The organism is Streptomyces sp. NPDC013455 (genome assembly GCF_040632975.1).
Classification (GTDB): Bacteria; Actinomycetota; Actinomycetes; order Streptomycetales; family Streptomycetaceae; genus Streptomyces.
The window spans coordinates 57,366-138,827 of the sequence record NZ_JBEYCX010000022.1 but is presented as its reverse complement, the minus strand read 5'-3'; the positions used below and the strand labels follow the sequence as shown (position 1 = coordinate 138,827).

Sequence of the window (81,462 nt, the reverse complement as noted above, 5' to 3'; positions counted from 1 at the left end):
CGGACCCGGTTCTCCCGGCCGCCGGCCGGGTTGACGCCGTTGATCTCCATCGGCCCGGAGATGATCTTGCCGACCGTCTGCCGCGGGTTCAGCGAGGCGTACGGGTCCTGGAAGATCATCTGGATCTCGGAGCGGATCGGCGCCAGCTGCTTGCGGCCCGCGTGCGTGATGTCCTGCCCGCGGTAGGTGATCGTGCCGCCGGTCGGCTCCATCAGCCGGGTGATCAGCCGGCCCGTGGTCGACTTGCCGCAGCCGGACTCGCCGACCAGGCCCAGGCTCTCGCCCTCGGCCACCTGGAAGTCCAGTCCGTCCACGGCCTGGACCGCGCCGACCGTCCGGCGGATCGGGAAGCCGCCCTTGATGGGGAAGTGCTTCGTCAGTCCGGAGACGTCCAGGAGGGGGTTCGTGTTGCTCATGATCGTGAAGTCCCGTCTCGTGTCCGTCAGTTGTGCCGGGTTCCGGCGAAGTCGGCGAAGAGCTCCCGCTTCCGCTCCTCGGTGAGGTGGCAGGCCGAGCCGCGGCCGTCGACCACTTCGAGCACCGGGCGCTCGCCCGAGCACAGCCCGTCCGGCACCTTCTCGGCGAAGGCGCAGCGCGGGTGGAAGCGGCAGCCCGAGGGCGGGTTGAGCAGCGAGGGCGGCGAACCGGGGATCGGCGTCAGCGGCACGTCCACCGGCCCGTTCAGGCTCGGCATGGAGTTCAGCAGGCCCAGCGTGTAGGGGTGCTGCGGGTCGCGCAGCACCTCCTCCTTGGTGCCGCGCTCCACGCACCGGCCGCCGTACATCACCAGGACGTCGTCCGCGATGTCGGCGATGACGCCGAGGTCGTGGGTGATGAAGATGATGGCGGTGCCGAACTCCTGCTGGAGGTCCTTCAGCAGGTCCATGATCTGGGCCTGGACCGTCACGTCGAGCGCGGTGGTCGGCTCGTCCGCGATCAGCAGCTCGGGGTCGCACACCAGCGCCATGGCGATCATCGCGCGCTGGCGCATACCGCCGGAGAACTGGTGCGGGTAGTCGTCCACCCGCATGTCCGGCTGCGGGATGCCGACCCGGCGCAGCATCTCGATCGACCGCTTGCGGGCCTCGGCCTTGGAGCAGCCGGTGTGCTTGCGGTAGGTCTCGCCGATCTGGGTGCCGATGGTGTGGTACGGCGAGAGCGAGGCCAGCGCGTCCTGGAAGATCATGGACATCTTGTTGCCGCGCAGCTGCTCCAGCTCCCGCTCGGAGGCGGTGAGCAACTCCTTGCCGTCCAGCACGATCTCGCCGTCGATCGCGGTGCGGTCGCGGTCGTGCAGGCCCAGGATCGTCAGGTTGGTGACGGACTTGCCGGAGCCCGACTCGCCGACGATGCCGAGCGTCTGGCCCTTGGCCAGATCGAAGCTCAGTCCGTCGACGGCCTTGACGATGCCGTCCTCGGTGGAGAAGTGGACCTTGAGGTCCCTGATGGAGAGGAACGGCTGCTGATCGGTGCTCGTCACGGGGACGCTCCTGGGGGGTGATGCGAGGGTCGCCGGGTGGGGCGGTGGGAAGGGAGACGGCGGGCGGAGGTCAGGCGAGCCGGATCCGCGGGTCGATGAGGCCGTAGACCGCGTCGACGATGATGTTGAAGAAGACGATGGCGCCGGCCGACAGCATGGTGACACCGAGCAGCATGGGCAGGTCGCTCTTGTCGACGGAGTCCACCGCGAGGCGGCCGATGCCCTGGAGGCTGAAGGTGTACTCGGTGATCATCGCGCCGCCGATGAGGGTGGCGAGGTCGATGCCGAAGATCGTGACGATCGGACCCATCGCGCCGCGCCAGGCGAACCGGAAGAAGACGTTACGGCTGGACAGGCCCTTGGCCCGGGCCGTGCGGACGTAGTCCTCGCTGAGCGTCTCGACCAGCTGGGAGCGGGTCATACGCGTGTAGTTGGCGGTCCAGATCAGGGCCAGCACCAGCCACGGCAGCAGCAGACCGGAGAACCAGGCGGCCGGGTCCTCGGTGATCGGCGTGTAGGACGGGTTGTCCAGGATGTCGAGCTTCCCGACGAGGAAGAACATCGCGATGTAGCCGATGAAGTAGATCTGGAGCGAGGAGGCCACCAGCGAGGCCGAGCTGGCCACCTTGTCCTGCCACTTGCCCTGCTTGACGGCGGCGATCATGCCGGCGCCGATGCCGAAGACGAGGAAGACGACGGCCGAGCCGAGGGCCAGCGAGAGGGTGGTCGGGAACCGGTCCAGGATGGTGCCGAGCACCGGCTGGTTGTTGGCGAAGGAGTAACCGAGGCAGGGCGCCTCGCAGTGTCCGAAGCCGGCGTAGTCCCGCCCGACGAAGATGCCCTTGATCCAGTACCAGTACTGGACCGGCAGCGAGTGGTCGATGCCCAGGTTGTGCCGGACCTTGGCGAGCATGTCGGGCGTGCAGTTCTTGCCGCACGACAGCATGGCCGGGTCACGCGGGACTGCGTAGAACAGCCAGAAGGTGACGGCGCTGATGACCAGGAGGATGACCAGCGCGCCGAGGGTTCGGCGGACGAGGAAGCGGAACATGGGGCGTGACTTTCCGGACGGGGCGCCGTCGCCGGGGTGAGGGGTGGGCCGGAGGGGGCGGCCAGGTCGTGGCCGCCCCCGAGGGGTCGATCGCGCTTACTTCTTGGCGTACAGCTTGCAGAGCGCGACGCAGGTGTTGCCGGCGTCGTAGATCACGTTGCCGACCTTGGACCCGTACATCCAGTTGCGGATGGAGTGGTAGTCCGGGACGCAGGCGCCCAGCTCCATGATCTGGCGGTCGATGTCGCCCCAGGCCTTGTTGGCCTGCTCCTGGTCCGTGATCTTCGAGGCCGCGTCGATGGCCTTGTTGACGCCGGTGTCGTCCAGCTGCGACCAGTTCTGGCCACCCTCGACGATCTGGCTGCCGTGCCAGCACGGGTAGAACACCGAGTAACCGGCGGGCCAGTCCGGGCTCCAGCCCGCGGCGAACATGTCGTAGCCGTTGTCGAGCTTGCTGATCTGCGTGTAGAAGGTCGACTTGTCGACCTGCTTGTTGACGACCTTGAAGCCGGCGGCCTCCAGCGCGTTCTTGATCGCGACGGCCTGCTTCACCGAGTTGTCCGACTGCTGGTAGGCGATGACCAGCTTCTGGCCGAGCTTGCCGGCCTCCTTCAGGAGGGCCTTGGCCTTCTCGGGGTCGCCGCCCGGCTTGGTGTTCTTGCCGTACAGGTCGAACTTCTGGTAGCCGGGGGTCACTGGGCTGAGCACGGTGGTGGCCATCTCGGTGACGGCCTTGCCGCCGCGGATGGTCTGGAGCTGCTGCAGCGGCCAGGCGTAGTTGATGGCCTGGCGGACCTTGACGTCCTTGATCCGGGAGGTGTTGATCGGCCAGTAGTAGGTGACCGTGTCGACCGCGGTGAGGACGCGCGCCTTCAGCTTCGGGTTGGTGAGGACCTGGGAGACACGCTCGGCCGCGACCTCGTTGAAGATCGACATCGTGTACTGGTCGTTGCCACGGTCCGAGATGTAGCGGTCGGTGGACGCCAGGTTCTGGAAGCCGAACTGGAAGACGTACTTGTCCGGGTAGGCGTTGCGGATCGAGTCCGTCTTCGGGTCCCAGTGCTCGTTGCGCGTGTAGGTCAGCGACTTGCCCGGCTGACGGCTGTCGATCTTGTACGGGGCGCAGGAGAACGGACGGTTGTCGTACTTCTCCTTGGTGTCGTGCTTCTTCGGCACCAGGGCGTAACCACGCATCGCCAGGGTGAAGTTGAAGTCACCACGCGCCTCGTTGAGGTGGAAGGTGACGGTCTTGCCGGAGATCTCGATGGAGTCCAGGTGCTTGCCGCCGTAGGGGCCCTTGTACTTCTTGCCGCCCTCCAGCCAGTTCTGGACGTAGCGCGGGCCCTCGGTGATGAAGTCGGCGAAGAGGCGCTCGAAGGTGTGGCGGACGTCGTCCGTGGTGACGTCCGAGCCGTCCTCCCACTTCAGCCCGTCCTTCAGGGTGAAGGACCAGGTCTTGCCGCCGTTCTTCATGGTGCCGGCGTCGGTGGCCAGGTCGCCGACGAGGACGGCGCCGCCCTTGGCGTCGAGCTTGTAGCCGGTCAGACCGCGCAGGATCGGGACCGTGATGGCGGCCTCGGTCGAGGAGTAGATCTGCGCCGGGTCCAGGTGGTCCATGTCGAACTGGTCGAGCGACCAGATCGTCCCGCCCTTGGTGGCTCCCGGAACCTCGGCCGCCGGGCCGGTCGAGTCGGCCTTGGTGCCGACCTCGATCTTGCTCTTCTTGCTGCCGCTGACGGAGGGCACGTTGTCCTTGCCCTTGTTGTCACTGCCGCTGCTGCAAGCGCTCAGCACGGAGGTCGAGGCCGCCGCCACACCGGTGGCGATCAGGAAGTTTCTACGGGAAAAAGACATGCTGAGCCTGCCTTGTGTCGATCGGAACAGACGGGACCCGCCGGTCGTCGTCGAACCGGGCCGGGGGTGGAACGTGGATTACCGCTTGGACTTCGGGTCGAGCGCGTCGCGCACCGAGTCGCCGAGGAGGTTGAAGGCGAGGACGAAGATCACCATGGACAGGCCCGGGAAGAGCATGAAGGTGAGGTCCTCGGTGTAGAACTGCGCTCCGCGCTGGATCATGACGCCCCAGTCCGGGGTCGGGTCGATCATGCCGACCCCGAGGAAGGCCAGACCCGCCTCCGCGGTGACGTACGCGGGAAGCATCAGCGTGGACTGGATCAGGATCGGCGTCCACAGGTTGGGCAGCAGTTCCTTGAACACGATGCGCATCGGAGACGCACCCGTGACCTTGGCCGCCTCGACGAACTCCCGCTCGCGCAGACCGAGTACCTGGCCGCGCAGCAGACGTGCGATGGAGGCCCAGCCGAACACCGCCAGCACGATGATCAGGGAGACGGCGCGCAGGCTCGTCGGGATGTCCTCGTCGTCGGCGACGAAGAGGCCGAAGACGACCGGCAGGAAGGCGATGATGAAGAGGGTGGACGGGAACGACAGCATGATGTCGATGACCCGGCCGACGAAGTAGTCGACCCTGCCGCCCAGGTAGCCGGCCGTGACGCCGACCATGACGCCGACGACCGTCGTGAGCAGGGTGGCGGCGAGGGCGATGCCCAGCGAGTTGCGGATGGCGTAGAGCAGGAAGGTGAAGACGTCCCGGCCCAGCTGGGGCTCGATGCCGAACCAGAACTCCGGGCTCATGCCGCCGTTGGGGCCCGCGGGGTAGGAGAAGGCGTTGAGCAGGCTCGGGTCCTGGCTCGCGTAGGTGGTGTACGGGTCCTTGCCGTACAGCTTCGCGATCAGGGGCGCCGCGATGGCGATCACGAAGAAGAAGAGCACGACATAAGCGGATATGACGCCCGTCTTGTCGCGCTTGAAGCGCTTCCAGGCAAGCCGTCCCGGAGAGCGGCCTTCGCTGCCCTTCGAACCGTCCGAAGTGGTCGACTTCGCGACGGTCTCGTCGGTCACCTCAAGCGGGGCAGCCGCAGATGGAGTTGGGGGGGTCATGGTGCTCCTGGCCCAAGGGAGGGTCTGATGACTCCGCAGGGCGCTCCCCTACGGGCTACGCCGGACTTTTTCAACGCAATTCATTCAAGGTCAATAAATTCTCGGTCGGCTTGGGTTTCTCTTTACCTTCTTTGCCTGTACTTGATCATTCCGTAGCTACGCGGGTAGCCCGCCGTAATCAATCCGTGCTTCACATCGGACTATTTGGGCTAATCGGGCAAGAAGTTCGATATGCGGACGGTGGAGTGTCGACATGCGTACATCGGCACGTCCCAATCCAACGTTTCGGCATCGTTACACGAAGATCTATTGCACTCCAGGATCAAGATCATCAAGGCGGCGGACGGGCCATGCCTGCAATCGGATGACGTGTCCGGCCAAAGGCCGCCGAATCCGACGGTGTGCGCGCGGAATCTGAAGTATGAGCTGATATGACCTTTATCGGCCGGGTGATGGGCCGGGTGCTCGGCCGGGTGATCGCGGAGGAGGCAGCCAATGCGGGGAGCCGCGCGCGTCGGGTGGGCCGTCTGTGCGATCGCCGCCTGCCTGTCGGCCGGTGCCTGCGGTGGCGCCGCGGGCTACGGCGGCGCCGGGGTGGTGACGTCGTCCTGGAGCGAGCCGGAGAACCCGCTCGAACCCGCCAACACCAACGACGTGCAGGGCGGCAAGGTCCTCGACATGCTCTTCCGGGGCCTGAAGAGGTACGACCCGAAGACCGCCGAGGCGAAGAACTGGCTCGCCCGCTCCATCGAGACCGACGACGCCCGGCACTACACCGTCCGGCTGAAGGACGGCTGGACCTTCTCCGACGGGGAGAGGGTGACCGCCCGCTCCTTCGTGGACGCCTGGAACTACGGGGCGAGCCTGCGCAACAAGCAGAAGAACGCCTACTTCTTCGGGTACATCGCCGGCTACGACAAGGTCCACCCCGACAGCGGCGGGCAGACCGCGGACACCCTCTCCGGGCTGAAGGTGGTCGACGACCGCACCTTCACCGTCACGCTGAGCCAGAAGTTCTCCGGCTTCCCCGACATCCTGGGGTACGCGGCCTTCGCGCCGCTCCCGCGCGTCTTCTTCACCGACCACGCGGCCTGGGTGAAGAAGCCGGTCGGCAACGGGCCCTACCTGGTCGACTCCTACGCCCGGGGCTCAGCCATGGCGCTGCGCAAGTGGGACGGCTACCCCGGCCCCGACCCGGCCCGCAACGTCGGCGTGACCCTCCTGGTGTACACGGACAACAACACCGCGTACACCGACGTGCTGGCCGGCAACCTGGACCTGGTGGACGACGTGCCCGCCACCCAGCTCAAGAACGTCGAGACCGACCTGGACGGCCGGTACATCAACACCCCGGCCGGCATCCTCCAGACCCTGGCCTTCCCGTACTACGACCCGAGGTGGAACACCGGCGCCGCGCGCAAGGTGCGCACGGGGCTGTCCATGGCGATCAACCGCAAGCAGATCACCGAGACCATCTTCCGCGGCACCCGCACCCCGGCCACCGACTGGACCTCGCCGGTCCTCGGGACGGCCGGCGGCTACCGGCCCGGCCTGTGCGGCCACGCCTGCGACTACGACCCCGCGGGAGCCAGACGGCTCGTCCGGGAGGGCGGCGGGATCCCCGGCGGCCGGCTGACCATCACCTACAACGCGGACACAGGCTCGCACAAGCAATGGGTGGACGCCGTGTGCAACTCCATCAACAACGCCCTCGCCGACGACAAGGCGTGCGTCGGCAGGCCCGTCGGCACCTTCGCCGACTTCCGCAACCAGATCACCCAGCGCAGGATGTCCGGCCCCTTCCGGGCCGGCTGGCAGATGGACTACCCGTTGATCCAGAACTTCCTCCAGCCGCTGTACTACACCGGTGGCTCGTCCAACGACGGCACCTGGTCCGACCGGCGGTTCGACCGGCTCGTCGACCGGGCCAACGCCGAGCCGGACCAGGCCGAGGCCGTCACGCTGTTCCAGCGGGCCGAGGAGGTCGTCCGGGACGAGATGGCCGCCATCCCGCTCTGGTACCAGAACGGCAGCGCCGGCTACTCCGCCCGGCTGTCCGACGTGGCGCTCAACCCCTTCAGCGTCCCCGTCTACAACGAGATCAAGGTCAGCTGAGCCGCCATGGGACGCCATGTCGTCCGGCGCCTGCTGCAGATGATCCCGGTGTTCCTCGGGGCCACCCTGCTGATCTTCCTCATGGTCAACGTGATGGGCGACCCCGTCGCGGGCCTGTGCGGGGAGCGGGCGTGCGACCCGGCGACCGCCGCCCAGCTGAAGCGGGAGTTCGGCCTGGACCAGCCGCTGTGGCGGCAGTACCTCACCTACCTGGGGAACGTCGTCACCGGCGACTTCGGTACGGCGTTCAACGGCCGGCCGGTCACCGAGCTGATGGCCGTGGCCTTCCCCGTCACCGTCCGGCTCACCGTCGTGGCCGTCCTGTTCGAGATCGCCGTCGGCATCGCCCTCGGCGTGCTGACCGGCCTGAGGCGCGGGCGGCCCGTGGACACCGCCGTGCTCCTGGTCACCCTGGTGGTCATCTCCGTCCCCACCTTCGTCACCGGCCTGCTGCTCCAGCTGCTGCTCGGCGTCCGGTGGGGCTGGATCAGACCCTCCGTCTCCCCGGCCGCCGGCTTCGGCGAGCTGCTCGTGCCCGGCCTGGTCCTCGCCTCCGTCTCGCTCGCCTACGTCACCCGGCTCACCCGTACCTCCGTCGCGGAGAACAAGCGCTCCGACTACGTCCGCACGGCCGTCGCCAGGGGCCTGCCCCGGCGCCGGGTCATCACCCGGCACCTGCTGCGCAACTCCCTGATCCCCGTGGTCACCTTCATCGGCGCCGACATCGGCGCGCTGATGGCCGGCGCGATCGTCACCGAGCGGATCTTCAACATCCACGGCGTCGGCTACCAGCTCTACCAGGGCATCGTGCGCCAGAACAGCCAGACGGTCGTCGGCTTCGTGACCGTGCTCGTCCTCGTCTTCCTGGTCGCCAACCTCCTCGTCGACCTCCTGTACGCCGTACTCGACCCGAGGATCCGCCATGCCTGACCAGCCGTACGAGCCCGACCGCGCGATCGCCGGCACCGGCATGGGCGGCGCGATGGACCTCGGCGCGAGCGAGGCGGCCACGCTGGAGCAGGCGCCGGCCGGAGCGGAGGCCACCGGACCGGCCGGCAGACCCCGCTCCCTGTGGTCGGACGCCTGGCGGGACCTGCGCCGCAACCCGGTCTTCCTGCTCTCCGCCCTGGTCATCCTCTTCCTGGTCCTCGTCTCCCTGTGGCCCTCGGCGATCGCCTCCGGCAGCCCCCTGAAGTGCGACCTCGCCCGCGCCCAGGAGGGGCCCCGGCCCGGCCATCCGTTCGGCTACGACGGACAGGGCTGCGACGTCTACACGCGCACCGTCTACGGCGCCCGTACGTCCGTCACGGTCGGCCTGTGCGCCACCCTCGGGGTGGCCCTGCTCGGGTCGGTGCTCGGCGGACTCGCGGGCTACTTCGGCGGCTCCTGGGACGCGGTGCTCTCCCGGCTCACCGACATCTTCTTCGCCGTCCCGGTCGTCCTCGGCGGTCTCGTCCTCCTCTCCGTGGTGACCAGCAATACGGTCTGGCCGGTCATCGGGTTCATGGTGCTGCTCGGCTGGCCGCAGATCTCCCGGATCGCGCGCGGCTCGGTCATCACCGTCAAGCAGAACGACTACGTCCAGGCGGCCCGCGCCCTCGGCGCCTCCGACGCCCGCGTCCTGCTGCGGCACATCGCCCCCAACGCCGTGGCCCCGGTCATCGTGGTCGCGACCATCGCGCTCGGCACCTACATCGCCCTGGAGGCGACCCTGTCCTACCTCGGTGTCGGTCTCAAACCGCCCAGCGTCTCCTGGGGCATCGACATCTCCGCCGCCTCCCCCTACGTCCGCAACGCCCCGCATGCCCTGCTCTGGCCCTCCGGCGCCCTCGCCCTGACGGTGCTGGCCTTCATCATGCTCGGCGACGCCGTCCGCGACGCCCTCGACCCGAAGCTGAGGTGACGGCGCCGTGCTGCTCGAAGTGCACGACCTGCACGTGGAGTTCCGGACCCGGGACGGCGTCGCGCACGCGGTCAACGGGGTCGGCTTCGGCGTGGACGCGGGGCGGACGCTGGCCGTGCTCGGCGAGTCAGGCTCCGGCAAGTCCGTCACCGCGCAGGCCGTGATGGGCATCCTGGACTCCCCGCCGGCCCGGATCACCGGCGGGCGGATCCTCTTCCAGGGGCGGGACCTGCTGCGGCTGAAGGAGGAGGAGCGGCGCCGGATCCGGGGCGCGCGGATGGCGATGGTCTTCCAGGACGCGCTGTCGGCCCTCAACCCGGTGCTCACCGTGGGGGACCAGCTCGGCGAGATGTTCGTCGTGCACCGCGGGATGTCGAAGAAGGACGCGCGGGCCAGGGCCGTGGAGCTGATGGACCGGGTGCGCATCCCGGGCGCGGCCCAGCGGGTGCGGGACCATCCCCACCAGTTCTCCGGCGGCATGCGCCAGCGCATCATGATCGCCATGGCGCTGGCCCTGGAGCCCGCCCTCGTCATCGCCGACGAGCCGACCACCGCCCTGGACGTCACCGTCCAGGCCCAGGTGATGGACCTCCTCGCCGAGCTGCGGCGCGAGTACCGCATGGGGCTCGTCCTCATCACCCACGACCTGGGTGTCGTCGCGGACGTCGCCGACCGGATCGCGGTGATGTACGCCGGGAGGATCGTCGAGTCGGCGCCCGTGCACGACCTGTACCGGGCGCCCGCCCACCCCTACACCAAGGGTCTGCTGGAGTCGATCCCGCGGCTCGACCGCAAGGGCCGGGAGCTGCACGCCATCAAGGGGCTGCCGCCCAGCCTCACGGACATCCCCGCGGGGTGCGCCTTCCACCCGCGCTGCCCCCTGGCCCGGGACGTGTGCCGCACCGGCACACCCCCGCTGTACGAGGTGGACGAAGACCGGAGCAGTGCCTGCCACTTCTGGCGGGAGTGCCTCGATGGCTGAGCCGATCCTCGAGGTGCGCGGACTGGTCAAGCACTACCCGCTGACGCGGGGCGGTCTCTTCGGGAGGCAGGCCGGTGCCGTCCGGGCCGTCGACGGCGTCGACCTCGCACTGGGCAGCGGAGAGACCCTCGGGATCGTCGGGGAGTCCGGCTGCGGCAAGTCGACCCTCGCCCGGCTGCTGGTCCACCTGGAGCGGCCGACGGCGGGGTCGATCACCTACCGGGGCGAGGACGTTACGCGGCTCTCCGGCAAGGCGCTCAAGGCGGTGCGCCGGAACATCCAGATGGTCTTCCAGGACCCGTACACCTCCCTCAACCCCCGGATGACGGTGGGCGACATCGTCGGTGAGCCCTACGAGATCCACCCCGAGGCGGCGCCCAGGGGCGACCGGCGCCGCCGGGTGCGGGAGCTGCTGGACGTGGTCGGCCTCAGCCCCGAGCACGTCAACCGCTACCCCCACCAGTTCTCCGGCGGCCAGCGCCAGCGCATCGGCATCGCCCGGGGCCTCGCGCTGCGCCCCGAGGTCATCGTCGCCGACGAACCGGTGTCCGCGCTGGACGTCTCCGTCCAGGCCCAGGTGATCAACCTGCTGGCCCGGCTCCAGGCGGAGTTCGCGCTGTCGTACGTCTTCATCGCGCACGACCTGTCGATCGTCCGGCACATCTCGGACCGGGTCGGCGTCATGTACCTGGGCCGGATCGTGGAGACCGGGCGGGACGCCGAGATCTACGAGCACCCGACCCACCCCTACACCCAGGCCCTGCTCTCCGCCGTCCCCGTGCCCGACCCCGGGGCCCGGGAGCGCCGGGAGCGGATCATCCTCAGCGGTGACGTGCCCTCCCCGGTGCGCGTCCCCTCCGGCTGCCGCTTCCGCACCCGCTGCTGGAAGGCGCGGGAGCGGTGTGCCCGGGAGGTGCCGGCCCTGGCGGTCCCCGCCGCCTTCCGGGACACGCCCGGCCCGGCGGCCCACGCCTCGGCGTGCCACTTCGCGGAGGACGCCGCACCGGCGGCACGCCCCGCGCCGGAGGCGGGGCCGCCCGGGGAGCCCGGCTGAGCCGCCGGGGAGCCCCCTGCCGGGCCGGCCGGGGAGCCCCCGCCGGGTCGGCCGGGGTCTCACCGGGCGGGCCGGGAGGTGTCCCGGACGGCAACGGGCCGGGGAGACATGGCGCTCCCCGGCCCGTTCACGGCACCCGCACGGCCGTACGCTGATCAGCCTCCCGTGTCCGTATATCGGTACCGCTTCCGTGAAGTTGCCTGTGTGTAAACGAGGTTCAGGGGCGGGGGCCGGGCTGCGGGAGGGAGCGCCTGAGGAAGTCCAGCTGGAGGCGGAGCAGGTTCTCCGCGACCGTCTCCTGCGGGGTCATGTGGGTCACCCCCGACAGCGGGAGCACCTCGTGCGGGCGGCCTGCGGCCAGCAGGGCGGAGGAAAGGCGCAACGAGTGGGCGACGACGACGTTGTCGTCCGCCAGCCCGTGGATGACCATCATCGGGCGGTGCGGCTCGGCCGCGTCCACCAGGCCCGCGTCGTCGAGCAGCGAGTTCCGCCGGTAGACCTCCGGCTGTTCGTTCGGGTCGCCGAGGTAGCGCTCCTGGTAGTGGGTGTCGTACAGCCGCAGATCGGTGACCGGCGCGCCGACCACCGCCGCGTGGAAGACGTCCGGGCGGCGCAGTACCGCGAGCGCCGCGAGGTAGCCGCCGAAGGACCAGCCCCGGATCGCCACCCGGCCCAGGTCCAGCGGGTACCGCTCGGCGAGCGCGTGCAGGGCGTCGACCTGGTCCTGGAGGACGACGGCCGCCACGTCGTCGCGGATCTCCTTCTCCCAGGCGGGCGAACGGCCCGGGGTGCCCCGGCCGTCGGCGACGAGCACCGCGAAGCCCTGGTCGGCGAACCACTGGGAGGTGAGGTAGGCGTTGTGGGCGGCGAGCACCCGGCGGCTGTGCGGGCCGCCGTAGGGGTCCAGCAGGACCGGCAGGGGAGTGTCACCGTGGTAGTCCCGTGGCATAAGCAGGGCGCATGGAATTCGGCGTGCGCCCCCCTCGGTCAGGGTCACCCGGGGGGACAAACCGGGATGCTCGGCATGAGACAGGACAGTGGCCGCCGGTTTTCCGTCACGCAGCACCTGGGCCCGGGTGCCGGGCCGGTCCAGCGCCGCGGACACCAGGACGGTCACGCCCCCGGCGCGCACCGCCGTGTGCACCCCGGGCTCCTGCGACAGGCGTTCCACGCCCAGCTCGTTCACCCGGTACACATGGACTTCGCCAATCTCCGGCGCCTGGGCCTCCTCTCCCGCGGAGGCGGAAACCAGTACGTCGTCCACGCCCACGTCCAGAACGGCCTGGATGTGCAACTGAGCGCTGGTCAACGGCCTTTCGCCGACCGTCAGAACCCGTGCGCCACCCTCGTCCGCGATGCGGACAAGCTGCCCGGAGGGGCTCCAGCAGGGCACACCGGCGAAAAGTTCAAGCCAACTTCGATCTTCATCGGCGTGCACCATCCGCGTGGCCCCCGTGTCCGGGTCCACCGCCAGGAAAAGCTGGCTGCGCTGGTCCCGCGCCTGCACGAGCAGCAGCGGCGCACCCGCTCCTGACCAGTGCACACGCGCCAGATACGGGTAGCGCTTCCGGTCCCAGACGACCTCCGTGCGGATGCCGTCCAGCCCGTACACGAACAGCCGCACGTCCGCGTTCGGGGTGCCCGCCGCCGGGTAGCGGATGTTGAGTGGCTCACGCTCCGGGTGGGCCGGGTCCGCGATCCACCACCGCCGCACCGGCGTGTCGTCCACGCGCGCCACCAGCAGCCGGTCCGACTCCGGCGACCACCAGAACCCGCGCGAACGCGCCATCTCCTCGGCCGCGACGAACTCCGCGAGGCCGTAGCCCACCTCCGCCGACTCCGGCTCGGCCAGCGCCCGGTCGCCCTCCCCCTCGGCGCCCACCACCCGCAGCGCACCGCGGGCGACGTACGCGACGTGCCGCCCGTCGGGGGACGGGCGGGGGTCGATCACCGGTCCCGGAACGGGGAGTTCACGCGCCGTACCCGCCCGCAGCTCCGCCGTGAAAAGCCGCCCTGACAAGGTGAAAGCCGCCAACTCCACGGCGCCGTCGGTGGCGTAGCCGACGATGCCGGCACCGCCCTCCCGGCTGCGCTCGCGGCGCGCCCGCTCCTCGGCCGAGAGCTCCTCGGCGGCGCCCTGCAGGAGCACCCGCGGGTCGGCCGCGAGGCGCTCCACGCCCTCCGGCAGATCAAGCACCCACAGGGAGTTGGCCCGGTCGGTGCCGGAGCCGGAACGCAGAAACGCGACACGCGCGCCGTCGGGTGCCACGCCGAACGCACGCGGCGCGCCGAGCGTGAACCGCTGGGTCCGGGCGTGCCGACGGGGGAAGGAGTCTGCCTCGGTCGTCATACCCCGACCATATTGGCCATGCGCCCCCTTGTGCGGCTGTGCGCCGAGCGATGCGCGAGTACGGATAGTTATGATCACTACCGCTGTGTGGGTATGAACCTGCTGGCGTCTGCATGGATTTGCTCTACTGATCTGGAACCCGCGTCCCCTGGGATCTTTGGAGGTGAGCCGCCGTGGCACTCTCGATTTCGGCGGTGGTGCTGCTGGCGATCATCGTCTTCCTGCTGATCAAGAAGTCGGGGCTGAAAGGCGGTCACGCGGTCGTCTGCATCCTGCTCGGCTTCTACCTCGCCTCCTCGACCGTCGCTCCCACGATCAGCGAGCTGACGACCAATGTCGCGAGCATGATCGGCAGTATCAAGTTCTGACGGCGGTCGTCACGGGTGCGGGCGCGGGAACCTCGTAGGGTGGCCCCATGACGGAACCTGCCGCCCGGCGCCTGCTCCTGGTGCACGCGCACCCGGACGACGAGTCGATCAACAACGGCGCGACCATGGCCAAGTACGCCGCCGAGGGTGCCCATGTGACCCTGGTCACCTGCACCCTGGGGGAGCGGGGCGAGGTCATCCCGCCGGAGCTGCGGCACCTGTCGGGCCCGGCGCTGGGCGCCCACCGGCGCGGTGAGCTGGCCGCGGCCGCGAGCGCGCTCGGGGTCACGGACGTCCGGCTGCTCGGCGGCGCCGGGCGCTACGGCGACTCCGGGATGATGGGTCTCGCCGACAACGACGACCCCGACTGCTTCTGGCGGGCCGACGTGGAGGAGGCCGCCGGCCACCTCGCCGAGGTGATCCTCGAGGTCCGCCCGCAGGTCCTCGTCGCCTACGACGACCACGGCGGCTACGGGCACCCCGACCACATCCAGGCCCACCGCGTCGCCATGCGCGCGGTCGACGTGGCGGCCGAGCGGGGCCACCGGACCGACAAGGTGTACTGGAACCGCGTCCCGCGCTCCGTCGCCGAGGCCGCCTTCGCCCGCCTCCGGGACGAACTGCCCGCACTGCCGTTCGACAAGAGTGCGGACGTGACCGACCTCCCCGGCGTGGTGGCCGACGAGCGGATCACCACCGCGATCGACGGCACCGCGCACGCCGCCGCCAAGGCCGCCGCGATGCGCGCCCACGCCACCCAGATCGAGGTGGCCGAGCCGTACTTCGCGCTCTCCAACGCACTCGCCCAGCCGCTGTTCACCACCGAGTACTACGAGTTGGTGCGCGGGGCGGGGCAGCGCGGCGAGACCGACCTGTTCGCCGGCGTCGAGGGGGCGTCATGAGCAACGCCGGACCGGGCTCGCCGCTCGCCCGGCCGCTGCGCCCGCCCTCCGCCGGACGGGCCGCCGCCCACATCGGCCTGTTCCTGCTCGGCGCGGTCGCCGGCCTCGCCGGTGCCCTCGTACAGGCCGCCTGGTTCCCCGGCGGGCTGCTGCTCGCCCTCGCGGGCGCCGCCGGGGTCTTCCTCGGCGGGGCGTACGCCACCGGGGGCCGCGGCGGGGCGGTCGCGCCGGCGGCGGGCTGGATCGTCGCCGTCATCCTGCTCACCACCTCCCGCCCGGAAGGCGACTTCCTGTTCGGCGCGGGCGGCGGCTCCTATCTCTTCCTGCTCGGCGGCATGGCTCTCGCTGTGATCTGCGCCACCGTTGGCGCCGGGCGGCAACCCGACGGCGGCTCCGCCCGACTTGGCAAGTGACGTACCACTTCGCCGCGCGGCGCACGTGCGAGTCCCGTGTGGGTTTCCTCAGCGGTCATGGGATACACGCCAGAGGCGGCCAGTATGGTGGTGCGCGCCGCCGAGCCTCCCCCGAGCTCTCCGAGCAGGGGGGACCCCCAGCGTGAGGTCGCAACGGGCGGTGGAGCCAACTGGGAGAACCTGCCTTGAGTCGTGAAACTGACACTCCGTCCACCGGGCCCAACGGGCGCGGTGGTGCCGCATACCCCTCCGGCACGCCGCCGTACGGGACCCCCTTGGCTTCCGACGACGGTCTCGGCGCGGGCCGTTCGGGCACGCGCGCGGAGGAGAAGAAGACCGAGACCACGCTGACGACCCGGATCCGCATCAACATCCCCGGATCCCGGCCCATCCCGCCGGTCGTCGTGCGCAAGCCCGTCGGGGACGGCGAGGCCGTCGCGGACGAGGCGCCCGCCGCCGAGCCGCGGCCCGCGGCCGACGGCCCGGCCGCCGGCGCCGCCGAGGCCCCGGCCGAGCCCGCGGCCCAGGCGGAGGAGAAGACCAGCGACTGGTTCGCGCCCCGCAAGTCCGCCCCCGCCAAGGGCGGTCCGGGCGGCGGCGGCACGAACGGCGCGGGAATCCCGGGCGGTTCCGCCGCGGCGGGCCCGCGTCCGGGCGCTCCGGCACCGTCCGGCGCCCCCGGCACTTCCGGCGCTTCCGGCAACCCGGGCACCACCGGCAACGCCGGTGCCACCGGCGGCCGCCCCGGTGGCGGCCGTCCCGGCGGCGTGGTCGGCTCCCTGAGCGTCCCGGGCGGCTCCCGCTCCGGCGGTTCGAACGGCAAGGGCCTGCCCGGCGCCACCGGCGGCCCCGTCGCCCCCGGACACGGCGGCGGCACCGGCTCCTTCGACGTGACCGAGGCGCTGACCGCGGGCCCGCTGGGCGGCGGCTCCCGTCCGGGCTCCTCCGGCACCCCCGAGCCCCGCCGGGACGGTCTGCCGTACTTCGCGGAGAACGGCACCGGCAACGGAGGCGTCCCCGGGAACGGCCCCGGCAACGGCCACGGCAACGGCCACGGAAACGGTTCGGGGCACCCCGCGGAGGCCTTCGCGGAGAACGGCGGCCAGGACGGCTTCGGCGCCGGCACCGCCGGTGCGAGCGGCCACGACGGCTTCGGCGGCCCCGCGGGCGGTGCCTCCGGCCACGGCGGTGCCCCCGGCCACGGCGGTGCCCCCGGCCACGGCGGTGCCAGCGGCTTCAGCGGCCCCGGCGGCCCCGGAGTTCCCGGCGGCCCACAGGGCCCGGCCGGCCCCACCGGCGGCCCGGTCACCGGCGACGGCCCCCTGGTCCCGCCGGCCGGCGGCGGCCACGGCATGGCCCCGGGCGAGCCCTTCGGCGGCCCCGCGGACGCCGGCTTCGGCGGCCAGGGCACCCCGCCCGCGCGCAGCGCCCTCGCCGACTTCGACGGCCCCGGTGCCCCCGGCGGCCCGGGTGCCACCCCCGGCGCCGGTCCCGCCGGCCACGGCCCCGGCGGTGGGCTCAGCGACGACACCGCGATCCTCACCCCGCAGAAGCCGGCCCCGGAGCCGGGCGCGCCCGGCTACCGCTCACCGGCCGCCGACAACGTCTCCGGACACACCGTCACCAGCGGCATCCCGGTCGTCCCCGACGCGGGCACGCCCCCCTTCGGCGGCCGCCCGGGCGGCCCGGCGGCGCCCGCGGCGCCCAGGCCCGAGCCGGCCGCCGCGCCCAAGGCGGCGGCCAAGCCGAAGAAGAAGGGCCGCAGCAAGCTGATGCTCCTCGGCGTCGGCGTGATCGTCGTCGCGGGCGGTGCCTACGGCGCCGGACTGCTGATGAACCGCACCGACGTGCCCAAGGGCACCACCGTGCTCGGTGTCGACATCGGCGGCGGCACCCGCGACGACGCCGTCAAGAAGCTGGACGACGCCTTCGGCGGCCGGGTGGACAAGCCGCTGAAGCTGGCCGTGGGCGGCAGGACGGTCGCCCTCCCCCCGGAGAACGCGGGCCTCCAGTTCGACTACCAGGCCACGGTGAGCGAGGCCGCGAAGAGCGACTACAACCCGGTGCACGTCGTCGGCTCCCTCTTCGGGCAGAAGCGCGTGGTCGAGCCGGTCATGCCGGTGGACGAGGAGAAGCTCCAGGCCGCGCTCCAGCAGGCCGGCGGTGGCTCGGGCTCGGTCACGGACGGCACCATCACGTTCAAGGCCGGCAAGGCCGTGGCCGTCTACGGCAAGCCGGGCAAGGCCATCGACGCCGGCCGGTCCACCCGGGCGGTCGAACAGGCGTACCGCACGCTGGTGGAGACGGGCGCCGTCAGCGCCGTCGCCGTGCCCACCACCACCAAGCAGCCGACGGTCTCCGACGCCGAGGTCGACCGGATGATGAAGGACTTCGCGAAGCCCGCGATGTCCGGCCTCGTCCGGGTGCAGACCGACGCGGCGCACAGCATCCCGTTCGGTCCGGTGTCCCTGCCGAAGATCCTCGGCTTCAAGGCCGTCGACGGCAAGCTCGTGGACACCTACGACCTCGACGCGCTTAAGGCGGCCTACGGCAGCACCTTCGACGGGGTGCAGATCCAGACCGCGACCGGCAAGCGCGGCGTCCTGCCCCAGGACGTCGTCTCCGCGCTGCGCAAGGCCCTGCGCGGCAAGACGGCGGCCGAGCGCGTCGGCGTCATCGACACCGACCCGAGCTAGCCACGCCGCCGTCGGGGGCACCCTCGCCAGGGGGCGCCCCCGCGCCGTGTCCGTCACGGGACCGGCATGACCTCCGTCCTCCGGCACCCGGGACGTCCCACCCGCCGGGCGCGGTCGTCGTGCTGTCCTCGCCGAGTGGCTGCCCACGCACGCGTGCGCCGCCGTGGGACGCGCGTCGGACGGGTCCGGGTGCCGAGCGTGACGGATGTCGCCGTCCCCGCCGTCTGCCCGGTCCCTTTCGCCGGCGGCACGGGCCGGCTGTACCGGAAGGACACGCGGGAGGCGTGAGCACGATGACGGAGGACCGGCACGCGGTGCCGGAGCACACGCCCGTGGGCCGGCCGCCCCGCAACCGGCGCGAGCTGCTGACGAAGACGCTGTGGATCGGGGTCTGGCTGGTCTTCCTCAGGTCGCCGGTCGAGGACCTGGTGGACGGCGGGCACGGCACCGGCGCCACCGTGGCCGGCGCACTGGGCCTGACCGTGTTCGTCGGGGTCTACCTGGCGCTGGTCTTCCGCAACATCGGCCGGCCGTTCGCCCCGCGCGTGGTGCTCACGCTGGGCGGCGTCCTCGGTGTCCTCGCGCCGGTGCTCGCGTACACCCTGGGCGGTGCCTGGCTGGGCCTCTTCGTCTACCTGTCGGTCGCCTGGGGGGCCACCCTGCCGCTGCGCGCGGCGTACTGGGCCGTCCCGGCCTCCGCCGTGGCGATGTACCTGATCGGCCTGGGCACGGACGAGGAGGAGGCGCGGGGCCTGGTCGTGCTGGTCCTGCTCATCGGGTTCGCGATGACCGGCGTCGGCCAGCTCGTGCGGACCACCATCGAGTTGCGCAGAGCGCGGGCCACGGTCGCCCAGCTCGCCGCCAACGAGGAGCGGCTGCGGCTCGCCCGCGACCTGCACGACCTGCTCGGCCATTCGCTGTCGCTGATCACGCTGAAGAGCGAGCTGGCCGGCCGGATGCTGCCCGGCCACCCCGACAAGGCGGCCCAGCAGGTCGCCGACATCGAACAGGTCGGCCGGCAGGCCCTGGCCGACGTCCGGGAGGCCGTCACCGGCTACCGGCGGCCCCGGCTCGCCGCCGAACTCGCCGGCGCCCAGGTCGCCCTCACCGCCGCCGGGGTCGCCGCGGAGGTGCCCGCCGAACCGGACCTCACCGGCGTGCCCGAGGAGGCCGAGTCCGCGCTCGCGTGGACGCTGCGCGAGGCGGTCACCAACGTGGTCCGGCACAGCGGCGCCGACCGGTGCACGGTCCGGCTGCTGCACCGCCAGACCCTCGACGGCCCGCTGCTCGAACTCTCCGTGGAGGACAACGGGTCCGGCGGCCCGGGCGCGGGCCCCGGCAACGGACTGACCGGTCTGGCCGAGCGGCTGGAGAAGGCCGGCGGCACCCTGGAGGCGGGCCGGGTCAGGCGCGGGTTCCGGCTCCTCGCCCGCGTGCCCGTGGCCCCGGGGGCCGACATAGGATCCGGGGCATGACGCGCACGATCAGGGTCCTGCTGGCCGAGGACCAGTCGATGGTCCGCGAGGCGCTGGCCGCGCTGCTCGGTCTGGAGGACGACATCGAGGTCGTCGCCCAGGTCGCGCGCGGGGACGAGGTCCTCGCGGCCGTCGCCGCGCAGGACGTGGACGTGGCGCTGCTGGACATCGAGATGCCCGGCTGCACCGGCATCGAGGCCGCCGCCCGGGTGCACCGGGAGCACCCGGGGGTCAAGCTGGTCGTCCTCACCACCTTCGGCCGGCCCGGCTATCTGCGCAGCGCCATGGAGGCGGGTGCCGACGCCTTCCTCGTCAAGGACGCCCCGGCCGCCCAGCTCGCCGAGGCGATCCGCACGGTGCTGGCCGGCGAGCGGGTCATCGACCCCACCCTGGCCGCCGCGGCGCTCGCCGAGGGCGCGAACCCGCTCACCGAGCGGGAACGGGAGGTGCTCCGCGCGGCGGCCGACGGCTCCACCAACGCCGAACTCGCCAAGACCCTCCACCTCTCCCCGGGCACGGTCCGCAACTACCTCTCCACGGCCATCCAGAAGCTGGCGGTACGCAACAGGGCGGAGGCGGTGCGGACTGCCCGGGAGAAGGGCTGGCTCTGACCCGTCCCCGCCCCCGAACGCTGCCTGTCGGGCTCCGCCCGCGCGGCCCGGGTGGGCGTGGCGGTCAGTTGAGCTTCGCCCGCGCCGTCCCCGCCTCCTGCCGTACCTTCCGCGCCGCCGACTCGTCCACCACCTCGATCAGGTCGGCGTAGTGCTCCAGTTCCTCGGCGCCCGCGACGAACTGACCCCGCTGGACGAGCAGTTGCCCGCGCTCATAGCGCAGCCGCGCCGGATGCGAGGGGACGAGCAGCGCCAGCTCCACCGCGCGCAGGGCCACGTCCGACCGCTCCGGGCGCGCCGCGGCCCACGCCCGGATGTTGTTGAGGATGCGCTGCACGATCTCCATGGGCGCCGCCGGTTCCAGCATCGAGGGATCCAGCGGGGTGCCCGCGGCGCCCGCCACCAGCAGCTCGGCATCCGTCCCGGTCAGCACCCGGCCGCCCTCGAAGGGATCCGCCAGCACCTGTTCGGCCGCCGCCCCGAAGCCGACCACGAAGTGCCCCGGCAGCGCGACCCCGTACACCGGAGCCCCCGCCCGGCGCGCGACCTCCAGCCACACCACCGACAGCAGGATCGGCAGCCCGCGCCGCCGCCGCAGCACCTCGTGCAGCAGCGAGGACTCCAGCCGCTGGTAGTCGCCCGGCGTCCCGTGGAACTCGTACCGGCCGCCGAGCAGCCGCCGTACCGCGTCCGCCCACGCCGCCGGCCCGCCCGGCCGGTACGGCAGCTCGCCCGCCAGCCGGTCCAGCTCCGCCTGCGCGGCGTCGAGACCGGCCTCGTCCAGCGAGCCGTCCGTCTCCGCGCCGATCAGCAGGCACAGGGCGGACAGGTCCGGCCGTTCGGAGCGCGCCTCCTCGGCGAACCGCCGCCGCAGCTCGGCGGAGCGCTCCGGCGGGGGCGGATAGGGAGGCGGGAGATACGGATGACGCATGGGAGGCTCATGCCCTTCCACGGTTGTTCCTACGACCGTTCGGAGCCGGAGGGTGTCTCCGGCTCCTCCGGAGCCCGGTAGTGGTGGTACGCGTGGTGCGGCAGGAAGCCGAGCGCGCGGTACAGCGCCCGGCCGCCCTCGTTGTCCGCCTCCACCTGGAGCCAGCCCGCGGAGGCGCCCTCGTCCAGCGCGCGCCGGGCCAGTGCGGCCATCACCTCGCCGGCCAGCCCCTGCCGCCGCCGGCCGGGGTCCACCTCGACGGCGGCGAACCCGGCCCAGCGGCCGTCCACGACGCACCGCCCGATCGCCGCCGGCGGCTCACCGGCCCCGGCGCCGGGCACGGACGCGAACCACACGGAAGGACCCGTGCCCAGCACCCGCAGGGCCACCTCGCTCACCCCCGTGCGGCGGTAGCGGGCGAGCCACGCCTCGTCCGCCGTACGGGAGAGGACCACACCCGCTCCCTCGGCCCGGTCCGCGACCGGTGCCAGGGCCCCGGTCCACACCACGGCGGTCACCTCCCGCACCCAGCCGCGCCGCTCCAGCTCCGCGCAGAGCAGTTCCTGGGTGCCCTCGGCGCCCGTCGCGGTCTGCACGTAGGCGGGCAGGCCGCGCTCGCGGTACCAGCGTCGTACCGCGTCCAGGGCCGCGTCCAGGGGGCGGTCCGGATCGCCCAGCGGCAGCACGCTGTTGGCCCGCCTGGTGAAGCCGGCGGCGGCCCGCAGTTCCCACTCGCCGAGCCGCTCGCTCTCCACCGGCCGCCAGGCGCGCGCGGCGATCCGCGCGAGCTCCGGATACGTGGCGGCGGGCCCCCGGCGGCGCGCCGGAGCGGCCGGTACGACCTTGCCCGCTACCAGGGCGGACTCGGGAATGTGGACGCTTTCGCCGTCCCGTCGTGTGATCATGAGCACGCCACTGTCCCATGATGTGAGAACACCGACCGTGTCGGTGAACTTCTCCGGGCCGGCACCGGGTTCGCCCAACCGCCGTACAGAGACACGTTTCCCCACGTCAGAAGGGGTGATTCGGACTTCCAGGCGTCCTGTCGCCGAGATTTCCACTGGTCAGTTCACCCCTCCTGTTCGGATCTTGCTCCGGAACGGAGATACTAGGGGCGGGCATCGACGACGCCGCGCTCCCGCGCGCCAGGCGGCGGAGCCTGAGGAGGCCCGCCAGCGCCCTATCGAGGAGGAACGACAGCGTGACCTACGTCATCGCGCAGCCTTGTGTCGACGTGAAGGACAAGGCGTGCATCGAGGAGTGCCCGGTCGACTGCATTTACGAGGGCTCCAGGTCCTTGTACATCCACCCGGACGAATGCGTCGACTGTGGTGCCTGTGAGCCGGTCTGCCCGGTCGAGGCGATCTTCTACGAGGACGACGTCCCGGAGGAGTGGAAGGACTACTACAAGGCGAACGTCGAGTTCTTCGACGAGCTGGGCTCGCCCGGCGGTGCAAGCAAGCTGGGGCTGATCGAGCGCGACCACCCCTTCGTCGCCGCGCTGCCGCCGCAGGGCGAGTGACCGTCTGAGCGCCAAGCGGCCCGCACCCGCGCCGCCGCCTCGGTCCCGTACGGCCCCGATCACCTCGATCAGCGCCGCACGGGACCGAGGCGTTTGCCGCACCCGTACGAAAGTGAGCCACTGATCGTGTCCGCAGTCTCCGACCGCCTTCCCGCGTTTCCCTGGGACAAGCTGGCCCCGTACAAGACGACGGCCGCGGCCCACCCGGACGGCATCGTCGACCTCTCCGTCGGCACCCCCGTCGACCCGGTTCCCGAGCTGGTGCAGAAGGCCCTGATCGACGCGGCCGACTCCCCGGGCTACCCGACGGTCTGGGGCACCCCGGCCCTGCGCGACGCGATCACCGGCTGGCTGGAGCGCCGGCTGGGCGCCCGCGGCGTCACCCACCGGCACGTCCTGCCGGTCGTCGGCTCCAAGGAACTGGTCGCCTGGCTGCCGACCCAGCTCGGCCTCGGCCCCGGCGACAAGGTCGCCTACCCGCGGCTGGCCTACCCCACCTACGAGGTCGGCGCCCGCCTCGCCCGCGCCGCCTACGAGGTCTACGACGACCCGCGCGAGCTGGACCCCTCGGGCCTGAAGCTCCTGTGGCTGAACAGCCCGTCCAACCCCACGGGCAAGGTCTGGTCGAAGCGGGAGCTGACGGAGATCGTCGCCTGGGCCCGCGCCCACGGCGTGCTGGTCTTCTCCGACGAGTGCTACCTGGAGCTGGGCTGGGAGGCGGACCCGGTCTCGGTGCTGCACCCGGACGTCAACGGCGGCTCCTACGACGGCATCGTCGCCGTCCACTCCCTGTCCAAGCGCTCGAACCTGGCGGGCTACCGCGCGGCCTTCATCGCCGGCGACCCGGACGTCCTCGGTCCGCTGCTGGAGATCCGCAAGCACGGCGGCATGATGACCTCCGCGCCGACGCAGGCCGCGGTCGTGGCCGCCCTCGGCGACGACGCGCACGTCCACGAGCAGCGCGAGCGCTACGCCGCCCGCCGCGAGGCCCTGCGCGCGGCGCTCCTCGCCCACGGCTTCCGCATCGAGCACAGCGAGGCGAGCCTGTACCTGTGGGCCACCCGCGACGAGTCCTGCTGGGCCACCGTCGCCCACCTGGCCGGCCTGGGCATCCTGGTGGCTCCCGGCGACTTCTACGGCGAGGCGGGCGGCAACCACGTACGGGTCGCCTTCACCGCGACCGACGAGCGGGTACGCGCGGCCGTGGCGCGCCTGACGGCGTAGCCGGACAAGCCGACGGGGCCCGGGGAAGTCCCCGGGCCCCGTCGGCCGTCACGGCCCGGTGCCTAGCCGAGCGGCAGGCCCTTGGCCGGCAGCGAGGACGTGGGCAGCCCGCCCTTGGTGAGCGCGTCCGTCGGCAGCCCGCCCTTCGTCGCACCGGAGGCGGCGTCCCCGAGGACACCGCCCGCGGTCCCGGCCGCGTCCCCCGCGGCCTTCTGCGCCGCCGGCGTGGTCGTCTTCACGGCGCCGCCGCCGGTCTTGCCCGCGGCCGGCACCGCCTTCTGGACCGCCTCGCCGCCCGCGTGGCCCGCGAGCGCGGTGGTGTGCTGCGCGGCACCGTCGACGGTGTTGCCGACGTGCGTCACGTCCGGCGAGGTCAGACCGCTCAGGCTGGGCGTGGCCGCCGGCAGGTTCGTGGCCGCACCGGCGGAGCCGGCCGCACCGACCCCGGCTGCCGCTCCCGCTGCGACGAGCAGCGCGGCACGGGCGATCCGGCGGGTCAGAGGGAGGGACATGATGCTCCATTCGACGGGGAGAGAACGGTGTCTGCGTCCGGGCTCGTGTCCGGCCCGGACGCCGTGACTACCGCTCGAAGCCCGCGAAGGTTGCGGACGGCCGAGGTAAAGAATGGATAACGCATCGCATTATCAGGTGTGGATAAAAACGGGCAAAGAACGTCTGCCCGAAACCGTGCAGAATCCTTCCGTCCCCGGAATTCCGCGGATTTCCGCGACCGGGACCCCACCCGCCCCGGAGGGCGGGCCGCCCGGCACGGCACAACCCGCCCGGGTGACCGGCCGTACTACTGTCCGGTCTCGATCCGGACCGCGCCCGCGGACCTCTCCGCGCCCCCCGCCCCGTGCGAACCGGCCGTCGCCCACGCGCCGCCACCGCTCCCGGCGGTCCACTGGCGGCCGGCGTACGACACCCGCCGGATGTGCAGCGCCGAGGAGTTGGCCACCGCCCACTGCGCCACCTGCCAGCCCCGCTCCCGCTCGCCGCGCCCGGTCGCGGCCGTGCCCGTGCCCGTACCCGCGGACACCGGGACGGTCACCGTCCGCCCGTGCGCGGTCGCGGTCACGCTCGGCGACGGGGACGGCGACGGCACGGGCGTACCGCCCACCTGCGCCCCGGTCTCCTGGAGCGCGTCCCGCCCGAAGTCCCGTACCAGCGCGTCCCGGACCGCGTCCGGGCCGGTCGCCGAGGCCGTGCGCGCCGGGCGCCCGTCACAGGTCAGCGTGGCCGCCGCCCGTCCGGTCAGGGCCGCCGCCAGCAGCGTGGCGTCCGGCTCGTGCTTGGCGTACGCCTCCGGATAGCCGCTGCGCTGCACCCGCTGCGCCGCCACCGTCAGCGGCAGGTCGCCGTAGTCCGGCACCTTGGCCAGGTGCGCGTAGAAGATGCCCGCCGCGTAGGCCGGGTCCATGATCTGCCGCTCGGTGCCCCAGCCCTGCGAGGGCCGCTGCTGGAACAGGCCCAGCGAGTCCCGGTCGCCGTGCTCGATGTTCCGCAGCCCCGACTCCTGCAGGGCGGTGGCCAGCGCGATCGTCACGGCCCGCTCCGGCATCCCGCGCCCGGTGCCGACGGCGGCGATCGTCGCCGCGTTCACCGCCTGCTCCGGCGTGAACTCGTACGACGCCCCGTCGCCGTCGGCCGAGACCACCTTGCAGCCGCGCGCTCCGCCGCCTCCGGTGATGTACTGCACCACGAGGTACGCGGCTACACCGCACAGGACCAACAGGGCCGCGGTGTAACGGAAGAGGCGACCGCGGCGCTTGGGACGGGTGGGGGACGGCTCTGGCACGCGTACAAGGTACTGGAGCCCCGCAAGGCCCTCACCAGCGGTCCGCCCGCCGCGAGCGCCCCGGCGCCGCGGGGCGTCGCGCTAGGGTCGGGGCCATGGCCGACACCTCGCTTGACCTCACCCTGGACGCCGCAGCGCTCACCGCGCAGCTCGTGGACTTCCCGTCCGAGAGCGGCACCGAGAAGCCGCTCGCGGACGCCATCGAGGCCGCCCTGCGCGGGCTGCCCCACCTCACGGTGGACCGCTACGGCAACAACGTGATCGCCCGTACGAACCTCGGCCGCGCCGAGCGCGTGATCCTGGCCGGCCACATCGACACCGTGCCGATCGCGGACAACGTGCCCTCGCGGCTCGACCCGGACGGCGTGCTGTGGGGCTGCGGCACCTGCGACATGAAGTCCGGCGTGGCGGTGCAGCTGCGCATCGCGGCCACGGTCCCCGCCCCCAACCGCGACCTGACCTTCGTCTTCTACGACAACGAGGAGGTCGCCGCCGACCTCAACGGCCTCAAGCACGTCGCCGAGGCCCACCCCGAGTGGCTGAAGGGCGATTTCGCGGTCCTGCTGGAGCCCACCGACGGCGAGGTGGAGGGCGGCTGCCAGGGCACGCTGCGGGTACTGCTGAAGACGAAGGGCGAGCGGGCGCACTCGGCGCGCGGCTGGATGGGCTCCAACGCCATCCACGCGGCGGCCCCGATCCTGGCCCGGCTGGCCGCCTACGAGCCGCGCCGGCCGCTCATCGACGGCCTGGAGTACCACGAGGGCCTGAACGCGGTGGCGATCGGCGGGGGAGTGGCCGGGAACGTCATCCCCGACGAGTGCGTCGTGTCGGTCAACTTCCGCTACGCCCCCGACCGCACCGGCGAGGAGGCGCTCGCGCACGTCCACGAGGTGTTCGCGGACTGCGGTGTGGAGGAGTTCGTGGTGGACGACCACAGCGGCGCGGCGCTGCCCGGCCTCTCCCACCCGGCCGCCGCGGCCTTCATCGAGGCGGTGGGCGGCACCCCGCGGCCGAAGTTCGGCTGGACGGACGTGTCCCGCTTCTCCGCGCTCGGTGTCCCGGCGGTCAACTACGGCCCCGGCAACCCGCACCTGGCCCACAAGCGCGACGAGCGCGTGGAGACCGCGAAGATCCTCGCGGGCGAGGAGCGGCTGCGGAACTGGCTGACGGTGTAGGCAGGGCCCGCGGCACCGCGGGAGGGTCACGTGGGGGGGCGCCTGTCGGCACCCTCCGCCGTCCCCCGGCGCGTCTTGTGGTGCCCGCGGGTTCCCGGGGCGCGCGTGGCGGACACGCGCACTTCCCCCCTCCGTAACCCGGGTCGATCTAGTCTGAGATCGAACTACCGGCAAGCGGAGGGAGCGCACATGGCTACCGGGAACCCCGAGGGGAAGAAGCAGCCGCCGGACGAGCAGCGGCTCGGACCGGTCCTCCGACGGCGAGGCCAGGTCACGGCCAGCACGACCGACCAGCGGCTGCTGGACGCGGGCGGCCCCTCGGACTGGGTCCACACGGACCCCTGGCGCGTGCTGCGCATCCAGTCGGAGTTCATCGAGGGCTTCGGCACGCTGGCCGAACTCCCGCCCGCGATCAGCGTCTTCGGCTCGGCGCGGACCCCGGTGGACTCGCCGGAGTACGACGCGGGGGTCCGGCTCGGCCGCGGGCTGGTGGAGGCCGGCTGGGCCGTGATCACCGGTGGCGGCCCCGGCGCGATGGAGGCGGCCAACAAGGGCGCGTGCGAGGCCGGCGGCATCTCGGTCGGCCTCGGCATCGAGCTGCCCTTCGAGCAGGGACTGAACCCGTACGTCGACATCGGACTGAACTTCCGCTACTTCTTCGTGCGGAAGATGATGTTCGTCAAGTACGCCCAGGGCTTCGTCGTCCTGCCCGGCGGCCTCGGCACCCTCGACGAACTCTTCGAGGCCCTGACCCTGGTCCAGACGCAGAAGGTCACCCGCTTCCCGATCGTGCTGTTCGGCAGCGAGTACTGGGGCGGTCTGGTGGCCTGGCTGCAGAACACGCTGGTCGCGCAGGGCAAGGCGGCGGAGAAAGACCTCCTGCTGTTCCACCTGACCGACGACGTGGAGGAGGCGGTGGCCCTGGTCTCGAAGGAGGCGGGCCGCTAGCAGGGCCCGTCCGACGGATCCCGTCCATCGCGCGACGCCGTGCACGCACTCGCGCCCGCACCCCTGGGGGCCGCGACCCGCGCGTTCCCTGGCCCGTTCCCGCGCCGGTCAGCCGGTCAGCCGGTCAGCCGGTCAGCCGGTCAGCCGGTCAGCCGGTCAGCCGGTCAGCCGGTCAGCCGGTCGCCGGTCGGCCGGTGCGGCACGCGGACCCGGCCCGCGGGCCGGGGCGGGCCGGGGCGGGTGTGTGAGGCGGGGTCCGGGGGTCCGGGGTGCGCGGCCCCGGCCGCTCAGGCCAGACCCCGGCGGGCCACCGCGGGAGCCCGGTGCCCGGCGATGGCGGCGACCATCTCCAGCACCTGACGCGTCTCGGCCACCTCGTGCACCCGGTACACCTGCGCCCCGAGCCACGCGGACACGGCCGTCGTCGCCAGGGTGCCGATCAGCCGCTCCTTCACCGGCCGGTCCAGGCTCTCGCCCACGAAGTCCTTGTTGGACAGCGACACCAGCACCGGCCACCCCGTGGCCACCATCTCGTCCAGTCGCCGCGTCGCCTCCAGGCTGTGCCGGGTGTTCTTCCCGAAGTCGTGCCCCGGGTCGATCAGGACCGACTCCCGCGGCACCCCCAGCGACACGGCCCGCTCGGCCAGACCCACGGTCACGTCGAGGATGTCGGCCATGACGTCGTCGTAGGCGATCCGGTGCGGTCGCGTCCGGGGCTGCACGCCGCCCGCGTGCGTGCACACCAGCCCCGCCCCGTACCGCGCCGCGACCTCGGCGAGCCCCGGATCGACCCCGCCCCACGCGTCGTTCAGCAGATCGGCGCCCGCCTCGCACACGGCCTCGCCGACCTCGGCCCGCCAGGTGTCCACGCTGATGATCACATCGGGGAACCGGCGCCGTACCTCCGCGACGAAACCGACCGTCCGGCGTGCCTCCTCCTCGGCCGTGACCTCCTCGCCCGGCCCGGCCTTGACCCCGCCGATGTCGATGATCGCGGCGCCCTCGGCCACGGCCTGCTCCACCCGGGCGAGCGCGGGCTCGTCGCGGAACGTGGCGCCTCGGTCGTAGAAGGAATCCGGTGTCCGGTTCACGATCGCCATGATCACCGGCTCGTGCGGTCCGAATTCCCGCCTGCCCAGCCTGAGCATCCGCTGTGACCTCTCCTCATCCGTCCCGCAGTACAGCCGTCTGTGACCCTAACCGCCGGGCGCGCATGGCACGATCGGACCCTGACAGATTCAGCTTCCGGCACAGCGTCCGGTACGAGCGTGGGGACACCCGGCGATGGTGATGTTCTTGTTCCTGGTCGTCGCGCTGGCCGTCGTGGTCGCCGCGGTGACCCTGGCCGTGGTGGGCGGCGGGGAGAGCGGCCCGCTCCCCGAGGTGACGCCGGAGCAGCTGCGGGACCCGCTGCCCGCGGACCGCCCGGTGGACCGCGCGGACGTGGAGGGCCTGCGCTTCCCGGTCGCCCCGCGCGGCTACCGGATGGCCGACGTCGACGACGCGCTCGGCAGGCTCGCCGCCGAACTGGCCGAGCGCGACGCCCGGATCGCCGACCTGGAGTCCGCGCTGGCCGGCGCCCGGGCCGCCGCCGCGCACGTGCGGCCGGCCAAGGACGAGGACCGGGAGGAGCAGCGATGACCACCGGTGCCGCCCTGGCGGGTCCGGACGGCGCCCTGCGCTGCCCGTGGGCCCTGTCCACCGACGACTACGTGGCGTACCACGACGAGGAGTGGGGCCGCCCCGTCCACGGCGACGACGCCCTCTTCGAGCGGCTCAGCCTGGAGGCCTTCCAGTCGGGCCTGTCCTGGATCACCATCCTGCGCCGGCGCCCCGGCTTCCGGGCGGCCTTCGCCGGCTTCCGCATCGAGAAGGTCGCCGCGTTCACCGACGACGACCGCGACCGCCTGCTGACCGACCCGGGCATCATCCGCAACCGGGCCAAGATCGACGCCACGCTGGCCAACGCGCGCGTGCTCGCCGACTGGGCCGAGGGCGACCTGGACGCGCTGATCTGGTCCCACGCGCCCGACCCGGCGACCCGCACGGTCCCCAGGAGCCTGGCCGACGTCCCCGCGGTCACCCCCGAGTCGACGGCCCTGTCGAAGGCCCTGAAGAAACGCGGCCTGAGGTTCGTCGGCCCGACGACGGCGTACGCGCTGATGCAGGCCTGCGGGCTGGTCGACGACCACTTGGAGGCGTGCGTGGCCCGAAGCGCCGGGTGACCGGGCGAGAGGAAGCCGCGCGAGCGGCCACGGCGCACCCGCGGCTTCCCCGCGGAGCTACCGCCCCAGGTACTTCGGCTTCTCCTTGTTCACGAACGCCTGGACGGCGATGGCGTGGTCCTCCGACGAGCCCGCCCGGGTCTGCAGCTCGTCCTCCTTCTCCAGCGTCTGTGCGAGCGAGTGCGTCAGCCCGTAGGCCACCGCCTCCTTGATCGCCGCGTACGCCACCGTCGGCCCCTCGGCCAGCGCCCGGGCCACCTTCTCCGCCTCGGCGCGCAGCTCGGCGGAGGGGACGAGCCGGTTGGCGATGCCCAGCTCCAGCGCGTCCTGGGCGCTGATGCTGCGCGGGAACAGCAGCAGGTCGGCGGCGCGGCTCGGGCCGATGACCCGGGGGAGGGTCCAGGAGATGCCGGAGTCGGCGGTCAGGGCCACGCCCGCGAAGGACGTGTTGAAGGAGGCGGTGTCGGCCACGACGCGGTGGTCCGCGGCGAGCGCGAAGCCGAACCCGGCCCCGGCCGCGACGCCGTTCACCGCCGCGACCACCGGCTTCGGTGCACCGGTCAGGGCCCGCACGATGGGGTTGTAGTGCTCCCTGACCGTGCTCATGGTCTGCCCGGACCCGTTCGCCCGGTCGCCGGCCAGCAGCCCGATGTGTTCCTTGAGGTCCTGCCCCACGCAGAACGCCCGGTCCCCGGCGGCGGTCAGCAGGATCGCCCGTACGGCCGAGTCGCCGGCCGCTGATTCCGCCGCCTCCCGGAGGGCGACCTTGGTCGCGATGTTCAGCGCGTTCATCGCCTCCGGGCGGTTCAGCGTGATCGTCGCGAGTCCGTCGCTCACCTCGTAGAGCACGGTGTCGGCCATGGCGTATCCCCTCCGGTCGCGCGGCTGGTGACGTACCGCTCAGTACGTCGTTCTGTGAGGACAGCATGGCGGACATCGCCGCCCGGGGGCCGGACCGGACGTGTGACCTGCGTCTAACAAATCCGGAGAGGGGCCGGCCGGTGGATGTCCGTGCGGTGGCGCAGTATCGCAGCCACATCGCCGAATTGGGTGGTTTTGCTCGCGCGCGTTGCCCAAGCGATGCCGACCGATGTTGGTCATCGGGTCCTGCGATGCGGGATAATGGCTGGGAAGCAATGTGTTCGATGCCGGTGTCGCGTGTCCGTTCCGGATGGCGGATGCCCTCGTGGGGCGGTCGGCAGACGATGAGCTGGTTTCAGGAAGGGGAACGAGCATGGCGGCCATGAAGCCGCGGACGGGCGATGGCCCGCTCGAGGTGACCAAGGAGGGGCGGGGCATCGTCATGCGCGTTCCGCTCGAAGGCGGCGGTCGGCTCGTCGTCGAGCTGACCCCTGACGAGGCCGAGGCGCTTGGCGACGCCCTCAAGAAGGTCGTCGTCTGACGTCCCAGCAATCCTGTCCTTACCGACTGCCCCGGCACCGTACGCGGTGCCGGGGCAGTCGCGTGCCGGGGCCCGCGAGGCCGGCGTCACCGCTTGCCGGCACCCGGCGGCCCGTCGCCCACCGGCGGCGGCGCGGGCACCGGCTTCCCACCACGTCACCGCGTCACCGCTTGACGGCGCACAGCAGTCCGTCGCCCACCGGCAGCAGCGACGGCACAAGATCCTGGCTCTCCCGCACGGTGCGCAGCAGCTCGCGCAGCCGCAGCACCTCGGTCGGCTGCGGGCCCGAGTCGACGGTGCGGCCGCCCGCGAAGACGCCCTCGAAGACCACCAGGCCGCCGGGCCGCAGCAGACGCAACGATTCGGCGAGGTAGTCCGGGTACTCCAGCCGGTCCCCGTCACAGAAGACCAGGTCGTAGCCGGTGTCCGCGAGACGCGGCAGCACCTCCAGGGCGCTGCCGGGGATGAAACGGGCCCGGTTGCTGGCGAAGCCGCAGACGCGGAAGGCCTGCCGGGCGAACTGCTGGTGGTCCGGCTCCGTGTCCACCGTGGTGAGCACCCCGTCCGGCCGCATTCCGTGCAGGAGATGGATGCCGGACACCCCGCAGCCCGTGCCGATCTCCGCGACCGCCTTCGCGTCCACGGAGGCGGCGAGCAGTCGCAGCGCGGCGCCCGTGCTGGGCGACACCGAGCGCAGCCCCGCCTCGCGGGCCCGGTCGCGGGCCCAGAGCAGCGCTTCGTCCTCGGCGACAAAGGCGTCGGCGAACGCCCAGCTCGTCTGCCGGTTGCCGGTAATGACCCTCTCCTGTCCCCGCGGTTGCCTCGGCGTGACTGTATCCGTTGGCGGCGGGAACCCGCAGATGGGACCGGGCGTTTAGAAGGATGAGCCGGTGGGCCGGGAGGCGACGGGGGGCACGAGGTGGAGCAGGACGCCGAGCAACTGCTGACGCAGCAGTATGAGCCGTATCAGCAGGCATCAAATTCTCGTAAAACCGCTTATCCGGAGCTAACGGGCGAGGTGGCTATGGTAGGGGCTCCACTGGACACCACCAGAGCCGACAGGGGAGGTGCGGCTGCGCCCGGGGATCGGGGTGGAGTGCTGCGGCGCTTCCTCGGGTCGGCGGGCAGGCCGAAATCCGTGACCGACACCGCAGCTGACAGCCACGCCGCCGGTCTCGCCGCAGGCGAGACCCAGACCGCGACCTTCGCCACCGACGCGGACGGGCAGGCGTGGACTCCGCCCACGTGGGACGAGATCGTCAGCATGCACAGCGGCCGGGTCTACCGCCTCGCCTACCGCCTGACGGGCAACCAGCACGACGCCGAGGACCTCACGCAGGAGGTCTTCGTCCGTGTCTTCCGCTCCCTGTCGACGTACTCGCCGGGCACCTTCGAGGGCTGGCTGCACCGCATCACCACCAACCTCTTCCTGGACATGGTGCGGCGCAAGCAGCGCATCCGCTTCGACGCCCTCGGCGACGACGCGGCCGAGCGCCTGGCCAGCCGCGAGCCCACCCCGCAGCAGCTCTTCAACGACGCCCACTTCGACGCCGACGTCCAGCAGGCCCTCGACACCCTGGCGCCGGAGTTCCGCGCCGCCGTCGTCCTGTGCGACATCGAGGGACTCTCCTACGAGGAGATCGCCGCCACCCTCGGCGTGAAGCTCGGCACGGTCCGCTCCCGCATCCACCGCGGCCGGTCGCAGCTCCGCAAGGCCCTCGCCCACCGGTCCCCGGAGGCCCGCGCCGCCGAGCGGCGCTCCTTCCTGGCCCGGGTCCCCGCTCTGGGGGGAGGGGGCGCGACCGCGTGAACGGATCCCGACCGAAACCTGCCGAGGAACGACACCTCGCAGAGCAGCACCTGGGAGACCGGCTCTCCGCCCTGGTGGACGGGGAGCTCGGTCATGACACGCGAGAGCGGGTCCTCGCGCACCTGGCCACCTGCGCCCGGTGCAAGGCGGAGGCGGACGCCCAGCGCGCGCTGAAGAACGTGTTCGCCGAGGCGGCCCCGCCGCCGCCCTCGGCGAGCTTCCTGGCCCGCCTCCAGGGGCTTCCCGCAGGAGGTGACCCGAACGGCGGCGGCACGCCGTCGCCCGGGGGCGGAATCCTCGGCGGCGACCCCGCCACCGGGACCACCGGGCCCGCCGGCCCGTTCGGCGTGAGGCGGGCCGAGCGCTTCGCGTTCGGCTACGTCCCCGCCCGTCCGCAGGACTACGGCCCCGCGCGGGCCGACCGCGCCGCAGGGCCCGCGGACCGGGGTTTCCGCATCCATCCCGTCGGCCGCCCCGACGACGGCCGCTCCGCCTCGCGCGGGCGGCGCTTCGCGGTCGTCGCCGCCGGGGCGGTGTCGCTGGCCGCGGTCGCCCTCGGCGGCGTGACGACCGTCGTCCCCGACCTGACCGCGGAGGCCCGTGGCGGCTCCGGCACCGGCAGCAACGTGACCCCGGCGCGCTCCGCGGGCACCACCGGCGGAGGGGGCGCGACCACGCCGGACAGCCAGCGCCGCCGCCCGGTGGGGCCACTGCTCGCGCAGGGCGGCGCGATGCTCGGCCCCGTCCCCGCGGCCCCGACCACGCTCTCCGCCCCGCTGCTGCCCGGAGTGCCCTCCGCCGGGCAGACCGGACAGGCGGGGCAGGCCGGACAGGCGGGGCAGGGGCTCACCGGGCAGCCGCAGTCCGACGCGGTACGCGGCCTGACCGCGCCGGTGATGGCCGGTGCGGCCGCCCTTTCCCCGCTGATACGCCCGCTCGACGAGACCATCGCGGCCCCGCGCCTGGTCACGCCCCCCGCCGTCATCGGTTCCGGCCTGCTGCCCGACCCTGTCCCCGACACCACCCCCGCCCCCCACCTGTCGCCCTGACCGGCGACCGCACCCCACGCCTGTCCGGTCCGACCGGCGACCGCACCACGGCGAACCTGGTTGAATCCTGTGAGGCCGCGCCCGGCGGTGATGACCCGGGCGCGTAGACATTCCGTGGCCGCGACAGCGCGCGGCCACGGCCGGGCCGTGGGGAGAGCATGAACGAGGGGAACCGTGTCCCACCGGTGGAGGGGCCGGAGGGGACGGCGGGGCCGACACCGGCCGACCGGACCGGGGACGTGACGGGAGCGCAGGCCGAGGCGGGGACGGGAGCCGGGCGGACCCCGGCCGCCCCCGCGCCCGAGCCGGGGGACCGTGCCACGCCTGAGCCGGGGAGCGGTGCGCCCGAGCCCGGGCACCGGGCCCCGTCCGCCGCCGACGGTGACTTCGAGCTGGCCAGGCCGGCCCCGGTCCCGCCGGCCGACACCGCGGCCGGGGAGGCCGTAGCAGTCGGGGAGGCTGTAGCGGCCGGGGGCACCGCCTGGACGGCGCCCGCCGGCCGGCCGAAGCCACTGCACGACCCCGACCCGTACAGCACCCCGCCGTACGGCGAACCCGGCCCGTGGGCTCCGGCACCGCCGGTACAGCACCCGGCGGCGGCCCCCGCGCACGGAACGGCGGCCCCCGCACCCACGGCTCCCGCCCCGGCCGCCCCCCTGATGTCTCCGGCCCCGGATCCGTCCCTGGCCCCGGACCCGGCCCTGGCCCCGGACCCGGCTACGGCTCCGGCATCGGCACCGTCCGTGGCTCCCGTGCCGGCGCCCGCGGCCCCCGCGCAGGTACCCGCCCAGCCGATCCCCGCCGGGTCGGCGGCACCCGCGCAGCCCGTCTCTCCTGTGCCCGCGCAGCCCGTCACTGCCGGCCCCCCGGCACCCGCGCAGCCCGTCTCCGCGCAGCCCGTCTCCGCGCAGCCCGTCTCCGTGGGAACGGCGGCGGCCGCGGAGCCGCTCGCCCCCGAGGCCGCCGCCTCCGTGCCACCCGCTGCCGACCTCTGGGGCCGCTACGACCCCTGGGCCGCCGGATCGGCCGGGCAACAGGCCCCGGCCAGGGGGCCGTTGCAGCAGACGGGGGCCAAGGTGCTGACGGACCGGCAGCGCAAGCGGCGGGCGACACGCCTCGTCCTCCTGTGGACCCTGGTCGTGGCGCTCGTCTCCGGGGGCGTCGGCGGAGCCGTCGGCGCCTACGTCGAGCGCGAGGGCCTGGGGGACGGCGTACGGCTGCCGCAGGCCGGGAGCGTGCCGGCCGGCCGGGCACCGGACAGCGTGGCCGGGATCGCCGCCCGCGCCCTGCCCAGCGTGGTCACGCTGCACGTCCGCGGGGCCGACCAGGCGGGCACCGGCACCGGCTTCGTGCTCGACGACCAGGGGCACATCCTCACCAACAACCACGTGGTGGAACCCGCCGGGCCGGACGGCGAGATATCCGTGACGTTCAGCAGCGGTGACACCGTCAAGGCCAGGGTCGTCGGCCGGGACAGCGGCTACGACCTGGCCGTCGTCCGGGTGCGCGGGGTGCACGGACTGACCCCGCTGCCCCTCGGCAACTCCGACGACGTCAAGGTCGGTGACCCGGTGGTCGCCATCGGTGCCCCCTTCGACCTCGCCAACACGGTCACCTCCGGCATCATCAGCGCCAAGGAGCGGCCCATCACGGCCGGCGGGGAGAAGAGCGACGGAAGCGACGTCAGCTACGTCGACGCGCTGCAGACGGACGCCCCGATCAACCCGGGCAACTCCGGCGGCCCGCTGCTCGACTCCCGGGCCCAGGTCATCGGCATCAACTCGGCGATACGCTCCGCCGGCAGCGGCTCGGAGTCCGAGGGCGGCCAGGCCGGCTCCATCGGCCTCGGTTTCGCCATCCCGGTCAACCAGGCCAAGCGCGTCGCCGAGGAACTGATCGACACCGGCCAGGCCAGGCATCCCGTGATCGGCGTCACTCTCGACATGGGCTACGCCGGTGACGGCGCCCGGATCGACAGCAAGAGCGCGGGCGGCGGCCCGGCCGTCGTCCGGGGCGGGCCCGGCGAGCGGGCCGGCCTCCAGGCGGGCGACGTCATCACCGAGGTCGGCGGGGAGCGCGTCCACACAGGTGAGGAACTGATCGTCAAGATCCGCGCCCACCGCCCCGGGGACCGGCTGCGGCTGACGGTCGAACGCGGGGGCGCCGAGCGGGAGGTCTCACTCGTGCTGGGAGCGTCGGAGCAGAACTGACAGAAGTCTCACCTCGGGACGGTACCGGTCGGACAGGAACGCCGGGTACCGTTGAGCGACCGAGGACATCGCAAGGAGCGTCAGGTGTTCAATGACATAGGACCACTGGAGCTGGTGACGATCATCGTGCTCGCCGTGCTCGTCTTCGGTCCGGACAAGCTCCCGAAGGTCATCCAGGACGTGATGCGCACGGTCCGGAAGATCCGCGAGTTCTCGGAGAGTGCCAAGCAGGACATCCGCAGTGAACTCGGCCCGGAATTCAAGGACTTCGAGTTCGAGGACCTCAACCCCAAGACGTTCCTCCGCAAGCAGCTGGACAACGACGACCTGGGGCTGAAGGAGATCCGCAACGGCTTCGACCTGAAGAAGGAGATGGCCGAGGTCACGGACGCGGTGCACGGACGGGACACCGGGACGTCCTCCCCGGCGTCCTCCGGCGGCCGCGTCGACATGACCAAGAAGCCCGAGGCGCCTGGCGACGACGAGCGCCCGCCCTTCGACGCGGACGCCACCTGAGCGAAGCCGCTGCCCGCCGAAGCGGAGCGGCACCCCGCCGCCGACGCGTCCCGACACGCGCAGGCGGGCGTACGCCGCGCACGTGACGCGTTTCATAGCGCACACCCGTCGCGCACGGCTTGAACAGGCCGTTTGCGCGACCCACGCATCCAGCGCCTGCCCTGCTGCTCTCAGCGGTGTGGATATGCTGCCGAGTTGTTGTGCGGACCGGACGCGTACGCCCGAAGGGGGGCGGGCGACCCCGGTCCGACGAGAGCGAGGAGGCGTCCGGGCAGATGGAGACGACGAGTCGGGTGGGCGCGCAGGCGCCGGCCGCGGAGGGCGGACAGCAGCTCCCCTCCGCCCGGCGTACGGTCGACGGTTACCTGCGGGCGGCGTTCCCGTGGTACGGGCTCGACGAGGCGTTCACGGGGCCGCGCTGGCTGATGCAGGTCGGCACGGCGGCCGACGGCGCCGTCGAGCACGGTTCGATCGGGCACGGTGACGAGCCCTCGGTGCGCGGCGAGTCCGCGTCCGCCGGTGAGCCGCGGGAGAAGTTCGCGGTGGTGGTGACCGTCGCCGCGCAGCCGTCCCGGCGCAGCGCCGACGGCACCGGCCTGCTGGAGGCGACCTCGGTGTCCTCGGCGGCCTGGCTGGCCGGCGTGGGGCTGCTGTCCTTCACCTGGCCGGGGCAGATGGACCACAGCCTGCGGGACGACTGGCTGGACCAGCAGACCGAGACCGCCTGGGCCCTGGCCGACGATCTCGACGGCCCCGAGTGGTCCAGACTCTCGCTCCCGGTGGACGGGGTCGCCGCCTCGTTCCACTACCGGGAGTCCGAGTACGGCTGGGTACTGGCCGGTTCGACGGAGGCGGGCGTGCACCTGGGCGCGTACGGCCGGGGGATGAGCGCGTACGGCCTGGGCTTCGCGGCGATCAAGGACATCGCCGACTACGCGTAGCGAGCGGACCACCCGGCCGTTCGCAAGGGTGTACGACGAAGGGGGCGCCGTCCGCGAAGACGGCGCCCCCTTCGTCGTGGTGTGCGGGCAGCTCTAGAACTTGTTCCTCGGCGTGATCCCGAGCGACAGCCCCGACAGACCCCGCTGCCGGCCGCCCAGCTTGCCCGCGATCGCGCGCAGGGCCGAGCCCGCCGGGGAGTCCGGGTCGGACAGGACCACCGGCTTGCCCTCGTCGCCGCCCTCGCGCAGGCGGACGTCGATCGGGATGCTGCCGAGGACCGGGACCGTCGTACCCGTGGTACGGGTGAGGCCGTCGGCGACCGTCTGGCCGCCGCCCGTGCCGAAGACGTCGACCATCTCGCCGCAGTGCGGGCAGGGCAGGCCGGACATGTTCTCGACCACGCCGACGATCTTCTGGTGCGTCTGCACGGCGATCGAGCCCGCCCGCTCGGCCACCTCGGCCGCCGCCTGCTGCGGGGTCGTCACGACCAGGATCTCGGCGTTCGGGACCAGCTGGGCCACGGAGATCGCGATGTCGCCGGTGCCGGGCGGGAGGTCCAGGAGCAGGACGTCGAGGTCACCCCAGTAGACGTCGGCGAGGAACTGCTGGAGCGCGCGGTGGAGCATCGGGCCGCGCCAGACGACCGGGGCGTTGCCCGGGGTGAACATCCCGATCGAGATGACCTTCACGCCGTTCGCCGACGGCGGCATGATCATGTTCTCGACCTGGGTGGGGCGGCCGTCGGCGCCCAGCATGCGGGGCACGCTGTGCCCGTAGATGTCGGCGTCCACGACACCGACCTTCAGGCCGTCGGCGGCCATCGCCGCCGCCAGGTTCACCGTCACCGAGGACTTGCCGACACCGCCCTTGCCGGAGGCGACCGCGTAGACCCGGGTGAGGCTGCCCGGCTTGGCGAAGGGCACCTCGCGCTCGGCCTGGCCGCCGCGCAGGGCCGCCGCCAGCTCCTTGCGCTGCTCGTCGCTCATCACGTCCAGCGTGACGTCGACGCGGCTGACGCCCTCGACCCGCGAGACCGCCTCGGTGACGCGCTGCGTGATGGTGTCGCGCATCGGGCAGCCGGACACCGTCAGGTACACGGTGACCGCGACCGCCCCGTCCGCACCGATCTCCACCGACTTGACCATCCCCAGTTCGGTGATGGGGCGGTTGATCTCGGGGTCGTTCACCGTCGCCAGTGCCTCGCGCACCGCGTCTTCCGTAGCCATAAGGACGATGGTACGGCGCGCCGAGGGGCCTCCGGGATGCCCCTCAGCGGTCGTCTGTGTCACGTTGCTGCGGGCGTTCCGCCCGTTCCGCCGGGAATACGACCTGGCCCGCGTGACCGTCGTGCCGGCGCAGCTCCTCCAGCTCCTTCACCAGGTCCTGGAGCTCGGAGCGGATCCAGTCGCGGGTGGCGACCTCACCGAGACCCATGCGCAGCGCGGCGACCTCCCGGGTGAGGTACTCGGTGTCGGCGATGGACCGCTCGTTCTGCTTGCGGTCCTGCTCCAGGTTGACCCGGTCCCGGTCGTCCTGCCTGTTCTGCGCGAGCAGGATCAGCGGAGCCGCGTAGGACGCCTGGAGGGACAGCATCAGGGTCAGGAAGATGAACGGGTACTGGTCGAAGCGCAGCCCCACCGGTGCGGCCACGTTCCAGACCACCCACAGGATGATGACGACCGTCATCCAGACGATGAAGCGCCCGGTGCCCAGGAACCGGGCGATCTTCTCCGACAGCCGGCCGAAGGCCTCCGGGTCCCACTCGGGCAGGAACCGGCGGCGCGGCGGGCGCGGCTGGTCCAGCCGGAGCGCCCGGGGCCGGGTGGCGGCCGTGGCGCCCGCCGGATGACGCTCGCGGGTCGCGGTCTCGCGCTCAGGAGCCATGCGTGGGCGCCTCCTCTCCTTCGTCCAGGTGGAATTCCGTCTCCCGCCAGTCCTCGGGCAGCATGTGGTCCAGTACGTCGTCCACGGTCACCGCGCCGAGCAGCGACCCGGACTCGTCCACCACGGGCGCCGCCACCATGTCGTACGTGGCGAAGAACCCGGCGATGACGGGCAGGGCGGCGTCCGGCGCCAGGGGCTGGAGATCGTCGTCCACCAGTGAGCTGACCAGGGTGTACGGAGGGTCGCGCAGCAGCCGCTGGAAGTGGACCGTGCCCAGGTACTTGCCGGTCGGGGTCTCGTCGGGCGGGCGGCAGACGTAGACCTGGGCGGCGAGGGCGGGTGAGAGGTCCGGGTTGCGGACCCGGGCGAGTGCGTCGGCGACGGTGGCGTCGGGCCGCAGCACGATCGGTTCGGTGGTCATCAGACCGCCGGCCGTGTGCTCCTCGTACGACATCAGGCGGCGCATCTCGGCCGCGTCGGCGGGCTGCATCAGGCTCAGCAGCCGCTCCTTGTCCTGCTCGGGCAGCTCGGAGAGCAGGTCGGCCGCGTCGTCCGGGTCCATCGCCTCCAGCACGTCCGCCGCGCGCTCCTCCTTCAGCTTGCCGAGGATCTCGATCTGGTCGTCCTCCGGCAGCTCCTCCAGTACGTCGGCGAGCCGGTCGTCGTCCAGGGCGGCGGCGACCTCGGCGCGCCGCTTGGGGGAGAGGTGGTGCAGGACGTTGGCGAGGTCGGCGGGGCGCAGCTGCTCGAAGGTGGCGAGCAGGCTCTCCGCACCCTGCCCGTGCTCCTCCAGGGAGAACCCGGTGACGGCCGACCACTCGGCGGTCAGCGTCTCGCCCTTGGCCCGCCGGAAGGCGCCCCCTCTGCGGCCCTTGCGGACGAAGACGCGGTCGACCTCCCAGTCGCGGCGGGCGGGCAGCTGCTGCACCGAGACGTCGAGGACGGTGACCTCCTCGCCGGTCTCCACCAGCGTCACCCGCCGGTCCAGCAGCTCACCGAAGACCAGCCGCTCGGTGGGCCGCTGTTCGAAGCGGCGGACGTTCACCACGCCGGTGGTGATGACCTGGCCCGATTCGATACCGGTCACCCGGGTCATGGGCAGGAAGATACGGCGGCGGGTGGACAGCTCGACCACCAGGCCGAGCACGCGCGGGGGGCGCCGCCCGACGCGCAGCATGACGACCAGATCGCGGACGCGGCCCACCTGGTCGCCGGCCGGATCGAAGACGGGGACCCCGGCCAGGTGCGAGACGAAGATCCGGGGGGCACCGGCTGCCATGGCTGTGCTTCCTTTGCGTGGGGATCGTGTGAGTTGCTCGGACATGCCCGCGCAGGTGCGCTTCAGGCTAGCCGGTCCTGATCGGATACGCCCTGGTGAGCGGTCCGGACGGACTGGCTCCGTGGGGCGGACCGGGCACCGGTACGCTGCGGTACGCCGCTCAGGAACCGTCAGAAAGGCAGCTGCACCTGTGACTGCGATCGCCCAGGGCCGAACCCGCCGGGCCACGCGGATGACCGCGCTGTGCGCACTGGCCGTGACCGGGCTGGCGGCGCTGACGGGGTGCGGCGGCGACGAAGATCCGGACGCGGGCACCAACGGCGTGGGCAAGCTGCCCCCCGCCCGGATCCAGGCGAAGACACGGGCCGCGGCGGACGCGGCCCCCACCGTACGGCTGTCCGGGACCGTGGTCACCAGCGGCCGTACGTACACCCTGGACATGCGGCTGAAGGACGACGGCGGGACCGGGTCGGTGACCTCGCAGGGGGCGACCTTCAGGCTGCTGCGGGTGGGGCAGGAGCTGTATCTCAAGGCCGACGCGGACTTCTGGGACCACACCGACGGCAGCGACGGCGCCACGGGCAAGCTGGACGGCAAGTACGTGAAGGTGCCGCAGGGGGACCCCGCGTACAAGAAGTTCAGCGGGTTCACGGACAAGGACGTCCTCCTCGACGGTCTGCTGACGCTGCACGGCACGCTGGCCGCGGACGGCCACCACACCGACGGGTCGGGTACCCGCACGATCCGCATCACCGGCGACAAGGGCTCCGGCGGCACGCTGGACGTCTCCCTCCAGGGCACGCCCTACCCCCTCCGGCTGGTACGCGCCGGCCACGCGGGGACGCTCCGCTTCTCCGACTGGGGCGAGAACTTCACCGTGACGGAACCGCCCGCGTCGGAAACGGTGGACTACGGCAAACAGCTGCCGACATCATGAGCGCCGGCCCCGCGGGGCTCCGCCACCGCCGGGCCGGCCGTCAGCGCCGCCCCGCGCGTCCGGGCGACGCCGCCGGTCCGGGGAAGACGCCGGTGCCACCACATCCCCGCCGCGACGGCGCTCAGCCCTCGCCGCGCGCCCCGGCGGTGCCGGGCTCGGCTCGGTCCGGAACGGCCCCGCGCCCCCTCAGTGCCGCTTGCGGCGCTTGAGGAGCAGTTTCGGCAGGCCCGCCGGTGCCGGTCTGCGGGTCGTGGCCGGGGTGGGGACGGGGGTCTCGGCCAGGTTGCCGGCCGGCACCGGTGTCACCGCCCCCGTCGGCACCAGGCGGAGCACCCGGCACTCGCGGGCCCAGCGGGCCGGCATCTCCTCGCCGTCGGGCGCGTTCAGCCGCTTGCCCTTCAGCTCGGCGACGGCCGCCTGCCACTCCTGCGACCCGGACGCCAGCTGGGACACGGTCACCGGGAACGTCACCAGCCGGCCGCCCTTGTCCTTGCTGCGCACGCTCACCTCGGCGGAGCCGCCGTCGGCCAGCCCCTCCAGCGGTTGCTCACCGGGGCCGTCGCCGACCACGCACACCGCGCCCTCGTGCCACACGTGCCACAGCGCACGCGCGGCCGGCGCGCCGGCGCCGCGGACCCAGATCAGGCCGGACTTCTTCGAGGCCTCCTCGATGAGGGCCCGGTCGAGCAGCTCGCTTGTCATGCGCCCCAGCCTATCCAGGCCGGGCCGGAGCGCTCACAGCCAGCCGTTGCGCTTCAGCGTGCGGTGGATGCCCAGGCAGATCACCCCGGTGACGGCCATGATCACCGGGTAGCCGAACCGCCAGTGCGTCTCCGGCATGTAGTCGAAGTTCATCCCGTACACCCCGCACACCATCGTCGGCACGGCGATGATCGCGGCCCAGGACGTGATCTTGCGCATGTCCTCGTTCTGCGCCACGGAGGCCTGGGCGAGGTTGGCCTGGAGGATGGAGTTGAGGAGCTCGTCGAAGCCCAGCACCTGCTCCTGGACCCGGGCGAGGTGGTCGGCGACGTCCCGGAAGTACTTCTGGATGTCGGGGTCGATCAGCCGCATCGGCCGCTCGCTCAGCAGCTGCATGGGCCGCAGCAGAGGAGCCACCGCCCGCTTGAACTCCAGCACCTCGCGCTTGAGTTGGTAGATCCGTGCCGAGTCGACACCGCGCGACACGCCACCCCTGCGGCCGGGTGAGAAGACCTCGGTCTCCACCTCGTCGATGTCGACCTGCACCGCGTCGGCGACCGCGATGTAGCCGTCCACGACATGGTCGGCGATGGCGTGCAGCACGGCCGAGGGGCCCTTGGCCAGCAGCTCCGGGTCGTCCTGGAGCCGGTGCCGCAGCGCCCGGAGCGAGCCCTGGCCGCCGTGCCGGACCGTGATGAAGAAGTCCCGGCCGGTGAAGCACATGACCTCGCCGGTCTCGACGACCTCGCTGGTGGCGGTGAGCCGGTCGTGCTCGACGTAGTGGATGGTCTTGAAGACGGTGAACAGCGAGTCGTCGTACCGCTCCAGCTTGGGCCGCTGGTGGGCCTGCACCGCGTCCTCGACGGCCAGCGGGTGCAGCCCGAACTCACCGGCGATGCCCGCGAATTCGGCCTCGGTCGGCTCGTGCAGGCCGATCCACACGAAGCCGCCGTCACGGCGTACCAGCCGCATCGCCTCGTGCGGGCTCAGCGGCTTGTCGCTCGCCACCCGGGCGCCGTCGCGGTAGACGGCGCAGTCCACGACGGCCGAGGGGCTGCCGGGCGCGCGCGTGGTGTCGTACGCGACGCCGGTGTCCTTGCGCAGCGAGACACGGGACGACGGGCGGACCACGGCGCGCAGGTCGCGGATCATCGACATGGGCAGGCTCCTTCGCGGGCGGGCAGCGAGAGCACGCGCGGACAACGGGTGGAACTACCCGGAATGGGGACGTCCTCCAGGGGCCTCCCGGCCCGTCAGGCAGGGGAAGGATGTTTGGCCCGTCCACAAAGCGGGGAGCACCGCACCGTCGCGGTGGCGACTTCGCTACTGATGCAGAACTGATTCAGGTCAGACAGATCAGGCAAGGCGAAACGAGGTGCTCTTCCGAGAAGACGACGCGAAAGGGAAGGCGACGGCCAGCCGGTGACTACATCAGCAGCCGGAAGAGCGAGTGGTACTGCACGGTCGACTTCGATCCATGACAGCCCCACCTCCTCCGGCCGGTCCCTCGTAAGGGAGTCTCGTCGGCGTCGGGACTCGATAGCGACGCTTCTGCGTGCTGTCCCGAACCACCGGCTCAGCGTAGCAGCCACGCGCTGTGTCAAGGTGCCGCTTTGCCCGCCGCTGACGAGTTCTATGCTCACCGCATGGTTGATGTTCTTCCTCTGGTCGAGGCACGGTTGAACACCGCCCTGGGCGAACCGGACGCCCGTGCCGCGGTCACCTTCCTCGGCACGGACCGCATCGAGGTGCTCAGGTTCCGCGAGGAGGACGTCCTCCGGTACGCCACCCTCGGTATGTCCCGGCACCCGATGACCGACCCCACGGCGATGCTCGCCGACCCCGTCGAGGGCCCTCGCGCCGAGCTGGTCCTGTCGGTCCGCGCGGGCCTGGCCGACACCGACAAGGTGCTCCGCCCGCTCGCCGTCCTCGCCGCGTCCCCGCAGGTGGAGGGCCTCGTGGTGGCCCCCGGCGCCTCCCTGGACGTGGGCGGTCCGCTGTGGCCCGGCGCTCCCTTCACCTCGGTGCTGGTGGGCGAGTCCGGCGGGCTCGTGGAAGACCTGGAGCTGGACGCCCCGATGGACCCCGTACGGTTCCTGCCGCTGCTGCCGATGACCCCGAACGAGGCCGCCTGGAAGCGGGTGCACGGCGCCCAGGCCCTCCAGGAGCGCTGGTTGTCCCACGGGACGGACCTGAGGGACCCCACCCGCGGATCGGTCCCGCTGGGCTGACGCCCGCGTGACCGATCTCACCAACACAAGGCCGAAACCGGTCAGTTGGCGAAGACGGTGACGCCGTCCTCGGTCGCGTGCCCCGGCGCCGCCGCCCGGGCCTCCTCCACCAGGGACCGGCGCCGCACGGCGACCACGAGCGCGCCCAGCACCGCGGTGACCGCCGCGACCACGAACGGGATGTGGACGTCGGTCCACTCCTCGATCTTGGGCGCGAAGTAGGGGGCCGCGGCGGCGGCGAACCAGCGGACGAAGTTGTAGCCCGCGCTGGCCACCGGGCGCGGGGCGTCCGACACGCCGAGCGCCAGCTCGGTGTAGACGGTGTTGTTCACGCCGATGAAGGCGCCGGACAGGATGGTGCAGACGATGGCCGCGGTGTGGCCGCCGTAGCCGAGCACGAGCACGTCCGCGGCGAGCAGCACCAGCGAGCCGCCGAGCACCTTCAGGGAGCCGAACCGCCGCTGCATGCGCGGGGCCACGATCACCGAGAAGACGGCGAGCAGCAGGCCCCAGGCGAAGAACACCGCGCCCGAGCGGTACGGCGTCATGTCCAGCACGAACGGCGTGAAGGCCAGCACCGTGAAGAACGTGTAGTTGTAGAAGAACGCCGAGACGGCCGCCGAGGCGAGGCCGCCGTGGCCGAGGGCCCGGAGGGGGTCCAGCACCGAGGTCTTCCGGGCGGGCCTGGGCTGCTCCTTCAGGAACGCCGTGATGCACAGGAAGCCGACCGCCATCAGCGTGGCCGTGCCGAAGAAGGGGTAGCGCCAGCTCACGTCGCCGAGGACGGCGCCGAGCAGCGGGCCGCAGGCCATGCCGAGGCCCAGCGCGGACTCGTAGAGCAGGATCGCCGCCGCGCTGCCCCCGGCCGCCGCGCCGACGATGACCGCGAGGGCGGTGGAGACGAAGAGCGCGTTGCCGAGGCCCCAGCCCGCGCGGAAGCCGACGAGCTGCCCGACCGAGCCGGACGTGCCGGCCAGGCCCGCGAAGACGACCACCAGGGCGAGGCCGAGCAGCAGGGTCCCGCGGCCGCCGATGCGGCTGGAGACGAACCCGGTCAGCAGCATCGCGAGCGCCGTGATCAGGAAGTACGAGGTGAAGAGCAGGGACACCTGGCTGGGGGTGGCGTCAAGGCCCCGCGCGATGGACGGCAGGATCGGGTCGACCAGGCCGATGCCCATGAAGGCGACGACGGAGGCGCCGGCCGTGGCCCAGACCGCCTTGGGCTGCCGCAGGATGCCGGCGGCTCCCGCGTCTAGGGGATCCATGTGCTTCTCCCGTCCTCACGAAATGGTTGGGTTATACACATAGTAAGTTAGCGCATCTAACTAATGCAGTCCACACCTACCTGGCGTCCGGGTGGACCGCCGAGGCGTATGGTCGGGTCTTCCGTCCGGACGGGTGATCGTCCTTGACGTGGGCGGGCGGGGGTAGGACCGTGGAGCCCTATGAGGGGCGAACCCAGTTGCCCGAAGTGCGGTGGCCGGGTCAGGGCTCCCGGCCTCTTCGCCGATGCGTGGCAGTGCGATCTGCACGGCACGGTGTATCCGTTGCAGCCCGTGATCCCGCCCAGCGTCGAGGCGCTCAACGTCGTGGTGCACCGCACCCAGGTGCCGGTGTGGATGCCGTGGCCGCTGCCGGTGGGCTGGCTGTTCACGGGTGTGGCCTACGCCGGGGACGACCGCAGCGGAGGCCGGGCGACCGCCGTGGCCTGCTCGGGCCCCGGGCCGCTGGGCGGCCCCGGCGAGATGATCCTGATCGCCGAGGAGCTGGGCGTCGGGCTCGGCGCGTACTACGCGGGCATCGACGGCCCGGACCCGGGGTCGTACATGAACGTGGAGAAGCCGCCGCAGGCCAAGGTGCTGGCCGCGGGCCGCCCGACCCCGCTCTGGCACGTCTACCGCACCCCCGACGACCGGGCCGTCTTCGCCGGGGAGGCGCTCGGGATGTGGCTGTGGGCGGTGATGTGGCCCGAGCAGTCCGGGCTGCTCATGTACGACGAACTGGTGCTGACCGACCTGCGGGACGCGGGGGCGGAGATCGATCTGGTGCCCTGCGGGGCGTTGTCGCCGCGCCTGCTCCGGCCGTGACGGCCACGGGGCCGCCGGGGTGCCGTGCGCGCGGCCGCGGTGCCCCGGGGCGGGGTCGCGGTAGGGGGCGCGGGCCGGTTTCAGGTGTGACAGCGGGGCTGGAAAAGCCCGCTATCCTTAGGTGTCCCCTTCTCTCCGTCACCGCCTGGAGTCGCCGTGCGCATCGATCTGCACTGTCACTCCACGGCGTCCGACGGCACGGACACCCCGGCCGAGCTGGTACGGCGTGCGGCCGCGGCCGGACTCGACGTCGTCGCGCTGACCGACCACGACACCACCCGCGGACACGCCGAGGCGGTCGCCGCGCTGCCCGGGGGGCTCACCCTGGTCACCGGCGCCGAGCTCTCCTGCCGGATCGACGGCGTCTCCATGCACCTGCTGGCCTACCTCTTCGACCCCGAGGAGCCCGCCCTGCTCGCCGAGCGCGAGCTGGTCCGGGACGACCGGGTGCCGCGGGCCCAGGGCATGGTCGCCAAGCTGAACGCGCTGGGTGTGCCGGTCACCTGGGAGCAGGTCGAGCGGATCGCCGCCGGCGGCTCCGTCGGACGCCCGCATGTCGCGACCGCGCTGGTCGAGCTGGGCGTCGTACCGACCGTGGGTGACGCGTTCACCGAGCAGTGGCTGGCCGACGGCGGGCGGGCCTTCGTGGAGAAGCACGAGACCGACCCGTTCGAGGCGATCCGGCTGGTGAAGGCCGCGGGCGGGGTCTGCGTGTTCGCGCACCCGGCCGCCGCCAAGCGTGGCCGGACCGTGCCGGAGTCCCGGATCGCGGAGATGGCCGCCGCCGGGCTCGACGGCATCGAGGTCGACCACACGGAGCACGACCTCGACGCCCGGAACCGGCTGCGGGGCCTGGCGAAGGAGCTGGGGCTGCTGGTCACGGGCTCCTCGGACTACCACGGCAGCCGCAAGACCGTGACGCTGGGCGCGTACACGACCGACCCCGAGGTGTACGGGGAGATCACCCGGCGGGCGACGGGCGCGTTCCCCGTGCCGGGCACCGGCGGAGCCTGAGGCCCCCAGGGGCCGACGCGCCGCAGCACCTCACGCCCGTACTTCCTCCTCCCGCAAGGCCTGTACTGCCCCCATGTTCGACATCGCCGTCTTCGGCTCTCTGTTCCTGACCCTTTTTGTCATCATGGATCCCCCAGGGATCACCCCGATCTTCCTCGCCCTCACCGCCGGACGGCCCGGCAAGGTGCAGAAGCGGATGGCCTTCCAGGCCGTCTGCGTGGCGGGCGGGGTCATCGCCGTCTTCGGCCTCCTGGGCCATCAGATCCTGAACTACCTGCACGTGTCCGTGCCCGCGCTGATGATCGCGGGCGGACTGCTGCTCCTGCTGATCGCGCTGGACCTGCTCACCGGCAAGACCGACGAGCCGAAGCAGACCAAGGACGTGAACGTGGCGCTCGTGCCGCTCGGCATGCCGCTGCTCGCGGGGCCCGGTGCGATCGTGTCCGTCATCCTGGCCGTGCAGAAGGCCGACAGCGTCTCCACGCAGGTGTCGGTGTGGTCCGCGATCCTCGCGATCCACGTCGTGCTCTGGCTGGTGATGCGCTACTCGCTGCTGATCATCCGGGTCATCAAGGACGGCGGTGTCGTCCTGGTGACGCGGCTGGCGGGCATGATGCTGTCGGCGATCGCCGTGCAGCAGATCATCAACGGGGTCACTCAGGTGATCCGGGGGAGCTGAGCCGGCCGGCTCGGCACCCCCGGAAAGCTTGAGTGGCGAATGCCCGCGGGTGTTACGAGGCCGAGGTCTCGGCCGGGCGGATCCACAGGCGCTGTCCGATGGCGGCGGCCTGCTGCACGATCCGGTTGACGGAGGCGGCGTCCACGACGGTGGTGTCCACGGTGGTGCCGTCGACCTCGTCGAGTCGCATGATTTCGAAGCGCATGGGCTTCTCCCTTCGTCTGGTCATCCTCCTGGAGGAGAACTACTTGGGTGACGGCCGGTGTATCCGGTGTCCTACGTATGCAACCCGCTCCGTGTTACAAACATTCCCTACGCTAAAGAAATTTTTCGAACAGCTAACTACCGACCGGTAAGCGGTCATGGCGGAACCGACCGGGACCGGTTGTGTTCGCACCGTGACCACCGGGACAATAGTGGTGATGAACGACGACCTGGCCGCCCTCGGCGCCCGTATCGACCGCACGAACGAGCTGCTGGTACGCATGCTCGCCGAGGTGGCCAAGACACCCTCGACCCACGCGATCTTCGTCGACGCTGGCTATCTGTACGCGGCCGCCGGCCGGCTGGTCGCCGGGACCGAGGACCGCCGGGCCTTCGACCTCGACGCCGAGGGCCTGATCGACGCGCTGATCGACAAGGCCCGCAGCATCTTCGCCGACAGCCGGCTGCTGCGCGTGTACTGGTACGACGGCGCACGGCGCCGCATCCACACCGCGGAACAGCAGTCCATCGCCGAACTGCCCGACGTCAAGGTCCGCCTCGGCAACCTCAACGCCAACAACCAGCAGAAGGGCGTCGATTCCCTGATCCGCACGGATCTGGAGTCACTGGCCCGCCACCGCGCGATCAGCGACGCGGCCCTGCTCGGCGGGGACGAGGACCTGGTCTCGGCGGTCGAGGCGGCCCAGGGTTACGGCGCCCGCGTCCACCTCTGGGGCATCGAGGCGCCCGAGGGCCGCAACCAGGCCGAGCCGCTGCTCTGGGAGGTCGACAGCCAGCGCACGTTCGACCTGGAGTTCTTCAAGCCGTACGTCTCCCGGCGCACGGCCGCCGCGTACGAGGTGACGGCCGGCACCCGCCCCACCCGCGAGGACGTGCGCTTCGTCGGCGCCCAGATCGCGGCGAAGTGGCTCGCGTCCCGGGGCCGCGAGGCGCTGGTCGAACTGTTCCCCGGCCACCCGTACCTGCCCGGCTCCGTCGACCAGGACCTGCTGGTCGAGGCCGAGGACCTGCTCCAGTACTCCCTGCGCGGCCAGGCGGACCTGCGGCGCGTGCTCAGGGACGGGTTCTGGGAGCATCTCCAGTCGCAGTACTAGGGGGTGAGACACCCCTTAGAGCGCCGTCCCGCCGGGCGTGGCGTCCCGCCGACCGTCGTCCCAGAAGTCGGCGAGCGCGCGCGCCGTCTGCCCGGGCCGGTCGGTGTTGGGGGAGTGCTCGGCGCCGTCGATGACCGTACGCCGCGCCCTGAGCCGTACCGCCATCTCGTCCAGCAGTGGCAGCGGCCAGGTGTCGTCCTGCGAGCCCGACAGGACGTGGTACGGCAGCGGAACCGCCGCGAGCTCCGCGATCCGGTCCGGCTCCGTGCACAACTGGCGCCCGGTCGCGAGGAGTTGGGCGGGCTTGGTGGCCAGCCAGCGGCGCCGCAGGTCGTCCCGGTCGTCGAGACCCTCGTCCAGGGCGGGCGTCCCGGTCTCCTCCGGCGGCTCCATCGCCTGGATCGCGTCCCACACCTCGGCCATGGTCAGTACCGCGAGGGCGTCCCGGAGCAGTTTCACGCGCTCCCGCTGGGACGCCGAGATCTGGGCGGGGCCGGAGGCCATCAGGGTGAGGGACAGGAAGGGGGAGTGGTGTAGCAGTACGGCCGCGCGCGCGATCTGCCCGCCGAGTGAGTGACCCAGCAGATGCACGGGGCCGCCGAGCCTCTCCGCCTGCGCGAGCACGTCCCGCGCCAGCTCCTCCTGCGCGTAGGCCGACTCGTCCGTCGCCGGCCCGTCCGACTCGAACTGGCCGCGGCCGTCCACGGCCACGGTCCGGTATCCACGCTGCGCGAGCGGCAGGTGCAGCGGATTGAAGTCCTCTTTGCTCCCGGTGAACCCCGGCAGCAGCAGCGCGACACCCCTGGGTTCGACACCGGCGGCCACGGGGGCGTCGACGACGGCGAACTCACCCCGCGCCGTCCGGAGGGAGTACGCGCGGGCGCCCGGAGGCGGAACGAAGGTGGCGGGCCTGCTCATGGGGGAGAGGCTATCGGGCGCGGGTGGGGGCGGCTCGGGGGTGGGTCGGGGGTGGATGGGTGCCGGGCGGGGGAGCGGTGTGGGGAGTGGCGGTGTGCGGGGTGGCGTGCGGGTGGTGGCGTGGGGGTGGTGCGGGCAGCGGGCTGGTGGGGCCGGTGGGGTGCGCGCGAGGGTCGGGGCCGGGTGCGGAAACACCGATGGCCGGGTCCACTGGGAGTGGACCCGGCCATCGGACCGGTTGTGCGCTGCCGTCAGGCGCGCGCGGCGCCGGATCAGGCCTCCGGGGCCTCCACGGCCGCCGTGGCCTTGCGGGTCCGGCGCGGCTTGGGCGTCGTCTCGACGCCCTCACCGGCCGCCTCGGCGGCGGACGCCGCCGTCTTGCGGGTCCGGCGCCGCGGCTTGACCTCCGGCTCCTCGGTGGCCTGCGCCGGAATCTCCGGAGCGGCCGCCTCGGCTACGGCCTTGCGGGTCCGCCGCGCCTTGGGAGCGGCGGCCTCGTCCGCGCCGGCCTCGTCCGCGCCGGCCGTGGCCGCCGTGGCCGTGGCCTTGCGGGTCCGGCGCGGCTTCGCCTCGGCCTCGGGGGCTTCCGGCGTGGCGGCCGCGGTCTTGCGGGTGCGGCGGGGCTTGGGCTCGGCTTCGGCCTCGGGGGCGTCGGTCGGGGCCGGCTCCGCTGCCTTGCGGGTGCGGCGGCGCGGTGCGGTCTCCGCTTCGGCGGTGTCCGCGGTGGTGGCCGCGGTCTTGCGCGTGCGGCGCGGCTTGGCTTCCGTGCCCTCGGCGGTGTCGACGGCCGCCTCGGCGGCGGCCGCGGTCTTCCGCGTGCGGCGCGGCTTGGCCTCGGCCTCGGCCTCGGGGGCTTCCGGCGCGGCGGCCGTGGCCTTGCGGGTGCGGCGGGGCTTGGGCTCGGCTTCGGCCTCGGGGGCGTCGGTCGGGGCCGGCTCCGCTGCCTTGCGGGTGCGGCGGCGCGGTGCGGTCTCCGCTTCGGCGGTGTCCGCGGTGGTGGCCGCGGTCTTGCGCGTGCGGCGCGGCTTGGCTTCCGTGCCCTCGGCGGTGTCGACGGCCGCCTCGGCGGCGGCCGCGGTCTTCCGCGTGCGGCGCGGCTTGGCCTCGGCCTCGGCCTCGGGGGCTTCCGGCGCGGCGGCCGCGGTCTTCCGCGTACGGCGCGGCTTCGCCTCGGCGGCCTCCGCCGTGTCCGGCTCGGCCTCCGTCCGCGCGGCCGGCTCGGCCGCCTTGCGCGTGCGGCGGCGCGGCTTGCTCTCCGCGGCCGGAGCGGCCTCGGTCGCCGCCTCGCCGACGGCGATCGCGGGCTCGGCGGCCGGGGCCTCGGCCACGGGGGCCTCGGTCACGGTGGGGTCGGTCACGGTGGCAGCGGCCACGAGGGGCGCGGGCGCAGGAGCGGCCACGGGCTCGGCCACGGCCTCGGTCACCGGCGCTTCCGTCGCCACCGGCGCTTCCGTGGCCGCCGGCTTCCGCGTACGGCGGCGGCGCGACCTCTCCGGGGCGGCCGGGGTGTCCGGGGTGTCCGGGGTGTCCAGGACGGCCGGGCCCTCCGCCGTGTCCGCCGTGGCGACCGCGGTCTCGCCGGCCGTCACGGCCTCCGCCGGCGCTCCGCCGCGGGTACGGCGACGGCGGCGCGGGGTGCGGGTGGCCGCAGGGGCCTCCTCGGGGCCGGTGGTCTGGGCGGCCGGCGCGGCGGTGGCGGCGGGGGACGCCTCCACCGGTGCTCCGCTGCGGGTACGGCGACGGCGGCGCGGCGTGCGGGCCGGACGCTCCCGCTCGGCCGGGGCCGGCTCGGCGCGGACGGCGCGGTCACCGCGGTCACCGCGGCCACGGCCGCGGGCGCCACGCCCACCGGTCTCGCCCAGGTCCTCCAGCTCCTCCGCGTCCAGACCGGCACGGGTCCGCTCGGAGCGCGGCAGGATGCCCTTCGTGCCCTGCGGGATGCCGAGGTCGGAGAAGAGGTGCGGGGAGCTGGAGTACGTCTCCACCGGGTCGTTGAAGTCCAGCTCCAGCGCCTTGTTGATCAGCTGCCAGCGCGGGATGTCGTCCCAGTCCACGAACGTGATCGCCGTACCCTTGGCGCCCGCGCGGCCCGTCCGGCCGACGCGGTGCAGGTAGGTCTTCTCGTCCTCGGGGGACTGGTAGTTGATGACGTGGGTCACGCCCTCGACGTCGATGCCGCGCGCGGCGACGTCGGTGCAGACGAGGACGTCGACCTTGCCGTTGCGGAAGGCCCGCAGGGCCTGCTCGCGCGCGCCCTGCCCCAGGTCGCCGTGGACGGCGCCGGAGGCGAAACCGCGCCGCTGGAGCTGCTCGGCGATGTCGGCGGCCGTCCGCTTCGTACGGCAGAAGATCATCGCCAGCCCGCGGCCCTCGGCCTGCAGGATGCGGGCGATCATCTCCGGCTTGTCCATGTTGTGCGCGCGGTAGACGAACTGCTTGATGTTCGCGACCGTGGCGCCCTCGTCGTCCGGCGCGGTGGCACGGATGTGCGTGGGCCGGGACATGTAGCGGCGCGCGAGGCCGATGACCGCGCCCGGCATGGTGGCCGAGAACAGCATCGTCTGCCGCCTGGCCGGCAGCATGTCGATGATCCTCTCGACGTCGGGCAGGAAGCCCAGGTCGAGCATCTCGTCGGCCTCGTCGAGGACCAGGCACTTGACGTGCTTCAGGTCGAGCTTCTTCTGGCCCGCGAGGTCGAGCAGCCGGCCCGGGGTGCCGACGACGACGTCGACGCCCTTCTTCAGGGCCTCCACCTGGGGCTCGTAGGCCCGGCCGCCGTAGATCGCGAGCACGCGCACGTTACGGACCTTGCCGGCCGTCAGCAGGTCGTTGGTGACCTGGGTGCACAGCTCGCGCGTGGGGACGACGACGAGCGCCTGCGGGGCGTCCGTGAGGGCTTCGGGGGCGGCGCGTCCGGCCTCGACGTCGGCGGGGACGGTGACGCGCTCCAGGAGCGGGAGGCCGAAGCCCAGCGTCTTGCCGGTGCCGGTCTTGGCCTGGCCGATGACGTCCGTGCCGGAGAGGGCGACGGGAAGCGTCATCTCCTGGATGGGGAAGGGGTTGATGATGCCGACGGCCTCCAGGGCCTCGGCGGTCTCGGGGAGGATTCCGAGTTCTCGAAACGTCGTAGTCAGGGTTATGCCTCTTCTGTGTGCGCGGTGCGAGGCGAGCGCGGGGGGTCATGACTGACCGTGCCGGGGACGTCGGCTGCCGTACGGAAAGCCGCTCGGGCAAGCCGTAAGACACGGGACCTCTGCCGACGCTCTAGCGCTCGTACCGCTGAGGGTGTCCCTCCTGCCGTCGTACGATCACTGCCGTACGCGCCTTGGAGGGCTGTCGGGTCGGAGCCGATCGGGCCACCGACCGGGCATCCTCATGCATGCGGCCTGTCGGGACACGTCGAACATCGTCGACGCACTCAGCAGGCGCATTACCACCATACCCCGGATTCACGCACATGCGATGGCCGAATCGGTCACGTAGTCGTGGTCACAGTGATCGGCCACGGGCTTCCGGGGGACGTCGAGCGGGCTATTGTGCGCCTCATGACTAGCTCTGACAAGCCTGAGAACGCCTCCGCCGAGACCGCCGGACCGACCGGCGTCGCCGCCCAGGACTGGGCGCAGGCGTCCGCCGACCCGCAGTACCGCGCCGCCGTCGTGGACCTGCTCGGCGCGCTCGCGTACGGGGAGCTCGCCGCGTTCGAGCGGCTCGCGGAGGACGCCAAGCTGGCGCCTACCCTGGCGGACAAGGCGGAGCTGGCGAAGATGGCCTCGGCCGAGTTCCACCACTTCGAGCGGCTGCGGGACCGGCTGACCGAGATCGGCGAGGAGCCGACGGCGGCGATGGACCCCTTCGTCGCCGCGCTCGACGGCTTCCACCGGCAGACCGCGCCCTCGGACTGGCTGGAGGGCCTGGTCAAGGCGTACGTCGGCGACTCGATCGCGAGCGACTTCTACCGGGAGGTCGCCGTCCGGCTCGACTCCGACACCCGCGAGCTGGTGCTCGCCGTGCTCGACGACACGGGGCACGCCGGGTTCGCGGTGGAGAAGGTGCGGGCCGCCATCGACGCCGATCCGCGTGTCGGCGGCCGGCTGGCGCTGTGGGCGCGGCGGCTGATGGGCGAGGCGCTGTCGCAGTCCCAGCGGGTGGTCGCCGAGCGGGACGCGCTGTCCACGATGCTCGTGGGCGGCCTCGCCGACGGGTTCGACCTCGCCGAGGTCGGCCGGATGTTCTCGCGGATCACCGAGGCGCACACCAAGCGGATGGCCGCGCTGGGTCTCGCGGCCTGACCGGGCGCCGCGCGCCGGGGGCGGCCGGAGGCGGCCTCAGGCCGTCGCCGATCGTCGGCGCAGCCGGCCCGCGGGGCGGAGCAGCAACGACAGCGACGCCACCGCGATGACCACCGCGCCCAGGATGCTGGGCAGGGCGGTGCCGGGGCCCAGGGCGGAGTGGGTGACGAAGTCGCCGAAGAGGGCTCCGGCGACGCCTGTCGAGTACACGAGCGGGCGGGCCGGCAGCCGGTGGGCGAAACGACGGGACGCCGCCCAGGCGAGGATCAGACCGAGCACTGCGGAGCCGAGTGCTTCCAGGATCATGTAGGGGTCCCTCCCACGGCTGGTCCGGCTCGACGGTCGTAGCCCGTCATACCCGTGACCTGCGATGTGCAATCCTCCGCTGTGGAGGACCTGTGCAACCCATGTGAGCACACCGCACGCGAAAGGGCCCGGCGGCACACGGCCGCCGGGCCCTTCGCATGACGTTCGGCTACAGCGCGCCGAAGCCCACCTTGCGCACGGTCGGCTCGCCGATCTCCACGTACGCCAGACGGTCCGTCGGCACCAGGACCTTGCGGCCCTTCTCGTCCTGCAGGCTCAGCAGCCCCGTCTTGCCGGCCAGCGCCTCGGCCACCACGCGCTCGACCTCCTCGACGCTCTGACCGCTCTCCAGAACGATCTCGCGGGGCGCGTGCTGCACGCCGATCTTGACCTCCACGGCTATGTCCCTCCGACGGTCAGTGATGTGCGCGATCTCCCGCGCCGTACTCCGCACACATTAGCCCGGTGAGGGGACGTACACGCTGCGGGCGGGAACGCCAGGAGCGAACACCCCCGCGGGGACGCACCGGCCGTCAGTGGTGGTCGGTGCCGTGCAGCGGGAATCCGGCGATGCCCCGCCAGGCCAGCGAGGCCAGCAGCTGCACCGCCTGGTCGCGCGGGACGCTGCGGTCGCTGTGCAGCCAGGAGCGGGCGACCACCTGGGCGAGGCCGCCCAGACCGGAGGCGAGCAGCATCGACTCCGCGCGCGAGAGACCGGTGTCCTCGGCGATGACGTCGCAGATCGCCTCGGCGCACTCGGTGGTGACCTTGTCCACGCGCGCGCGCACCGCGGGCTCGTTCGTCAGGTCCGACTCGAAGACCAGCCGGAAGGCCCCGCCGTCGTCCTCCACGTACGCGAAGTAGGCGTCCATCGTCGCCCGGACGCGCTGCTTGTTGTCGGTCGTCGAGGCCAGCGCGCCGCGCACGGACTGGATCAGCGACTCGCAGTGCTGGTCCAGCAGGGCCAGGTAGAGGTCGAGCTTGCCCGGGAAGTGCTGGTAGAGCACCGGCTTGCTGACGCCGGCCCGCTCGGCGATGTCGTCCATGGCCGCCGCGTGGTAACCCTGCGCGACGAAAACCTCCTGAGCGGCGCCCAGCAGCTGGTTCCGCCGGGCGCGGCGCGGCAGACGGGTGCCACGCGGGCGTACCGCCTCAGTTTGCTCGATGGCTGTCACGCCGCCTCCCAATGTCGTCCACATGCGGTGTCGCCGCGCGGCCATCGTACTTTTCGGTAACCGTGGTGTGCGCGGTGCGAGCGCAGAATTTCACGTACCGGACGACGGCGAAAGCCGTGCGGCCTCGCCGAGCGGCCGGCCGGGTCCCGCGGGGTGCGGCGAGATGGTCAGCGGTAGTCGTCCTCGTCGAGCGAGACGACGCGCGCCTGCTCCATGAGGTCGGCCTCGTTCCCGCGGGCCGGGTCCACGCCCGTCAGGGGGTCGTCGCGGTCCGGTGCGATGTCCGCGTGCTGCTCGGCCGCGTCCACCTCGGGGGCCTCGACATCGATCTCCGGGACCGTGTCGGCCTCCAGGTCCTCGATGTCCTCGATGTCCTCGATCGCGTCGGGCTCTGCGGGGTCATAGGCCATGGTGGGCTCCCTTCCTACGAACGTCCCTGGGACAGCAGGGGCCACACGCGGGTGCCCTCTGTACGAGCCTAGGAGACAGCTGATCCGGACGCCATGCCGTCCGGTCCGTTTCGCCGTCCGGTTCCCCGGCCGTGCGCGATCCAGCCTGTGACGGCGAACACACGAACCCCGGCGTGATCACCTCGTAACATTGCCGCATGTCTTCGACCGAGTCGCCGTCTTTGCCGGCCGCCAGTGTGCTCCCCAGGGTGGCGCCCGTCCGGGTCGGTGAGGGCGAGCGGCTGCGGTCCGTGTCCCTGCCCGGTGTCACCCTGTCGGTGCGTTCCCGGCCCCCCGCGCGCGAGGGCCTGCCGCCCGCGCTGTACGTCCACGGGCTCGGCGGTTCCTCGCAGAACTGGTCGTCGCTCATGGCCGAGCTGGACGGCGCGGTCGACAGCGAGGCGGTCGATCTGCCGGGCTTCGGCGACTCGCCGCCCCCGGACGACGGCGACTACTCCGTCACCGGGCACGCCCGCGCGGTGATCCGCTACCTGGACGCCGCCGGCCGCGGTCCGGTGCACCTGCTCGGCAACTCGCTGGGCGGCGCGGTCGCCACGCGCGTGGCCGCCGTACGCCCCGACCTCGTCCGCACGCTCACCCTCGTCTCGCCGGCCCTGCCCGAACTGCGGGTGCAGCGCAGTGCGGTGCCCACGGGGCTGCTCGGCGTGCCCGGCGTCGCCGCCCTGTTCACCCGGCTCACCAGGGAGTGGACGGCCGAGCAGCGGGTGCGCGGGGTCATGGCCCTGTGCTACGGCGACCCCGCGAAGGTTTCGCCGGAGGCGTTCCGGCACGCGGTGGAGGAGCTGGAGCGACGGCAGCAACTGCCGTACTTCTGGGACGCGATGGCCCGCTCCGCGCGCGGGATCGTCAACGCCTACACGCTCGGCGGACAGCACGGGCTGTGGCGCCAGGCCGAGCGGGTGCTGGCCCCCACCCTGCTGGTCTACGGCGGCCGGGACCAGCTGGTCGGCTTCCGCATGGCCCGCAAGGCCGCGAGTGCCTTCCGCGACTCCCGTCTGCTGACCCTGCCGGACGCCGGGCACGTGGCGATGATGGAGTACCCGGACGTGGTGGCCGGTGCGTTCCGGGAACTCCTGGCGCAGTCGGCCGCCTCCGCCGGGGCCGCCGGCACGAACGCGGGGAGCTGAGGTCCGGAGTGGGACGCCACAGCCGCCGCGGTCCGGCCCCGAAGAAGGAATCCGCGGAGATACCGGCGACGCGAGGGGGCCGGCGGGGCCCGGATCCGGACGGCCGGGCGGTTTCCGACGGAGTGCCGGCTCCGGACGCGCCGACGATTCCCGGCGGTACTGCGGCGCGTGGCGCGCCGGGGGCCGCGGCGGGGGCTCCGGTGCGCGGGGTGCCCGGGGTCGCGGAAGGTGCGCCCGGCGGCCCCCAGGGCGCGACGGCGCAGGGCGTGCCGAGGCCCGCCGACGGTACTCCCGCGCGCGGGGTGCCGCGTTTCCGGGACGGGGCGGCCGTGCGGGGCGGGCACCCCGAGCAGCGCGAAGCCGGGGGCGGCTGGGGCGAGTTCGCGGGCCGGACCGGCGGTGCCGGCGGCCCGGGACCGGTCCTGCCGCGGCAGCGCCGGGCGCCGGGAGGTCCGGGACACCGCCGCGGACCCCGGCAGGAGTACCTCGACGCCTTCGACGGCGCCGGCGCGGAAGGCACCGAAGGAGCCGGAGACGGCGAAGGCGCCGACGCCGCCGCCGTGTTCGCGGCCGGTGCGGGCCGGACGCGCGGAACCGGAGGGCCGCCCGGCGTCCCGGACGCGGCACCGGGAGCGGCACCGGGAGCGGCACCGGGCGCATCCGCCGCCGGGGCGGACGGCGCCGCCGTGCCCGAGCGGCGCGGCGGGGGCAAGGGATGGGCCTTCACCGGCATCGCGGCGGCCGCCGTCACCACCGTGCTCGCGGTGGTCGTCGCCGGGCAGGTGGCCAGGGGGCAGGACCACGACGCCGTGCAGTCGCGGTCCGGCACCGGCGAGGTGGGTGACGCACGGGTGTCCGGCGCGCCGACGCCGTCCGCCGCGCCGAGTGCGGTGACGCTGACGTACGACCAGAAGATGGCCGAGAAGTACCCCCTCGGCGCCTCGCTGAAGGGGCCGGGGAAGTTCGACGCCGTGCCGGGCTTCGACAAGGCGCCCGGCACCGGACAGAAGTACCGCTACCGCGTCGACGTCGAGCAGGGGCTGGGGCTGGACGGCGCGCTGTTCGCCGAGGCCGTGCAGAAGACCCTGAACGACGACCGCAGCTGGGCGCACGGCGGTGCCCGCACCTTCGAGCGGATCTCCTCCGGCAAGCCCGACTTCGTGATCACGCTGGCCAGTCCCGGCACCACCGCCGACTGGTGCGCCAAGTCCGGCCTGGACACCACCGAGGACAACGTCTCCTGCGACTCGGCCGCGACCGATCGCGTCATGATCAATGCGTACCGCTGGGCCCAGGGAAGCAGGACGTACGGCGACAGGATCCACGCCTACCGGCAGATGCTGATCAACCACGAGGTCGGGCACCGGCTCGGCAACGGGCACGTCACCTGCCAGAAGGACGGGGAGCTGGCGCCCGTCATGCAGCAGCAGACGAAATTCCTCGACCACGACGGCATCCACTGCCGACCCAATCCATGGGCGTACCCCGGTAGTTGACGGAATTCACTTATGTCACGTTGACATGAGCCGTTGCTTCATACATATTTCTGCTCATGTGGTCTAGTCATGCCGTCCGAGCGAGCGCCGCCATCGAGCTGGCGCTCATCGGTGTGACCGCGCTCTGCGTGGCCGACATCCACTGTCGCTGACGCCGCCTCCCCGGCGTTCGCGTCGCGACCCTTCTCTCTCCTCCGTCCGTGACCGTGTCACGGACTTTTCGACGACCCGACGCCGTGGCCGACGTCTGTCCGCAGTCGTCTCACTCCTCGTCCACGAGTCTCACCCATCGAGAAACCCTCGATCGGCACCGACACATCACCCCGAGAGGTCGTCATTCCGATGCGTCAACCGTCCGTCATAGCGCGCCGCGTGGCCGCGGCATCCGTCAGCCTGGTCGTGGCAGCGGGCGCCGCCGCCTGCGGCCCGGAGGACAGCGATGCCAAGGGCTCCGGTGGCGACTCCGCGCCCCGCAAGGGCGGCACGCTCACGGTTCTGAACGCCGAGCCGCAGACCGACTTCGACCCCGCGCGCCTGTACACCTCCGGCGGCGGAAACGTCCCCTCGCTCGTCTTCCGCACCCTCACCACGCGCAACCGCGAGAGCGGCGAGGCCGGCGCCCAGGTCGTTCCGGACCTCGCCACCGACACCGGGCGCCCCAACAAGGACGCCACCGTGTGGACGTACACGTTGAAGAAGGGACTCAAGTACGAGGACGGCACGCCGATCACCTCGGCGGACGTCAAGTACGGCATCGAGCGCTCGTTCGCTCCCGAACTCTCCGGCGGGGCACCGTACTTGAGGGACTGGCTGGTCGGCGCGGCCGACTACCAGGGGCCGTACAAGGACAAGAAGGGCCTGTCCGCTATCGAGACGCCGGATTCCCGGACCATCGTCTTCCACCTGAACAAGCCCGAGGGCGAGTTCCCCTACCTCGCCACCCAGACGCAGTTCGCGCCGGTGCCCAAGAGCAAGGACACGGGTACCAGGTACGAGTCGCACCCGGTCTCGTCCGGCCCCTACAAGGTCGTCGAGAACGAGAACGACGGCGAGCACCTCGTCCTGGAGCGCAACCCCCACTGGTCGGCGGCGACCGACGCCGAGCGCAAGGCCTACCCGGACCGGATCGACGTCCGCTCCGGCCTCGACTCCTCGGTGATCAACCAGCGGCTGTCCGCGTCCCAGGGAGCGGACGCCGCCGCCGTCACCACGGACACCAACCTCGGCCCGGCCGAACTCGCCAAGGTGACCGGTGACAAGGAGCTGGCCGCGCGGGTGGGCACCGGCCACTTCGGCTACACGGACTACATCGCGTTCAACCCGACCGTGAAGCCGTTCGACGACCCCAAGGTGCGCCAGGCGATCGCGTACGCCATCGACCGGTCGTCCGTGGTCAACGCGGCCGGCGGCAGCGCCCTCGCCGAGCCCGCCACCACCTTCCTGCCGAACCAGAAGTCCTTCGGCTACACGCCGTACGACCCGTTCCCGGCCGGCAAGTCCGGCAACCCGGCGAAGGCCAGGGAACTGCTCGCCCGGGCCGGGCACGAGAACGGGCTCACCATCACGCTGACCCACTCCAACAACAAGGACTTCGAGACCAGCCCGGAGATCGCCACCGCCATCCAGGACGCGCTCAAGAAGGCCGGCATCACGGTCAGGCTCCAGGGCCTGGAGGACAACGACTACCGGGACAAGATCCACAGTGTGAAGACCGAACCGGGCTTCTTCCTCGCCCACTGGGGTGCCGACTGGCCCTCCGGCGGTCCCTTCCTCGCCCCCATCTTCGACGGCCGCCAGATCGTCAAGGACGGAGCGAACTTCAACACGGGCCTGCTCGATGACAAGTCGGTCAATGACGAGATCGACGCGATCAACAAGTTGACCGACCTTGACGCCGCCGCCCGGCGATGGGGTGCACTGGACAAGAAGATCGGCGAGAAGGCCCTGGTCGTGCCGCTGTTCCACCCGGTCTACAAGCGCCTGTACGGCAAGGACGTCAAGAACGTCGTCATCAGCGACTGGACCGGCGTGCTGGACATCTCCCAGGTCGCGGTGAAGTAGCGCCGTGAGCGAGGCACTCGCCGCCGTCGAGACCGCCGGGACGGGCACCACCGTCCCGGCGGTCTCGGGGGCACGTCAGTTCTGGCGGCGGCTGCGGGCGCAGCGCGCCGCCCTGGTCGCCGCGGCCGTCGTCGCGCTGCTCGTCCTGGTCGCGCTCGCCGCACCCCTGCTCACGGCCCTGGAGGGCCAGGACCCCACCAGCTACCACCCCACGTCGATCGACTCCGCGCGCGGAGGCGTGCCCATCGGCTCCTTCGGCGGCATCGGCGCCGAGCACTGGCTGGGTGTCGAACCGCAGACCGGACGCGACATGTTCGCCCGGCTGGTCTACGGAGCGCGGGTCTCACTGGGCGTGTCCCTGGGCGCCACGCTGATCCAGATCCTCGTCGGCGTCGCCATGGGCGTCGCCGCCGGACTGGGCAACCGCTGGGTCGACCTGGTCCTGAGCCGCGTCACCGACATCTTCCTCTCGATGCCGCTGATGATCATGGCGCTGGCGCTGCTGGCCGTCGTGCCGAACGGCTTCCCGCGGCCCGTCCTCGTCGCGCTGATCATCTCCCTCGTCTCCGGGTGGAGCACGGTGGCCAAGATGGTGCGCGCGCAGACCCTCGCCCTGAAGAACCTCGATTACGTCTCCGCCTCCCGGCTCAGCGGCTGGAGCCCCTGGCGGACCGCCGTGCGCGAGCTGCTGCCGGGGCTGGCCGCGCCGGTCATCACCTACGCGGCGCTGCTCGTCCCGTCGAACATCAGCGCCGAGGCGGCCCTGTCCTTCCTCGGCGTCGGCGTCAAGCCGCCCACCCCCTCGTGGGGGCAGATGCTGACCTCCGCCGACGTCTGGTACCAGGCGGCCCCGCAGTACCTGCTGCTGCCGGCCCTTGCCCTGTTCGTGACCGTGTTCGCGATGACCGTCCTCGGCGACGGCGTCCGCGTGGCCCTCGACCCGCGCGCGGCCTCGCGCCTGCGCGTCGGCACCGGCCGCAAGCGCGGGTCCCGCGCCGTGGCCGCCGACCCGGGGAAGGCGGCCCCGGACGCCGTACCGGGCCCCGCCCCGGCCCCCTCCGCGAAGGCCGCCGCACCGAAGAAGGAGGAGCGCGCGTGAACGGCTTCGCCGGCTTCGTGCTGCGCCGGATCATCGGCGCCGTGATCACCCTGTTCGTACTCTCGGTGATCATCTACGTCGTCTTCTACGTCACCCCCGGCAACGTCGCCCAGATCACCTGCGGCCCGCGCTGCTCCCCGGCCCAGGTCCAGCAGGTGGCCCAGCAACTCCACCTCGACGACCCGCTGTACGTGCGCTACTGGCACTTCCTCCAGGGGCTCGTCGCCGGCCAGGACTTCTCGACCGGCACCGCCGTCGAGCACTGCCCGGCACCCTGCCTGGGCCAGTCGTACCAGACCGGCCGGCAGGTCACCGACATCATCCTGACCAAGCTGCCGGTCAGCTTCTCCCTGGTGTTCGGCGCGATGGTGATCTGGCTGCTGCTCGGCATCGGCACCGGCGTGCTCTCCGCCTGGCGGCGCGGCCGCCTCTCCGAGCGCGTCCTGACCGCGATCACCCTGGCGGGGACGGCCACCCCCGTCTTCGTCATCGGACTGATCCTGATGATCGTCGTCTGCGGCGAGCTCCAGCTGCTGCCCTTCCCGCAGTACGTGCACTTCACCGACGATCCCGAACAGTGGGCGTGGAACCTGCTGCTGCCCTGGCTCTCCCTCGCCCTGATCGAGGCGGCCGGCTTCGCCCGGCTGACCCGGGCGGCGATGCTGGAGACCCTGGCCGAGGACCACATCCGTACGTTCCGCGCCTACGGCGTCGGCGAACGGGCGGTGATCACCCGGCACGCGCTGCGCGGCGCGACGGCGTCCGTCATCGCGCTCAACGCGGTCACCTTCGGCTCCGCCCTCGGCGGCGCCGTCCTCACCGAGACCCTCTTCGGGCTGCCGGGCATGGGCCAGGAACTGGTGCACGCGGTGAAGGCCGTCGACCTGCCGGTGGTCGTGGGCATGGTCCTGGTCACCGGGTTCTTCGTGATTCTCGCCAACGCTGTCGCGGACGTGCTGTACGCGGTGGCCGACCGACGGGTGGTGCTCGTATGAGCCGGGAGCGAACGGCGGACCGGAGCCTGGTGCAAGTGACGGACCTGACCGTCGAGTTCGGCTCCCTGCGGGCCGTCGACGGGCTCTCCTTCAGCCTGGCCGAGGGCGCCGCCCTCGCCCTGGTCGGCGAGTCCGGCTCGGGCAAGTCCACGGTCGCGAGCGCCCTGCTCGGCCTGCACCGGGACACCGGGGCGCGGGTCGGCGGCTCGGTCCGGGTGGCCGGCACCGACGTGCGGACGGCCTCCGACGAGGAACTGCGCCGGCTGCGCGGCGCCAAGGCGGCCATGGTGTTCCAGGACCCGCTGTCCTCGCTCGACCCGTACTACGCGATCGGCGACCAGATCGCGGAGGTGTACCGCGTCCACGCGCGCGTGCCGCGCCGCGCCGCACGCGCGCGTGCCGTCGAGGTGCTGGACCGCGTCGGCATCCCGGACGCGGCACGCCGGTCCCGGTCCCGCCCGCACGAGTTCAGCGGCGGCATGCGCCAGCGCGCGCTCATCGCCATGGCCCTCGCGTGCGAGCCGGACCTGCTGATCGCCGACGAGCCGACCACCGCCCTGGACGTCACCGTCCAGGCCCAGATCCTCGACCTGCTGCACACGCTGCGCGAGGAGACCGGCATGGGTCTGCTGCTCGTCACCCACGACGTGGGCGTGGCCGCCGAGAGCGTCGACGACATCCTCGTCATGCGGCACGGCAGGGCCGTCGAGCGCGGCCCGGTCGGCTCGGTCCTCGCCGCGCCCGCCGAGGCGTACACCCGCGAGCTGCTCGACGCCGTCCCGCGCCTGGACGCCCGCCGCACCGGCTCCCCGGCCACCGACGAGGTCGTGCTGGAGGCCACCGGTGTGCGGCGCGAGTTCGGGCGCGGCAAGCGGGCGGTCGCGGCCGTGGACGACGTCTCGGTGACCGTGCGGCGCGGGGAGACCCTCGGCGTGGTGGGCGAGAGCGGCAGCGGCAAGACCACGCTCGGCCGCATGCTCGTGGGGCTGCTGGAACCGACCGCCGGCGAGATCCGCCACGAGGGCCGCCCGCACACCGGAGTGAACCCGGCCGTCCAGATGGTCTTCCAGGACCCCGTCTCCTCCCTCAACCCGCGCCGCAGCGTGGGCGAGTCCATCGCCGACCCGCTCCGCGCGCGCGGGGAGCGCGACGAGGCACGCATCCGGGGGCGGGTGACGGAACTGCTGGAGCGCGTGGGGCTCGACGGGGCGCACTACGACCGCTACCCGCACGAGTTCAGCGGCGGGCAGCGCCAGCGCATCGGCATCGCGCGGGCGCTCGCCGCCGAGCCGCGCGCCATCGTCTGCGACGAGCCGGTCTCCGCGCTGGACGTCACCACGCAGGCCCAGGTGGTCGCCCTGCTCGGCGAACTCCAGCGGGAACTGGGCCTCGCGCTGGTCTTCATCGCGCACGACCTCGCCGTCGTCCGCCAGGTCAGCGACCGGGTCGCGGTGATGCGGCGCGGCCGGCTCGTCGACTACGGGCCCGCCGACGAGGTGTACGACAACCCCCGCGACCCGTACACCGAGCAGCTCCTGGCCGCCGTACCCGCGCTCGACCCGGAGCTCGCGGCCCGGCGCCGCGCCGCCCGGCGCGAACCGGCGGCGGCGTAGCGCCGGCGTGGCGTCCGGGGTGGACGGGCGGCGGGGTGGCGCCCGGCGCCGGCCGTGCGCCCGCGTTGTGAAACGTTTCGGGCTCGCGTGGCGGAACGTTTCGGACTCGGGTGGCGGAACGTTCCGGGCTCGTATGATCACTCTCTGATCCCCTAGCGTGACGGAACGCCACCCGCACCCGAAAGTCACGGGCGTTCACCCCTTCCGGTGGTGCGACGGACAACCGTCCGTCGCACCACCGCCATGTGCGCTTACCTTCGTCCCGCTGCGAGCCGCCGGGAGTACGGCGGCTCCCCAAGCGGGAGATCGGGGGTGCACACGTGCGCATAGGACTGCTCACCGAGGGTGGCTATCCGTATGTGGGCGGTGACGCCGGGCTCTGGTGCGACCGGCTCGTGCGCGGGCTCGGGCAGCACGAGTTCGACGTCTACGCGCTCAGCCGCGGCCGGCACCAGGAGCAGCAGGGCCTCGTCCCGGTCCCGCCGCAGGTCGGCAGGGTGCGTACGGCACCGCTGTGGACGGCCGTGGACGACGGGGTCGCCTACGGCCGGCGCGCGCGCCGGCGCTTCGCGGAGTGCTACGGGGAGCTGGTGTCGGCGTGTGTGGACGGCGATGCGCCCGCGTTCTCGCCCGCGCGCCCGTCGGCGCGCTCGTCGGCGTCCGTACCGTCCTCCGTCCCCGCCTCCTCGTCCGCACCCGCGTCGGGGGTGGCGTCCGAGGATCTGGCGGACCGTTTCGGCAGTGCGCTCTACGGCCTCGCCGAACTCGCCCGCGAGGAGGGCGGACTGGTCGGCGCCCTGCGCTCCGACGCCGCCGTACGCGCCCTGGAACACGCCTGCCGCGCGCCCGGAGCGCTGCGCACGGCGCGCGAGGCGCGCGTACCCGAGCTGCTCGCCGTCGCCGCGCACCTCGAACGCGCCCTGCTCCCCCTCTCCCTCGACTGGTACGGCGACGACGCCCTGGGCGCGGCCGACCTCTGCCACGCCACCGCCGGCGGCCCCGCCGCCCTCTGCGGGCTGCTCGCCCGGCACTTCTCCGACGTACCGCTGCTCGTCACCGAGTACGGCGTCCACCTGCGCTCGCACTACCTGGCGCTCGGCCCCGAGGCCGCCGCCCCCGCCGTACGCGCGCTGCTCGCCGCCTTCCACGGCAGGCTCGCCGCCGAGGTCTACCGGAAGGCGGAGATCCTCACCCCGGGCAACGCTCACGCGCGCCGCTGGCAGGAACGGTGCGGCGCCGACCGCGCCCGGATCCGCACGGTGTACCCGGGCATGGCGGCCGACCGTTTCAGCGAGGTCGGCGAGTCCCCGGACGCGGGCGACCCGCACACCCTGGTCTGGGTCGGACGCGTCGAGCCCGCCAAGGACCTGGTGTCGCTGCTGCACGCCTTCGCCGAGGTCCGCAAGGAGGAGCCCAAGGCCCGCCTGCGCGTCGTCGGCGCACCCGGCGGCCCCGAAGGCGCGGCCTACCTCGGCCACTGCCGCGCGCTCGCCGCACAGCTCTTCCCGGACGAGGCCGAGGGTGCGCACGAGGTCGGCGACAACCCCGTCTCCTTCGAGGAGATCGGCGCCCCGGAAGTGCCGGCACTCCCCGACGCGTACGCCGCCGGCGCGGTCGTCGTCCTCTCCAGCGTCGTGGAGGGCTTCCCGGTCGGGCTCGTCGAGGCCATGTTCTGCGGCCGGGCCACCGTCTCCACCGACGTCGGAGCGGTCGTGGAGGTCATCGGCGGTACGGGGCTGGTCGTGCCTCCGCGCAACCCCAGGGCGCTCGCGGAGGCGTGCGTGGCGCTGCTGCGCGACCCCGAGCGCCGTGAGCGCCTCGGTGCCGCGGCGCGCGCCCGGGCGCTCGAACTGTTCACCGTCGAGCGCAACGCGGCGGCATTCGACGGCATTTACCTGGAGATCGTCTCGCGCTGTCCGGTGCGCCGGGTCGTCCTGGACGAGTCCGGCGAGCCCTTGCCGTTCGCCGTCCCCGCCGAGTCCCGGGTTCCCGGCCGTTTGACCGGCCCCACGGCCCGCGTCCTGCCCCGGACCGTCCCCGCCTGGGCCACCAGCCCCCCGGTCCGCGCGACCCCGCTCGCGGCGGCGGAGGGGACACGGTGAGCGACGTGGACAGCCGGGACGGCATCAGCGGCTTGGACAGCCGGGACGGCCGGGACGGCCTGGACGCCCCGAACGGCTCGGTCGGCTTGAGCGGCCTGGACAGCCTGAACGGCTCGGTCGGCTTGAGCGGCCTGGACAGCCTGAACGGCTCAGTCGGCCTGAGCAGCCTGAGCGGCCTGGACGGCCGGGACGGCATCAGCGGCCTGGACGGCCAGGACGGCTCCGGAGACGGGGACGGGGACGGTGTCCGGGGCGCCGGAGGGCCGACAGGAGTCGACCGTCCCGGGATGCCCAGCGGCGCCGGCCCGTGGGACGCGCGGTCGGGGGAGTGGTGGGCGGGCGAACCGTCGGCCGCCTCCACACAACTGCCGCCGCCGTGCTGCCCGGCTCCGCCGGCCACATCGGGGGACCTGCCTCCAGCGTCCCTCCCCGCGCCGTCGGCCGCCTTCGCCGAGCTGCCTCCCGCCGTCCATCCCGATCCGTCGGTCCCTTCCCCGGAACGGCCGGCCGCGTACCCCTCCGCGCGGTCGGCCGCGTACCCCTCCGCGCGGTCGGCCGCGTACCCCTCCGCGCGGTCGGCCGCCTCCGCCGGAGTGCCGCCCCTGGGTCCGCACCCAGCATCGGCCGCCCCCACCAGGGACGCCCCCGCACGCACCCCCGTCCGGCCCGGCCCCGGTGCCCGAGCGGCCGCGAAGCCGGCTGTGCCCGGCACTCGCCGAGGGGCCGGTGACCCGGTGAAAGCCCTGTTGCACCGGCACCGTGCGCTGTGTGAGCGGGCCGTGGACCCGTTGGAGATCGCGGCGGGGCTGGAGGCGCACGGGGTGACCGACCGGACCGCCGCCCGCTTCCGGCACCGGGACGTGTTCTCACTCGCCGAGGAGCTGTACGCGCGCGTGCCGCGCGACGCCGGGCCCCGTCCAGGTCCCGCGACCCCGCCGCTGCCGCGGATCCGTGCCGGCTGGGTCCTGCTCACCCTCCTGCCCGGGATGCTCGGCGCGATCACGGTGACCGGACTGCGCGTCACGCACGGACACCCGCGCCTGCTGGTCGCCGTCGGCGGCCTCCTCGCCGTCGCCCTCGCCACGCGCGCGGCACTGCGCCACGGCCCGCTCGCCGGCCCGCCCGGTGGCAACTCCACCGCGGGGGCGCGCAGCCAGGCCACCTCGACGCGCGCGGGGACGCTCCGGCGGCTCGCCCACGCCCTCGCCCTCTTCGTCCTCGCCCTTCTCGCCTACGCCCTCCTCGGCGACGGCCTCCTGCGAGCGGTCGTGGCGGGTGGACCGAAGGCCCCGCCCACCGGCGCTCCGGACGGCCCCTGGCCCACGGCCACCGCACCCGCCCTGGCCCTCCTGCTGGCCTGTGCCCCCGCGGCCTGGTGCGCTCACCTCCTCGCCGTCGGCGCCCGTCGCAGGCTCGTCGGCAGCCGGGGCCTGGACGACTTCACGGCCGCCGTGAAACCGCTCCTGCTGGGCGTGTTCACCCTGTTCCTGGGGGCCCTCGGCGCGCTGCTCGCGTTGTGCGGCACCGTCCTGCACGAGCCCGCCGGCCACGGGCAGGCCCTCACGCTGGGCGCCCTGCTGCTGCTCGCGCGCCTGCTCACCGCGCACCGCCACCGGCGGGCCCCCGCCCTCGCGCTGGGCGCCGCGGCGGCCGCGGAAGTCGTGGCGCTCGCGCTGCCCGTGGCCGGCCGGCTGCCCGGCTGCGCCTTCCTGGCGGTGCCCGTCGAGTCCCTCGTCGGCGCCTGGGGCGAGGCCGCCGTACCGACCCTCGCCTGCGGCACCGCGGCCCTGGCCCTGCTGTGGCACGCCGGCCGCACCCTCACCCGGGCCTCGGCCCACGCACCCGTGCGAACACCCGAGTGAACCCGTCGCCCACCGGCTGGCCGACCGCCGGAGGCAATCGCACCACCCCGCTGAAGGAGAACACCAGATGACCACCTCCCGATCCGGAGCCCGCGGTACCGGAACCGCCGGAACCGCCGGTACCGCCGGCGCGCACACCCCGGGAGGCACCCGATGAGGGTCCTGCTGATCGGAGCCAACGGATTCATCGGCCGTTTCGTCGCCGACCGGCTGCTCGCCGACCCGGCCGTACAGCTCACCGCGCTCGGCCGCGGCGACGACGCCGACGTCCGCTTCGACCTCGCCACCGGCAGCCCGGGCGCGCTCACCCGCTTCCTCGACGCGGTCCACCCCGGGGTCGTCGTCAACTGCGCCGGCGCCACCCGCGGCGGGGCCCGGGAACTCACCCGGCACAACACCGTCGCCGTGGCCACCGTGTGCGAGGCGCTGCGCCGCAGCGGCTGCGGTGCCCGTCTGGTGCAGGTCGGGTGCGGTTCCGAGTACGGCCCCAGCCAGCCCGGCTCCTCCACGGCCGAGGACGCCGTACCCCGCCCGGGCGGCCCCTACGGCGTCAGCAAACTCGCCGCGACCGAACTGGTCCTCGGCTCCGGCCTGGACGCCGTCGTCCTGCGCGTCTTCTCGCCTGCCGGCCCCGGCACCCCGGCCGGCTCCCCGCTCGGCCGGCTCGCCGAGGCCATGCGCCGCGCCATGCAGTCCGGCGACGGCGAACTCAAGCTCGGCGGTCTCGGCGTCCAGCGTGACTTCATCGACGTACGCGACGTCGCGCGGGCCGTGCACGCCGCCTCGCTCTCCGCCGCACAGGGCGTGATCAACATCGGGTCGGGCCGTGCCGTGCGGCTCAGGGACGCCGCCGCGGTCCTCGCACGCGTGGCAGGGTACGGCGGAGCCCTGCACGAACTCGACACCCCGCCCGGGCCGCTGCGCAGCGCCATCGGCCACCCCCGCGCCGAAGCCGACCATGCCGCCCCGGTCGCCTACCCGTACCCGGACGGGTGCGGCAGCTGGCAGCAGGCCGACGTGCGCACCGCCCGCGACCGGCTCGGCTGGAGACCCCGCATCAACCTCGAAGAGTCCCTGGCCGACATCTGGATGGAGGCGGCATGCCGCATCTGACCGGCACCACTGCGGGCACCACCGGCATCACCGCGGGCACCACCGGCATCACCGCGGGCACCATTGGCAGCACCGTGGGTGCCACCGGCACCACGGCGGGTGCCACCGGCGCCGGCGTCCGCACCGCCTTAGGCATCCCCGGATACGCCCACCCGCTCGTCGCCCCGGCCCAGTGGGCCGAACTCGCCCGCCCCGGCACGCCGCTGGACTGGGTGGCCCTGGACGTCGCCGCGGGCCCCGGGAGCCGCCCCGACCCGCACTGCCTGGAGGCCGTGGCCCGGCTGCGGCCCGCGGGCGTCCGCGTCCTCGGCCACCTGGACCTGACCTACGGCGCCCGGCCCTTCGCCGACCTGCTCTCCGACGCCCACCGCCACCTCGACTGGTACCGGGTCGACGGCTTCCTGCTGGACCGCTGCCCGACCGAGCGCACCGCGCTCGGCGAGGTGCGCCGCGCGATCACCACCCTGCGGGCGATCAGTGACAGCGCCCACATCGTCCTCGGCCACGGCCGCCACCCGCACCCCGGCTACGCCGAGGACGCCGACCAGTTGGTGACCTTCTCCGGTTCCTGGTCCGACTACCGCTGGTCGCAGGCGGCCGAGTGGACCGCCGACCATCCGGCCGACCGGTTCTGCCACTTCGTGCACAGCGTGCCCCGCGGGCACCTGGACGAGGCACTGCGGATCGCCCGCTGGCAGGGAGCGGCGACGGTCTACTTCACGGACCGCACCGACGGGGGCGGGCGCGCCGACCCCTGGGAGACGATGCCCGGCTACTGGGACGACATCGTCTCGCGTATCGGAACAGGTGTCTCGGAATGAAAAAGGCCGTGGCAGTGTTACGGGAAGAACAACCGTACTGTTTGACCGACCAACGGAGTCCCCGTGTCGCTGCCACCCCTGGTCGAGCCGGCTTCTGAGCTCACCGTAGACGAGGTCCGCAGGTACTCCCGCCACCTGATCATCCCCGACGTGGGCATGGACGGGCAGAAGCGGCTGAAGAACGCCAAGGTGCTCTGTGTGGGCGCCGGCGGCCTGGGCTCGCCGGCGCTGATGTACCTGGCCGCCGCGGGCGTGGGCACCCTCGGCATCGTGGAGTTCGACGAGGTCGACGAGTCGAACCTGCAGCGCCAGATCATCCACAGCCAGTCCGACATCGGCCGCTCCAAGGCCGCGTCGGCCCGCGACAGCGTGCTCGGCATCAACCCGTACGTGAACGTGATCCTTCACGAGGAGCGGCTGGAAGCCGACAACGTGATGGACATCTTCAGCCAGTACGACCTGATCGTCGACGGCACGGACAACTTCGCGACCCGCTACCTGGTCAACGACGCGTGCGTGCTGCTGAACAAGCCGTACGTGTGGGGCTCGATCTACCGCTTCGACGGCCAGGCGTCCGTCTTCTGGTCCGAGCACGGCCCCTGCTACCGCTGCCTCTACCCGGAGCCCCCGCCCCCCGGCATGGTCCCCTCCTGCGCCGAGGGCGGCGTGCTCGGCGTGCTGTGCGCGTCCATCGGCTCCATCCAGGTCACCGAGGCCATCAAGGTCCTCACCGGCACCGGTGAGCCGCTGGTCGGCCGCCTGATGATCTACGACGCCCTGGAGATGCAGTACCGCCAGGTCAAGGTCCGCAAGGACCCCGGCTGCGCGGTCTGCGGCGAGAACCCGACCGTCACCGAGCTCATCGACTACGAGGCCTTCTGCGGCGTCGTGTCCGAGGAGGCCCAGGAGGCGGCCGCCGGCTCCACGATCACTCCGAAGCAGCTCAAGGAGTGGATCGACGACGGCGAGAACATCGAGATCATCGACGTCCGCGAGATCAACGAGTACGAGATCGTCTCGATCCCCGGCGCCAAGCTGATCCCGAAGAACGAGTTCCTGATGGGCACCGCCCTGGAGAGCCTGCCCCAGGACAAGAAGATCGTCTTGCACTGCAAGACGGGTGTCCGCAGTGCGGAAGTCCTCGCGGTCCTGAAGTCCGCGGGCTTCGCCGACGCGGTCCACGTCGGCGGCGGCGTCATCGGCTGGGTCAACCAGATCGAACCCCACAAGCCGGTCTACTGACCACGGCTCTCGCCCACCAGCGAGGCTGACGAAGCCCACGGCTCTGACCAGCTCGGACGCCGTGGGCTTCTGCCGTTGCCGGTCGGCGTCGGCTCACCTTGGACGGCCCAGGGACGGCCCGAGGCAGCACCGCTTCGCAGATGTCATCGGGACAGCTCCGGGACGGGGCAGACCTCCAGCGGCTCGCCTGGCTGGTCGGTCCAGCCCCACCAGACATGCTGATCGGGACACCGCCACAGCGTCCGGCAGCCCCGGCGGCCGTCGCCCTCCCGCTTGGAGAGGACGAAGCCACCGGACTGCATGGACTGGCTGCACTCGGGACATGCAGGGGGCTCGTCGGTCATGGGAAGCACCGTAACGAGGTGACCGCTTCGTCCCGAAGTAACTTGGGTGGCCGCTCTGCCTAGGGCCGGCTCGCCTGCCACCTGCACTGATAGTCCGCAGGCGTCCGCGCTTGTCCGCCGTTGTTCGTCGCGGTTGTCACGCAGCTACACACTCACCGTTCCCCTACGATTCAGCCCTTCGAGTAGTCCCTGTGGTCGCGGACGGACTCGTAGGCGGCTTGGTCCATTCGGTGGCACCAAGGTGCGTGTTCTCCGGGGAAGCGGATCCTGGAAGCGCCTTCCCAGCTCGCAGTTTCAACGTGGGCAAGGCGTCGGGAGCGCACGATCTCAAGAGCTGGCATGAGGTCTGTGTCGCGGCTCGCGATGATCACGGCATCGACTTGGTGTGTCATTGCTTCTGTGATCACGTCGCAGGCCAACTGCACGTCGATGCCCTTTTCACGCGCAGGAAGATCAGGCCAGTCATGGGGATAGCGCAGCGGTCTGCGACAGACGACTGCCCCCGCACGCTCCCAGGCAGCTGCCTGCCGGTCGTTCGCCGCAGCGGCATCAGGCTCGTTGCGTGGGTCAGGGCGGCCCCTATAGACGCGGACACTCAAGAGGCGTGAAGGCCTCTTCCGCATGGAGACCACTGTCCGTGCGAACGCGCACGGATCGATGTGCCCCTCTTTCGTGGGCGATCCCCATGGAAGAAAGGCCTCACGCGCCGAAAGGTGGACGTTCTGGTAGTCGAGGAAGACTGCGACGCGCTCAAGCGGTGGGGCAGGCAGCGGGCCCCTTGGCGCTGGCGTAGGAGACTCCTCCACTGCAACCTCCCCCGAGATAAAAAAGCCCCGCCAATCCCGAAGGAGGGCGGGGAGCAATGGATCTAAGGTACATCGCTGGCTCAGCTCTAGCAACGCGTTCGACATCTAGATCGCCCATGCCTCAGCCAGTAGGGTCCAGACAAGGGCCGCCCCATCTTGCCTGATCGCCACCTCCGGGAACCCGACAGAATGGATCTCCGGGGTGGGGTTTCCTGCGGGCACCCTAGGCTCGCCTGTCACCATCGGTTGCCGTCGGCCGACCTTGGACGCCTCGCGTGGCCTAGGGACGGCCCACGGACGATCATGGCCATCGGATCGAGGGCCGACCTCGACGCGGCCGGCACCCCAGTAGTGCGCCCCCTTCGTGACTCGTGCCACCCCTTGCGCATCAGCATCACCACGGGGACCCTTGCTCTTCCATGTAGTCAACACATACGGGCGTGGGGGGACCATGGCTACCCGTCTGGGGACCGTTGCCTTCTTTGAAATTGTGCGCGCCAAAGACTCACTGAATGCGCGAATGCAAGAAACGGACTGGCAGATATTTCTTGAGAACCTAGAGAGAACCCCTGCCGCCGATCGAATCACGACGCACCGAAGTGACAGCTTTATCGGTCAAGCGGTCAGGGCGGAAGGCCGTCTCCACCTGTTAGTGGGCAGGATCGGCACCAGCGAACTTCAAACGGTTGACCTCGATCACGGGCACATTGAGGACATTCGCCTTGAAGGTAACAAGGGTACGATTGATACCACAACCGTCTCATTTTTGGAGTACGGTAACATCATTGGCGTCCTTCAAGGAAAGCCGGGATCGCCTAGGGCGGCCGCGATTCAACGTTGGCTCAATTCCTGTCAAATCGCGAACGATGAGATCGCATTGTGGCCTGTCATAGCGAACAATGTTTGGGAAAAGCTAGAAAGGGCGGAAGCCGTACACAGCTTTGAGTTCAGCTATCGCCCCAGTCCAGCTATCGCCCCGCCGGAAGGCGAAGGCCTAGCCAGCTTCGTTCGGTTGGGTGACTCTAGATACCCTGATCACCGAATCACCCTCAAGCTCGAAGTTCCGAAAAGGGGAGGACCTGGTCCAGTGGCCAGGCTTCGCGGGCAACGGAGACTGCAGAGTGACATTCAGTCGCTTATGTCAGAGCTGGGCTACTTGGAAGGCCCTACAGGGGTGGATAGGGCGCAAGCGCAGGTGACCCTTCCTGGCGAGGAAGGCGAGGCGGTTGATGAGCCCTTGGACTTCATCAAGCACCACATCACGGCGAAGTGCAGGGTGGAGGTCAGCCCTGCGGACGGGCGCCCCCGCTACGAGGCGAGTGTGGCCGCAATCATGCAGGTAGCACAAGACAAGCGGCATGACCTCAAGGCCGCTGTCGGTGCCGGCCAGTAGAGTCGGTCACCTCCACGTTGGGGGGTGATTCCGTGCCGAATGTCATGTCTGCGTTGCGTCGGCTGAAGGACGCATGGAGCGAGGTACCTAGCCTCGATTGGGCCCTGGCAATTATTGTTGCGGGCGGTCACTTTGGTATCGCCCATTGGGTCTCATGGCCCGGAGTAGTAGACGGATTAACATCCGATCGGCGAAAGGATTTATACACGACTGCCGCCTCGGTGTCTGCTCTCGTTGGTGGTTTCGGAACTGCCGCGATAGCGCAATACGCGAGTTCCCACGGTAGAGACATGCGTGAGTTGCGCAGGCGCTTCGGTAGCAGCCTAAGGAAGAACTGGTCCAGCATCCTCACTGGTATGCTCATTGTCTCGGCCGGATGCCTCTTGCTGCTGCTCATCGATCGATCAAAATCTGCTGGATGCACTGGATGGATCACGGAATTTATACTGACCCTAGGTGTGGCCAGGTCGATCAGACTCATTTGGCTTTTCAACATGCTGATCGGTGTTTCAGACCGAGATGCCCTCCAGCCTGAAAGGTCACCCCCCTTGCAGTTCCGAAATAGGGAGCCTTAGCATCTCTCGCGGTGCCCGAGAGGTCGGCGGAGCGGCTTTGGGGTGGCGCTGCTTTGGCGCGAGTGATCATGGCCCCGTAAGCTTGCGGCGCGTCGGGCAGTCTGTGGACCTGCCCGGTAAAGCACGACGTTGGGGCCATGATCTTCGAGGCTCGCGCCAAAGTGGCTCCGTAAAGCCGTGGAGCCGACCGCCCCAGCCATGACGTAACCCTTCTCTGGGATCAGGCGACTGATTGCCATGAGCGCGGCACGGGCGCCGGCCGGGCTGGAGCGGGGCGGAGACAGGAGCGCAGGCCCGGCCGGGGGCCGGGCCGCGCGCGGCGAGCGGAGCGAGCCGCCTTGAACCAGTAGAGAAAGTTGTAACTCAGTCTGTCGCAACGGGCTTGTCCGGTCCCGGTAGATGCTTGACACTTCGGTTCCAGCTGATGGTTGACAGTGGCCGTGATCGGCTTTTCTGGTGCGCGTCGTTGCGGCGTGTGGCAGGAGGCCGGGATTGGCGCTGGTGGAGTTGTCGGTTGTCGAGCAGAGATACCGGGCTGTCCTGGCCGTACTGGCAGGTGCGACGGTGACGGAGGTCGCCGCTCAGCTCGGGGTGTCGCGGCAGACGGTCAGCGGCTGGAAGTCCCGGTATCAGGCCTCCGGCCTACGGCTCTCGCCCACCAGCGGGACTGACGAAGCCCACGGCTCTGACTCTGGTCGGATGCCGTGGGCTTCTGTCGTTGCTGGGCGGCCTTGGCCGGCCTGCGGCCGGCCCGGCTGTGGCCGGGCGGCGCTACACCGCTACGTGCTGTCGGCGGCGCATGTTCGTCGATCGGGGTGCGGACCCACCCGTGCCTCCGGTCGGCGGCCGGTGTCGCGGTCGCCGTCCTGCGGGGCCGAACTGCCTACGGTCGTGCCGTGGGCGTGGCCGGGGCGGGCTCGTATGTGTCCTCGAAGGGGGAGTCGTCGTCCTGCCCGAAGTCGGGGGTCTGGAAGGGGTTCGTCGTGGGAGACGGTGATGCCGCGGCGGAGCAGCGGGGTCGTCCGTCCACGGGGGAGGAGAACAGCGGCTTCAGTTCGATGAGGGAACTCTCTTTCACTACAGGCCTCTGCAGTGGGCCTGGTGTGCCGTGACCGGGCACAGCGGTTCTACAGCTTGGTCATCTTGGCGTAGGGGGCCAGGATCCGCTTCTGCGTGGAGCCGAAGTCGACGAGCGCCGCGATTCCGTCTTCGATGCCGATCACCCGGCCGAGGCCGTACACGTCATGCGTGACCTGGTCGCCGACGGCGAAGTGCTTGGGAGCCGGTGTGACCGGGGCCTTGAAGGGGCTGGTAGGCAGATGACGCTTCGGTGCAGCAGGCTTTGTCATGGCTCAGTATGAGCCCACGCGTCCCCCGCTCGCTGTGGCCATCGGCACAGATCAGGACCGGCAGAGCGGCGTCGACGCCCGTGACCTGGGCTTTCGTGTCCCGGGCGAGGCGAAAAATCGACTGTGGGATGCCAGCCGGGCTTGACTGTCTCCCGGTCCTCGCGCGGGCCGTTCACGCCGGTGCGAAGACGAACAGTCCCGCCTCCGTGCCGACGTAGCCGTAACCGGTGGCCGGGTCGACGGACGGGATGTTCTCCTCGGGCAGGTTCTTCGCCAGCACCTTCTTCGTCCGGGTGTCCACCGCGATGCCCGTGTCGGTGGCGCTCTCGTCGTCCGTCACCCCGTACAGCACCGACCCGTCGGCCGTGAAGCGGACCGGGTCGAGGGCGTGTTCGCCGTCCTGCTGTTCCCACAGCCGCTTGCCGTCGGAGGTCCGCCACACGGACGTGCCGGGGAAGTCCTCGAACTGGACCACGTCCCGGGCGGCGAGGTCGCCGGAGGGCGCGAGGAGCACCTCGGCCGCGCCCTCGTAGGAGGTGAGGAGCGCGCCGCTCTTCAGGTCGTACAGGGCGTGGATCCAGTTGCCGGAGGAGAGGGAGGAGGCGGCCTTCCATCCGACGAGGACCTTGCCGTCGGCGATCCGCAGGACGCGGACCGACTCGCTCTCGGGGTGGCCCTCGTCGTCCAGTGCGACGCCCTCGGGGATCTTCGCGTCGGCGGTGCTCCACACCTGCTCGCCGGTGGCGAGTTCGTGGAGCGTGATCTGCTCGGGATCGCTCTGGAAGTCGCTGGCGTTCAGGAAGCCCGGGTAGTAGCCGCCGCTGATCAGCGGGGCGTGGGCCGACGAGGCGTCCGCCGTGCCGTTCTCGGCGTCGTAGGTGCACCGGGCGGCGGTGCCGGTGCAGGTGACCGTGCGGGACGGGCCGCCGTCGACGGGTGTGAGACGCAGCGTGTCGTCGGTCTTCTCGACGCGGTAGCCGTCCAGCAGGGTGCCCCGCTCGTACGAGGGGACCATGGCGAGCTGGCCGCCGTCGGCGCCGTACAGGGTGGCCGTGGTGGTGGTCCTCGCCTCGGTCAGGCCGTCCGACGCACTGGTCGTGGAGGAGGTCACGGCCACGGCGGGGGCGCCGTCGTGCCAGGTGACCGCCTCGACCGTCTCGGCCCGCACCTTCAGCGCCTTGCGGACGGCACCCGTCTTGACGTCGCGGAACTCCAGTGTGAGCGGCGCGGCCTCCTCGGAGGAGTACAGCGTGCCCTCGGTCAGCCCGCCCGTGCTCGCGTAGTCACCCCGCCCGTCCTTCGCCAGCAGCAGGGTGGAACCGAGGTCGAGCACGCCGGGTGCCGAGGTGCCCTCGGCGGGCAGGCTCCAGGCGGGCCGGGCGGCGAAGCCGGGCAGCGCGGGCCCTCGGTAGGCAGGGCCCTTCACGGCGCCCCCGGCGGCCGCGGCGGGTGCCGACGCGGTACCCCCGTCGGCCGTCCCGTCTCCGCCACCGCATCCGGTCAGCAGCGCCAGCGAAAGCGACAGTCCGACGACCGCGCCGCGCGCCCGCGGCCGTATCCCGATCGAGCGGTTCACCGATCACACTCCCCCGTGTTCATGACATGACTGGCGGTGATCCTAGCGGAATGATGATCTTGAGTTGGTGTGCGGCGGGCACGGGAGAGGTGAGCGGGTGCGGTGCGCGGGAGGGCGGGGTGGTGACTCCGGCGGCCGGAGCCCGCGGGTTCACCGAAGGGCCCGCAAGGGCCGTGCGAGCGGCGGAGCGGTGGAAGGCCGCGGCTGCGGGATACCGGCGCCGTGGGCCGGCCGACGCGGTTTCTCAACCGCCGCAGACTGTGCCGTCCCTCGGCACCGTCCCCTTCAGCAGGTAGGCGTCCACGGTCGAGTCGACGCAGTCGCTCCCGCTGCCGTAGGCGCCGTGTCCCTCGCCCTTCCACGTGAGTGTCACGCCCACGCCCCGGCCCAGCTCGCCGGCCATCCTGCGGGCGCCCTCGTACGGGGTCGCCGGGTCGCCGGTGTTGCCCACCAGCAGGATCGGGGCCGCACCCGGGGCGCCGACCTCAGGGGTGTCGTACTGGCCCGGCACCGGCCAGTCGTGGCACCAGCCCGCCGTGTCCCAGCCGAGGAAGGCCCCGAACACCGGCGATATCCGCTCGAACTCCGCCAGCCGCCGTTTGGTCTCGGCGAGCGTCGGACGCTGCTTGTCGTCCAGGCACGATATGACCCGCTGGGAGTGCGCCATCGTGCCGTAGTGACCCGAGGCGTCCCGGTCGTTGTACTCGTCGGCGAGTGCAAGCAGCTGCGAACCGTCGCCCTGCTCCGCCGACTTCAGCGCGCCGGTCAGCCTCGGCCAGCTCGACTCGCTGTACAGCGGCAGGATGATCCCGGTGAGCGCGAGGGTCTGGGTCAGCTTCCGCCCGGACGACGTCGGCAGCGGCTCGGCGTCGAGCCGCCCGAGCAGGCCGGCTATCTTCCGGGAGCCCTTGACGGGGTCCTGGCCGGTGGACTCGAGGTAGTCGTCCAGGGCCCGCTGGAAGCCGCGGGCCTGGTTCTCGGCGTGGCCCACCGTGTCCGCGGTCGGGTCGACCACCGCGTCGAGCACCATCCGGCCCACGTGCTCGGGGAACAGGTGGGCGTAGACACCGCCGAGTTCGGTGCCGTAGGAGATGCCGAAGTAGTGCAGCTCGTCGTCGCCGAGGACCTGGCGCATCAGGTCCAGGTCGCGGGCGGTGTCGGTGGTGGAGACGTGGGCCAGCAGCGGGCCGGTGGCCTTCTGGCAGCCCTTGCCGAAGTCGGCGGCGTCCTGGAAGAACGCCTTCTCCTCGGCCGGGGTGTCCGGTGTGGCGTCCACGGCCGCGGCGGCCTCGGTCTCCCGGTCGCCGCGGCAGCGGACGCCCTCGCTGGCGCCGACCCCGCGGGGGTCCCAGCTCACCAGGTCGTAACGCTCGTGGAGTGCGGAGGCGGAGGACTCGAAGTACGGCATCGTCGACACGCCCGAGCCGCCGGGGCCGCCGAAGTTGAACAGCAGCGAGCCGATGCGGTCGCCGCCGGTCGCCCGCGAGCGGATGAGACCGAGCCCGATCGTCCTGCCCTCCGGCCGGGACCAGTCCAGCGGCACCTTGAGCGTCGCGCACCGCCATGCGTCGCTCGGCGCCGTGGTGTTCCCGGTGGACGTGCAGCGGTGCCAGTCGAGGCGCTGGGAGGTGAGCGAGGACGGCGGTTTCGCGGACGGCGCAGGTGCGCTGCCCGCGGCCGACGGGGAAGCCGCGTCCGCTCCCTTGCCCTCGCCGCCGCCGTCCCCGTCGGACGAGCCGCCGCAGCCGGCCAGCAGCAGCCCCGCCGCCACCGCGGCCGTCCACCGCAGAAGTCGCTTCATGCCCACCCCCCTGACAGGCCCGCCGCACCGTGCGTCGCCGGGCTTCCAGGCCATGGTAGGCGCCCGGGGCCCACGTCGTGACAGCCTGTGGATAACCCTCTGACCTGCTGTTTCGTGCCCTTGTCTGGCGGGGGTCAGGAGCAGACGGTGCCGGCCTTCGGCACCTTTCCGTCCAGCAGGTAACCGTTCACGGCGCTCTGCACGCACGTGTTCTTGCTGTCGTAGGCGCCGTGCCCCTGGCCCTTGTACGTCAGCTCCACGGCCACCCCCTTGCCGAGCGCGTCCGCCATCTTCCTCGCGCCCTCGTACGGCGTGGCCGGGTCGCCGGTGTTGCCGACGACGAGGATGGGCGCCGACCCCGGCGCGCTGACGTCGGGGTGGTCGGCGGCGCCCGGTACCGCCCAGTCGGTGCAGCCGACCATGCCCCAGGCCAGGTAGTCCCCGAACAGCGGGGAGGCGCGGCGGAACTCGGGCAGCTTCCGCTGGACGTAGTCGGCCGTGTATCGGGGCTTCTCGTCGGAGCAGTTGATGGCGATGTTCGCCGCGGTGAGGTTGCTGTACTCGCCGTTGTCGCTGCGGCCGTTCATCGAGTCGGACAGCAGCATGAGGATTTTGCCGTCGCCGTCGTACGCCTCCTTGAGGCCCTCGGTGAGGTACTCCCAGAAGTCCTTCGAGTACAGG

General features: G+C 72.2%; 75 protein-coding genes and 1 pseudogene (1 of these 76 cut by a window edge). 44 read left to right on the top strand and 32 right to left on the bottom strand.

Annotated features, from left to right (window positions below):
- The 5 genes from ABZ576_RS29150 to ABZ576_RS29130 form a co-directional block, all read right to left on the bottom strand.
- Positions 1-416: ATP-binding cassette domain-containing protein (locus ABZ576_RS29150; RefSeq protein ID WP_360747176.1), on the bottom strand; the 416-nt coding region annotated here is incomplete at its 3' end.
- Between the two features lie 26 nt (positions 417-442).
- Positions 443-1,480, bottom strand: coding sequence for an ABC transporter ATP-binding protein (locus ABZ576_RS29145; protein ID WP_360747173.1), 1,038 nt, complete (start codon positions 1,478-1,480; stop codon positions 443-445).
- 70 nt (positions 1,481-1,550) lie between these two features.
- Positions 1,551-2,531, bottom strand: coding sequence for an ABC transporter permease (locus tag ABZ576_RS29140; protein WP_360747171.1), 981 nt, complete (start codon positions 2,529-2,531; stop codon positions 1,551-1,553).
- Between the two features lie 96 nt (positions 2,532-2,627).
- Positions 2,628-4,385 carry an ABC transporter substrate-binding protein gene (locus tag ABZ576_RS29135; RefSeq protein ID WP_360747167.1) on the bottom strand — a complete coding sequence of 586 codons (1,758 nt, stop codon included), beginning with the start codon at positions 4,383-4,385 and terminating at the stop codon, positions 2,628-2,630.
- A gap of 78 nt (positions 4,386-4,463) precedes the next feature.
- Complete coding sequence (locus ABZ576_RS29130; protein ID WP_360747164.1) at positions 4,464-5,453, bottom strand: ABC transporter permease; 990 nt, start codon at positions 5,451-5,453, stop codon at positions 4,464-4,466.
- 534 nt (positions 5,454-5,987) lie between these two features.
- Between ABZ576_RS29130 and ABZ576_RS29125 the strand changes: the two genes are divergently transcribed.
- Genes ABZ576_RS29125 through ABZ576_RS29105 form a run of 5 tightly spaced genes read left to right on the top strand, consistent with a single transcriptional unit; the run spans position 5,988 to position 11,546 of the window.
- Entirely contained in the window at positions 5,988-7,607 is a 1,620-nt protein-coding gene (locus ABZ576_RS29125) for an ABC transporter substrate-binding protein (RefSeq protein ID WP_360747162.1), read from the top strand.
- A 6-nt stretch (positions 7,608-7,613) separates the two neighbouring features.
- Positions 7,614-8,537: an ABC transporter permease gene (locus ABZ576_RS29120; RefSeq protein ID WP_360747159.1), complete on the top strand. Its 924-nt coding sequence runs from the start codon at positions 7,614-7,616 to the stop codon at positions 8,535-8,537.
- Positions 8,530-9,510 carry an ABC transporter permease gene (locus ABZ576_RS29115; protein WP_360747156.1) on the top strand — a complete coding sequence of 327 codons (981 nt, stop codon included), beginning with the start codon at positions 8,530-8,532 and terminating at the stop codon, positions 9,508-9,510. Before ABZ576_RS29120 ends, ABZ576_RS29115 begins: the two co-directional genes overlap by 8 nt.
- Positions 9,511-9,517: 7 nt before the next feature.
- Positions 9,518-10,492 carry an ABC transporter ATP-binding protein gene (locus ABZ576_RS29110; RefSeq protein ID WP_360747153.1) on the top strand — a complete coding sequence of 325 codons (975 nt, stop codon included), beginning with the start codon at positions 9,518-9,520 and terminating at the stop codon, positions 10,490-10,492.
- Positions 10,485-11,546 (top strand): dipeptide ABC transporter ATP-binding protein, encoded by a 1,062-nt coding sequence (locus ABZ576_RS29105; RefSeq protein ID WP_360747150.1) that lies wholly within the window; start codon positions 10,485-10,487, stop codon positions 11,544-11,546. Before ABZ576_RS29110 ends, ABZ576_RS29105 begins: the two co-directional genes overlap by 8 nt.
- Positions 11,547-11,763: 217 nt before the next feature.
- Here ABZ576_RS29105 and ABZ576_RS29100 read toward each other — a convergent pair whose 3' ends face one another.
- Positions 11,764-13,896, bottom strand: coding sequence for a prolyl oligopeptidase family serine peptidase (locus ABZ576_RS29100; RefSeq protein ID WP_360747147.1), 2,133 nt, complete (start codon positions 13,894-13,896; stop codon positions 11,764-11,766).
- Between the two features lie 173 nt (positions 13,897-14,069).
- Between ABZ576_RS29100 and ABZ576_RS29095 the strand changes: the two genes are divergently transcribed.
- The 6 genes from ABZ576_RS29095 to ABZ576_RS29070 all read left to right on the top strand — a co-directional run bounded on the left by ABZ576_RS29095 (position 14,070) and on the right by ABZ576_RS29070 (position 20,361).
- A complete protein-coding gene (locus ABZ576_RS29095; protein WP_030649813.1) occupies positions 14,070-14,264 on the top strand; it encodes a hypothetical protein in 195 nt (64 codons plus the stop codon).
- A 47-nt stretch (positions 14,265-14,311) separates the two neighbouring features.
- Positions 14,312-15,166, top strand: a complete 855-nt coding sequence (mshB, locus tag ABZ576_RS29090; RefSeq protein ID WP_360747144.1) for an N-acetyl-1-D-myo-inositol-2-amino-2-deoxy-alpha-D-glucopyranoside deacetylase — start codon at positions 14,312-14,314, stop codon at positions 15,164-15,166.
- Positions 15,163-15,579 carry a DUF6113 family protein gene (locus tag ABZ576_RS29085; protein WP_360747141.1) on the top strand — a complete coding sequence of 139 codons (417 nt, stop codon included), beginning with the start codon at positions 15,163-15,165 and terminating at the stop codon, positions 15,577-15,579. The genes mshB and ABZ576_RS29085 overlap by 4 nt, the downstream gene beginning before the upstream one ends.
- A 185-nt stretch (positions 15,580-15,764) precedes the next feature.
- Positions 15,765-18,275, top strand: a complete 2,511-nt coding sequence (locus ABZ576_RS29080) for a hypothetical protein (RefSeq protein WP_360747138.1) — start codon at positions 15,765-15,767, stop codon at positions 18,273-18,275.
- Positions 18,276-18,568: 293 nt separating this feature from the next.
- Positions 18,569-19,750 (top strand): histidine kinase, encoded by a 1,182-nt coding sequence (locus ABZ576_RS29075; RefSeq protein WP_360747194.1) that lies wholly within the window; start codon positions 18,569-18,571, stop codon positions 19,748-19,750.
- The gene (locus ABZ576_RS29070) at positions 19,747-20,361 is read left to right on the top strand and encodes a response regulator transcription factor (protein WP_360747135.1); all 615 of its coding nucleotides are present in this window, start codon (positions 19,747-19,749) and stop codon (positions 20,359-20,361) included. Before ABZ576_RS29075 ends, ABZ576_RS29070 begins: the two co-directional genes overlap by 4 nt.
- Positions 20,362-20,425: 64 nt before the next feature.
- On the opposite strand, the gene ABZ576_RS29065 is transcribed toward ABZ576_RS29070, so the two are convergent.
- Together ABZ576_RS29065 and ABZ576_RS29060 are read right to left on the bottom strand one after the other, a co-directional pair.
- Positions 20,426-21,292 carry a transglutaminase-like domain-containing protein gene (locus ABZ576_RS29065; protein ID WP_360747132.1) on the bottom strand — a complete coding sequence of 289 codons (867 nt, stop codon included), beginning with the start codon at positions 21,290-21,292 and terminating at the stop codon, positions 20,426-20,428.
- A 29-nt stretch (positions 21,293-21,321) separates the two neighbouring features.
- Positions 21,322-22,353, bottom strand: a complete 1,032-nt coding sequence (locus ABZ576_RS29060) for a GNAT family N-acetyltransferase (RefSeq protein WP_360747129.1) — start codon at positions 22,351-22,353, stop codon at positions 21,322-21,324.
- Positions 22,354-22,493: 140 nt separating this feature from the next.
- On the opposite strand from ABZ576_RS29060, the gene fdxA reads away from it, so the two are divergent.
- Positions 22,494-22,814, top strand: a complete 321-nt coding sequence (fdxA, locus tag ABZ576_RS29055; protein ID WP_023546973.1) for a ferredoxin — start codon at positions 22,494-22,496, stop codon at positions 22,812-22,814.
- 126 nt (positions 22,815-22,940) lie between these two features.
- Positions 22,941-24,038 (top strand): bifunctional succinyldiaminopimelate transaminase/glutamate-prephenate aminotransferase, encoded by a 1,098-nt coding sequence (locus ABZ576_RS29050; RefSeq protein ID WP_360747126.1) that lies wholly within the window; start codon positions 22,941-22,943, stop codon positions 24,036-24,038.
- A 62-nt stretch (positions 24,039-24,100) separates the two neighbouring features.
- Here the strand turns inward: ABZ576_RS29050 and ABZ576_RS29045 are convergent, their stop codons facing one another.
- Together ABZ576_RS29045 and ABZ576_RS29040 are read right to left on the bottom strand one after the other, a co-directional pair.
- A complete protein-coding gene (locus tag ABZ576_RS29045; protein WP_360747123.1) occupies positions 24,101-24,550 on the bottom strand; it encodes an ATP-binding protein in 450 nt (149 codons plus the stop codon).
- 287 nt (positions 24,551-24,837) lie between these two features.
- On the bottom strand, positions 24,838-25,836 hold the full coding sequence (locus tag ABZ576_RS29040) for a heavy metal transporter (RefSeq protein ID WP_360747120.1): 999 nt from the start codon (positions 25,834-25,836) through the stop codon (positions 24,838-24,840).
- 95 nt (positions 25,837-25,931) lie between these two features.
- Here ABZ576_RS29040 and dapE point away from each other — a divergent pair, with 95 nt between their 5' ends.
- Positions 25,932-27,011 (top strand): succinyl-diaminopimelate desuccinylase, encoded by a 1,080-nt coding sequence (gene dapE / locus ABZ576_RS29035; protein WP_360747117.1) that lies wholly within the window; start codon positions 25,932-25,934, stop codon positions 27,009-27,011.
- A 189-nt stretch (positions 27,012-27,200) separates the two neighbouring features.
- A complete protein-coding gene (locus ABZ576_RS29030; protein WP_360747114.1) occupies positions 27,201-27,959 on the top strand; it encodes a TIGR00730 family Rossman fold protein in 759 nt (252 codons plus the stop codon).
- A 287-nt stretch (positions 27,960-28,246) separates the two neighbouring features.
- On the opposite strand, the gene folP is transcribed toward ABZ576_RS29030, so the two are convergent.
- Positions 28,247-29,107 (bottom strand): dihydropteroate synthase, encoded by an 861-nt coding sequence (folP, locus tag ABZ576_RS29025; protein WP_360747111.1) that lies wholly within the window; start codon positions 29,105-29,107, stop codon positions 28,247-28,249.
- A gap of 136 nt (positions 29,108-29,243) precedes the next feature.
- On the opposite strand from folP, the gene ABZ576_RS29020 reads away from it, so the two are divergent.
- Together ABZ576_RS29020 and ABZ576_RS29015 are read left to right on the top strand one after the other, a co-directional pair.
- A complete protein-coding gene (locus ABZ576_RS29020) occupies positions 29,244-29,600 on the top strand; it encodes a DivIVA domain-containing protein (RefSeq protein WP_360747108.1) in 357 nt (118 codons plus the stop codon).
- Positions 29,597-30,184, top strand: a complete 588-nt coding sequence (locus tag ABZ576_RS29015; protein WP_360747105.1) for a DNA-3-methyladenine glycosylase I — start codon at positions 29,597-29,599, stop codon at positions 30,182-30,184. The genes ABZ576_RS29020 and ABZ576_RS29015 overlap by 4 nt, the downstream gene beginning before the upstream one ends.
- 57 nt (positions 30,185-30,241) lie before the next feature.
- On the opposite strand, the gene ABZ576_RS29010 is transcribed toward ABZ576_RS29015, so the two are convergent.
- Entirely contained in the window at positions 30,242-31,045 is an 804-nt protein-coding gene (locus ABZ576_RS29010; RefSeq protein ID WP_360747102.1) for an enoyl-CoA hydratase-related protein, read from the bottom strand.
- Between the two features lie 373 nt (positions 31,046-31,418).
- On the opposite strand from ABZ576_RS29010, the gene ABZ576_RS29005 reads away from it, so the two are divergent.
- The gene (locus ABZ576_RS29005) at positions 31,419-31,586 is read left to right on the top strand and encodes a DUF3117 domain-containing protein (RefSeq protein ID WP_018544333.1); all 168 of its coding nucleotides are present in this window, start codon (positions 31,419-31,421) and stop codon (positions 31,584-31,586) included.
- 163 nt (positions 31,587-31,749) lie between these two features.
- Here the strand turns inward: ABZ576_RS29005 and ABZ576_RS29000 are convergent, their stop codons facing one another.
- Positions 31,750-32,448: an O-methyltransferase gene (locus tag ABZ576_RS29000; RefSeq protein WP_360747191.1), complete on the bottom strand. Its 699-nt coding sequence runs from the start codon at positions 32,446-32,448 to the stop codon at positions 31,750-31,752.
- 234 nt (positions 32,449-32,682) lie between these two features.
- On the opposite strand from ABZ576_RS29000, the gene sigE reads away from it, so the two are divergent.
- The 5 genes from sigE (at position 32,683) to ABZ576_RS28975 (ending at position 38,112) form a co-directional block, all read left to right on the top strand.
- Positions 32,683-33,396, top strand: coding sequence for an RNA polymerase sigma factor SigE (gene sigE / locus ABZ576_RS28995; protein ID WP_360747099.1), 714 nt, complete (start codon positions 32,683-32,685; stop codon positions 33,394-33,396).
- A complete protein-coding gene (locus ABZ576_RS28990; RefSeq protein ID WP_360747096.1) occupies positions 33,393-34,445 on the top strand; it encodes a zf-HC2 domain-containing protein in 1,053 nt (350 codons plus the stop codon). The genes sigE and ABZ576_RS28990 overlap by 4 nt, the downstream gene beginning before the upstream one ends.
- Positions 34,446-34,603: 158 nt before the next feature.
- Positions 34,604-36,655: a trypsin-like peptidase domain-containing protein gene (locus tag ABZ576_RS28985; RefSeq protein WP_360747094.1), complete on the top strand. Its 2,052-nt coding sequence runs from the start codon at positions 34,604-34,606 to the stop codon at positions 36,653-36,655.
- Positions 36,656-36,739: 84 nt separating this feature from the next.
- Positions 36,740-37,171: a sec-independent translocase gene (locus ABZ576_RS28980; RefSeq protein WP_360747091.1), complete on the top strand. Its 432-nt coding sequence runs from the start codon at positions 36,740-36,742 to the stop codon at positions 37,169-37,171.
- A gap of 275 nt (positions 37,172-37,446) precedes the next feature.
- Positions 37,447-38,112, top strand: coding sequence for a hypothetical protein (locus tag ABZ576_RS28975; protein ID WP_360747088.1), 666 nt, complete (start codon positions 37,447-37,449; stop codon positions 38,110-38,112).
- A gap of 93 nt (positions 38,113-38,205) precedes the next feature.
- On the opposite strand, the gene ABZ576_RS28970 is transcribed toward ABZ576_RS28975, so the two are convergent.
- The 3 genes from ABZ576_RS28970 to ABZ576_RS28960 are packed head-to-tail and all read right to left on the bottom strand — an operon-like array spanning position 38,206 to position 41,276.
- Positions 38,206-39,339: an Mrp/NBP35 family ATP-binding protein gene (locus ABZ576_RS28970; protein ID WP_360747084.1), complete on the bottom strand. Its 1,134-nt coding sequence runs from the start codon at positions 39,337-39,339 to the stop codon at positions 38,206-38,208.
- Between the two features lie 43 nt (positions 39,340-39,382).
- Positions 39,383-39,997, bottom strand: a complete 615-nt coding sequence (locus ABZ576_RS28965) for a DUF1003 domain-containing protein (protein ID WP_360747081.1) — start codon at positions 39,995-39,997, stop codon at positions 39,383-39,385.
- Positions 39,987-41,276: a CBS domain-containing protein gene (locus tag ABZ576_RS28960; protein ID WP_360747079.1), complete on the bottom strand. Its 1,290-nt coding sequence runs from the start codon at positions 41,274-41,276 to the stop codon at positions 39,987-39,989. Before ABZ576_RS28960 ends, ABZ576_RS28965 begins: the two co-directional genes overlap by 11 nt.
- Positions 41,277-41,466: 190 nt before the next feature.
- Here ABZ576_RS28960 and ABZ576_RS28955 point away from each other — a divergent pair, with 190 nt between their 5' ends.
- Positions 41,467-42,213, top strand: a complete 747-nt coding sequence (locus ABZ576_RS28955; protein WP_360747077.1) for a hypothetical protein — start codon at positions 41,467-41,469, stop codon at positions 42,211-42,213.
- Between the two features lie 186 nt (positions 42,214-42,399).
- Here the strand turns inward: ABZ576_RS28955 and ABZ576_RS28950 are convergent, their stop codons facing one another.
- Together ABZ576_RS28950 and ABZ576_RS28945 are read right to left on the bottom strand one after the other, a co-directional pair.
- Positions 42,400-42,915 carry a hypothetical protein gene (locus ABZ576_RS28950; protein WP_360747074.1) on the bottom strand — a complete coding sequence of 172 codons (516 nt, stop codon included), beginning with the start codon at positions 42,913-42,915 and terminating at the stop codon, positions 42,400-42,402.
- Positions 42,916-42,948: 33 nt separating this feature from the next.
- The gene (locus ABZ576_RS28945) at positions 42,949-44,073 is read right to left on the bottom strand and encodes a magnesium and cobalt transport protein CorA (RefSeq protein WP_360747071.1); all 1,125 of its coding nucleotides are present in this window, start codon (positions 44,071-44,073) and stop codon (positions 42,949-42,951) included.
- Between the two features lie 488 nt (positions 44,074-44,561).
- On the opposite strand from ABZ576_RS28945, the gene ABZ576_RS28940 reads away from it, so the two are divergent.
- Positions 44,562-45,146, top strand: coding sequence for a suppressor of fused domain protein (locus ABZ576_RS28940; protein ID WP_360747069.1), 585 nt, complete (start codon positions 44,562-44,564; stop codon positions 45,144-45,146).
- 41 nt (positions 45,147-45,187) lie between these two features.
- On the opposite strand, the gene ABZ576_RS28935 is transcribed toward ABZ576_RS28940, so the two are convergent.
- Positions 45,188-46,411 carry an MFS transporter gene (locus ABZ576_RS28935; RefSeq protein ID WP_360747066.1) on the bottom strand — a complete coding sequence of 408 codons (1,224 nt, stop codon included), beginning with the start codon at positions 46,409-46,411 and terminating at the stop codon, positions 45,188-45,190.
- 180 nt (positions 46,412-46,591) lie between these two features.
- Here ABZ576_RS28935 and ABZ576_RS28930 point away from each other — a divergent pair, with 180 nt between their 5' ends.
- From ABZ576_RS28930 to ABZ576_RS28920, 3 genes are all read left to right on the top strand, one after another.
- Positions 46,592-47,233 (top strand): DUF6758 family protein, encoded by a 642-nt coding sequence (locus tag ABZ576_RS28930; RefSeq protein ID WP_360747063.1) that lies wholly within the window; start codon positions 46,592-46,594, stop codon positions 47,231-47,233.
- A 156-nt stretch (positions 47,234-47,389) separates the two neighbouring features.
- The gene (locus tag ABZ576_RS28925; protein ID WP_360747060.1) at positions 47,390-48,247 is read left to right on the top strand and encodes a PHP domain-containing protein; all 858 of its coding nucleotides are present in this window, start codon (positions 47,390-47,392) and stop codon (positions 48,245-48,247) included.
- Between the two features lie 73 nt (positions 48,248-48,320).
- Positions 48,321-48,926 carry a MarC family protein gene (locus ABZ576_RS28920; RefSeq protein WP_360747057.1) on the top strand — a complete coding sequence of 202 codons (606 nt, stop codon included), beginning with the start codon at positions 48,321-48,323 and terminating at the stop codon, positions 48,924-48,926.
- Positions 48,927-48,978: 52 nt separating this feature from the next.
- Here ABZ576_RS28920 and ABZ576_RS28915 read toward each other — a convergent pair whose 3' ends face one another.
- Positions 48,979-49,131, bottom strand: a complete 153-nt coding sequence (locus tag ABZ576_RS28915; RefSeq protein ID WP_360747054.1) for a hypothetical protein — start codon at positions 49,129-49,131, stop codon at positions 48,979-48,981.
- Positions 49,132-49,348: 217 nt separating this feature from the next.
- Between ABZ576_RS28915 and ABZ576_RS28910 the strand changes: the two genes are divergently transcribed.
- Positions 49,349-50,245, top strand: coding sequence for an NYN domain-containing protein (locus ABZ576_RS28910; protein WP_360747051.1), 897 nt, complete (start codon positions 49,349-49,351; stop codon positions 50,243-50,245).
- A gap of 15 nt (positions 50,246-50,260) precedes the next feature.
- Here the strand turns inward: ABZ576_RS28910 and ABZ576_RS28905 are convergent, their stop codons facing one another.
- On the bottom strand, positions 50,261-51,163 hold the full coding sequence (locus ABZ576_RS28905; protein ID WP_360747048.1) for an alpha/beta hydrolase: 903 nt from the start codon (positions 51,161-51,163) through the stop codon (positions 50,261-50,263).
- A 272-nt stretch (positions 51,164-51,435) separates the two neighbouring features.
- Entirely contained in the window at positions 51,436-54,204 is a 2,769-nt protein-coding gene (locus tag ABZ576_RS28900) for a DEAD/DEAH box helicase (protein WP_360747045.1), read from the bottom strand.
- 495 nt (positions 54,205-54,699) lie between these two features.
- On the opposite strand from ABZ576_RS28900, the gene ABZ576_RS28895 reads away from it, so the two are divergent.
- Positions 54,700-55,455: a ferritin-like fold-containing protein gene (locus ABZ576_RS28895; protein ID WP_360747042.1), complete on the top strand. Its 756-nt coding sequence runs from the start codon at positions 54,700-54,702 to the stop codon at positions 55,453-55,455.
- Positions 55,456-55,491: 36 nt separating this feature from the next.
- On the opposite strand, the gene ABZ576_RS28890 is transcribed toward ABZ576_RS28895, so the two are convergent.
- The 4 genes from ABZ576_RS28890 to ABZ576_RS28875 form a co-directional block, all read right to left on the bottom strand.
- Positions 55,492-55,761, bottom strand: coding sequence for a hypothetical protein (locus tag ABZ576_RS28890; RefSeq protein WP_360747039.1), 270 nt, complete (start codon positions 55,759-55,761; stop codon positions 55,492-55,494).
- A gap of 169 nt (positions 55,762-55,930) precedes the next feature.
- Positions 55,931-56,158, bottom strand: a complete 228-nt coding sequence (locus tag ABZ576_RS28885) for a DUF3107 domain-containing protein (protein ID WP_030649699.1) — start codon at positions 56,156-56,158, stop codon at positions 55,931-55,933.
- 136 nt (positions 56,159-56,294) lie between these two features.
- Positions 56,295-56,936: a TetR/AcrR family transcriptional regulator gene (locus tag ABZ576_RS28880; RefSeq protein WP_360747035.1), complete on the bottom strand. Its 642-nt coding sequence runs from the start codon at positions 56,934-56,936 to the stop codon at positions 56,295-56,297.
- 167 nt (positions 56,937-57,103) lie between these two features.
- Positions 57,104-57,346: a hypothetical protein gene (locus ABZ576_RS28875; RefSeq protein WP_360747032.1), complete on the bottom strand. Its 243-nt coding sequence runs from the start codon at positions 57,344-57,346 to the stop codon at positions 57,104-57,106.
- 197 nt (positions 57,347-57,543) lie between these two features.
- On the opposite strand from ABZ576_RS28875, the gene ABZ576_RS28870 reads away from it, so the two are divergent.
- From ABZ576_RS28870 to moeZ, 12 genes are all read left to right on the top strand, one after another.
- Positions 57,544-58,533, top strand: coding sequence for an alpha/beta hydrolase (locus tag ABZ576_RS28870; RefSeq protein ID WP_360747030.1), 990 nt, complete (start codon positions 57,544-57,546; stop codon positions 58,531-58,533).
- Between the two features lie 8 nt (positions 58,534-58,541).
- Positions 58,542-60,029, top strand: coding sequence for a DUF3152 domain-containing protein (locus tag ABZ576_RS28865; RefSeq protein ID WP_360747027.1), 1,488 nt, complete (start codon positions 58,542-58,544; stop codon positions 60,027-60,029).
- Between the two features lie 56 nt (positions 60,030-60,085).
- Positions 60,086-60,181, top strand: coding sequence for an Ms4533A family Cys-rich leader peptide (locus tag ABZ576_RS28860; RefSeq protein ID WP_353051285.1), 96 nt, complete (start codon positions 60,086-60,088; stop codon positions 60,179-60,181).
- Between the two features lie 190 nt (positions 60,182-60,371).
- Positions 60,372-62,090, top strand: coding sequence for an ABC transporter substrate-binding protein (locus ABZ576_RS28855; protein WP_360747025.1), 1,719 nt, complete (start codon positions 60,372-60,374; stop codon positions 62,088-62,090).
- A gap of 4 nt (positions 62,091-62,094) precedes the next feature.
- Positions 62,095-63,189 (top strand): ABC transporter permease, encoded by a 1,095-nt coding sequence (locus ABZ576_RS28850; protein WP_360747023.1) that lies wholly within the window; start codon positions 62,095-62,097, stop codon positions 63,187-63,189.
- The gene (locus ABZ576_RS28845; RefSeq protein ID WP_360747020.1) at positions 63,186-64,184 is read left to right on the top strand and encodes an ABC transporter permease; all 999 of its coding nucleotides are present in this window, start codon (positions 63,186-63,188) and stop codon (positions 64,182-64,184) included. Before ABZ576_RS28850 ends, ABZ576_RS28845 begins: the two co-directional genes overlap by 4 nt.
- Complete coding sequence (locus tag ABZ576_RS28840) at positions 64,181-65,797, top strand: ABC transporter ATP-binding protein (RefSeq protein WP_360747018.1); 1,617 nt, start codon at positions 64,181-64,183, stop codon at positions 65,795-65,797. Before ABZ576_RS28845 ends, ABZ576_RS28840 begins: the two co-directional genes overlap by 4 nt.
- Positions 65,798-66,117: 320 nt before the next feature.
- A complete protein-coding gene (locus ABZ576_RS28835) occupies positions 66,118-67,899 on the top strand; it encodes a DUF3492 domain-containing protein (protein WP_360747016.1) in 1,782 nt (593 codons plus the stop codon).
- Positions 67,900-68,492: 593 nt separating this feature from the next.
- Positions 68,493-69,761, top strand: a complete 1,269-nt coding sequence (locus tag ABZ576_RS28830; RefSeq protein WP_360747188.1) for a hypothetical protein — start codon at positions 68,493-68,495, stop codon at positions 69,759-69,761.
- A 153-nt stretch (positions 69,762-69,914) separates the two neighbouring features.
- Positions 69,915-70,874 (top strand): NAD-dependent epimerase/dehydratase, encoded by a 960-nt coding sequence (locus tag ABZ576_RS28825; protein ID WP_360747013.1) that lies wholly within the window; start codon positions 69,915-69,917, stop codon positions 70,872-70,874.
- Entirely contained in the window at positions 70,862-71,695 is an 834-nt protein-coding gene (locus ABZ576_RS28820; RefSeq protein WP_360747011.1) for a spherulation-specific family 4 protein, read from the top strand. The genes ABZ576_RS28825 and ABZ576_RS28820 overlap by 13 nt, the downstream gene beginning before the upstream one ends.
- Positions 71,696-71,758: 63 nt before the next feature.
- On the top strand, positions 71,759-72,937 hold the full coding sequence (gene moeZ, locus ABZ576_RS28815; RefSeq protein WP_360747008.1) for an adenylyltransferase/sulfurtransferase MoeZ: 1,179 nt from the start codon (positions 71,759-71,761) through the stop codon (positions 72,935-72,937).
- Positions 72,938-73,080: 143 nt separating this feature from the next.
- Here moeZ and ABZ576_RS28810 read toward each other — a convergent pair whose 3' ends face one another.
- Positions 73,081-73,281, bottom strand: coding sequence for a dehydrogenase (locus ABZ576_RS28810; protein ID WP_360747006.1), 201 nt, complete (start codon positions 73,279-73,281; stop codon positions 73,081-73,083).
- 170 nt (positions 73,282-73,451) lie between these two features.
- Positions 73,452-74,192 carry an NYN domain-containing protein gene (locus tag ABZ576_RS28805; protein ID WP_360747003.1) on the bottom strand — a complete coding sequence of 247 codons (741 nt, stop codon included), beginning with the start codon at positions 74,190-74,192 and terminating at the stop codon, positions 73,452-73,454.
- 346 nt (positions 74,193-74,538) lie between these two features.
- Between ABZ576_RS28805 and ABZ576_RS28800 the strand changes: the two genes are divergently transcribed.
- Together ABZ576_RS28800 and ABZ576_RS28795 are read left to right on the top strand one after the other, a co-directional pair.
- Entirely contained in the window at positions 74,539-75,480 is a 942-nt protein-coding gene (locus ABZ576_RS28800) for a hypothetical protein (RefSeq protein WP_360747000.1), read from the top strand.
- Between the two features lie 1,082 nt (positions 75,481-76,562).
- A pseudogene (locus tag ABZ576_RS28795) lies at positions 76,563-76,664 on the top strand (helix-turn-helix domain-containing protein); the annotation flags it as partial.
- A gap of 518 nt (positions 76,665-77,182) precedes the next feature.
- On the opposite strand, the gene ABZ576_RS28790 reads toward ABZ576_RS28795, so the two are convergent.
- The 4 genes from ABZ576_RS28790 to ABZ576_RS28775 all read right to left on the bottom strand — a co-directional run.
- Positions 77,183-77,404 carry a hypothetical protein gene (locus ABZ576_RS28790; RefSeq protein WP_360746997.1) on the bottom strand — a complete coding sequence of 74 codons (222 nt, stop codon included), beginning with the start codon at positions 77,402-77,404 and terminating at the stop codon, positions 77,183-77,185.
- Positions 77,405-77,576: 172 nt separating this feature from the next.
- On the bottom strand, positions 77,577-78,980 hold the full coding sequence (locus tag ABZ576_RS28785) for a hypothetical protein (protein ID WP_360746994.1): 1,404 nt from the start codon (positions 78,978-78,980) through the stop codon (positions 77,577-77,579).
- A 244-nt stretch (positions 78,981-79,224) separates the two neighbouring features.
- Positions 79,225-80,781 (bottom strand): alpha/beta hydrolase, encoded by a 1,557-nt coding sequence (locus ABZ576_RS28780; RefSeq protein WP_360746991.1) that lies wholly within the window; start codon positions 80,779-80,781, stop codon positions 79,225-79,227.
- A 134-nt stretch (positions 80,782-80,915) separates the two neighbouring features.
- Positions 80,916-81,462 carry the 3' end of an alpha/beta hydrolase gene (locus tag ABZ576_RS28775; protein ID WP_360746989.1) on the bottom strand. 1,001 nt of this gene lie beyond the right edge of the window, so the window shows 547 of its 1,548 coding nt (coding positions 1,002-1,548); its start codon lies beyond the right edge, outside the window; it ends in the stop codon at positions 80,916-80,918.

Coding starts and splice junctions, on each gene's coding strand:
- ABZ576_RS28910 (WP_360747051.1), top strand. CDS start 49,349: ATGAACGACGACCTGGCCGCCCTCGGCGCCCGTATCGACCGCACGAAC.
- dapE (WP_360747117.1), top strand. CDS start 25,932: ATGGCCGACACCTCGCTTGACCTCACCCTGGACGCCGCAGCGCTCACC.
- ABZ576_RS28985 (WP_360747094.1), top strand. CDS start 34,604: ATGAACGAGGGGAACCGTGTCCCACCGGTGGAGGGGCCGGAGGGGACG.
- ABZ576_RS28890 (WP_360747039.1), bottom strand. CDS start 55,761: ATGATCCTGGAAGCACTCGGCTCCGCAGTGCTCGGTCTGATCCTCGCC.
- mshB (WP_360747144.1), top strand. CDS start 14,312: ATGACGGAACCTGCCGCCCGGCGCCTGCTCCTGGTGCACGCGCACCCG.
- ABZ576_RS29005 (WP_018544333.1), top strand. CDS start 31,419: ATGGCGGCCATGAAGCCGCGGACGGGCGATGGCCCGCTCGAGGTGACC.
- ABZ576_RS28965 (WP_360747081.1), bottom strand. CDS start 39,997: ATGGCTCCTGAGCGCGAGACCGCGACCCGCGAGCGTCATCCGGCGGGC.
- ABZ576_RS29070 (WP_360747135.1), top strand. CDS start 19,747: ATGACGCGCACGATCAGGGTCCTGCTGGCCGAGGACCAGTCGATGGTC.
- ABZ576_RS29135 (WP_360747167.1), bottom strand. CDS start 4,385: ATGTCTTTTTCCCGTAGAAACTTCCTGATCGCCACCGGTGTGGCGGCG.
- ABZ576_RS28950 (WP_360747074.1), bottom strand. CDS start 42,915: ATGACAAGCGAGCTGCTCGACCGGGCCCTCATCGAGGAGGCCTCGAAG.
- ABZ576_RS28920 (WP_360747057.1), top strand. CDS start 48,321: ATGTTCGACATCGCCGTCTTCGGCTCTCTGTTCCTGACCCTTTTTGTC.
- ABZ576_RS29140 (WP_360747171.1), bottom strand. CDS start 2,531: ATGTTCCGCTTCCTCGTCCGCCGAACCCTCGGCGCGCTGGTCATCCTC.
- ABZ576_RS29085 (WP_360747141.1), top strand. CDS start 15,163: ATGAGCAACGCCGGACCGGGCTCGCCGCTCGCCCGGCCGCTGCGCCCG.
- ABZ576_RS28855 (WP_360747025.1), top strand. CDS start 60,372: ATGCGTCAACCGTCCGTCATAGCGCGCCGCGTGGCCGCGGCATCCGTC.
- ABZ576_RS29065 (WP_360747132.1), bottom strand. CDS start 21,292: ATGCGTCATCCGTATCTCCCGCCTCCCTATCCGCCCCCGCCGGAGCGC.
- ABZ576_RS28970 (WP_360747084.1), bottom strand. CDS start 39,339: ATGGCTACGGAAGACGCGGTGCGCGAGGCACTGGCGACGGTGAACGAC.
- ABZ576_RS29075 (WP_360747194.1), top strand. CDS start 18,569: ATGACGGAGGACCGGCACGCGGTGCCGGAGCACACGCCCGTGGGCCGG.
- ABZ576_RS28805 (WP_360747003.1), bottom strand. CDS start 74,192: ATGTCGAACGCGTTGCTAGAGCTGAGCCAGCGATGTACCTTAGATCCA.
- ABZ576_RS28790 (WP_360746997.1), bottom strand. CDS start 77,404: ATGACAAAGCCTGCTGCACCGAAGCGTCATCTGCCTACCAGCCCCTTC.
- ABZ576_RS28860 (WP_353051285.1), top strand. CDS start 60,086: ATGTGGTCTAGTCATGCCGTCCGAGCGAGCGCCGCCATCGAGCTGGCG.
- ABZ576_RS28960 (WP_360747079.1), bottom strand. CDS start 41,276: ATGGCAGCCGGTGCCCCCCGGATCTTCGTCTCGCACCTGGCCGGGGTC.
- ABZ576_RS29045 (WP_360747123.1), bottom strand. CDS start 24,550: ATGTCCCTCCCTCTGACCCGCCGGATCGCCCGTGCCGCGCTGCTCGTC.
- ABZ576_RS28915 (WP_360747054.1), bottom strand. CDS start 49,131: ATGCGCTTCGAAATCATGCGACTCGACGAGGTCGACGGCACCACCGTG.
- ABZ576_RS28870 (WP_360747030.1), top strand. CDS start 57,544: ATGTCTTCGACCGAGTCGCCGTCTTTGCCGGCCGCCAGTGTGCTCCCC.
- ABZ576_RS28820 (WP_360747011.1), top strand. CDS start 70,862: ATGCCGCATCTGACCGGCACCACTGCGGGCACCACCGGCATCACCGCG.
- ABZ576_RS29125 (WP_360747162.1), top strand. CDS start 5,988: ATGCGGGGAGCCGCGCGCGTCGGGTGGGCCGTCTGTGCGATCGCCGCC.
- ABZ576_RS28930 (WP_360747063.1), top strand. CDS start 46,592: ATGAGGGGCGAACCCAGTTGCCCGAAGTGCGGTGGCCGGGTCAGGGCT.
- ABZ576_RS28940 (WP_360747069.1), top strand. CDS start 44,562: ATGGTTGATGTTCTTCCTCTGGTCGAGGCACGGTTGAACACCGCCCTG.
- ABZ576_RS28825 (WP_360747013.1), top strand. CDS start 69,915: ATGAGGGTCCTGCTGATCGGAGCCAACGGATTCATCGGCCGTTTCGTC.
- folP (WP_360747111.1), bottom strand. CDS start 29,107: ATGCTCAGGCTGGGCAGGCGGGAATTCGGACCGCACGAGCCGGTGATC.
- ABZ576_RS29030 (WP_360747114.1), top strand. CDS start 27,201: ATGGCTACCGGGAACCCCGAGGGGAAGAAGCAGCCGCCGGACGAGCAG.
- ABZ576_RS28905 (WP_360747048.1), bottom strand. CDS start 51,163: ATGAGCAGGCCCGCCACCTTCGTTCCGCCTCCGGGCGCCCGCGCGTAC.
- ABZ576_RS28780 (WP_360746991.1), bottom strand. CDS start 80,781: ATGAAGCGACTTCTGCGGTGGACGGCCGCGGTGGCGGCGGGGCTGCTG.
- ABZ576_RS28800 (WP_360747000.1), top strand. CDS start 74,539: ATGGCTACCCGTCTGGGGACCGTTGCCTTCTTTGAAATTGTGCGCGCC.
- ABZ576_RS28935 (WP_360747066.1), bottom strand. CDS start 46,411: ATGGATCCCCTAGACGCGGGAGCCGCCGGCATCCTGCGGCAGCCCAAG.
- ABZ576_RS29100 (WP_360747147.1), bottom strand. CDS start 13,896: ATGACGACCGAGGCAGACTCCTTCCCCCGTCGGCACGCCCGGACCCAG.
- ABZ576_RS29020 (WP_360747108.1), top strand. CDS start 29,244: ATGGTGATGTTCTTGTTCCTGGTCGTCGCGCTGGCCGTCGTGGTCGCC.
- ABZ576_RS29115 (WP_360747156.1), top strand. CDS start 8,530: ATGCCTGACCAGCCGTACGAGCCCGACCGCGCGATCGCCGGCACCGGC.
- ABZ576_RS29120 (WP_360747159.1), top strand. CDS start 7,614: ATGGGACGCCATGTCGTCCGGCGCCTGCTGCAGATGATCCCGGTGTTC.
- ABZ576_RS28875 (WP_360747032.1), bottom strand. CDS start 57,346: ATGGCCTATGACCCCGCAGAGCCCGACGCGATCGAGGACATCGAGGAC.
- ABZ576_RS28975 (WP_360747088.1), top strand. CDS start 37,447: ATGGAGACGACGAGTCGGGTGGGCGCGCAGGCGCCGGCCGCGGAGGGC.
- ABZ576_RS29010 (WP_360747102.1), bottom strand. CDS start 31,045: ATGGCCGACACCGTGCTCTACGAGGTGAGCGACGGACTCGCGACGATC.
- ABZ576_RS28810 (WP_360747006.1), bottom strand. CDS start 73,281: ATGACCGACGAGCCCCCTGCATGTCCCGAGTGCAGCCAGTCCATGCAG.
- ABZ576_RS28840 (WP_360747018.1), top strand. CDS start 64,181: ATGAGCCGGGAGCGAACGGCGGACCGGAGCCTGGTGCAAGTGACGGAC.
- ABZ576_RS28900 (WP_360747045.1), bottom strand. CDS start 54,204: ATGACGCTTCCCGTCGCCCTCTCCGGCACGGACGTCATCGGCCAGGCC.
- ABZ576_RS28945 (WP_360747071.1), bottom strand. CDS start 44,073: ATGTCGATGATCCGCGACCTGCGCGCCGTGGTCCGCCCGTCGTCCCGT.
- ABZ576_RS29015 (WP_360747105.1), top strand. CDS start 29,597: ATGACCACCGGTGCCGCCCTGGCGGGTCCGGACGGCGCCCTGCGCTGC.
- ABZ576_RS29105 (WP_360747150.1), top strand. CDS start 10,485: ATGGCTGAGCCGATCCTCGAGGTGCGCGGACTGGTCAAGCACTACCCG.